Annotated in this window: 97 protein-coding genes, 1 tRNA gene and 1 pseudogene (2 of these 99 only partly in view); 49 read left to right on the forward strand and 50 right to left on the reverse strand. The window is 70.7% G+C overall.

Annotated features, from left to right (window positions below; genetic code table 11):
- Nucleotides 1–25: the 3' portion of an aldo/keto reductase gene (locus ACFU8W_RS14020; protein WP_384035961.1), read on the forward strand. It extends 959 nt beyond the left edge of the window; only the last 25 of its 984 coding nucleotides appear in the window; the start codon falls outside the window, past its left edge; its stop codon occupies nt 23–25.
- A complete protein-coding gene (locus ACFU8W_RS14025) occupies nt 22–2250 on the forward strand; it encodes an ATP-dependent RecD-like DNA helicase (protein WP_384035964.1) in 2229 nt (742 codons plus the stop codon). The genes ACFU8W_RS14020 and ACFU8W_RS14025 overlap by 4 nt, the downstream gene beginning before the upstream one ends.
- A 310-nt stretch (nt 2251–2560) precedes the next feature.
- Here the strand turns inward: ACFU8W_RS14025 and ACFU8W_RS14030 are convergent, their stop codons facing one another.
- Entirely contained in the window at nt 2561–3220 is a 660-nt protein-coding gene (locus ACFU8W_RS14030; RefSeq protein WP_384035967.1) for a hypothetical protein, read from the reverse strand.
- A 47-nt stretch (nt 3221–3267) separates the two neighbouring features.
- On the opposite strand from ACFU8W_RS14030, the gene ACFU8W_RS14035 reads away from it, so the two are divergent.
- Entirely contained in the window at nt 3268–3456 is a 189-nt protein-coding gene (locus ACFU8W_RS14035) for a DUF5703 family protein (RefSeq protein ID WP_030918345.1), read from the forward strand.
- 70 nt (nt 3457–3526) lie between these two features.
- On the opposite strand, the gene ACFU8W_RS14040 is transcribed toward ACFU8W_RS14035, so the two are convergent.
- The 3 genes from ACFU8W_RS14040 to ACFU8W_RS14050 all read right to left on the reverse strand — a co-directional run bounded on the left by ACFU8W_RS14040 (nt 3527) and on the right by ACFU8W_RS14050 (nt 6200).
- Complete coding sequence (locus tag ACFU8W_RS14040) at nt 3527–4354, reverse strand: chaplin (RefSeq protein WP_384035970.1); 828 nt, start codon at nt 4352–4354, stop codon at nt 3527–3529.
- 137 nt (nt 4355–4491) lie between these two features.
- The gene (locus ACFU8W_RS14045; protein ID WP_384035973.1) at nt 4492–4725 is read right to left on the reverse strand and encodes a chaplin; all 234 of its coding nucleotides are present in this window, start codon (nt 4723–4725) and stop codon (nt 4492–4494) included.
- Nucleotides 4726–4874: 149 nt separating this feature from the next.
- Entirely contained in the window at nt 4875–6200 is a 1326-nt protein-coding gene (locus tag ACFU8W_RS14050) for a M20/M25/M40 family metallo-hydrolase (RefSeq protein WP_384035976.1), read from the reverse strand.
- A 183-nt stretch (nt 6201–6383) separates the two neighbouring features.
- Here ACFU8W_RS14050 and ACFU8W_RS14055 point away from each other — a divergent pair.
- Nucleotides 6384–6471, forward strand: a tRNA-Leu gene (locus ACFU8W_RS14055).
- A gap of 88 nt (nt 6472–6559) precedes the next feature.
- Here ACFU8W_RS14055 and ACFU8W_RS14060 read toward each other — a convergent pair.
- Nucleotides 6560–8353, reverse strand: a complete 1794-nt coding sequence (locus ACFU8W_RS14060) for a cation:proton antiporter (RefSeq protein ID WP_384035979.1) — start codon at nt 8351–8353, stop codon at nt 6560–6562.
- Between the two features lie 126 nt (nt 8354–8479).
- Nucleotides 8480–9400, reverse strand: coding sequence for an aldose 1-epimerase family protein (locus ACFU8W_RS14065; protein WP_384035982.1), 921 nt, complete (start codon nt 9398–9400; stop codon nt 8480–8482).
- A 351-nt stretch (nt 9401–9751) separates the two neighbouring features.
- Between ACFU8W_RS14065 and ACFU8W_RS14070 the strand changes: the two genes are divergently transcribed.
- The 3 genes from ACFU8W_RS14070 (at nt 9752) to ACFU8W_RS14080 (ending at nt 14229) form a co-directional block, all read left to right on the forward strand.
- Nucleotides 9752–11575 (forward strand): glycoside hydrolase family 15 protein, encoded by a 1824-nt coding sequence (locus tag ACFU8W_RS14070; RefSeq protein ID WP_384035985.1) that lies wholly within the window; start codon nt 9752–9754, stop codon nt 11573–11575.
- 86 nt (nt 11576–11661) lie between these two features.
- Complete coding sequence (locus tag ACFU8W_RS14075) at nt 11662–12606, forward strand: cyclase family protein (protein WP_384035988.1); 945 nt, start codon at nt 11662–11664, stop codon at nt 12604–12606.
- Nucleotides 12607–12648: 42 nt separating this feature from the next.
- Nucleotides 12649–14229 carry a GMC oxidoreductase gene (locus tag ACFU8W_RS14080; RefSeq protein ID WP_384035991.1) on the forward strand — a complete coding sequence of 527 codons (1581 nt, stop codon included), beginning with the start codon at nt 12649–12651 and terminating at the stop codon, nt 14227–14229.
- 15 nt (nt 14230–14244) lie between these two features.
- On the opposite strand, the gene ACFU8W_RS14085 is transcribed toward ACFU8W_RS14080, so the two are convergent.
- From ACFU8W_RS14085 to ACFU8W_RS14095, 3 genes are all read right to left on the reverse strand, one after another.
- Nucleotides 14245–14613, reverse strand: a complete 369-nt coding sequence (locus tag ACFU8W_RS14085) for a cytochrome d ubiquinol oxidase subunit II (protein ID WP_384035994.1) — start codon at nt 14611–14613, stop codon at nt 14245–14247.
- Nucleotides 14614–14967: 354 nt separating this feature from the next.
- Nucleotides 14968–15774, reverse strand: coding sequence for an SDR family oxidoreductase (locus tag ACFU8W_RS14090; RefSeq protein ID WP_384036216.1), 807 nt, complete (start codon nt 15772–15774; stop codon nt 14968–14970).
- A 366-nt stretch (nt 15775–16140) separates the two neighbouring features.
- Entirely contained in the window at nt 16141–16785 is a 645-nt protein-coding gene (locus ACFU8W_RS14095) for a GAP family protein (RefSeq protein WP_345513512.1), read from the reverse strand.
- Nucleotides 16786–17192: 407 nt separating this feature from the next.
- On the opposite strand from ACFU8W_RS14095, the gene ACFU8W_RS14100 reads away from it, so the two are divergent.
- Together ACFU8W_RS14100 and ACFU8W_RS14105 are read left to right on the forward strand one after the other, a co-directional pair.
- On the forward strand, nt 17193–20078 hold the full coding sequence (locus ACFU8W_RS14100) for a glycoside hydrolase family 2 TIM barrel-domain containing protein (RefSeq protein ID WP_384035999.1): 2886 nt from the start codon (nt 17193–17195) through the stop codon (nt 20076–20078).
- Nucleotides 20079–20383: 305 nt separating this feature from the next.
- Nucleotides 20384–21319, forward strand: coding sequence for a pseudouridine synthase (locus ACFU8W_RS14105; protein ID WP_384036002.1), 936 nt, complete (start codon nt 20384–20386; stop codon nt 21317–21319).
- 10 nt (nt 21320–21329) lie between these two features.
- Here the strand turns inward: ACFU8W_RS14105 and ACFU8W_RS14110 are convergent, their stop codons facing one another.
- The 3 genes from ACFU8W_RS14110 to ACFU8W_RS14120 form a co-directional block, all read right to left on the reverse strand.
- Nucleotides 21330–21959: an MBL fold metallo-hydrolase gene (locus ACFU8W_RS14110; protein ID WP_266987539.1), complete on the reverse strand. Its 630-nt coding sequence runs from the start codon at nt 21957–21959 to the stop codon at nt 21330–21332.
- Nucleotides 21959–23044, reverse strand: a complete 1086-nt coding sequence (locus ACFU8W_RS14115; RefSeq protein ID WP_345513516.1) for an S-(hydroxymethyl)mycothiol dehydrogenase — start codon at nt 23042–23044, stop codon at nt 21959–21961. The genes ACFU8W_RS14110 and ACFU8W_RS14115 overlap by 1 nt, the downstream gene beginning before the upstream one ends.
- 334 nt (nt 23045–23378) lie before the next feature.
- Entirely contained in the window at nt 23379–24884 is a 1506-nt protein-coding gene (locus ACFU8W_RS14120; protein ID WP_345513517.1) for an APC family permease, read from the reverse strand.
- Nucleotides 24885–24983: 99 nt separating this feature from the next.
- Between ACFU8W_RS14120 and ACFU8W_RS14125 the strand changes: the two genes are divergently transcribed.
- Nucleotides 24984–25703, forward strand: a complete 720-nt coding sequence (locus tag ACFU8W_RS14125) for a TetR/AcrR family transcriptional regulator (RefSeq protein WP_384036007.1) — start codon at nt 24984–24986, stop codon at nt 25701–25703.
- 93 nt (nt 25704–25796) lie between these two features.
- Here ACFU8W_RS14125 and ACFU8W_RS14130 read toward each other — a convergent pair whose 3' ends face one another.
- Nucleotides 25797–26498: an FCD domain-containing protein gene (locus ACFU8W_RS14130; RefSeq protein ID WP_345513521.1), complete on the reverse strand. Its 702-nt coding sequence runs from the start codon at nt 26496–26498 to the stop codon at nt 25797–25799.
- 144 nt (nt 26499–26642) lie between these two features.
- Here ACFU8W_RS14130 and ACFU8W_RS14135 point away from each other — a divergent pair, with 144 nt between their 5' ends.
- Both ACFU8W_RS14135 and ACFU8W_RS14140 read left to right on the forward strand, forming a co-directional pair.
- The gene (locus tag ACFU8W_RS14135) at nt 26643–27152 is read left to right on the forward strand and encodes a gluconokinase (RefSeq protein WP_384036011.1); all 510 of its coding nucleotides are present in this window, start codon (nt 26643–26645) and stop codon (nt 27150–27152) included.
- 11 nt (nt 27153–27163) lie between these two features.
- Nucleotides 27164–28561: a gluconate:H+ symporter gene (locus ACFU8W_RS14140; RefSeq protein WP_345513523.1), complete on the forward strand. Its 1398-nt coding sequence runs from the start codon at nt 27164–27166 to the stop codon at nt 28559–28561.
- On the opposite strand, the gene ACFU8W_RS14145 is transcribed toward ACFU8W_RS14140, so the two are convergent.
- The 4 genes from ACFU8W_RS14145 to ACFU8W_RS14160 form a co-directional block, all read right to left on the reverse strand.
- Complete coding sequence (locus ACFU8W_RS14145) at nt 28558–29232, reverse strand: cytochrome b/b6 domain-containing protein (RefSeq protein ID WP_384036014.1); 675 nt, start codon at nt 29230–29232, stop codon at nt 28558–28560. The two genes, ACFU8W_RS14140 and ACFU8W_RS14145, sit on opposite strands and share 4 nt — an antisense overlap.
- The gene (locus tag ACFU8W_RS14150; protein WP_384036220.1) at nt 29216–29881 is read right to left on the reverse strand and encodes a molybdopterin-dependent oxidoreductase; all 666 of its coding nucleotides are present in this window, start codon (nt 29879–29881) and stop codon (nt 29216–29218) included. Before ACFU8W_RS14150 ends, ACFU8W_RS14145 begins: the two co-directional genes overlap by 17 nt.
- Nucleotides 29882–30018: 137 nt before the next feature.
- Nucleotides 30019–31572: an APC family permease gene (locus ACFU8W_RS14155; RefSeq protein ID WP_384036223.1), complete on the reverse strand. Its 1554-nt coding sequence runs from the start codon at nt 31570–31572 to the stop codon at nt 30019–30021.
- A gap of 76 nt (nt 31573–31648) precedes the next feature.
- Complete coding sequence (locus ACFU8W_RS14160) at nt 31649–31843, reverse strand: hypothetical protein (RefSeq protein ID WP_384036245.1); 195 nt, start codon at nt 31841–31843, stop codon at nt 31649–31651.
- Nucleotides 31844–32067: 224 nt separating this feature from the next.
- On the opposite strand from ACFU8W_RS14160, the gene ACFU8W_RS14165 reads away from it, so the two are divergent.
- Nucleotides 32068–32508, forward strand: a complete 441-nt coding sequence (locus ACFU8W_RS14165; RefSeq protein ID WP_384036017.1) for an ASCH domain-containing protein — start codon at nt 32068–32070, stop codon at nt 32506–32508.
- Between the two features lie 408 nt (nt 32509–32916).
- Here the strand turns inward: ACFU8W_RS14165 and ACFU8W_RS14170 are convergent, their stop codons facing one another.
- On the reverse strand, nt 32917–34575 hold the full coding sequence (locus tag ACFU8W_RS14170) for an FAD-binding dehydrogenase (protein ID WP_384036020.1): 1659 nt from the start codon (nt 34573–34575) through the stop codon (nt 32917–32919).
- A gap of 181 nt (nt 34576–34756) precedes the next feature.
- Here ACFU8W_RS14170 and ACFU8W_RS14175 point away from each other — a divergent pair, with 181 nt between their 5' ends.
- The 6 genes from ACFU8W_RS14175 to ACFU8W_RS14200 all read left to right on the forward strand — a co-directional run bounded on the left by ACFU8W_RS14175 (nt 34757) and on the right by ACFU8W_RS14200 (nt 38482).
- On the forward strand, nt 34757–35650 hold the full coding sequence (locus ACFU8W_RS14175; protein WP_345513527.1) for a DMT family transporter: 894 nt from the start codon (nt 34757–34759) through the stop codon (nt 35648–35650).
- Between the two features lie 92 nt (nt 35651–35742).
- Entirely contained in the window at nt 35743–36393 is a 651-nt protein-coding gene (locus ACFU8W_RS14180; RefSeq protein ID WP_384036023.1) for a TetR/AcrR family transcriptional regulator, read from the forward strand.
- Between the two features lie 11 nt (nt 36394–36404).
- Nucleotides 36405–37178 carry an SDR family oxidoreductase gene (locus ACFU8W_RS14185; RefSeq protein ID WP_384036026.1) on the forward strand — a complete coding sequence of 258 codons (774 nt, stop codon included), beginning with the start codon at nt 36405–36407 and terminating at the stop codon, nt 37176–37178.
- 45 nt (nt 37179–37223) lie between these two features.
- The gene (locus ACFU8W_RS14190; protein ID WP_384036029.1) at nt 37224–37769 is read left to right on the forward strand and encodes an NUDIX domain-containing protein; all 546 of its coding nucleotides are present in this window, start codon (nt 37224–37226) and stop codon (nt 37767–37769) included.
- 9 nt (nt 37770–37778) lie between these two features.
- The gene (locus ACFU8W_RS14195; RefSeq protein WP_327247249.1) at nt 37779–38174 is read left to right on the forward strand and encodes a DUF202 domain-containing protein; all 396 of its coding nucleotides are present in this window, start codon (nt 37779–37781) and stop codon (nt 38172–38174) included.
- A complete protein-coding gene (locus tag ACFU8W_RS14200) occupies nt 38171–38482 on the forward strand; it encodes a DUF202 domain-containing protein (RefSeq protein ID WP_384036032.1) in 312 nt (103 codons plus the stop codon). Before ACFU8W_RS14195 ends, ACFU8W_RS14200 begins: the two co-directional genes overlap by 4 nt.
- A 15-nt stretch (nt 38483–38497) precedes the next feature.
- Here the strand turns inward: ACFU8W_RS14200 and ACFU8W_RS14205 are convergent, their stop codons facing one another.
- Nucleotides 38498–39433 (reverse strand): NADP-dependent oxidoreductase, encoded by a 936-nt coding sequence (locus ACFU8W_RS14205; RefSeq protein ID WP_384036226.1) that lies wholly within the window; start codon nt 39431–39433, stop codon nt 38498–38500.
- Nucleotides 39434–39774: 341 nt separating this feature from the next.
- Between ACFU8W_RS14205 and ACFU8W_RS14210 the strand changes: the two genes are divergently transcribed.
- Together ACFU8W_RS14210 and ACFU8W_RS14215 are read left to right on the forward strand one after the other, a co-directional pair.
- Entirely contained in the window at nt 39775–40797 is a 1023-nt protein-coding gene (locus tag ACFU8W_RS14210; RefSeq protein WP_384036035.1) for a phosphotransferase family protein, read from the forward strand.
- Between the two features lie 8 nt (nt 40798–40805).
- Complete coding sequence (locus tag ACFU8W_RS14215; RefSeq protein WP_384036038.1) at nt 40806–42020, forward strand: acyl-CoA dehydrogenase family protein; 1215 nt, start codon at nt 40806–40808, stop codon at nt 42018–42020.
- A gap of 83 nt (nt 42021–42103) precedes the next feature.
- Here the strand turns inward: ACFU8W_RS14215 and ACFU8W_RS14220 are convergent, their stop codons facing one another.
- From ACFU8W_RS14220 to ACFU8W_RS14235, 4 genes are all read right to left on the reverse strand, one after another.
- Entirely contained in the window at nt 42104–42496 is a 393-nt protein-coding gene (locus ACFU8W_RS14220; protein WP_384036041.1) for a hypothetical protein, read from the reverse strand.
- A 122-nt stretch (nt 42497–42618) separates the two neighbouring features.
- The gene (locus ACFU8W_RS14225) at nt 42619–43212 is read right to left on the reverse strand and encodes a TetR/AcrR family transcriptional regulator (RefSeq protein ID WP_345513539.1); all 594 of its coding nucleotides are present in this window, start codon (nt 43210–43212) and stop codon (nt 42619–42621) included.
- A 39-nt stretch (nt 43213–43251) separates the two neighbouring features.
- On the reverse strand, nt 43252–44934 hold the full coding sequence (locus ACFU8W_RS14230) for a class I adenylate-forming enzyme family protein (RefSeq protein WP_384036044.1): 1683 nt from the start codon (nt 44932–44934) through the stop codon (nt 43252–43254).
- On the reverse strand, nt 44931–45695 hold the full coding sequence (locus ACFU8W_RS14235) for an SDR family oxidoreductase (protein WP_384036047.1): 765 nt from the start codon (nt 45693–45695) through the stop codon (nt 44931–44933). The genes ACFU8W_RS14230 and ACFU8W_RS14235 overlap by 4 nt, the downstream gene beginning before the upstream one ends.
- Nucleotides 45696–45881: 186 nt before the next feature.
- On the opposite strand from ACFU8W_RS14235, the gene ACFU8W_RS14240 reads away from it, so the two are divergent.
- Entirely contained in the window at nt 45882–47159 is a 1278-nt protein-coding gene (locus ACFU8W_RS14240) for an exo-beta-N-acetylmuramidase NamZ domain-containing protein (protein ID WP_384036050.1), read from the forward strand.
- A gap of 84 nt (nt 47160–47243) precedes the next feature.
- Here the strand turns inward: ACFU8W_RS14240 and ACFU8W_RS14245 are convergent, their stop codons facing one another.
- Entirely contained in the window at nt 47244–50066 is a 2823-nt protein-coding gene (locus tag ACFU8W_RS14245; RefSeq protein WP_384036053.1) for a penicillin acylase family protein, read from the reverse strand.
- Nucleotides 50067–50306: 240 nt separating this feature from the next.
- Between ACFU8W_RS14245 and ACFU8W_RS14250 the strand changes: the two genes are divergently transcribed.
- The gene (locus tag ACFU8W_RS14250; RefSeq protein WP_384036056.1) at nt 50307–50918 is read left to right on the forward strand and encodes a hypothetical protein; all 612 of its coding nucleotides are present in this window, start codon (nt 50307–50309) and stop codon (nt 50916–50918) included.
- Nucleotides 50919–50970: 52 nt separating this feature from the next.
- Here the strand turns inward: ACFU8W_RS14250 and soxR are convergent, their stop codons facing one another.
- A complete protein-coding gene (gene soxR / locus ACFU8W_RS14255; protein ID WP_266987491.1) occupies nt 50971–51444 on the reverse strand; it encodes a redox-sensitive transcriptional activator SoxR in 474 nt (157 codons plus the stop codon).
- A gap of 140 nt (nt 51445–51584) precedes the next feature.
- Here soxR and ACFU8W_RS14260 point away from each other — a divergent pair, with 140 nt between their 5' ends.
- On the forward strand, nt 51585–52046 hold the full coding sequence (locus ACFU8W_RS14260) for a MaoC family dehydratase (RefSeq protein WP_266987489.1): 462 nt from the start codon (nt 51585–51587) through the stop codon (nt 52044–52046).
- A 164-nt stretch (nt 52047–52210) separates the two neighbouring features.
- Here the strand turns inward: ACFU8W_RS14260 and ACFU8W_RS14265 are convergent, their stop codons facing one another.
- From ACFU8W_RS14265 to ACFU8W_RS14275, 3 genes are all read right to left on the reverse strand, one after another.
- Nucleotides 52211–52834: a TetR/AcrR family transcriptional regulator gene (locus tag ACFU8W_RS14265; RefSeq protein WP_384036060.1), complete on the reverse strand. Its 624-nt coding sequence runs from the start codon at nt 52832–52834 to the stop codon at nt 52211–52213.
- Nucleotides 52835–52916: 82 nt separating this feature from the next.
- Nucleotides 52917–53207 (reverse strand): YiaA/YiaB family inner membrane protein, encoded by a 291-nt coding sequence (locus tag ACFU8W_RS14270; protein WP_345513546.1) that lies wholly within the window; start codon nt 53205–53207, stop codon nt 52917–52919.
- Nucleotides 53208–53292: 85 nt separating this feature from the next.
- The gene (locus ACFU8W_RS14275) at nt 53293–54444 is read right to left on the reverse strand and encodes an acyl-CoA dehydrogenase family protein (RefSeq protein ID WP_384036063.1); all 1152 of its coding nucleotides are present in this window, start codon (nt 54442–54444) and stop codon (nt 53293–53295) included.
- A gap of 66 nt (nt 54445–54510) precedes the next feature.
- Here ACFU8W_RS14275 and ACFU8W_RS14280 point away from each other — a divergent pair, with 66 nt between their 5' ends.
- The 4 genes from ACFU8W_RS14280 (at nt 54511) to ppk2 (ending at nt 57945) form a co-directional block, all read left to right on the forward strand.
- Nucleotides 54511–55185 (forward strand): TetR/AcrR family transcriptional regulator, encoded by a 675-nt coding sequence (locus tag ACFU8W_RS14280; protein ID WP_384036066.1) that lies wholly within the window; start codon nt 54511–54513, stop codon nt 55183–55185.
- Between the two features lie 14 nt (nt 55186–55199).
- Entirely contained in the window at nt 55200–55910 is a 711-nt protein-coding gene (locus ACFU8W_RS14285) for an ArsR/SmtB family transcription factor (protein WP_384036069.1), read from the forward strand.
- Between the two features lie 33 nt (nt 55911–55943).
- Entirely contained in the window at nt 55944–56969 is a 1026-nt protein-coding gene (locus ACFU8W_RS14290; protein ID WP_384036072.1) for a DMT family transporter, read from the forward strand.
- Between the two features lie 64 nt (nt 56970–57033).
- Nucleotides 57034–57945, forward strand: a complete 912-nt coding sequence (ppk2, locus tag ACFU8W_RS14295) for a polyphosphate kinase 2 (protein ID WP_384036229.1) — start codon at nt 57034–57036, stop codon at nt 57943–57945.
- A 10-nt stretch (nt 57946–57955) separates the two neighbouring features.
- Here ppk2 and ACFU8W_RS14300 read toward each other — a convergent pair whose 3' ends face one another.
- Both ACFU8W_RS14300 and ACFU8W_RS14305 read right to left on the reverse strand, forming a co-directional pair.
- Nucleotides 57956–59035 carry a Zn-dependent alcohol dehydrogenase gene (locus ACFU8W_RS14300; RefSeq protein WP_384036075.1) on the reverse strand — a complete coding sequence of 360 codons (1080 nt, stop codon included), beginning with the start codon at nt 59033–59035 and terminating at the stop codon, nt 57956–57958.
- Nucleotides 59036–59076: 41 nt separating this feature from the next.
- Nucleotides 59077–60471, reverse strand: coding sequence for an aldehyde dehydrogenase family protein (locus tag ACFU8W_RS14305; protein ID WP_384036078.1), 1395 nt, complete (start codon nt 60469–60471; stop codon nt 59077–59079).
- Nucleotides 60472–60786: 315 nt separating this feature from the next.
- On the opposite strand from ACFU8W_RS14305, the gene ACFU8W_RS14310 reads away from it, so the two are divergent.
- The 3 genes from ACFU8W_RS14310 (at nt 60787) to ACFU8W_RS14320 (ending at nt 69677) form a co-directional block, all read left to right on the forward strand.
- The gene (locus tag ACFU8W_RS14310; protein WP_384036081.1) at nt 60787–63342 is read left to right on the forward strand and encodes a S8 family serine peptidase; all 2556 of its coding nucleotides are present in this window, start codon (nt 60787–60789) and stop codon (nt 63340–63342) included.
- On the forward strand, nt 63339–66221 hold the full coding sequence (locus ACFU8W_RS14315; RefSeq protein ID WP_384036085.1) for a hypothetical protein: 2883 nt from the start codon (nt 63339–63341) through the stop codon (nt 66219–66221). Before ACFU8W_RS14310 ends, ACFU8W_RS14315 begins: the two co-directional genes overlap by 4 nt.
- A gap of 99 nt (nt 66222–66320) precedes the next feature.
- Nucleotides 66321–69677, forward strand: coding sequence for an ATP-binding protein (locus tag ACFU8W_RS14320; RefSeq protein WP_384036089.1), 3357 nt, complete (start codon nt 66321–66323; stop codon nt 69675–69677).
- 11 nt (nt 69678–69688) lie between these two features.
- Here the strand turns inward: ACFU8W_RS14320 and ACFU8W_RS14325 are convergent, their stop codons facing one another.
- Nucleotides 69689–71575, reverse strand: a complete 1887-nt coding sequence (locus ACFU8W_RS14325) for an ABC transporter ATP-binding protein (RefSeq protein WP_384036092.1) — start codon at nt 71573–71575, stop codon at nt 69689–69691.
- Between the two features lie 54 nt (nt 71576–71629).
- Between ACFU8W_RS14325 and ACFU8W_RS14330 the strand changes: the two genes are divergently transcribed.
- The gene (locus tag ACFU8W_RS14330) at nt 71630–71782 is read left to right on the forward strand and encodes a hypothetical protein (RefSeq protein WP_384036095.1); all 153 of its coding nucleotides are present in this window, start codon (nt 71630–71632) and stop codon (nt 71780–71782) included.
- A 10-nt stretch (nt 71783–71792) separates the two neighbouring features.
- Here the strand turns inward: ACFU8W_RS14330 and ACFU8W_RS14335 are convergent, their stop codons facing one another.
- The 7 genes from ACFU8W_RS14335 to ACFU8W_RS14365 all read right to left on the reverse strand — a co-directional run bounded on the left by ACFU8W_RS14335 (nt 71793) and on the right by ACFU8W_RS14365 (nt 82076).
- The gene (locus tag ACFU8W_RS14335; protein ID WP_384036098.1) at nt 71793–73052 is read right to left on the reverse strand and encodes an MFS transporter; all 1260 of its coding nucleotides are present in this window, start codon (nt 73050–73052) and stop codon (nt 71793–71795) included.
- 3 nt (nt 73053–73055) lie between these two features.
- Entirely contained in the window at nt 73056–74486 is a 1431-nt protein-coding gene (locus ACFU8W_RS14340) for a citrate:proton symporter (RefSeq protein ID WP_345513563.1), read from the reverse strand.
- A gap of 121 nt (nt 74487–74607) precedes the next feature.
- A complete protein-coding gene (locus tag ACFU8W_RS14345; protein ID WP_384036101.1) occupies nt 74608–76857 on the reverse strand; it encodes a molybdopterin-dependent oxidoreductase in 2250 nt (749 codons plus the stop codon).
- 210 nt (nt 76858–77067) lie between these two features.
- A complete protein-coding gene (locus ACFU8W_RS14350) occupies nt 77068–77688 on the reverse strand; it encodes a TetR/AcrR family transcriptional regulator (protein WP_345513565.1) in 621 nt (206 codons plus the stop codon).
- A 46-nt stretch (nt 77689–77734) separates the two neighbouring features.
- Nucleotides 77735–79018 (reverse strand): hypothetical protein, encoded by a 1284-nt coding sequence (locus ACFU8W_RS14355; RefSeq protein WP_384036105.1) that lies wholly within the window; start codon nt 79016–79018, stop codon nt 77735–77737.
- Complete coding sequence (locus ACFU8W_RS14360) at nt 79015–79872, reverse strand: hypothetical protein (RefSeq protein WP_384036108.1); 858 nt, start codon at nt 79870–79872, stop codon at nt 79015–79017. The genes ACFU8W_RS14355 and ACFU8W_RS14360 overlap by 4 nt, the downstream gene beginning before the upstream one ends.
- Nucleotides 79869–82076 (reverse strand): right-handed parallel beta-helix repeat-containing protein, encoded by a 2208-nt coding sequence (locus ACFU8W_RS14365; RefSeq protein WP_384036111.1) that lies wholly within the window; start codon nt 82074–82076, stop codon nt 79869–79871. Before ACFU8W_RS14365 ends, ACFU8W_RS14360 begins: the two co-directional genes overlap by 4 nt.
- Before the next feature lie 186 nt (nt 82077–82262).
- Between ACFU8W_RS14365 and hmgA the strand changes: the two genes are divergently transcribed.
- The 3 genes from hmgA (at nt 82263) to ACFU8W_RS14380 (ending at nt 85722) form a co-directional block, all read left to right on the forward strand.
- Nucleotides 82263–83591, forward strand: coding sequence for a homogentisate 1,2-dioxygenase (gene hmgA / locus ACFU8W_RS14370; RefSeq protein WP_384036232.1), 1329 nt, complete (start codon nt 82263–82265; stop codon nt 83589–83591).
- A 64-nt stretch (nt 83592–83655) separates the two neighbouring features.
- Nucleotides 83656–84441 carry a GntR family transcriptional regulator gene (locus ACFU8W_RS14375; RefSeq protein WP_384036114.1) on the forward strand — a complete coding sequence of 262 codons (786 nt, stop codon included), beginning with the start codon at nt 83656–83658 and terminating at the stop codon, nt 84439–84441.
- Nucleotides 84442–84504: 63 nt separating this feature from the next.
- On the forward strand, nt 84505–85722 hold the full coding sequence (locus ACFU8W_RS14380) for a type ISP restriction/modification enzyme (protein WP_384036117.1): 1218 nt from the start codon (nt 84505–84507) through the stop codon (nt 85720–85722).
- A gap of 12 nt (nt 85723–85734) precedes the next feature.
- Here ACFU8W_RS14380 and ACFU8W_RS14385 read toward each other — a convergent pair whose 3' ends face one another.
- Nucleotides 85735–86454, reverse strand: coding sequence for a TetR/AcrR family transcriptional regulator (locus tag ACFU8W_RS14385; protein ID WP_384036120.1), 720 nt, complete (start codon nt 86452–86454; stop codon nt 85735–85737).
- A gap of 64 nt (nt 86455–86518) precedes the next feature.
- On the opposite strand from ACFU8W_RS14385, the gene ACFU8W_RS14390 reads away from it, so the two are divergent.
- Together ACFU8W_RS14390 and ACFU8W_RS14395 are read left to right on the forward strand one after the other, a co-directional pair.
- Nucleotides 86519–87496 (forward strand): ATP-binding cassette domain-containing protein, encoded by a 978-nt coding sequence (locus tag ACFU8W_RS14390; RefSeq protein ID WP_384036123.1) that lies wholly within the window; start codon nt 86519–86521, stop codon nt 87494–87496.
- A complete protein-coding gene (locus ACFU8W_RS14395; RefSeq protein WP_384036126.1) occupies nt 87493–88314 on the forward strand; it encodes an ABC transporter permease in 822 nt (273 codons plus the stop codon). The genes ACFU8W_RS14390 and ACFU8W_RS14395 overlap by 4 nt, the downstream gene beginning before the upstream one ends.
- Before the next feature lie 101 nt (nt 88315–88415).
- Here ACFU8W_RS14395 and ACFU8W_RS14400 read toward each other — a convergent pair whose 3' ends face one another.
- Nucleotides 88416–89024, reverse strand: a complete 609-nt coding sequence (locus ACFU8W_RS14400) for a TetR/AcrR family transcriptional regulator (RefSeq protein ID WP_384036129.1) — start codon at nt 89022–89024, stop codon at nt 88416–88418.
- Between the two features lie 214 nt (nt 89025–89238).
- The gene (locus ACFU8W_RS14405) at nt 89239–90984 is read right to left on the reverse strand and encodes an amidohydrolase (protein WP_384036132.1); all 1746 of its coding nucleotides are present in this window, start codon (nt 90982–90984) and stop codon (nt 89239–89241) included.
- Between the two features lie 122 nt (nt 90985–91106).
- Between ACFU8W_RS14405 and ACFU8W_RS14410 the strand changes: the two genes are divergently transcribed.
- Nucleotides 91107–92303 (forward strand): CaiB/BaiF CoA transferase family protein, encoded by a 1197-nt coding sequence (locus ACFU8W_RS14410; protein WP_384036134.1) that lies wholly within the window; start codon nt 91107–91109, stop codon nt 92301–92303.
- Between the two features lie 80 nt (nt 92304–92383).
- Here ACFU8W_RS14410 and ACFU8W_RS14415 read toward each other — a convergent pair whose 3' ends face one another.
- Nucleotides 92384–92647, reverse strand: coding sequence for a hypothetical protein (locus tag ACFU8W_RS14415; protein ID WP_327247209.1), 264 nt, complete (start codon nt 92645–92647; stop codon nt 92384–92386).
- A 277-nt stretch (nt 92648–92924) separates the two neighbouring features.
- On the opposite strand from ACFU8W_RS14415, the gene ACFU8W_RS14420 reads away from it, so the two are divergent.
- Nucleotides 92925–94553 carry a serine/threonine-protein kinase gene (locus tag ACFU8W_RS14420; protein WP_384036137.1) on the forward strand — a complete coding sequence of 543 codons (1629 nt, stop codon included), beginning with the start codon at nt 92925–92927 and terminating at the stop codon, nt 94551–94553.
- 32 nt (nt 94554–94585) lie between these two features.
- On the opposite strand, the gene ACFU8W_RS14425 is transcribed toward ACFU8W_RS14420, so the two are convergent.
- Nucleotides 94586–95386, reverse strand: coding sequence for an SGNH/GDSL hydrolase family protein (locus ACFU8W_RS14425; RefSeq protein ID WP_384036140.1), 801 nt, complete (start codon nt 95384–95386; stop codon nt 94586–94588).
- 541 nt (nt 95387–95927) lie between these two features.
- Here ACFU8W_RS14425 and ACFU8W_RS14430 point away from each other — a divergent pair.
- Nucleotides 95928–97031, forward strand: coding sequence for a DUF5925 domain-containing protein (locus tag ACFU8W_RS14430; protein ID WP_384036235.1), 1104 nt, complete (start codon nt 95928–95930; stop codon nt 97029–97031).
- An 88-nt stretch (nt 97032–97119) separates the two neighbouring features.
- Here the strand turns inward: ACFU8W_RS14430 and ACFU8W_RS14435 are convergent, their stop codons facing one another.
- Nucleotides 97120–97494 carry a GntR family transcriptional regulator gene (locus ACFU8W_RS14435; protein ID WP_345513581.1) on the reverse strand — a complete coding sequence of 125 codons (375 nt, stop codon included), beginning with the start codon at nt 97492–97494 and terminating at the stop codon, nt 97120–97122.
- 69 nt (nt 97495–97563) lie between these two features.
- Between ACFU8W_RS14435 and ACFU8W_RS14440 the strand changes: the two genes are divergently transcribed.
- Entirely contained in the window at nt 97564–98484 is a 921-nt protein-coding gene (locus ACFU8W_RS14440) for a GNAT family N-acetyltransferase (protein ID WP_384036144.1), read from the forward strand.
- The gene (locus tag ACFU8W_RS14445) at nt 98465–98974 is read left to right on the forward strand and encodes a DUF402 domain-containing protein (protein ID WP_384036147.1); all 510 of its coding nucleotides are present in this window, start codon (nt 98465–98467) and stop codon (nt 98972–98974) included. Before ACFU8W_RS14440 ends, ACFU8W_RS14445 begins: the two co-directional genes overlap by 20 nt.
- Here ACFU8W_RS14445 and ACFU8W_RS14450 read toward each other — a convergent pair.
- The 3 genes and pseudogenes from ACFU8W_RS14450 to ACFU8W_RS14460 all read right to left on the reverse strand — a co-directional run.
- The gene (locus ACFU8W_RS14450) at nt 98971–100449 is read right to left on the reverse strand and encodes a trifunctional class I SAM-dependent methyltransferase/NUDIX hydrolase/VOC family protein (RefSeq protein WP_384036150.1); all 1479 of its coding nucleotides are present in this window, start codon (nt 100447–100449) and stop codon (nt 98971–98973) included. The two genes, ACFU8W_RS14445 and ACFU8W_RS14450, sit on opposite strands and share 4 nt — an antisense overlap.
- Before the next feature lie 51 nt (nt 100450–100500).
- Nucleotides 100501–100965 (reverse strand): GNAT family N-acetyltransferase, encoded by a 465-nt coding sequence (locus ACFU8W_RS14455; RefSeq protein WP_345513586.1) that lies wholly within the window; start codon nt 100963–100965, stop codon nt 100501–100503.
- A 345-nt stretch (nt 100966–101310) separates the two neighbouring features.
- Nucleotides 101311–102073: pseudogene (locus ACFU8W_RS14460) on the reverse strand (transposase family protein); the annotation flags it as partial.
- 68 nt (nt 102074–102141) lie between these two features.
- Between ACFU8W_RS14460 and ACFU8W_RS14465 the strand changes: the two are divergent.
- The 7 genes from ACFU8W_RS14465 (at nt 102142) to ACFU8W_RS14495 (ending at nt 108763) form a co-directional block, all read left to right on the forward strand.
- Nucleotides 102142–102297: a hypothetical protein gene (locus ACFU8W_RS14465; RefSeq protein WP_384036154.1), complete on the forward strand. Its 156-nt coding sequence runs from the start codon at nt 102142–102144 to the stop codon at nt 102295–102297.
- Entirely contained in the window at nt 102294–102620 is a 327-nt protein-coding gene (locus ACFU8W_RS14470) for a hypothetical protein (RefSeq protein ID WP_384036157.1), read from the forward strand. The genes ACFU8W_RS14465 and ACFU8W_RS14470 overlap by 4 nt, the downstream gene beginning before the upstream one ends.
- A 496-nt stretch (nt 102621–103116) precedes the next feature.
- Nucleotides 103117–103650: a hypothetical protein gene (locus tag ACFU8W_RS14475; RefSeq protein WP_384036160.1), complete on the forward strand. Its 534-nt coding sequence runs from the start codon at nt 103117–103119 to the stop codon at nt 103648–103650.
- A gap of 12 nt (nt 103651–103662) precedes the next feature.
- On the forward strand, nt 103663–104676 hold the full coding sequence (locus ACFU8W_RS14480; protein ID WP_384036163.1) for a hypothetical protein: 1014 nt from the start codon (nt 103663–103665) through the stop codon (nt 104674–104676).
- Nucleotides 104677–104695: 19 nt separating this feature from the next.
- Nucleotides 104696–106030, forward strand: a complete 1335-nt coding sequence (locus ACFU8W_RS14485; RefSeq protein WP_384036166.1) for a Dyp-type peroxidase — start codon at nt 104696–104698, stop codon at nt 106028–106030.
- A 62-nt stretch (nt 106031–106092) separates the two neighbouring features.
- On the forward strand, nt 106093–106956 hold the full coding sequence (locus ACFU8W_RS14490) for a bile acid:sodium symporter family protein (protein WP_384036169.1): 864 nt from the start codon (nt 106093–106095) through the stop codon (nt 106954–106956).
- 772 nt (nt 106957–107728) lie between these two features.
- Nucleotides 107729–108763 carry a lytic polysaccharide monooxygenase gene (locus tag ACFU8W_RS14495; protein ID WP_384036172.1) on the forward strand — a complete coding sequence of 345 codons (1035 nt, stop codon included), beginning with the start codon at nt 107729–107731 and terminating at the stop codon, nt 108761–108763.
- A 78-nt stretch (nt 108764–108841) separates the two neighbouring features.
- Here ACFU8W_RS14495 and ACFU8W_RS14500 read toward each other — a convergent pair whose 3' ends face one another.
- The 3 genes from ACFU8W_RS14500 to ACFU8W_RS14510 all read right to left on the reverse strand — a co-directional run.
- The gene (locus ACFU8W_RS14500) at nt 108842–109735 is read right to left on the reverse strand and encodes an esterase/lipase family protein (protein ID WP_384036175.1); all 894 of its coding nucleotides are present in this window, start codon (nt 109733–109735) and stop codon (nt 108842–108844) included.
- Between the two features lie 382 nt (nt 109736–110117).
- On the reverse strand, nt 110118–111119 hold the full coding sequence (locus tag ACFU8W_RS14505; protein WP_384036178.1) for an ImpB/MucB/SamB family protein: 1002 nt from the start codon (nt 111117–111119) through the stop codon (nt 110118–110120).
- A protein-coding gene (locus ACFU8W_RS14510; RefSeq protein WP_384036181.1) for a DNA polymerase III subunit alpha crosses the window boundary here: on the reverse strand, nt 111116–113765 show its 3' portion. Its footprint extends 806 nt past the window's final position; only the last 2650 of its 3456 coding nucleotides appear in the window; the start codon falls outside the window, past its right edge; its stop codon occupies nt 111116–111118. Before ACFU8W_RS14510 ends, ACFU8W_RS14505 begins: the two co-directional genes overlap by 4 nt.

The following is a 113765-nucleotide window of genomic DNA, read 5'->3' on the forward strand; positions in this document are numbered from 1 at the left end:
CGACCAGGACTGGAGCACGCTGTGACTGCGCTTCCCCGGGGGGAATCCCCCGGCCCCTCGGCCGCCGCCGACGACACCGACGTCGTCGGCTCCGCTGCAGCCATACCCGACCCGTCCGCCGAGGACGTGGGGGCCGACGAGAGCGAGGCGGAGGAGACGGAAGGGACAGCGGCTGCCCCGGAGGGAGCCGACGAGACGGATGCGGCCGCGACGGACGCCGACACGGCGCCCGCTGCCGCCGTGCTCTCGGAGGCCGAGGCCGAGCTGGCCGCCCAGCGGGAGCTGCGGGAGCGGATCGAGAAGCGCAAGGCCGAGAAGGAGGGCCCGATCGTCGCGGGCGCCAAGCTGAGCGGGCAGGCGGCCGATCTGCTGGCGGCGGTGCGTGCCGTGGAGAGCGGCGAGAAGCCCGGCGCCGCGTTCTTCGACTCGCCCGCGCCGCGCCGTACCGCTCCCGCACCCGCGCCGGTACGCCCCCGGGAACCCGAGCCGGTGTTCGCACCGCAGGGTGCCTCTCCGGAGGCCGTGGCCGCGGTGACGGCCGTCCTGGCGGAGGGCGGGGCACCCGAGACCCTGGCGGGACCGGCGGCGGAGACGCTCGGCGCGCAGGCGGCCGACGTGCTGCGCGCGGACCCGTGGCAGCTGCTGGCCGTACCCACCGTCCGGCCCGAGCAGGCGGACGGCTTCGCGAGGGCCCTGCTGGGCGCCGGGTGCGGTCCGGACGACGAGCGGCGGACGGCGGCGCTGGTCGGCTGGCTGCTGGAGCGCGCCGCACTGCAGGGCCACACCGCGCTGGACGCGTCGGCGGTGCGTGCGGCGCTCGCCGAGCGTGCGGTGACCGACCCGGAGACGGCCGTGCAGCACGCCGTCGCCGAGGGCGTCGTGCTGGTCTTCCAGGACGGTCCGGACGACCAGGAACAGGAAGCGGACAGGGACGCAGAGCCGGGGGACGAGGCGGCTGACAGGGCCGGACAGGAGCCGCCCCAGGTGCTGCTCGGTCTCGACCGGTACGCGCTGGCCGAGGAGAGCCTCGCCGACGGTCTGGCCCGGCTGGTCAACGCCTGCGAGAAGGACGCCGACTGGTCGGAGGCGGCCCCGGCCGCCGGTTCCCCGTCGGCGGGCGAGCTGATCCGTGCGGTCGCCGCCGGTGGCCTGGTCGCGCACACGGGCGGCGACGCGGCGCGGGCGGAACCCGCCGCGCTGATCGTCGCCGCCCGCGCCCTCGGGTTGCGGGCCCTCGGTGCCACCCACAGCGTGGACGGCAGACGGCGGCTGGCCGAGGCGCTCGACGAGCCGTCGGCGGCCGTCACCCTCGCCGGGCTGCTCTCCGGCGCGGAGGGCCCCGGCCGGGACGCGGACGGGGCGATCGCCGTCGATCTGCTGGTCGTGCTGGACGCCCCGCAGCTGGACGTGGAGACCGCCGCGATTCTGGTGGAGTCCCTCCCCGACGGCGCGCGGCTGGTGCTCAGCGGCGACCCGGGGGTGCTGGGCTCGGCAGGTGCGGGGCGGGTGTTCGCGGACGTCCTGGCCGCCCGCGCGTGCCCGCAGGTCGTATCCCGTACGCCGGATCCCGGTCCGATCGGCGAGCTGGTCTCCGGGATCGGAATCGGCGAGCTGAACCAGGTGGCGGCCCCCGGCAAGGAGGTGGTGATCGTCCCCGTGCAGGACGCCGGCGAGGCGGTGCACCGCACCGTGCAACTGGTCGCCGACTCGGTGCCGCGTGCGATCGGCGTCCCGTCGGCCGACACCCAGGTGATCACTGTCGGGCACGGCGGCTCGGCGGGCACCCGCGCGCTGAACGCGGCGCTCAAGCAGCGGCTCAACCCCGGTCCCGGTCGGTTCGGCGGCTTCGACCCGGGCGACCGGGTCGTACACATCCCGACGCCCGGCAGGACCGTGCCCGGGACGGTCGTCTCGGCCGACGCCGAGGGACTGCATCTGGACTGTGCGGGCACGCCGGTCGTCGTACCGCAGGAGCGAGTGGCGTCGTCCGTGCGCCACGGCTGGGCCCTCAGCGCCCACCAGGCGGCCGGGATGCGCTGGCCCGCGGTCGTCGTCGTGCTGCCCGGTGACGCGGCTCAGGGGCTGAGCCGGGCCTGGGTGTACACCGCGTTCAGCCGTGGCGAGCGGCATCTCTCCGTCGTGCACGGGGTGGATCAGGCGCTTTCGCGCGCGGTGGCCCTGCCCCCGTCCCAGGACCGCACGACCCGGCTGCGCGCCCTGCTGGAGGCGCAGCAGACGGTGACGTCCTAGGGCGTGTGTCGGAAGTCCCGCCGTCCGCCCGAAGGGTGGGCCCGGCGGCGTCCGGTGCGTGCGATCGCAAGGCGGAGGGTCGTCCTCGTACTGGACGTACTCGGGCGACCCCGACAACGCAGCGAGCGAGCGTGCGTGCCGGGCGTCGCGGGGCAGGCGGGACTTCCGACACACGCCCTAGGACCGCCGCCCTTAGGCTCGGCCGTCGGACTGCCGTCGTCGCTCGAAGGGCGGCCGCGCGGCGTCCGGTGCGTCGCCGGTGCCCCGGGCGGGGCACCGGCGACGACTGTTTGTCACCGACAGCACACGGTCAGGAGCTTTCGATCGCCAGGTCGTCCAGCTCCTCGTCGAGTTCGTCCTCGTCGAAGACGGAACTGACGTCGAAGCGGCACACCACCAGTTGAGGGTCGGCCTCGTCGAACGGGGCACTGAGCCACTCCCCCGGCTCGGGAAGCTCTTCCGCTGCGGAGACCCACAGCGTGGAGTCGCCTTCCTCCAGGCCGAACTCCTGGTGCCGGGAGGCGATCTCGTCCGGTTCGTACTCGCCGAAGAGCACGCCGAGCGCCGCATGGACACTGGCGCCGACCACGGCGCCGGTCCCGTTGGCGCGGCGGTCCGGGTCCGGATTGGCGATCCGCTGCGCCTGGGCGAGCAGCCGGGGCGGCTCCACCACTGCGTAGTCGCGGCGGATCAGCACGCTGAGCGCCTTGGGGTCCTCAGGACCGCCGTACGGCGGCAGGGAGTCGTCGACACCGGGGATCTCGAAGGGAGTGACCTCGTCGTATCGGTCGTAGAGGAGTTCGTCGTAGACCTCGGCCGCAGCGGCCAGTGCATTGAACGCCTCATAGACGGCGGGGTCGTCGTCCCCGGACCGGTGCTCGACCGCCGCGAGGTGATGGTCGAGCGCGGCTTTGACCGCATCGGCGGCGGCGCGTACCTCGGCAGCGGTGGGCTGCGCAGCATCAGACATAGTGCAGACGCTATCCGTACACAGCCTCTGCCCGCACAATAGATGCGATGCCGGAATACGAATTTGTCGATGTGTACGTGCCACGCGGGGTCTCCCGGAAGGAGACCGCCCGCCTGCTGACTGACCATGCCGAGTACGGGCACTGGGAGTTGGATCGATTGACGCTGCGCCGTGACGGCAGCCGCAGGGTGCGGCTGCGGCGGCGGATCATTCGCCAGCTACGCGCCACCTGGTGAGACGAGCGGGCCCCGCATCCGCGGGGCCCGCTCGTTTTCATGCCTTCCGGCCCGGTGCCGCAGCGCGCTGTTATGCGGCCGCACGGGAGCGGCGGTACAGCACCGTACCCGCGCCCGCCAGCAGCAGACCCGCGCCTGCCGGGACCAGCAGGTCGAGCCCGCCCGCTCCGGTGTGGGCGAGCTGGGGCTCGGGCGCGTTCGGCACTCCTCGCGGTCCTGGCACTTCGGGATTCTCGGGGGTGACCGGGGTGACCGGGGTGACCGGGGTGACCGGGGTGACCGGGGTGACCGGGGTGACCGGGGTGACCGGAACGTCCACCGGGGGCGTGCTCACGTCGGCATCGTTCGCGCACGTGTTGCCGGTTGCAGGGTTGAGCAGTCCACCGATGGTGGCGCTGTTACCGCAGGCGTTCACGGGGACGTCGACGGGGACCTGGATGTGATTGCCCGAAAGGACGCCGGGCGACCCGTTCGCGTACCCCTCGGCCGTGGCGCCGCTGAAGCTTCCGTTGTCTCCGGCCCGGTGCTTGCCCGTTCCGGCCCGGTGCTCGCGGGTCAGGTCGCCCATGCCGCGGCCGGTCGCCGCGTGGCGGCCCGATGCCTGCGCACCCGATGCCTGGGCGCCCGAGCCGTGCCGCCCCGAGGCACTGTTTTCCGATCCGTTTCCGCAAGCATTTCCGGCCGCCGGATTGAGCAGTCCGACAACACTCACGGAGTTACCGCATACGTTGACCGGGACGTCGACCGGGATTTTCACCGAATTCCCTGACAGCACCCCCGGGGAATTCGACGTGTCGCCGACCGCTCCCGCATCGGCGTGTGCGTATCCGCCACTCAGCGCGAGCACTCCGCCTGCCGCCGCCATGGTCATCAGGCCCTTACGCGCGACCTGTCGCATAGGTATTTCCCTGCCTTCTACCTTCCGGAATACCCCCGGACTTGACCGCACGGGGGTGGAGTGCCCGTCGGCCCCGGAGCGCATGGCGTGCGCTCCGGGGCCGACGGGCTCAAACCCTTACGGGTTGACGCACAACGTCAGGAGTTGGCGCAGTAGTTGCCGAAGGCGGGGTTCAGCAGCCCGATCACGGAGACCGTGTTGCCGCACAGGTTCACCGGCACGTGCACGGGAACCTGGATGGTGTTGCCCGAGATCAGACCGGGGCTGCCGGCCGCGGCACCCTGGGCGCCCGAGTCGGCGACGGCCATACCCGCACCCGCAAGCACCAGACCACCGGTGGCTGCCGCAGCGGCGACGATCTTCTTGATCATTATTCCTCCTAGTTGGCAATGCGGTCCCAGCCGCGGACCGCATCACCTGTAACGAGGAATAAGTGGTCGGGCTACGAGGCAATGACCCCTTTCACTCGTTCCGGTCACGTACGCACACGCTGACGATTACCGGAACAGGGCGCGGTAATTCAGCAGTTGTCGATGAAACGGTCGAGTACCCGCGCACCGAACTGGAGGCCGTCGACCGGCACCCGCTCGTCGACACCGTGGAACATGCCCGCGAAATCGAGCTCCGGCGGCAGCTTCAGCGGCGCGAATCCGAAGCAGCGGATGCCGAGGTCGTCGAAGGATTTGGCGTCGGTGCCGCCGGAGAGCATGTACGGGACGGCGCGGGCGATCGGGTCCTCCGCCTTCAGCGCGATCTGCATCGCGTCGACCAGGGAGCCGTCGAAGCTGGTCTCCAGCGCCTTGTCGCCGTGCACGTCCTCGCGCCTCACCCGCGGGCCGAGGATCCGGTCCAGGTCGGCCAGGAACTCGTCCTCGAAGCCGGGCAGGAAGCGACCGTCGACATGGGCGACGGCCTGGCCGGGGATCACGTTCACCTTGTAACCGGCGCCAAGCATGGTGGGGGCGGCGGAGTTGCGGAGGGTGGCGCCGATCATCTTGGCGATGCCGCCCAGCTTGTCGAGCGTGGCGTCCATGTCCTCCGGGTCGAGGGGGGTGCCGAGTGCGTCGGACAGTTCGTCGAGGAAGGACCGGACGGTCTTGGTGACCCTGACCGGCCACTTGTGCCGGCCGAGCCGCCCGACCGCCTCGCAGAGCTCGGTGATCGCGTTGTCGCTGTTGGTCATCGAGCCGTGCCCGGCGGTGCCGTCCACGGTGAGCCGCATCCAGTGCATGCCCTTCTCGGCCGTCTCCACGAGATAGAGCCGCAGCTTCTCGTTGACGGTGAAGGAGAAGCCGCCGACCTCGCCGATCGCCTCGGTCACACCGTCGAAGAGATCCGGGTGCTTGTCGACGAGATACCGCGCACCGTACGTACCACCCGCCTCCTCGTCGGCGAGGAAGGCCAGCACGATGTCGCGCGGGGGCTTGCGACCGCTGCGCATCCGGTCACGGACGACCGCGAGGGTCATCGCGTCCATGTCCTTCATGTCGACGGCGCCGCGCCCCCACACACAACCGTCCGCGACCTCGCCCGAGAACGGGTGGTGCGTCCAGTCCTGGGCGTTGGCCGGGACGACGTCGGTGTGCCCGTGGATGAGCAGCGCGGGCCTGGACGGGTCCTCGCCCTCGATCCGGGCCACGGTCGATGCACGGCCCTTGTGGGATTCGAAGATCTTCGGTTCGAGCCCGACCTCGGCGAGCTTCTCCGCGACGTACTCGGCGGCCGCCCGCTCACCCGGGCCCGAGTGGTCTCCGTAGTTGCTGGTGTCGATCCGGATCAGCTCACGGCAGAGGTCCACGACCTCGTCCTCGCCGGACAGGCCGTCGGCCTTGTTCGTCTCGCTCACGCTGCTTCCTTCCACTGTCACCCTGGTGCTCCCCCACATCCTCCCGCGCCCGGCCCGCACACCCAAGGGCGCCCGTCCCCCGTCACGCGCCGTTCACACGGCCAGTGGCGTGATCGAGCACCCCCGATTGTTTGCTATTGTTTTCCACGTCGGAACGGGCACGGCCCGCGAGACAGACACCTTGTCCGGGTGGCGGAATGGCAGACGCGCTAGCTTGAGGTGCTAGTGCCCTTTATCGGGCGTGGGGGTTCAAGTCCCCCCTCGGACACCAGAAGGTCTCCCTTCGCAGGAGACGGAGCGGATGCGGGTCGAGGATCACCTCGACCCGTATCCGCTTTTTCGTGCGGGGCCCTGCGGCGTCACACTCCGGCCGGAGCGGGAGGCGCGGCCGGACGTCCGCCGGAGGCGGGAGCCAGGAGGACGGCGAAGTCGCCCGGCCCGGGCAGCGGGCGGTTCTCCTCGGTGACCGGATCGAGCCGGCCGTCGCCCCTGACGAGGAACAGCGTGTCCCAGTCGGCCGGCGCGGCCTGGTCCGCGGGCCTGGTCACGATGGACGCCCCGTCCTCGTACCTCCGGGTCAGCACCGCCCCGGTCAGTTCTGTGCCGAACAGGACCTCGCCACCGATGAACGGGGCGACCACGCCGAGGCTCTCGCGCGGAGCACCGACGCGATGGACGGATCCTTCGACGCTGCCGCGCAGGATGGTGGCCGCCAGCGCATTGAAGTCGTCCTCGGCGGTCAGGAGGAACACCGCCGTGATGCCCTCCAGCTCGGCCCCCTCACCGGTGGCGGCGGCCAGCAGTTCCCCCGGGGCCAGGTCGAGTCCGGCCTGTCCGATGCGCTCACGCTGCTGCTCCAGCCCGGCCCACATCAGTACCGGAAGCCCCGCCGATCTCAGTGCCACCCCGAGATCCACCACCCACTGCTCACCGCCGACCAGGAGCGGGCGTGAGCGGGCCGGCCGCACGACGCCCAGCCGCCGGGCGACGGCCGACGCCGTCAGCCCGTACAGCGTCACCGTGGCCACGATGACGACGAACGTGGCCGGGAGAATCTTCGAGGCGCCGCCGATTCCCCTCCCCACCAGGGCGGCGGAGAAGGTCGAGGCGGTCGCCGCCGCGACGATTCCGCGGGGAGCCATCCAGCCGATGAAACCCCGCTCGCCCCGTGACAGGTCCGTGCCGAGCGTCGACAGGACCGCCACCAGGGGTCTGACCACGATCACCAGCACAACGGCCAGGCCCAGCGCGGGCAGGACCACGTGGCGCAGCGACTGCGGGGTGACGGTGGCCGAGATCGAAATGAAGAGCAGCCCGAGGATCAGGCTGACCAGGGTCTCGAAGAAGGGCCGGCGTGCCGGGACGTCGAAGCGTGGAAGGTTGGCGACGGCCAGTCCCATCACCACGGCAGCGATGAGTCCGGTGTCCTCACGGACCACATCGCAGAAGGCCGCCACCGCGATCACCGCGGCGAGCTGGGCCGTCGTCCCGAGGACCTCGCCGAGCCGGAGCACCCGGAGCAGCACCCACAGCAGCGCGGCTCCGACGACGCCTCCCGCCAGTCCCACGCCGACGCTGCCGAGGAACTTCACCGCGCCGAACCCGGCATGACGGCCGCCGCTCGCTTCGACGAGGTGGAAGACGAGCGCTCCCAGGATGCCGCCGACCGGGTCGATGAGCGAGCCCTCCCAGACCAGGATGTGCTGCAGCCGTTGCTTCGGCCGGACGAGGCTGAGCAGCGGACCGACCACGGTCGGCCCGGAGACCACGAGGATCGCACCCAGCATGACGTCCGCCCGCCGGTCCATGTCCAGCAGCAAAATGGCGACCAGTGTGCCGAGCACCCAGCTGACCAGGACGCCGATCCAGATCAGCCGGACGACGACGACACGGGTATGGCCCTTCAGCTTCCCGAGATCGAGCCCGAGGCCCGCGTCGTAGAGGATCACCGCGACGGCGAGCGACACCAGTGGCGAGAACGCCGGGCCCAGCAGGCGCTGCGGATCCAGGTCGTCCACCAGCGCCCCGGCGGTGAACCCGACCGGCAGCAGCACGATGAGCGCCGGGATGCGCAGCCGGCCGGCCAGGATCTGCGAACCGACGGCGAGCACCAGGGTGAGTCCCACACCGATGAAGACCTGATTCGTCGTCATGGAGAACTCCCTCGCGAGCGGACCGGCCGACGACAGGACGGCAGCGGGACGAACGCGGTCGGCCGCACCGGTTCGCGCGTGGCCGTCGGACCGGTGGTGGTCCGGCCGAGCATCACGGCGCAGCCGTCATTCCTGCCACGGGGTGATCCCCCACCGGAGTGTGTGCTCCTCACCGGGCCCCAGAGCGACAAGTCCCGTCCCGCTGCGGAACGCGTCCGGAGGGCACGACATCGGCTCGATGGCGACAGCGCGGCGCCGCTCGCTCTCGGGCAGGGTGTCCCCGGTGTAGAGCTGCACGTGTTCGACGCCCTCGCCGAGCCATACGTCCGTGCCCCATGCGCCGGAGGAATGGGTCAGGCGCACCGCGGCCCGCCCGTGCAAATCCCGGTCGAGCCCACCGAACGGTGTGTCCAGCCGCTGGGTGCCCAGGGCTCGTGGTGCACGGAAGTCGTAGGGCGTGCCCGCAACCGGTTCGGCAGCGACCGGAAGTCCCCGGTCGTCGGTGCGCAGCCGTGTCCGCGCCGGCACGGTCAGCAGCGCGTCGTCCACGACTGCGGTGCCGACCACGAAATAGGGGTGCTGGCCGACTCCGTAGGGTGCGGCGCCCGTGCCGACGTTGCGTGCGGTCACGGTCACATCGAGGCCGCCGTCGCCGAGGGTGTACTCGGCACGGACCCGGAGGTGGAAGGGATAGCCGGGCTGGGGCCACAGGGGGGTGTCGAGCACCGCGCGGTCGTCCTGCGCCTCGACGACCCGCCACGATGTCCAGCGGAGCAGGCCGTGGATGGCGTTGCCGTTCTCCGGCTCGGTCAACGGCAGTTGGTGGTCCCGGCCGTCCCAGCGGTAGCGCCCGTCCGCGATCCGGTTGGGCCACGGCACGAGAATCTGACCGCGTCCGCCGGTGATCCGGTCGTCCGGCGCGAATCCGTCGAGTACCGGCCGCCGGCCGACGGCGTAGTGGCGGAGGGCCGCACCGAGTTCGACGACGACGGCCTCGTGGTCGCGATGGCGGAGAGTCACCTGCCGTCCCGTCCGGCTCTCGTGCACGCGTGGCCTCCTCGGCCTGCCCGTGGGGCGGACGGCCCGCAAGTCCGGGCCGGGGGCGGCCCGGTCCGTCGGCCGCCTCCCGGGAGCGTGCGGACAGCGATCTGCCGAGTCAAGCAGGACACGTGTGTCCTGCTTGAATGCGGCGGCAGGTTCGCCCGGCGGGGGGCATGCCCGCGGGCAGAAAGGCTCGTCCGTCCCCGTCTGCGCAGGGGACGTGGCGCGGTCGAGCGATCATGCCGTGACACCGGCAGGCGGAGGGGCCCGTCCGCCTCCCTCATTCAGCCCAGGCGCGGAGATCCGTTCTGCCGGATAGTGGGTGGGGTGGGGGGCTTCCCACACCCCGGAGCCACCATGGACGACCGCTATCCGCCGATCGCAGACCACGGGCTCGTCGGTGATCTGCAGACCGCCGCGCTCGTTTCGTCGCGCGGCGTGATCGACTGGTTCGCCGCTCCCCGCTTCGACTCACCCAGCATCTTCGGTGCCCTGCTCGACTGCGAGCACGGCGGACACTTCCAGCTGGCGCCGGATCATCCCGAAGGAAGCAGCAAGCAGCTGTACTACCCGGACACAGCTGTTCTGGTGACCCGGTTCATGTCGCCGGACGGGGTGGGCGAGGTGATCGACTACATGCCTCCCGACCTGACGGGTGTCGCCACCGACCGGCACACCCTGGTCCGCATGGTGCGGGTCGTGCGGGGAACCGTCAGCTTCGAACTCGCGTGCCGGCCACGTTTCGGCTACGGCCGTACCGAGCACGAGCTCGACCTCGGCCCCGAAGGTGCCCTGTTCCGGGCCCCCGGCATCAGCGCCCACCTGCAGAGCACTTTCCCGTTGGAGCGCGACGGCCGGGATGTGCGGGGCACGGTGACCCTGAACGCCGGCGAGGCCGGCAGCGTCCTGTTCACCGTCTGCGCCCCTGGCGGGGAGGCTCCTCCGCCCCCGACGGTCGACAGCATCACCGCACAGCACTGGGACGTCGTCCGCTTCTGGAAGACGTGGCTGCGCAGCTCGCGATACCGGGGCCGGTGGCCCGAACTCGTCCACCGTTCGGCCATCACCCTGAAGCTGCTCATCTACGCCCCCACCGGGGCGATGATCGCGGCAGCGACGATGGGGCTGCCGGAACAGGTCGGCGGGGAGCGCAACTGGGACTACCGGTACACCTGGGTGCGTGACGGTTCCCTGTCCGTCCGTGCCCTGCTGGACCTCGGCTTCGTCGAGGAAGCCACCGCGTTCGTCCACTGGCTCGTCGCACGCCTGCATGACCGCGAGGGCACCGACGGAGAGCCGTTGCAGACCATGTACCGGGTGGACGGCGACCCGAATCTGCCCGAGGAGATCCTGGCACATCTCGAGGGGTACCAGGGCTCGTACCCCGTCCGTGCGGGCAACGCCGCCGCCGTCCAGCTGCAGCTGGACATCTATGGCGAAGCCGTCTACGCGCTGTCCCAGGGGCGTGGGATCGGCCGACAGGCCACGTACGCGGGGTGGAAGGCCTTCACCAGGACGCTCGACTGGCTCGCCGACACCTGGGACCGGCCGGACGAGGGCGTCTGGGAGACCCGTGGCGGACGCAAGGACTTCACGTACAGCCGGGTGATGTCCTGGGTCGCCTTCGACCACGCCCTCCGCCTGGCGGACTTCTTCCGCAAGCCCGCCGACACGGCCAGATGGACGAGAACGAGGGACGCCATCTTCGAACAGGTCATGGAACGCGGCTGGAGCGATGCGGAGAAGGCCTTCGTCCAGCACTACGGCGGCGATGTGCTGGATGCCTCGCTGCTGCTGATGCCAAGGGTCGAGTTCGTGTCCCCCAGAGACCCGTCCTGGCTGTCCACGCTCGACGCCATGGACCGCGTACTCGTCTCCGACAGCCTCGTCTACCGCTACGACCCGGCGGCCTCGCCCGACGGGCTGCGCGGCTGCGAAGGCACCTTCAGTCTCTGCACGTTCCTGTACGTCGACGCGCTGACCCGCGCGGGGCGGCTCTCCCAGGCCCGGTACGCCTTCGAGAAGATGCAGACCTACGCCAACCATGTCGGCCTCTTCGCCGAGGAGATCGGCCCGAGCGGGGAGCAACTGGGCAACTTCCCACAGGCGTTCACCCACCTGTCCCTGATCATGGCCGCCATCACGCTCGATGAGGCGCTCGACGACGAGGAGGGCCGCTGACCCTGTCGACGCTCCCCCGGCAGCAGCCGGGACACCGCGCCCGCCCGGGCAGCCGCCGGGGTGGCTCTCCGAGAGGATCACGGCCCATGGCCGCACAGCCGCGCCCCACAGCACCGTCCCCGGTGAGCGCCGCCGAGTTCGCCGGTCTCTATGCGCGCGTGCGAAGACCGGACGGCCGGGGCGCCGGCCGCGGCGCCCTGGACGACATCACGCCACGGCAGGTGCGGGCGGCGGCGGCCGAGGTCGGATCGGGCCTGACGGTGACGATGGCGGCGCCCGTGGAAACCCGGCAGGGGCCTGACAATCCCGACCCCTGCAAGCATGTGATGACCGGCGCAGTGGCGGGCCATATCCACGCGGAAGGGCTGCAGTTCGCACGGGACCGCATTGCCACGAACGTGCATGGGGACGCCGACAGCCATCTCGACGCCCTCTGCCACGTGGTCTTCGACGGAACGCTGTACGGCGGCGTGCCGGCGAGCACTCTGACGCCGGAGGGAGCGACCGAGCTGTCGGTGGAACTGGCGCATGACGGAATCGTCGGCCGGGGCGTTCTCCTCGACATTCCGCGGTTGCGCGGTGTCCCGTGGCTGGAGCCGGGCGACTCCGTCACCGGTGACGAACTCGCCGCTGCCGAGTCCGCCCACCACCTCCGGGTCACCCAGGGAGACCTGCTCTTCGTCCGGGTGGGTCACCGGCGCCGGCGCGACGAACTCGGGCCGTGGGACACGGAAGGGGCCAGGGCCGGACTCCACCCGACGGCCATGGAGTTCCTGGCGGACCGGAAAGTCGCACTGCTCGGCAGCGACGGCAACAACGACAGCGCCCCCAGCACGACGGAGGGCGTCGACTTCCCCGTCCACGTGCTGGGAGTCCACGCCATGGGTCTGCACCTGCTGGACTACCTGCAGTTCGAGGATCTGGTGCCGGTCTGCGAGGCGGAGGACCGGTGGTCCTTCCTCTGTGTCATCGCGCCTCTCCGGCTTCCCGCGGCCACCGGCTCCCCCATCAATCCGATCGCGATCCTGTGAGGCCGTGACAGCACGTGCGTCACTTCGAGAACGGGAGCTCTCATGGCGGACGACGAGACGTACGACGTCATCATCATCGGTACCGGCGCGGGCGGCGGCACACTCGCCCACCGGCTCGCCCCCTCGGGCAGACGTGTCCTGATCCTGGAGCGGGGCGGCTATCTGCCCCGGGAGATCGACAACTGGGACTCGACCGCGGTGTTCGTGAAGGCCAGGTATCTTGCGTCCGAGACCTGGTACGACAGGCACGGCCGTGAGTTCACCCCTGAGGTGAACTACTACGTCGGGGGCAACACCAAGTTCTACGGCGCGGCGCTGTTCCGCCTGCGGCCCGAGGACTTCGGTGAGCTTCGGCACCACGACGGCATCTCCCCCGCCTGGCCCATCCGTTACGAGGACATGGAGCCGTACTACACCGAGGCCGAGCACCTCTACCTGGTGCACGGCATGCACGGCGAGGACCCGACCGAGGGGCCGGCCAGTGCCCAGTACCGTCACCCGCCGGTCCGGCACGAGCCGCGGATCCAGCAGCTCAGCGACGACCTGGAGAAGCAGGGACTGCACCCCTTCCACCTGCCGATCGGGGTCGACCTCACCCAGGACGGCGACGGCAACGCCACCCACGACAGCGTCTGCATCCGCTGCAACCGGGTCGACGGCTTCCCCTGCCTGGTGAACGGCAAGTCCGACTCCCAGGTGATCTGTGTCGACCCCGCGCTCCGGCACGACAACGTACGCATGATCACCGGAGCCGATGTACGCCGGCTGGAGACGGACCCGACCGGGCGCACGGTCACCAAGGTGGTCGCGGAGCTCGACGACGGTTCGACGGCAACCTTCGCGGCCGACATCGTGGTTGTCGCCTGCGGAGCGGTGAACTCCGCCGCGCTGCTGTTCCGGTCCGCGAGCGACCGGCATCCGAACGGCCTCGGCAACAGCTCGGACGTGGTGGGACGCCACTACATGCGGCACAACAACCTGGCACTGATGGCGGTCTCGAAGGAACCGAACCCGACCCGCTTCCAGAAGACTCTGGCGCTCAACGACTGGTACTTCGGATCGAAGGAGGTCGACTATCCGCTGGGCGGCATCCAGATGCTCGGGAAGTCCGACGCCGAACAGATCCGCGGCGAGGCGCCGCGCTGGGCCGGGAAGGCCTCGCCCGACATGCCGTTCGAGGTGCTCGCGCATCACGCGGTCGACTTCTGGCTGTGCGGGGAGGACCTGCCGCTGCCGGACAACCGCGTCACACTGGACGGCGACGGAAGGGTGCACCTGTCGATCGACGAGAAGAACAACATGACGGGGCTCATGAAGCTCCGGCACGAACTGCAGACCATGCTCGGGCATCTGGGGATGCATCCGCACCACCTGCTGGACCACAGCCTCTACCTCCACAAGGGGATGCCGATCGGGGCCACCGCACACCAGGCGGGAACGATCCGTTTCGGCACGGACCCGCAGAGCGCGGCCCTCGACATCAACTGCAGGGCCCATGACCTGGACAACCTGTACGTCGTCGACACCAGCTTCTTCCCGAGCATCGGCGCGGTGAATCCGTCCCTGACCGCCATCGCCAACGCCCTGCGGGTCGGCGACCATATCGTCGAACGGCTCCGCTGACGTACGGCGGCTGAGCTACCGGATGTCGCCGGGTGCCCGGCCGGCCTGCGTATCGGCGTCGGTCAGGGATTCCAGCTCGCCGTGCGTGTCCATCCAGTAGAGGAGCACCAGAGCGGGCCCGATCAGCACGATCGCGACGACCGTGACGATCACCAGCCACCACAGCGTATGAGTGGCGCCCGCCCCGTCGGCCACGGTCAGGGAAGTGGGCAGCAGATAGGGGCGTTGCGCGAAGCCCCACGCGAAGACGGTCAGAGCCACACTCGCCACGGCGGTCCAGCGGGACCGCCGGTAGGTGCGGCGCAGGAGGAGAGCAGCGGTGGCGAAGGCGCTCACCGCGGCCGCCAGGCCCAGCAGCAGGCCGATCCCCGCTGTTGTGTGCATGTGCACCTCGATGGTTCGCGCCCGGGGGTGTCGGACGGGAGGGGTACGGATGCGGGCCGCCCGCGCTGCGGCGGCACGGGCGCAGCCAGGGCCGGGGCGTGGCGGAGCGGTCGCGATCCGCCCGGGTTCCGGCGGTGGCGGCCCGTGGCTGCGCCAGGAGGCGGCATGGGGACCGACCGGGGTCGGCACTCCGCGGACGTACGCACGGCAACGTCTGCTGTCTCTCCTGCCACGCGGTCGCCGAGGGCCGGGCCGCGCCCGGATGTACGGCGCCCCGCGCCCTCCGTATACGCCGGGCAGCAGCACGGACCGGCGGGGCCCCGCCAGGGCGCTGCCCGGCGTGCCACCGCGGGATCAGCCCCCGGTGGCGAAGCCGGGGAAGAGCGTCATCCCCCCGTCGACGTAGAGCGTGGCGCCCACGACGTAGTCGAGGAGGTCGGACGCCACCGCGACGACAGCGTTGGCGATGTCGTCCGGATCTCCGACCCGCCGGTACGGGATCAGCCGCAGGAGGTCGGCCTCCGCCTCCGGGGTGTTCCAGGCGTCCTTGTTGATGGGGGTGCGGATGGCGCCGGGTGCGATGGCGTTCACCCGGATCCGCTGCGGTGCCAGCTCCTGGGCGAGGGTCTGCATCAGCATGCCCACGCCGCCCTTGGAGGAGGCGTAGTTGGCATGGCCCGCCCAGGGGACGATCTGGTGGACCGAGCTCATGCAAATGATCTTCCCGGCCGCCCGGGAGACCTCCGGGACGACACCGCGCCGCACGAACTCCTTGGTGGCCTCACGCGCGCAGAGGAACTGGCCGGTGAGATTGACGTCGATGACCTTCTGCCACTGGGCGAGCGTCATGTCCACCGTCGGCGCATCCCGTTGGAGGCCTGCGTTGGCCACCATGATGTCGATGGTGCCGAGCTCCTCGACCATGCGGGCGACCATGCCGACGACCTGGTCCTCCTGCGAAACGTCGGCCTGGTGGGCGTAGGCGCGGACCCCGAAGCCCTTGATCTCGTCCACGACCTTCTCGGCCTCGTCCGCGCCGGCCACGTAGTTGACGACGACATCCGCGCCGGCCCGTCCGAGCGCGATCGCGGTCGCCTTGCCGATGCCCGAATTCGCCCCGGTCACCAGCGCTTTCTGCCCCGCCACGAGTCGCGCGGACATGGCGCCCCGCGCCTCACCGCTACTTCCTGCCACCACGGCTTCTCCTTCGGCACTCCGTGCGGCCCGTCGGTCGGCAGACAACGCCGCCGGGCGGGCCGTCGGGGGCCCGGCAGTCGCTGGAGGAAGGGCGACGCGGTGCCGCCGCGCCGGTCTCTCGGGAACAGAGGGGCCGGAATCGGAAAGTGAGCCGCTTCGCGCCACACCTCCAAAGGAGGGGATCACCGAACGCGGCGGGCGGGCCGGACCGGCGCGCGGAACGCTCGCGGTGGGAAGGGAATCTCACACGACCGGGCCAGTGACGCCGCGACCTGTCCCGGCGCTCATGCCCGCACGGTGGGGGCGGCGGTCGGCCCGGGCCCGCCGCCCTCACCTGACGAGCTGGTAGATGCTGTTGGTGACCAGCCACAGCCCCAGCAGAAGTGACAGCGACACGATCGCCTGGTCCTGATGGCTGTCGAGCCAGCTGAGCAACCCTCGTAGCTTTGCCCCTGCCGAAACGGGCGAAAAGGTGGCGTACAGCTCCATCGCCAGCAGGCTGGACGTGGCCAGCACGCAGAACCCCGTGAGGGCCAGCGTGGACGCCACCGAGGAGAGATCCGCTCTCACCGCCGTGGCGGCTCCGGCACCGACCATGGCCCAGGGCTGCAGCAGGACAGCCAGTCCGGCCGCCGCCCATCCGGACGCGCGGTCCAGTCCCGCCATCCACTTGGGTGAGCGACGGGGGCGAGGCGGACTGCGCCGCTTGTGTTCGCCGTACACGACGAGCCCCACGCCCAGGGCCAGCTTGGCCACGAGCGCCGCCGTCGACGGAACACTCTGGCGCGCCGGGGGCGTGCCGCCCGTCAGAAGGATCACGGCAGCGATCACCAGCACGAGGCTGCCGAGCCACGACAGAATGAACGCCAGCCCCTTGCGTACGCCTCTGTCGGCGGAGAGCAGCAGGATGAAGGCGCTGTTGTGAATGGGCCCGAGCGTGATGGCCGTGCCGATGAGTACGAGGTCAACGACCATCGCTGCCGACCGCATAGCCGGTCCCGCCCTGGGGCCCGTGTCCGTACGGCTTTCCGAGGCCAGGGGTCTCGGGCCCGCCGGGCGGCACAGACCGCGTCTCGCTCCGGATCTCGGCCATCGCTGCCTTCCCGTAGTGTCTGCCGACGGCCGGAGGTCGGACCGCGCGGGCACGGGTCGTGGTGGGGACGTCGATCGCACCGCATCTCGACTGTGTTGGCCGGTCATCACCGCGTCAAGCCGGCCACGGCGCCGATGGGCCGAATGTGTTTCGGCGGGTTCCGCACGGCCGCCGGCGCAGGTCCACCGGGACCGAGGGCCGGCGCCGGTCCCTCCACCCCCCTTGTTGAAACGGTTCATCCCTGGCTAACGTCCTGCAGCGAACCGGGCGTTGCCGAGCAGGGAGAATCATGAGCCGTACGCATACGCACCTCCTCCCCTGGTACATGGACGTGTCCCCCGGATCGGGCGGGCTGCCGCCCCGGTCCTGGTACGCGGGGTCGGACGCCGGGCGGATGTCGTTGAACGGGGATTGGCGGTTCCGGCTCTCGCCGACCGCTTCCGCCGAGGACGCCTCGTTCGCGCAGTCCGGGTTCGACGCGTCCGGTTGGGGAACCGTCGCGGTGCCCGGACACTGGGTGCTGCAGGGAGCCGGCGGAGCTCCCGCGTACACGAATGTCGTCTACCCCTTCCCGGTCGATCCGCCGCTGGTGCCGACCGAGAATCCGACCGGGGACCACCTGCTGACCTTCGATCTGCCGGCCGGGTGGCCGGAGGGCGGCGAGTGCGTGCTGCGGTTCGACGGAGTGGAGTCCGCCGCCCGGGTCTGGCTCAACGGCGAGGAGCTGGGGGATTTCAAGGGGTCCCGACTGCCGCACGAGTTCGCGGTCGGCGGGGTCGTGCGGGCCGAGGGCAACGTACTGGCCGTACGGGTGCACCAGTGGTCGTCCGGAAGCTATCTGGAGGACCAGGACCAGTGGTGGCTGCCGGGGATCTTCCGGGACGTCACGCTGCTGCACCGGCCGGACGGCGCGCCCCGGGACTTCTTCGTGCACGCCGGCTACGACCACCGCGCCGGGACCGGGACGCTGCGGGTGGAGTGCGACGGCGCCGACGGGCGGGTCCTGGTGCCCGGGCTGGGGGTCGATGTCGCAACGGATGAGGCGGTGACCGTGCCGGTCGAGCCGTGGACCGCCGAGACACCCCGGCTCTACGACGGCGAGCTGGTGACGGCCGGTGAGCGGATACCGCTGCGGATCGGATTCCGTACCGTCGCCGTCGAGGACGGGGTCGTCAAGGTCAACGGCCGGCGGGTGCTCTTCCGCGGGGTGAACCGGCACGAGTTCCACCCGGAGACCGGGCGGACCGTGGACGCACACACGATGCGGCGCGATCTGGTTCTGATGAAGCGGCACAACATCAATGCCGTACGGACGAGCCACTACCCGCCACACCCGGCGTTCCTGGATCTCTGCGACGAGCTCGGGCTCTGGGTGATCGACGAGTGCGATCTGGAGACACATGGCTTTGTCGACCTGGAGTGGCGCAACAACCCGGTCGACGACGAACGATGGACCCCGGCACTGCTCGACCGGGCCGCGCGCCTGGTGGAGCGCGACAAGAACCACGCCTCGGTGATCATCTGGTCTCTCGGCAACGAGTGCGGGTCGGGGCGTGGGCTCACGGCGATGGCCGAGTGGGTCAAGGGCCGGGATCCGGACCGGCTGGTGCACTACGAGGGCGATCTCTCCTGCAAGGACGTCGACCTGTACTCGCGGATGTATCCGACCCATGCCGAGGTCGAGCTGATCGGGAAGCGGGCCGAGGACCCGTGGAGCGACCCGGCGCTGGACGCCCGGCGGCGCGCGATGCCGTTCATCATGTGCGAGTACGGGCACGCGATGGGCAACGGTCCCGGCGGACTGAGCGAGTACCAGCGGCTCTTCGAGCAGTACGAGCGCTGCCAGGGCGGGTTCGTCTGGGAGTGGATCGACCATGGAATCGCCCACCCCGAGCACGGCTTCGCCTACGGCGGGGACTTCGGCGAGGAGCTGCACGACGGCAACTTCGTCTGCGACGGACTGCTCTTCCCCGACCGCACGCCCTCCCCCGGGCTGATCGAGTACAAGAAGGTCGTCGAGCCGGTACGGATCGAGGCCGGGACATCGGCGGGAACCGTCCGGATCGTCAATGGGTACGACTTCGCGGACCTCGGCCACCTGGAATTCGTCTGGTCGCACGAGGGGGACGGGGAGCTCCGTGCATCGGGCCCGCTCACCGTGCCCGGCCTGGCGCCCGGAGCCCAGGCGGAGGTGGCACTCCCCGAGGGTGGTGAGGGCGTGTGGACCGTGCGGGCGGTGCTCGCCGAGGACGCCGCGTGGGCCGGGCGCGGGCATGTGGTGGCTTGGGGGCAGCCGGCCGTCGGGGCGGTGGTTCCGGCTGCGGCCGCGGTGGGATCGCGACCGGAGGCGGCTGACGGGGAAATCGTCCTCGGGGGCGGCGTCTTCGATGCGGCGACCGGGGCGTTGGTCCGGCTCGGGGACGTACCGGTTCAGGCGCTGCGGCTCGACGTGTGGCGGGCACCCACCGACAACGACAACGGTGCGGCCTGGCAGCCGGACGAACGGTACGGGCTGCGGTGGCGGGAGTTGGGGCTGCATCGGATGCGCCACCGGATCGACGCCGTGGAGATGGGCAAGGACTCGCTGACCGTACGGACATGGGTGGCGCCCGCCGGGGTGGATACGGGGCTGCGCACGGAGTACCGGTGGACCGCCGACGGGGAACGGCTCGGGCTCACCGTGTCCGTGGCGCCCGAGGGCGAGTGGCGGGTGCCGCTGCCCCGGCTGGGGATCCGGTTCGGGCTCCCTGCCGCGTACGGCGGGGCGCGATGGTTCGGCGGCGGGCCCGGTGAGGCGTACCCGGACACCCGGGCCGCCTCGATGCTCGGGCGGTGGGAGATGTCCGTCGACGCGATGCAGACCCCGTACGTCCGGCCGCAGGAGAACGGCGCCCGGGCCGATGTCCGCTGGGCGGAGCTGACGGACGGCGACGGTGCCGGGGTGCGGGCCGAGGGCGGCGCGCCGTTCTGGTTCTCCGCACGACGGTGGACGAGCGAGCAGCTGGACACTGCGGGGCACAGGCCGGATCTGGTGGCCGGGGAGACCGTCTGGGTCCACCTGGATCACGCGCTTCAGGGCATCGGTTCGCAGTCGTGCGGGCCGGGCGTGCTGCCGGAGTACCGCCTCGACGCGGCCGAGACGGAGTTCTCGTTCGTGTTCTCGCCCGTGGGGTGAGGTACGGCCGGTTGCCGGTCCGGTGGCCGCCGGACGATGTGCCGGACCGGTCAGGTGGTCTTCGTCGTCGAACTCACGCTGCGTACCGATCCGAAGGGCCCGGATCTCACCCGTGCGCTGCCGCCCGGCCATGTCGCCGCGGAGGCCGAACGCATCGGGTGCGGCCCGAGAAGGTGACGCTGCCATCGGTCTGACACCGCCGGTGAGCTGCGCCGACGCTGTGACAGGATGACCGGCACCATGACCACCAGCACCGTCAGCAGCTGCCGCGCCCCGGGCGCCGACGCACCCGCCGGGACCTCGCGATGAGGGGCCGGGCGAAGCCTCCGTCGGCGCCCCTGCCGCAGCGGGACGGGATCGATCCGGTGCGGGTGCGACTCCCCGAGGATCCGCGCGGGGAGTGGGCGACGGTCCGTGACCATCTGCTGGCGCGGTTCGGAGGTGCGATCGGAGCGGACCGGGTGGACGCCATGCTCGCCGAGGGCAGGTTCGTCTCGGTGCAGGGGCCCGTGGCGCCCGACGAGCCGTACACGGCGGGCCGGTATCTCTGGTTCCATCGGGACTTCGCGCCGGAGGAGCCGGTGCCGTTCCCCGTCGGTGTCGTGTACCGCGACGCGCATCTCGTCGTCGCCGACAAGCCGCACTTCCTCGCCACGACACCGCGCGGCCGGCACATCACCGAAACAGCGGTGGCCCGGCTCCGCCGTGAGCTTGCTCTGCCGACGTTGCAGCCCGCGCACCGGCTGGACCGGCTGACGGCGGGCCTGGTGCTCTTCGTCGTACGGCCCGAGGAGCGGGGCGCGTACCAGACGCTGTTCCGCGACAAGCGGGTGCGCAAGGAGTACGAGGCGGTGGCACCCTACGACCCGGGACTGGACTTCCCGCGCACCGTACGCAGCCGGATCGTCAAGGAGCGCGGGGTGATCGCGGCCCGGGAGGAACCGGGCGAGGCGAACAGCGAGAGCCGGATCGAGCTGCTGGAGCACCGGGCCGGGCTTGGCCGCTACCGGTTGCTGCCGGCCACCGGGCGCACCCACCAGCTCCGGGTCCATATGAACAGTCTGGGTCTGCCGCTCGTCCATGATCCGGTCTATCCGGTGGTCGAACCGGAGGGGGCGGCGGACGACTGGACGCGTCCGCTGCAACTCCTTGCCCGGGTACTGGAGTTCACCGATCCGGTCACGGGCGGGCCGCGCCGCTTCGAGAGCGGGCTGCGGCTCTCCGCGTGGCCGGACCGGTGATCCCCTGACGTCAGTGCCCGCGGGCGATCCACTCGTCGAGGTGCGGCGCCTCGGCGCCGATCGTGGTGGAGTCGCCGTGTCCGGTACGGACGGTGGTGTCCGCCGGCAGTGCGAGCAGCCGGTCCCTGATCGACGCGACGATCGTCGGGAAGTGCGAGAACGACCGTCCGGTGGCGCCGGGCCCGCCCTGGAAGAGCGTGTCCCCGGTGAACACGGTGGACAGCTCGGGGGCGTACAGACACACCGCACCCGGGGCATGACCGGGTGTGTGCAGGACCTGGAGCGTGGTCCCGGCGATCTGCAGCTCCTGGCCCTCCGCCAGTTCGGCGTCGGGCGTGCGGTCCGGGTGGGTCTGCTTCCACAGCGGCAGGTCGTCGGGGTGCAGCAGGATCGGCGCACCCGTGGCGTCGGCGAGGGCCGGGGCCGCGTCGATGTGGTCGTTGTGGGCGTGCGTGCAGACGATGGCGCGCAGCGTGCGGCCGCCGAGCGCGTCCTCGATGGCGACCGGATCATGGGCGGCGTCGATAACGATCGCCTCGGTGTCGTCGCCGATGATCCAGACGTTGTTGTCGACGTCCCACTCGCCGCCGTCGAGGGCGAAGGTGCCGGAGGTGACGAGGTGGTCGATGCGGGCCGTCATCAGAACACCACCACCGAGCGCAGCACGTCGCCTTCGTGCATCCGGGTGAATGCCTGCTCGACGTCGCCGAGCCCGATGGTCTCCGTGACGAACGCACCGAGGTCGATCCGGCCCTGCTGGTGAAGGTCGATGAGCATCGGGAAGTCGCGCGAGGGCAGGCAATCGCCGTACCAGGACGACTTGAGCGAGCCGCCGCGGCCGAACACGTCGATCAGCGGCAGTTCGAGCTGCATCTCCGGGGTGGGCACGCCGACCAGGACGACCGTGCCGGCGAGGTCGCGGGCGTAGAACGCCTGCTTGTACGTCTCCGGGCGGCCGACCGCCTCGATGACGACATCGGCGCCGTTGCCGCCGGTCAGGGCACGGATCGCCTCGACCGGGTCGGTGGTGCGGGAGTTGACGGTGTGCGTGGCACCCATCTTCTTCGCCGTCTCCAGCTTGCGGTCGTCGATGTCCACCGCGATGATCCTCGCGGCGCCGGCCAGCCGGGCGCCCATGACGGCCGCGTCGCCGACGCCGCCGCAGCCGATGACGGCGACCGAGTCGCCACGGCCGACCTCGCCGGTGTTGATCGCGGCCCCGATGCCCGCCATGACGCCGCAGCCGAGCAGCCCGGCGGCGGCCGGGGAGACCTCGGGGTCGACCTTGGTGCACTGGCCCGCGGCGACCAGGGTCTTCTCCGCGAACGCTCCGATACCGAGCGCGGGCGACAGTTCGGTGCCGTCCAGCAGCGTCATCTTCTGCTTGGCGTTGTGCGTGTCGAAGCAGTACCAGGGGCGGCCGCGCCGACACGCCCGGCACTGCCCGCAGACCGCACGCCAGTTGAGGACGACGAAGTCGCCGGGCTCGACGTCCGTGACCCCCTCGCCGACGGACTCCACGATTCCCGCGGCCTCGTGGCCGAGCAGGAACGGGAAGTCGTCATTGATGCCGCCCTGCTTGTAGTGCAGGTCGGTGTGGCAGACGCCGCACGTCTGGATCTTCACCACGGCCTCACCGGGACCGGGGTCCGGGATCACGATCGTCTCGACCCGTACCGGCTCGTTCTTTCCCGGTGCGATGACCCCTTGCACCTGCTGCGCCATACCGTGGTCTCCCTTTTCGTGACGGTCCCGGCTTCTGTGACGTTCGACCGACATCCGAAGATCGAACACGAACAACCGTACGCGGTGCATGGGTGTCCGGCAGCGGCGGCACGGTGGCGCGCGGGAGGGCGGCCCCACCGAGGGTTCCGCGGGGGCCGCCTGCCGGCGGTTCAGGCCTCCGTGTCGTGGACCCGGCGCCCGCCGACGTACGTCCAAAGGACGCGGGTGGCACCGATCTCCTCGGGCGGGCCCGCGTACGGGTCGCGGTCCAGGACCACCGGGTCGGCGAGGGCCCCTGCCGTGCGGGGCGCGAGGATGGCAGGCGTACGGAGGGTCAGGCCGCTTCGGTGACCGCCGGGCCGGTGGCGGCGAGGGAGCGGCCGGTGGTGAAGTACGGGGACTTCCTTACCCACTTGGCCCAGGCAGCCGCACCCACACCGGTCAGCAGCATGACCGCCGGGCAGAACAGCATGAACCAGCCGTTGTCCGGGCTGATCTCGAAGTGGTCGGCGGAGGTGTAGAAGGACCAGCAGAGGTAGCCGCCGAGGCCGAGCAGCGCGGTGGCGCTGAGCACTGGGAGCACCACGGCGCGCAGGGCCTCGGACCGGCTCTCGCGCAGTGCCCCGCGGAAGCGGGCGGCAGCGGCCAGCGCGGTGAGCGCGTAGTACAGCGAGACGACGACGCCGATCGCGTTGACGGAGGCCAGGATGAGGTCACCGACCTTCGGAATGACCAGGGACAGGACGGCGATGGCGGCGGCGACGCAGCCGATCGCGATGGTTCCGGCCGCCGGTGTGCCGTACCGCGGGCTGACCTTCGTCCAGAGCGGTCCGAGGGTGCGGTCCCGGCTCATCGCGAACATGCCGCGCACGGTCGGGATCACGCCGGACTGGAGCGAGGCGACGGCGGAGAAGGTGAGGGCGGTCAACGGAAGTGCGGCGAGCGGCTGGTCGGCGAGCCGGTCCCCGAAGTAGGTGAGTCCCTGGGCGCCGTGTCCGGTCAACTCGTCCAGCGAGAGGACGCGCTGGAAGGCGAAGGAGCCGAGGAGGAAGAGGCCGAGCATGGTGACCAGAGTGATGAGTCCGGCCCTGGAGGCGTCCTGCGGGTCGCGGACCTCCTCGTTGACGCTGAACGACGACTCGAACCCCCAGTAGCAGAAGACCGAGAGAAGAAGCCCCTGGGCGAGCTGCTGTCCGGAGGGGATGGTGAACGGGTTGATCCAGTCCAGGCTGAACGGGTGTGGGCCGACGGCCAGTCCGTATCCGCAGAACCCGAGCAGCACGGCGTACTCGAAGGCGAGGAGGTACTTCTGCAGGTTGGCGGCGGACCGGGCGCCGATGATCGCGGTGAAGGTGACGGCGATGAGGACGACGATGCCGAGGACGGTCGACTGGGCGGTGGAGTCCGGGTCGAGGCGGAGCCCGGCGAGGCGGTGCAGCCCGCCCTCGCCCGCGAGTTGGAGCAGTGCGGAGCCGGTGACGGTCGTGGTGTACGAGAGGAAGACGACCGTGGAGACGATGCCGATCCAGCCGACGAGAAAGCCGAGCCAGGGGCTCAGTGAACGGCCGACCCAGACATAGCCGCTGCCCATGTTGGGCTCGACCCGGTTGAGCCGGGAGTAGGCGCTCGCGATACCGAGGACGGGCAGGAAGCCCAGCAGCATGATGATCGGCAGATGCAGGCCGACGGCGCCCGCGGTGACGCCGAGGCCTATACCGATGCTGGTGGTCGCGGCGGTGGAGGAGGCGGCGATGGCGATTCCGTCGACGACGCCGAGGCTCTTCCTGAGGGTCGTGGCCGCTGGTGGGTCGCTGCCGTAGGGGGTGGGTGAGGCCGTCACGCAGGCTCCTTCGCCGAGGGGCACTTTTCGGCCCCGATGGCGGCACATCGAACTCCTCGGGGGTTCCGCACGTCAATGCTGTTGTCATAAGGTGCCCCCATGGGCACGAGCGAGCGGGTGGTGCCGGCGGATACGCGGCGCCGCAGGCGTCCCACCAAACAGGGCACGGTACTGTCCGAGCAGCTGATCATCGAGACGGTGCTGCGGCTGATCGGTGAGCACGGGGCGGCGGCGCTCACCGTGCGCAGGCTGGGCGCGGCGCTGGGCTGCGACCCGAGCGCGGTCTACCGGTACTTCCGGGACACGGACGAGCTGCTGCTGGCGGTGGCCGACGAGCTGATCGGCCGCACCCTGCGCGACTGGCGGGCCACCGGGGACTGGCGGGCCGACCTGCGCAACCTGGGGCTTCGCATGCACGCCAACTATCTGGCCCATCCGCAGGCGGCGATGCTGACGTGTACGCGGGTCACCGGTCGTACCCACGAGATCCGGGCCGTGGAGACCATCCTCGGGATTCTGCGCGAGGCGGGATTCCCGGACGGGGAGGCAGCGCGGATCTATCACGTGTTCGTGGACCAGACGCTGTCGTTCGCCGCGTTGGACGCGTCGGCGCTGGTGCTGCCGGAGCGGGCCCGCGCTCTGGAGGCCGAGGCATGGCAGGAGACGTACGCACGACTGCCGGCCGCCGAGCATCCGAACATCGCGGCGACCGCACCGGTCCTGGTGGCGGAGATGAGCCGGAGCGGGTATCCGGCGGCGCTGGAGATGATGCTCGCGGCAGCCGCCGGCCGGCTGCAGCATGTGAAGTCCGGGCGCTGACCGACGCGCGCGGGCCCTGCCCTGCGGATCCGGGTCCCGGCCCACGGGTCCCGGCCCCGGGGTGGGTCCCCGTGCGGCTCGCGCCCCGGGGTCTCAGGGGGCGAGCACGTCCAGTTCGTGCAGGGCGCCCACCGCGATCTCCTTCGTCAGCCGCTCCGCATCCGCCACGTCGCCCTCCCGCACCGCTTCCGCGAGACGTACATGGAGCGTGACCGCCGCCGGGTCCGGGTCCTCGAACATCACCTGGTGGTGGGTGCGTCCCGCCAGTACCTCGGCGACGACGTCCCCGAGCCGCGCGAACATCTCGTTGCCGGAGGCGTTGAGCACGATCCGGTGGAACGCGATGTCGTGCTCCAGGTATCCCTCCAGCTGCTGGCCGCGTGAGGTCGCGACCATGCCGAGGGCGCATTCGGTGAGGGCGGCGCACTGTTCCGGCGTGGCGTGCCGGGCGGCGAGTCCGGCCGCGACCGGTTCGATCGCCGAGCGCAGGACGGTCAGGGAGCGCAGCTGGCGCGGCCGGTCGGCGCCGGCCAGTCGCCACCGGATGACCTGCGGATCGTAGACGTTCCATGCCTCGGTCGGCTGTACGGTCACGCCGACCCGGCGCCGGGACTCGACCAGGTGCATGGATTCGAGGACGCGGACCACTTCGCGCACGACCGTGCGCGAGACGTCGAAGCGCTGGGCCAGCTCGTCGGTGCGCAGCACCCGGCCCGGCGGGCAGTCCCCCGCGGCGATCTCCAGACCCAGGGTGTCCAGCACGTGTGTATGCAGCCCAGAGCCCTGTGTGGTCATGGGCAAAGCCTACGGGGCGCGTACCGCGAACAAAAAGTATGACTTTTAAATCACAACATCTTGAATAAGTCCTACGTATGGGTTTCAGTAGCGCGACGGACCGGTGTCGAGGACGACATCGACGGAGACAGCGAGGCACCACCAATGAGCACCCCCCACGTAGTCGTGGTGATGGGCGTAGCAGGGACCGGCAAGACGACGATCGGTCCCCTGCTCGCCGCCGAACTCGGCGTTCCGTACGCCGAGGGCGACGACTTCCATCCCGCGGCGAACATCGCCAAGATGTCGGCCGGCACCCCGCTGGACGACTCCGACCGGTGGCCCTGGCTCGATGCGATCGGGCAGTGGGCGCACAGCCGGGACGGACTCGGCGGGGTCGTCAGCAGCTCGGCGCTCAAGCGGGTCTACCGCGACCGGCTGCGCGCGGAGGCCCCCGGTGCAGTCTTCCTCCACCTGACCGGCGACCGGGCCCTCATCGAGGAGCGCATGGCGGACCGCAAGGGCCACTTCATGCCGACCACGCTGCTCGACTCGCAGTTCGCCACCCTGCAGCCGCTGCAGGAGGACGAGGCCGGCGTCTCCGTCGATGTGTCCGGCACCCCCGAAGAAATCACCCAGCGAGCCGTCGCCGCGCTGCGCCGGCTCGAAGACTAAGGATCCCCACCGTGACCAGTCTCAACGTCGAGATGTTGGCAGCGGACGCCGTCGAACCGATCACCTCGGCAGGCAACGCGCAGTTGGGCATTGCCGTCCTGGCCGGCATCGCCGTGATCGTTCTGCTGATCACCAAGTTCAAGTTGCACGCGTTCCTCGCACTGACCATCGGCTCGCTGGCCCTCGGCTCCTTCGCCGGTGCCGCGCCCGCCAAGACGATCGCCAGCTTCACCACCGGTCTCGGCTCGACCGTCGCGGGCGTCGGTGTCCTGATCGCGCTCGGCGCCATCCTGGGCAAGCTGCTCGCCGACTCCGGCGGCGCGGACCAGATCGTCGACACGATTCTCGCGAAGGCGAGCGGGCGCGCCATGCCGTGGGCGATGGTCCTCATCGCCTCGATCATCGGTCTGCCGCTGTTCTTCGAAGTCGGCATCGTGCTGCTGATCCCGGTCGTGCTGCTCGTCGCCAAGCGCGGCAACTACTCCCTGATGCGGATCGGTATCCCGGCGCTGGCCGGTCTCTCCGTGATGCACGGGCTGATCCCGCCGCACCCCGGCCCGCTGGTGGCGATCGACGCCCTCGGCGCCAACCTCGGTGTCACGCTGGCGCTCGGTGTCCTGGTCGCCATACCGACCGTGATCATCGCGGGCCCCGTCTTCTCCCGTTACGCCGCCCGCTGGGTGGACATCAAGGCGCCCGAGAAGATGATCCCGCAGCGTCCGTCGGAGGACCTGGAGCGTCGCCCCAGCTTCGGCGCCACGCTGGCGACCATCCTGCTGCCCGTCGTGCTGATGCTGGCCAAGGCCCTCGTCGACATCGTCGTGGACAACCCGGAGAACCACGTCCAGCGGGTCACCGATGTGATCGGCTCGCCGCTGATCGCGCTCCTCGCGGCCGTCATCGTCGGGATGTTCACGCTGGGCCGGGCAGCCGGTTTCAGCAAGGGCCGGCTCTCCACCACCGTCGAGAAGTCCCTCGCCCCGATCGCGGGCGTGCTGCTGATCGTCGGTGCGGGCGGTGGCTTCAAGCAGACCCTCATCGATGCCGGTGTGGGCCAGATGATCCTGGACTTCTCCAAGGACTGGTCGATCCCGGCGCTGCTGCTGGGCTGGCTGATCGCCGTCGCGATCCGGCTCGCGACCGGCTCGGCGACCGTGGCCACGATCTCGGCGGCCGGTCTGGTCGCCCCGCTCGCCGCCGACATGTCGACGTCGCACGCTGCGCTGCTGGTCCTCGCCGTCGGTGCGGGCTCGCTCTTCTTCAGCCACGTCAACGACGCCGGTTTCTGGCTGGTGAAGGAGTACTTCGGGATGAGCGTCGGCCAGACGGTGAAGACCTGGTCGGTGATGGAGACCATCATCTCCGTGGTCTCGCTCGCCTTCATCCTGCTGCTGTCGCTGGTCCTCTAACGCAGGTCCGGCGAGTCGTCCCGCGACTCGCCGGACCGCCCTTCCGGCCTCTCGGCGCATTCCCCCCACAGTGGGTGTTCGGCCCGCGCCCAATGGCGCTCGACCGACCCGGTGCGCATGCCTCGGCGTGCCTCCGGGTCGGCGAGCGCCATTGCCATGTGCCCGGCCAGCACGATCCCGATGGCCAGCGCGAGCCAGTCGTGGACGAACGTGGCGCCGGTCCGCCACACCAGCGGGGCCAGGCCGGTGAACCACATCAGCAGTCCGGTGCCGGTCATGACGAGCACGGCGCCCGCGATCCAGGCGGCGTACAGCTTCTGCCCCGCGTTGAACTTACCGGCGGGCCGGGCCCCGGGCCTCCGGTCACGGCGGCGCACCGCCCGCAGCCACTGGCGGTCGTGCGGCGCGAACCGGTTGAGCCGGGACAGGTCGGCGCGCAGCGCCCGGGAGACGAGACCGGCCAGCAGCGGTACGGGGATCAGCAGCCCGGACCACTGGTGCACGGTGACCACGAGACGGCGGCGGCCGACGAGTTCGGCGAGCTGGGGCAGGTACAGGCAGGCGGCGGTAGCCACGCACAGCAGCATCAGCCAGGCCGTGGTGCGGTGCACCCAGCGCTCCGCCCTGCTGAAGCGGTGCACCCGCCCGGTGGGGTCAGCCGGTGGGGGCATCGTCGCGGCCGTTGGACCGCCCGACCCAGGCGTCGACGTCATAGCCGAGCTCCTCCCAGTAACCGGGTTTCACGGAGTCGGTGACGGTGATCCCGGAGAGCCATTTCGCCGACTTGTAGAAGTACATCGGGGCCACGTAGAGGCGGACCGGGCCGCCGTGGGAGTGGGCCACCGGCCTGTCCTGCATGCGCAGGGCGACCAGTACGTCGGGGCGCCGGGCCTGGTCGAGGGTGAGGCTCTCGCTGTACGTGCCGTCGAAGCAGGTGAAGCGGACCGCCTTCGCCCCGGGCCGAACCCCGGCCGCGTCCAGCAGCGTGGAGAGCCGTACGCCCTCGAACGGGGTCTCGGGGACGCGCCAGCCGGTGACGCACTGGACGTCGCGGACCAGCCGCGTCTGCGGCAGGGCACGGAGCCGGTCGAGGGTGTACGTGGCGGGCCGGTCGATCAGACCGTCGATCGTCAGCCGGTAGTCCGTGGCGCTCTTCCTCGGTACCGAGGAGGCGACGGAGTAGTAGCGGAATCCGCCGCCGTTGGGCAGCAGTCCGCTCAGGCCGGTGGGGTCCTTGTCGGCGACCGCGCCGAGCCCGGACTCCAGGACGCGCTGCAGGGCGGGCCCCGCCACGACTCCGGCGGCGCCGAGCCCCAGCATGGTCAGGACCAGGCGACGGCCCACGGGTGTGCCTGCGGCATCGGGAGGTCGACTGTTCACCAGCCCATTCGAGCACCCGCGGCCGCATGTCACCAGGGGCCGCGGGTGTCCGTCACACTTCGGTAAGGCGACGGGCCTCAGCGGTGGGCCGCACCGCTCTCCGCCGCCTTCTCCCACTGGAACGCCTCGTTGCCCAGGCCGATCCTGGCGTGCACCGCCGGCTTCGTCGAGCGCAGCACCGCCCCGTACACCAGGCCGATGACGAGCGAGGCGACGACGACTCCGGGCAACAGCCAGTTGAGCACCGAGCCGGGACCGGATCCGACGAGAACGTCGAAGTCCCGGACCGTGAAGACGGCGATGGCCACCAGCGCCACACCGGCCAGACCGGAGGCGATCAGCCGCCACAGCTGCGCCTGGCCTGCGCCGCGCTTGACGAAGAAGGCGATCACGGCGAAGGAGGCGGCGGCCATCAGCACGATGACGCCGAGCGCGCCGACGTTGCCCATCCAGGTGAACAGGTGCAGCACCGGGGCGGTCGGGTCGCCGGCCGGCTTGTCGTCCGTGAACGCGAAGGCCAGCACGATGACCAGGGAGACGCCGGACTGGAGCAGCGAGCCGGTGGCCGGGGCACCGCTGGACTTGTTGGTCCGGCCGAACGCGGCGGGCAGCAGGTTCTCACGGCCCATCGCGAACGCGTACCGGGCGACAACGTTGTGGAAGCTGAGCAGCGCCGCGAACATGCCGGTGACGAAGAGGACGTGCAGCACGTCGGTGAAGGTGGTGCCGAGCCGGTCCTCGGTGAGACCGAACAGCATCCCGGGACCCTCCTTCAGCGAGGTGTCGGCGATGAAGCCGGGGCCCGCGGCGACGGTCAGTGCCCAGGAGCTGATCGCGAGGAACAGGGCGGCGTAGCCGACGGCGAGGAACATCACCCGGGAGACGACGATCTGCGGGCGGCTGGTCTCCTCTGCATACACCGGCGCCTGCTCGAACCCGACGAACGCGGCGATGCAGAAGCAGAGCGCGGTGCCGAGTCCGGCACCGGCGAGGGTGTCGGGGTTGAAGGCGTGCAGCGACAGGCCTTCCGGTCCCGGCTTGGAGACGGCGGCGATGTCGAAGATCACGACGAGGGCGCACTCGACGACCAGCAGCACGCCGAGCACCTTGGCGTTGAGGTCGATCTTCAGCCAGCCGAGCACACCGACGATCACGACGGCGACGACTGCCGGGATCCACCAGGCGAGGTCGGTCTCCAGGTAGGTGGAGAACAGGCCGGAGACCTCGAAGCCGAGGATGCCGTAGATGCCGACCTGCATGGCGCTGTACGCGACCAGCGCGACGAGTGACGCACCGGCGCCCGCGGTCGGGCCGAGTCCTCGGGCGATGTACGCGTAGAAGGCACCGGCGTTGTGGACGTGCCGGCTCATCTCCGCGTAACCGACGCTGAACAGCATCAGGACGATGCCGAGAATGACGTACAGCAGCGGCTGGCCGACGATGCCCATCACGCCGAACACGGTGGGCATCACCCCGGCGACGACCATCAGGGGTGCGCTGGCGGCGAGGACCGAGAGAAGCAGTCCCGGGGTGCCGAGCCGGTCCGCGCGCAGGGCCCGTTCCTCACCCTTGTAGGTGCTGATGCCGCCGGTGGTGCCGGTCTCGCTCGTTCTTGAACTGCCCGTCGACATGGCGGGGGTGGTCCCTTCGTTGAGGAGAAATGCGGGGAGGTGCACAACGGGGGGTGGCGCGGCGTCGGTGGGGTGGTCACGGGGTTCCGAGTACGCCGCGGTGGCCGCGGCGGTCCCGGTCATGGCCGGTGGCGACCAGCAGGGAGCGGGCCCTGGCCCACCGGCCCTGGGTGAACTGTTCTCGTACGTCGATGAGTTCGGTGTCGAAGGGGTGGCCGGAGCGCCCGCCCGGTCTTCGGGAGCGGCCCGGGGGAGGCGGGGGCGGCGACACCGCTGGCTTCCTTTACGGCGCGGGTGCGAGCACAGTGCGGGCCCTTGCGCAAACACGTACGAGACAGGTACAGACATTTCGAACGCGCCACAGCAAAGCGGTAGGCGGGGCTCCACGTCAAGAGCTGAATCGATCAACTTCGCTGATTTCCAGCCGGGTTGGCCGGAACTCAGACTTTCGCCTCCTCTCCTTCGGGAGGTGCCGGGACATGTGAGACTTGCGCCATGCCGAACCGTGAAGCTCTCAAACCGTTCCTTCTCGCCTTTCCCGGGCCGCTGCGCGATCAGCTGGTGGGGGCGGTGCTCGCCGGCGTGAAGGTGTCGACGACGGGACTGCTCGCGGAGTACGCGGCGGAGCAGGAGGAGCTGCCCGCGGTGGGCGAACGGTCGGCGCTGATCGATTCGGACGGCCGGGAGATCGCGGTCGTCGAGGTGACGGAGGTACGGGTCCTGCGGCTCGGTGACGTCGGTCTCCAGCATGTGCTCGACGAGGGCGAGGGCGACACATCGGTGGCGCAGTGGCGCGCGGGCCATGAGCGGTTCTGGCACGGGGAGGAGATGCGGGAGGCGCTCGGCGACCCGGAGTTCACGGTCGACGACGACACACTGATCGTCGCCGAACGGTTCCGGGTCGTCGAGCTGCTCGACCCCGTCGTCGGGGGGTGACGCGACTGAGAGGAGCTCACAAAATGGGAGTCCGATCAGCTCGCGGCGTCTGGCACGTGCGATCGCAAGGCACTGGAAGGCCCTCGGACGGGGTCTCCCCTGCTCGAATGAAGCTGAGAGCTTGGGGGAGGAGCTACTAGGGCATTTCGGCAACGCAGCGAGCGTGCGTGCCAGGCGTCGCGAGCCGGACGCCCATTTTGTGAGCTCCTCTGAGGCCGAGGCCTCTCGTTCGGATCGTGCCGGGCTCGCGGGGTCGGGCACGCATGTCTGCGGCGCTGTCGTCGGTCACCGACTCCCCTGCCGCCGTCAGGACATGGGGACCCCCCTTCGCTCGGGTCCCTTCCGCCGCCTTGCGATGCACCGCATCCGACGCCGCGCGCCGAACCACCAGGGATGACGGGACAGCCCTCAGACGCCGACCGCCTCGGCCACGGCGCGGCCCGCCACCCGCCCGGAGAAGATGCAGCCGCCGAGGAACGTCCCTTCGAGCGAGCGGTAGCCGTGCACTCCTCCGCCGCCGAATCCGGCCGCCTCCCCCGCCGCGTACACACCGGCGAGCGGCGTGCCGTCCTCGGTCAGCACCCGCGACGAGAGGTCCGTCTCCAGTCCGCCGAGCGACTTGCGGGTGAGGATGTTCAGCCGCACGGCGATCAGCGGGCCGGCCTTCGGGTCGAGAATGCGGTGCGGCGCCGCCGTACGGATCAGCCTGTCGCCCAGATAGGCGCGCGCCCCGCGGACCGCCGTGATCTGGAGATCCTTGGTGAACGGGTTGGCGATCTCGCGGTCCCGGGCGGCGATCTCGCGGCGCAGCGCGTCCGTGTCGATCAACTGCTCGCCGGTGAGGGCATTCATGCCACGGACCAGCGCGTCGAGGTCCTTCTCGACGACGAAGTCCACGCCGTTGTCCATGAACGCCTTGACCGGGCCCGGCACGTCGGCGCGCGCCCGGCCGATCACGTCACGGACCGATTTCCCGGTCAGGTCGGGGTTCTGCTCGGAGCCGGAGAGCGCGAACTCCTTCCCGATGATCTTCTGGTCGAGAACGAACCAGGTGTAGTCGTGGCCGGACTTCATGATGTGCTCGAGGGTGCCGAGCGTGTCGAAGCCCGGGAAGAGCGGGACCGGCAGCCGCCTGCCGCGGGCGTCCAGCCAGAGCGAGGAGGGACCCGGCAGGATCCGGATGCCGTGCTCGGCCCAGATCGGGTTCCAGTTCTCGATGCCCTCCGTGTAGTGCCACATCCGGTCACGGTTGATGTGGTGGGCACCCGCCTCCTCGGTGATCCCGAGCATCAGCCCGTCGACATGGGCGGGCACCCCGGAGAGCATCTTCGCGGGCGGGGTGCCGAGCCGCTCGGGCCACTGGGCGCGGACGAGGTCGTGGTTGCCGCCGATGCCACCGGATGTGACGATCACCGCCTGCGCCTTCAGCTCGAAGGTGCCGGTCGCCACGCGGCTGCTCGCGGTGCCGCGCTCGGCGCCGCTCGATTCGAGGACTTCGCCGGTCACGGTGTCGACGGCGCCCGCGGTGCGGCCGAGACCGGTGACCCGGTGGCGGAACCTCAGCCGGACGAGCCCCTTGGCGACGCCCTCGCGGACCCGGCGTTCGAACGGAGCGACGACGCCGGGGCCGGTGCCCCACGTGATGTGGAAACGGGGTACGGAGTTGCCGTGGCCGGTCGCGTCGTAACCGCCGCGTTCGGCCCAGCCGACGACGGGGAAGATCCGCAGCCCCTGGGCATGCAGCCAGGACCGCTTCTCCCCGGCAGCGAAATCGACGTACGCCTCGGCCCACTTCCGTGGCCAGTGGTCCTCCTTGCGGTCGAACCCCGCCGTGCCGAGCCAGTCCTGAAGGGCCAGCTCCTGGCTGTCCTTGATCCGCATGCGGCGCTGCTCGGGCGAGTCGACGAGGAAGAGACCCCCGAAGGACCAGTGCGCCTGACCACCGATCGACTGCTCGGGCTCCTGGTCGAGCAGGATCACCGTGCGGCCCGCGTCGACGAGCTCGGCAGTGGCCACGAGACCCGCGAGCCCTGCCCCGATCACGATCACATCAGCGTCGTACGCCATGGGTTCCATCCTTGTCGGGGCGGGCCGGAGCGAGCCGGAAGTTACTCGTGCGTCAGATCTTGGGCACCGGTCGGTGCGGCGTCAACCGCCCGGTCGGCGGCGCTCCGGCCGCACCCCTGCCGCCGAGGCGCTATCGTCGAAACAAATCACCCTCCCCTGGCCGGACTTGAGGAAGAGAACGGTGTCGGTGCTGGTCCTCGTACTCGCCGTGAGCGCCGCCTGCTGCCTGGGATTCGGCTTTGTCCTGCAGCAGGCCGCCGCCGAGCACGCCCCGAGGAGCGACTTCCTCTCCCCCCGGCTGTTGCTCGACCTGATGCGGGTGCCGAGCTGGCTGGCCGGGATCGGACTGATGGTCTGTGGGATGGCGCTGGGGGCGCTGGCCCTGGGCAAGGGCGAGGTGTCCGTCGTCGAGCCGCTGCTGGCGACCAATCTGCTCTTCGCGATGGCTCTGTCGCGCCATCGCACCGGGCAGCGGCTGGGCCGACAGGGCTGGGCGGGGCTCTGGCTGCTGGCCGGCGGGGTCACCGCCTTCCTGCTGGGAGGCCGGCCGCAGGGTGGACAGGTGGTCACGAACGAGCTGCGGCACTGGCTGGTGATCGGCGTGGTCGTGGGCATCGCCCTGGTGCTGACCACGTTCGCGAAGCGCTCGCAGCACGGAGCGGCCCCCGCTCTGCTCGCGGTGGCGGCCGGACTGCTGTACGGCCTCCAGGACGCGCTGACCCGAGTGAGCGGACAGCGGCTGTCGGACGGGGGGTGGACGGCTCTGGTGACAGGCTGGCAGCCGTACGCGGTGGTGGTGCTGGGCGTGACAGGTCTGATCCTGGTGCAGAGCGCCTTCGAGACGGGGCCGCTGCGGACGTCGCTGCCCGCGCTGACCGCTGCCCAGCCGCTGGCCGGGATCGCCTGCGGGGTCGGGTTCCTCGGCGACCAGCTGCGCACCGACGCGGCCGCGCTGGCCTGGCAGGCGGCGGGCCTGACGGCGATCGTCGTCGGGATCATGCTGCTGGGGCTGCATCCGGCGATGCCGGAGGGGCGCGGCCACCATCACCGCAGGCGCAGCCTCCAACCGCGCTGACGGGCGGTCGGGCGACCGGCTCCGCGTCTGTTCCCTCACAGTCGGGGCGGTGCGCCTGGTTATTAATAATGGCCAGCATTACAGTGTTCGGCATGGCGAGAACATCAGGGCCCGAGACCCGGGAACGACTGATTCGCGCGGCCGAGGAGATCTTCGCCGCCCAGGGCACCGACGGCGCCCAGCTGCGGGACATCGTCCGGCTTGCCGGGCAGAGCAACCCCTCCGCGGTGCAGTACCACTTCGGCTCCCGGGCGGGACTTCTGGACGCCGTGATGGCCGGACGGCAGGCCCGTACCGAACGCGTGATCGCACCGCTCCTCGACACGCTCGACAACACGGACGCCACAGGCGACGAAGGACCGGGCGTACGGAAGCTGCTCGCCGCTCTCGTGACAGCCGAGTCGAGCCTGCTGGCCGACGACCGCGGCCGTCGCTGCCTGCGGATCTCGGCCCAGCTCAGTCGTGAGACCGGGCTGCGCACCGGCACCCCGCACCCCGCGCTGGACGGCACCGCCTACGGACGGGTCATCGGCCGCATGGCGGACTGCCTGACCGAGCTGCCCGGGCCCCTGCGGCTGGAACGCCTCGATCTGGCGCTCACCCTGATCGGTGCGGCGTTCGCCGACCGCGCCCGCCAGTACCTCGACGGCGTCGAACCGCTGACCGGCGAGGAGCTGTTCCTCGCCGATCTTGTCGCGACGACGACCGCTTTTCTGCACGCACCCGTGCCCCGTACCGCATGAAGGACATCACCATGACCGACCTCCACCGGCTCAGCGACAAGACCGTCATCATCACCGGCGGCGCCCGCGGCCTCGGCGCCGAGACCGCCCGGCGGGCCGTCGTCGGCGGCGCCCGCGTCGTGATCACCGACGTACTCGACGAAGAAGGCGCGGCGACCGCCGCCGAGCTGGGCACCAACGCCCGCTTCCTGCACCACGACGTGACGTCCGAGAAGGACTGGCAGCGGGTCGCCGAGTTCGCCCTCGCCGAGTTCGGCCGGATCGACGGGCTGGTCAACAACGCCGGTGTGTCGACCGGTCAGCCGCTGGAGACCGAGACGGTCGAGCACTTCCGCAAGGTCATCGACATCAACCTGACCGCCGTCTTCATCGGCATGAAGACCGTCATCCCGGTGATGAAGGAGAACGGTGGCGGTTCGATCGTCAACATATCCTCGGCCGCCGGCCTGATGGGCCTCGCACTGACCTCCAGTTACGGCGCGTCCAAGTGGGGCGTCCGCGGCCTCACGAAGGTCGGCGCGGTGGAGCTGGGCACGGCGAAGGTGCGGGTGAACTCCGTCCACCCGGGCATGGTCCACACGCCGATGACCGCGTCGGTCGGCATCCAGCAGGGTGAGGGCAACTACCCGAACACCCCGATGGGCCGGGTCGGCGAGCCGTCGGAGATCGCCCAGGCAGTAACCTTCCTGCTCTCGGACGCCGCCTCCTACATCACCGGCGCCGAGCTCGCCGTGGACGGCGGCTGGACCACCGGTCCGACCGTGAAGTACGTCATGGGTCAGTGATCCCCGGCCGGGTCCCGGACTCCGGCCTGAGGTTGGATGGGCGGCATGACTGCTGCTGACGAGATCCTGGACATCGTCGACGAGAACGACGAGGTCGTGGGGCAGGCCCCGCGCGGTGAGGCGACCGCGCGGGGCCTGCGCCATCGCTGCGTCTTCATCGAGGCCCGGGACGCCGAGGGCCGGCTCTTCGTGCACCGCAGGACCGCAACCAAGCTGGTCTTCCCCTCGCGCTACGACATGTTCGTCGGCGGGGTGGTCGGTGCGGGCGAGTCCTACGACGAGGCGGCGCTGCGGGAGGCCGAGGAGGAGCTCGGGGTCTTCGGACTCCCCCGCCCCGAACCGCTCTTCAAGTTCCTCTACACGGGTGGAAAGCACACCTGGTGGTCGTACGTCTACCAGGTGCGGTGCGAGCTTCCGGTGAATCCGCAGGTGGAGGAGGTCGCCTGGCACACGTTCCTCACCGAGGGCGAACTGGCGGAGCGGCTCGGCGACTGGGAGTGGGTGCCGGACGGTCTGGAGACGTACCACCGGTTGCGGGAGTACCGGGCAGGCCGGGCCCCGACGGGCAGCCGGCCACCGAACGATCGATAAGGTTCGGGCGTGAACGAGTTCGTACAGAGCGTGAAGCTGTGGTTTGCGCCGCAGCGGATCCGTGAAGAGGGCGACACCCCCGACTACCGCTTCTCGCTCGCCAACGAGCGCACGTTCCTCGCCTGGATCCGGACGGCTCTTGCGCTCATCGGCGGCGGTTTCGCCGTCGACCAGTTCCTGCCGGAACTGGCCTGGGGGGTCAGGGCGGGGCTGGCGCTCGCGCTGCTCGCCGCCGGTGTGCTCTGTTCCCTGCGGGCGGTCAATCACTGGGTGCGGTGCGAGCGGGCGATGCGGCGCGGCGAGGACCTGCCGGTCTCCCGGTTCCCGACGCTGCTCAGTGTCGCTGTCGCCGTCGTCGCCGTCGCGATGGTGGTGGTGGTCCTCTTCGGCTGGGAGGGCAGGTGACCGACGGGGAGCGGGACCCCGGACTGCAACCCGAGCGGACCCGGCTGGCGTGGCGGCGCACCACCCTGTCCTGCACGGTGGTGGCGGTGCTGGCGGGGAAGGCGGCGCTGCACGGCGGCGCGACCCCGGCCGGGATCGTCGCCGTGTCGCTGAGCGTGCTGGCGTGGCTTGCGTTTCTGCGGGTGGCCCACCGGCGGGTGCTCGGGATGGGGACCGCGCGGCCGCAGCCACTGGCACCACGCGGCGCCCTGACGGCGGCGGCCTGCACGATCGCGCTCGCGGTGTTCGCCGCGGCGATGATCTTCTGAGGCGTTCCGCGCAGGTCAGTTGTCCCAGGGGACAGTGACGACGATCTTTCCCCGGGTGCGTCCCTCCTCGTTGAGCCGCTGGGCGTCGGCGGCCTGCTCCAGCGGGAAGACCCGGTCGACATGGACCGAGACGATGCCTTGCTCGGCCAGTCCCGCGAGCTGGGTCAGATCCGCCGCGTCGGGCCGTACGAAGGCGTAACGCCCGCCGTACGAGAAGACCTCGCCGTCCGCGATGGACGCCAGCCTGCCCTCAGGTTTCAGTACGTCCGCGGAGACGCGGAGAGCCTCGCCGCCCACGGTGTCGAAGGCGGCGTCGACCCCGTCGGGGGCCAGGGCCCGGATCCGGTCGGCGAGCCCTTCGCCGTACTCCACCGGTTCGCCGCCGAGCTGCCGGATGTGCTCGTGGTTGCGTTCGCTCGCGGTGCCGATGACACGGGCGCCCGCATGCCGGGCGAGCTGGACGGCCAGTGAGCCCACGCCGCCGGCGGCCGCGTGGACCAGCACGGTGTCGCCGTCCTGGATCCGCAGTGTGCGGTGCAGCACCTGATACGCGGTGAGGCCGGCCAGCGGCAGCCCCGCCGCGGCCTCGAAGCTCAGGCTCAGCGGCTTGCGGGCGAGCGTGCGCACGGGGGCGGCGACGTACTCGGCGAAGGTGCCGCGGGACAGGAAGTCCTCCCGCACATAGCCGATGACCTCGTCGCCGACGGCGAACTCGTCGACGGCGATTCCGGGCTGCACGACGACTCCGGAGACATCCCAGCCGGGGATCACCGGAAAGACGGCCTCCAGTCCGGACTGGAGGTGGCCCTCCCTCGCCTTCCAGTCGACCGGATTGACGGCAGCGGCCCGCACCTTCACCAGAACGCTGTCCGGGCCGACCTTGGGGTCGGGCCGCTCGCCGTACTCCAGGACGTCGGCCCCGCCGTACCTGCTGTAGCTGATCGCCTTCATCATCCGACCATCCGGGCTGCTCAGACCGCCCGCAACTCAGACGGTGGCCGCCGCGCGGAGCGGCAGGAGCGTGCGCGGGCGTGGCCGGACATCCGTCGCCCGGTCGGGAACGCGGTCGTGACAGGTGTACGCCGAGGCGCCGCCCCGGGTGGCGTACTCGACATGCTCGTCCGCGGCATGTGAATCACCGCACACTCCTCATTCGGAGATACGGCTGAACAGCAGGACCCCGACTCACTCGACACGGAGTCCACGCACCGGATTACGGGAGTTCACTGGACGACATACCGACTGGTCGGCATCATGAGCACCGACGTCTTTTCACCCCGGAGGTGCGCACGATGAGCTCAGTCCATCCGCCAGGTCTCGACCTGGACCGGCTCCGCGGACATGTCGACCGCGAGCGGCCGGGTCTGGTGAACGGACCGCTCGAAGCCCGGCTCATCGAGGGCGGCCGCTCCAACCTGACGTACATCGTCACGGACGGCACCGGTCACTGGGTCGTCCGCCGGCCTCCGCTCGGCCATGTCCTCGCCACCGCGCACGACATGAAGCGTGAGCACCGGGTCATCAGCGCGCTGCACCCGACGGCCGTGCCGGTGCCCGAGCCGCTGCTGCTCTGCGAGGACGACTCCGTCATCGGATCGTCCTTCTACGTCATGGAGTACGTCGAGGGGACCCCGTACCGCACCGCCGAGCAGCTCGCCCCGCTCGGTGCCGAGCGCACCCGCGAAGTCGTCCTGGGCCTGGTCGACACTCTGGTGGAACTGCACGCCGTGGACCCGGAGTCGGTGGGGCTCGGCGACTTCGGGCGCCCCGAGGGGTTCCTCGACCGGCAGCTGCGCCGCTGGGGCAAGCAGCTGGACGCCTCCCGCAACCGCGAACTGCCCGGTATCGACGAGCTGCACGCCGCGCTCGGGCGGGAACTGCCCGTCTCCCCCGCGCCCACTGTCATCCACGGCGACTACCGCCTGGACAACGTGCTGATCGGCCCCGACGACCGGATCAAGGCCGTCCTCGACTGGGAGATGTCGACGCTCGGCGACCCGCTGACCGACCTCGGCCTGCTGGTCATGTACAGCTCCGACCTGGGTCTGCCCAAGTCCCCGGTCTCGACCACCAGCGGAGCGACCGGCCACCCCACACCCGCCGAACTGATCGAGCGCTACGCGACCCGCTCCGGCCGGGACACCTCCGCCATCTCCTGGTACACGGCGTTCGCGTGGTTCAAGCTCGCCGTGATCCTGGAGGGCATCCACTACCGCTACACCCTCGGCCGGACCGTCGGCGCCGGCTTCGACCGCATCGGCGATCTCGTCCCCGTCTTCATCGCGCACGGCCTCACGACCCTCCAGGAAGGCTGATCACCCCCATGGACTTCGCATTCGACGCCCGTACGGAAGAACTGCGCACCAAGCTGCTCACCTTCATGGACGAGCACGTGTACCCGGCCGAGACGATCGCGCACGAGCAGCGGGCACAGCTCGCCTCCCCGTGGGACACCCCGCAGATCGTCGAGGACCTCAAGGCCGAGGCGCGCAGGCAGGGTCTGTGGAACCTCTTCCTGCCCGACGCGGAGTACGGTGCCGGGCTGACCAACCTCCAGTACGCACCGCTCGCCGAAATCACCGGCCGTTCCCCCCAGTTGGCGCCGACCGCGCTCAACTGTGCGGCGCCGGACACGGGCAACATGGAGGTGCTCCTCCAGTTCGCCACGGACGAGCAGAAGAAGCAGTGGCTGGAGCCGCTCCTCGCCGGGGAGATCCGGTCGGCGTTCGCCATGACGGAGCCCGAGGTGGCCTCGTCGGACGCGACCAACATCGAGACCCGGATCACGCGGGAGGGCGACGAGTACGTCGTCAACGGCCGCAAGTGGTACATCTCCGGGGCGATGAACCCGGACTGCGGGATCTTCATCGTGATGGGCAAGACCGACCCGGACGGCGCCGACATCCGCCGCCAGCAGTCGATGATCCTCGTCCCGCGCGACACGCCGGGCCTCGAAGTGCGGCGCGCCATGCAGGTGTACGGGTACGAGGACCACTACCACGGCGGTCACGCGGAGGTCGTGTTCACCGATGTGCGGGTGCCCGCGACGAACCTGATCGGCGAGGAGGGCGGCGGCTTCGGCATTGCGCAGGCGCGCCTGGGTCCCGGCCGGATCCACCACTGCATGCGGCTGATCGGGATGGCGGAGCGGGCCATCGAGCTGATGTGCAAGCGGGCGGTGTCCCGCACGGCCTTCGGCAAGCCGCTCGCGCAGCAGGGCGTCGTGCAGAACTGGATCGCGGACGCGCGGGTCACGGTGGAGCAGCTGCGGCTGCTCGTGCTGAAGACGGCATGGCTGATGGACACGGTGGGCAACCGGGGGGCGCACACGGAGATCCAGGCCATCAAGATCGCCACCCCGCGCGCGGTGGTCGACATCCTCGACAAGGCGGTGCAGCTGCACGGCGCGGGCGGCGTGAGCCAGGACTTCCCGCTGGCGGAACTGTGGGCGGGGGCGCGGACGCTGAGGCTGGCGGACGGGCCGGACGAGGTGCATCAGCGGTCGCTGGCGCGGCGCGAGATCAAGCGGTACGTGTAGCGGGGCGGCGGCTGCAGCCGCGCCATGTCCTCCGAAGCCGGACGGGCTGCGAATCTGCCCGTCCGGCCCGTGGATGGCGCCGTTCAGTTCTGGCGCAGCGCAGGCATCGGCACCGCGATGCCGTACGTGGTGGCGCCGACGCCCACGCCGCCCTCACAGGTGTTGGGCGGCTGGGTGCCGGTGCCGCGCGTGGAGGGCCGCTCGGCGGCCCAGAACATGTAGCCGAGCATGCCGGAGGTTGTCCCGGCCCCGTTCGGCGCGACAGTCTGCTCGAACGTTCCCGTCGATTTCTGCAACGAGTTCGCGAAGTCGGTGCACTCCGGCTGCGACTTGGTCTGGTCGCCGATGTAGACGGCGCCGGTGAACTTGGCGGGAGCGAGCGGTGGCACGGGCGGCGCGTAGGTGGGCTTGCCGTCCACATGCTCCTGCCAGTTGGCGATCGCCGTACTCGCCGAGGGCTGGCGCGCGGGCACCATCGCGTTGGCGTAGTCGAGATCCGAAGGACTGGCGTCCGCGGTCGGTGACCGTGGGGCCCCGGACCACACTCGCGAACCCGGAGCCGGCCCGACGGATGCCGCTCCCCCACTTCTGGCCGACGTCAGGGGCGCAGCGCCCGCAACAGCAGATCCGCCAAATGGTCCGCGACCTCCTGCTGGCTCAGCGGACCGTCCGGGCGGTACCACGTCGACAGGTGATGCACCGATCCGAAGTGGTAGTCCACCACCAGATCCGCCGGCGTCGCCGTGGAGAACACCCCGCTCCGCTGCCCCTCCTCCACCAGCGCCCGGAACCGCTCGTGGTAGCGGCGCCGCTCCATCCGTACCTGTTTGTTCTTCTCCGGGCTCAGATGGTGCATCGAGCGGAAGAAGATCGCCGCGTCGTCGAGGTTCTCGATCGTCGTGACGACCACGTCCGCCGCCGCGTCCCGCAGCCGCTGCTCGACCGGCGCCTGGGCGTCCGCGAACGCGTCGAGGCGTTCCTGCTGGAGCCGCAGCACCCGGGAGTAGACCTCCTGGAGGAGATCCTCCTTGGAGCCGAAGTAGTGGTAGAGCGCGCCCTTCGTGACGCCTGCCGCCTCGACGATCTCCTGGACCGACGTGCGGTCGTAGCCCTGCTCGGCGAAGAGCCGGGTGGCGGCGGCCAGCAGCCGCTGAGGGACGGGGGCGTCGTTCCCGTCCGTCGTTCTGGCCATGGCCGCCACCTGCCTTTCCGTAGTGAAGTCGCACACGTTCTACTGCTGGGAACGCAGTTCCCGCCTGAGGATCTTCCCACTCGCCGTCTTGGGAAGTTCGGTCAGGATCCGGACCTCGCGCGGGTACTTGTACGCGGCAAGCCGCTCCTTGCAGTACACACCCAGTTCGTCGGGTTCGACCGAGGAGCCGGGTCGCAGGCTGACGTATGCCCGGACGGTCTCGCCGCGGTAGGCGTCGGGGACGCCGACGACGGCCGCCTCCCGGACCGCCGGGTGGGTGTACAGGACATCTTCCACCTCGCGCGGCCACACCTTGAAACCGGAGGCGTTGATCATGTCCTTCTTGCGGTCGACGACGTAGAGCCAGCCGTCCGGGTCCATGAAGCCGATGTCGCCCGTGCGCAGTTCGCCGTCCGGGAAGGCGGCGGCGGTCGCGTCGGGCAGCCGCCAGTAGCCGGAGACGACCTGCGGGCCGCGGACGGCGATCTCGCCCTGCTCGCCGAACGGCACCTCCTCGCCGTTCTCGTCGAGGATCCGGACGACCGTGTCGGGTCCGGGGACGCCCACCGAGAGGGTCCCGGAGACCGGGTCGACGGGCGCTTCCCGCTCGGGCGGTACGGAGGCGCAGGGCGCGGTGCACTCGGTGAGGCCGTAGCCGTTGCGGATGTACGGGCCGAAGCCCGCCCGGAACTTCTCCACGAGCGCGGGCGGCAGCGGGGCGCCGCCCGAGGAGATCACCTGGAACGAGGCGAAGTGCTCGGGTGTCACACCCGGCGTGGCGGCGAGGGCCATGAAGGCGGTCGACGGGCCGACGGTGTACGCGGGGCGGTGCTCGGCGAACGCGTCGAGGACGACACCGGGGTGGAACCGGTACGCGAGCACGAGCGTGCCCGCGTTGGTGAGACAGGCGGCCAGCTGGCAGACCATGCCGGTGATGTGGAAGAGCGGGGCGAGCGCGAAGTACGCGGAGCCTTCGGGGATCGGATGTCCGGTCCGCTGGCGCTCGGCGTTGACCATGATGTTGCCGTGGGAGTTCATGGCGCCCTTGGGGGTGCCGCTTGTCCCGGAGGTGTAACTGATCAGCGCCACGTCGGCGGCGGTGAGCTCGCGGCCTTCGGGGGCGGCGAGCCCACGGCGGGCGACGGCCACCAGGTCGTCGGCGTCCCCGGGGGCCGGCAGCCGCTCGACGTTCAGGACCCGCTCGTCGTTCAGGCTCTGGAGGTCGAGCTCGCAGGCGGTGACGGCGATCCTTACGCTCGGTGCGGCGGCCGCGGTGTCCCGCAGATACGACTCCCACGCCCGGTCCGCACAGATCAGCGCGGTGACCTCGGCATCCTTCAGCACATGACCGACCTCGCCGGACTTGTACATCGGGTTGAGCGGGACGACGGTCGCCCCGGCCTTCCAGGCGCCGAGCAGCGCGAGTACGAACTGCGGGGAGTTCTGCAGCATGATCGCGACCCGGTCGCCGCGCTCCAGACCCTGCGCGGCCAGATGTCCGGCCACGGAGTCGGACAGCGCGTCGGTCTCCCGGTAGCTGAGACGCCCGTCGAAGTAGGCGAGCGCCGGGTGCTCGGGGGTGCGGGCGACGGAGGCACGGAAGCCGTGCACCAGGGTCTCGGCGGGGCTCACCGGGGCGCGTTGGGCGTCGCTGAGCAGGGAGATCCAGGGCTTCGCCGCGTAGATGGACCCGGTGAGGGCATCGGTGTCGGACTCGGTCATGCGCCGGTCTCCTCCCACTTCTGCTGAAGGTGGTTCATATTGCTGAGCCAGTGGTCGGTGTCCTTGGTGCGGGCCCGGTAGTAACCGGCGACCTCGGGATGCGGCAGGACGAGGAAGCGGTCCTCGGCCATGGCGTCGAAGAGGGCGTCGGCGACATCCTCCGGCTCGATGGCGCTGGGGGCGAGGACCAGCTCGCCGGCCGAACCGGCGGCGGTGAGCATGTCCGTACGTACGCCCTGCGGGCAGATCGCATGGACCTTGACGCCCCGGTGGCGGTAGGTCAGCGAGAGCCATTCGGCGAAGGCGACGGCGCCGTGCTTGGTGACGCTGTACGGCGCGGCGCCGATCATCGTCAGCAGTCCTGCGGCGGATGCGGTGGTGACGAACCGGCCGCTGCCGCGCTCCAGCCAGTCCGGGAGCAGCGCCCTGGCCGCACGGACATGGGCCATCACGTTGACGTCCCAGGCGGCGGCCCAGACCTCCTCGTCGGCGAAGACGTCACCCGGCGAGGCGAGCCCGGCGTTGGCGCAGTAGATGTCGACGGTGCCGCCCAGAGCATCCCGCGCGGCTTCCACGATCTGCGAGGCGTCTCCGGCGACGGCGGCGCCGCCGATCTCCTCGGCGAGCACCTTGATGCGGCTCTCGGCGAGGTCGTTGACGACGACCCGGGCGCCCTCCGCGGCGAATCTGCGGGCCAGAGCGGCACCGATGCCGCCCCCGGCCCCCGTGACCACTACGCCCGCGCCCTGCACCGTACTCATCGGGTTCCGCCTCTCTCAGCCGATTTCCCCAGCAGACTAACCAGTCGGTATGTCATCGGGGAAGGGTTTGGCCGGGGGCTTGTCGCCACTCCTGTCACACCGCTCTCGTCCGTCTCGTTCCATGCGGCCCTTGTGCGCGCTAGCGTGCGTGACCATGACAGTCGGAGCGATCATGGAGGTAGCCGAATGAGCCTGTCCAGACGTGGTTTGCTGGCCGCCGGCGGTGCGGTGGGAGCCCTCGCGGCGACGGTTGCCGGAACCGGGAGCGCGGCCGCGGGCCCCCTCCCCGGCACGGGGCAGGGCTCCGGGCGCAATCGGGTCCGTACCGGCTTCGACCGGCTGGCGGCGGACGGCTATGCGCTGCTGAAGGGGCAGAAGGTCGGAATCGTCACCAACCCGACCGGGATCACGTCCGACGTGCGCCACATCGTCGATGTGATGCACCCGGACGAACGCGTGAACCTGGTCGCGGTCTTCGGCCCCGAGCACGGCTTCCGCGGCACCGCGCAGGCGGGCGGCTCGGAGGGGCGGTACGACGACCCGGCGACCGGACTCCCCGTCTACGACACGTATCTGAAGAGCGGACAGCCGCTCGCCGATGTCTTCACCGCGTCCGGCGTGGACACCGTCGTCTTCGACATCCAGGACGCGGGAGCCCGCTTCTACACGTACATCTGGACGCTCTACGACTGCATGGAGGCGGCGGCGCTCGCGGGCAAGCGGTTCGTCGTCCTGGACCGGCCCAACCCGGTGACCGGGCGGGCTGCGCTGGGGCCGGTCCTCGACCCGGCGTTCTCGACCTTCGTGGGGCGCCGGGAGATCGCGCAGGCCCACGGCATGACGGTCACGGAGCTGGCGCTGCTCTTCAACGCGGAGTTCCTGGCCGCGCGGCCGGTCGAGCTGGACATCGTGACGATGTCGGGATGGCGGCGCGCGGACTTCTTCGACGGAACCGGTCTGCCGTGGGTGCCGCCGAGCCCCAACATGCCGACGCCCGACACGGCGCTGGTGTACTCGGGCACCTGTCTGTTCGAGGGTACGAACCTCTCCGAGGGGCGGGGGACGACCCGGCCGTTCGAACTCCTCGGAGCGGAGGGGATCGACCACCGGTGGGCGGCGGCCGCGAACGCCCTCGACCTGCCCGGAGTCGCTTTCCGCGAGGCGTACTTCGCCCCGACGTTCTCCAAGTTCCAGGGGAAGACGGTCGGCGGGGTGCAGCTGCATGTCCAGGACCGGGAGGTGTTCGATCCGGTGCGCACGGGGATCGCGCTGCTGGTGACGGCGAAACGGACATGGAGCGGGTTCGCCTGGCGCCCGGACAACTGGATCGACAAGCTCACCGGTAATACGCGGGTCCGCACGATGATCGATGCGGGGGCGGACACGGATGAGGTGGTCGGGGCGTGGGAGGCGGATCTCGCCGCGTTCCGGGCGGTAAGGAAGAAGTACCTGCAGTACCGGTGAGGTGAGCCGGGCGGGCCCGGGGTTCGGGCCCGCCCGGCTAAACCGGTTCCGTCCTCGACCGCCGGACGGACCGGAATGTGCGTCCTACCGGTGGGCCGGGAACTCCACCACCTGCTGGTACGTCGGGCGGTTCTGCCAGTGGATCGCCTTCTGACTGATCCCGCCCAGCGCACGGTGGACGATCGAGTCCGTGCACCACTGCTCGCCCGCGCTGCAGCTGTCGTCACCGGGGTAGACCTCGGTCGCCGGTTCGGCCGCCGCCTGCTTCAGGGTGGCGAGCAGCGCGTCCCGGCAGCTGCTCAGGTCGCCGTCGCCGCAGTACGTCTTCGCCAGCGGGCCCTCGACCGGACGGCCGAGGACCTGGCGCAGATCCTTGTCGACGAAGCCCCACCAGCCGTACTGGAACGCCGAACCGCTGTGCGCACCGCTCGGCCCGTGGCCGGCCGCCGGGGACTCGTCGGTGGCGAGGTTGGCGGTCAGTGCCGCGTACAGACCGTCGCCGAGGCCCGGTCCGAACTCGGCCTCGACCAGCTTCGGCCACCATGCGTCCATGAGCCGTACCGCGTCGGCGTGGGTGTAGGCGTGCGAGCCGGGGCGGGTCTCCTTGCGCTGGGATCCCGAGGCGCGCCAGGACTCCAACTGCTGTACGGCTGCGTTCAGTTCCGGGTCGGTGACCGGCTGGGAGCGGAGCACCTTCAGCAGTTCGGGCAGCAGCTGCTCGCCGCGCAGATCGGTGAGTGCCGCATCCGCCATGGCCCGGGTGAGCGAGGCGCGGGTGACGCCGCCCTCCTCCACCAGCTTCGCCACCCGGTCGTCGAGCAGGTCGGCCCGGTGCACCGCACCGAGTCCGAAGCCCGCGGAGGCGTACCCCGCGGCCTGCTTGTTGTTCCAGGAGACGTAGTAGTCCTGGCCGCTGGAGTGCGGGTGCGCGGTGAACGAGGTGTAGTCGGCGGTGTTGGCCGCCGGATCGTACCCCTGCCACTCGTACGCCTTCTCGGCCCTCACCGGCAGCGCCGGGTCGACGCCCGCCGCGCGCACCGGGTTCATTCCGCTGTTGTAGTAGGCGGCGGTGCGGGAGTCGGCGTAGAACCAGTTGAAGGCGTAGTCGATATTGCTCGCCGCCTGCTGGAAGGAGGCGGCGTCCGTGACGTACGCCGGGTCGTTGAGCATCTGGAAGCCGATGATCGAGTCGGCCTCGTGACGGTAGGTGGAACGCAGCGAGGTGTACGCGACGGGCTTGCCGCCCACGGTGGCCCGGTGGGTGACGATGCCGTACGCGGTCCGCCACACCTGCATCCGGTAGGAGCCCTTCGCCGTGGAGTCGGCGACGGTCGGCTTCCAGGAGTTGGTGCGCTCCAGCTTCTCCATGGCGGTGCAGGTGCCGTGGTGGAGGTAGTGCGTGGAGTCCTTGGCGGGCGTCCCGCCTCCGGGCTCGCACAGCTCGATGGCGTACGTGTCGGTGATGTCCTGGCCGGCCGACGTGGCGCTCCACGCGTAGTCCTGGCCGCGGCCCATCTGGACGTACATGCCGACACCGGCGAACGAGACACCGCGAGCGCTGATGCCGGGCCCCTGGAGCTCCTGAAGCATCATCAGCTGTGGGGCGAAGTAGCCGGTCTGCGGGCCGAAGACGGCGATCGGGTTTCCGCTCGCGGTGTGCTTGCCGGAGACCAGCAGGGCGTTGGACATGCCGCGCTTCTGGGCTCCGGAGCCGGGCAGCGCCCCCTCGGGGATGACACCGTCGTCGTAGATCCCCTGGGCCTTCCTGAGCGCGGCCGGGGCCTTGACCGGGGCCTTCGCGTCGGTGCCCGCGGAGCCGGTGCGGTCGTGGATCAGCGGCTCGGCGGTGACGGAGCCCGCGTCGGGAAGGGCGGTGCCGCGCGCCCTGGCAGGCTTGCCGGCGTACGGGAACGAGGTGCCGTCGTGAATCGTCAGCACGGCCTCGGGGTCGTTGCGCTGCCGGAAGGATTCCCAGACCTTGGTGCCCTCGGCGACCCCGTACTTCTGCTGGGCGGACAGCAGCGAGAGCGCTGCCTGCACCTCGCCGCCACCGCCGCCGCCGAACTGCCCGCCGACGACCGAGGCAATGGAGATCAGGTCGGTCAGCTTGAACGGCTGTATCTCGCCGATGTTGGTGATGGCGTCGATCTTTCCGGTGAGGACGTACTCGCCGGGGAAGTAGCGGCCCTTCTTGGACTTCTCGCGGTACGCGTTGATGCCGTCGACATACGCCTGCGCATCGGCCATCGCCTGCTCGCCGCGGGCGCCCTCATGGCTCCTGATGTACGCGACCTGCGCTTCGAGATCGTCCTCGGTGTACGGGGCCTGCGGCCAGAACTGCTGCTCCAGGCCCTGGTTGGCGAGTGCGCCGCCGGCGAACGAGGTCAGTTCACCGCGCCCGATGTGCCGGAAGAGGTCCATCAGCCAGAGCCGGTCCTGCCCGGCCGCGAACCCGGCGCCGAACTCGGTGCCGTAGCGGGTGGTGCCCTTGATGTGCGGGACCCCGGACGCCCGGTCGCGGGTGATGGTGACGTCGTCGCGCGGCGAGGTGACGGACTCGACCTGGTCCTTGGGGACGCCGAACGAGGCGTCGTTGAAGAAGTCGGTCAGCTTCTGGTCGGTGAGACCCGTGTGCCCGGCCACCAGGCCGTTGTAGCGGTCGAGTTGGTCGTCGCTGTGGGAAGGGTGCGTACCGAACGCCTTGTTGCCGAGGATCTCGACGAGCGTGGCGTTGCCGTTCTCGCCGGGCGGCAGGATGTCGTCGCACTGTCCGTGGCAGTAGTCGGGGACGGGTACGGGTTCCGCCGCCGCGGCGCCGGACTGCGGCGAGGCCGCGAGCAGGGTGGTACCGAGTGCGAGAACCGCCGCCACGGTGGCGGCTCTGAACATGACGGTGCGTGGGGGCATACGTGCTCCTCCGAGAGGCCGATGCGCCGGAGGTTACTGGCGGTATGACCCGTCGGTAAGATGAACAACGGTCACTTTTTCGGAATCACCACATGACACCGCGTCAATGCCGCGCCCGAACACCGTCCGACGTGGGGCGTCTCACCCCATGGACACGAATTGCCTTTCGATGGAGCCGAAACGGGCAGCCGTACGTCCATACCTTGACGCCGAAGTACGAGCGACGGAGGTGGCAGTGCGATGGCCGGTTTCCGGAGTCTTGCGAGACAGGTCCGCGATCCGCAGGATGACCTGGCGCTGCGGCGGTACTCGCTGCGCAAATGCCTGGAGAGGTTCGCCCCCTACGGTCACCGGGCGACCTGGGACCACCTGTGCACCCGGCACACGATAGAGCCCGAGGACCGGTCCCCCGACCCCGTGCGGCTGGTGCACGCACTGGAGGAGCTGGAGGCGGCGCGGGCCGTCTGGCTCCGGTACGAGGCCGGGTTCGCCGAGCGCCGTAAGCGGGAGAAGCGCGAGGGGCTGCGCCGGCCGGGCGCCTTCGACGACTGGCACCGGCGCATCTGGGGCGGGAACGGGGTGGCGCGCTGCGAGGATCCGGCGGTCCACCCGTCCGCCCCGCTCGCCGAGGTGCTGGGCCGGCTGATCTCGGCCCTGGAGTCGCAGCCCGGCGCGGCGTGCCCGGTGTGCGCGGAGACCGGGATCGTCTGGCGTCAGGACCTCGACTGCGCGCCGTGGGCCGGCCCGGTCTGCACGGGCTGCGGAATCGTGGTGCCGCGGCCCGTACTGACACCGGGGGCGCTGGCGAGAGCGCGGCGGATCCGGCCGAGGGACCTGGCGTCGGCGGCATGAGGGGCCCGGGGGCGACGGAACGGCGGCGCGCCCCCGGCCCTGCGGACGTTTTCTACGGGCAGCCCGCCGAGCGGCGCTCCGGCATCAGGCGCGAACCGCTGATCGTGTCACCGGAGATGTCGTTCGGGTTGGAGAGCACACACGTCTCCAGCGACAGGCAGCCGCAGCCGATGCAGTCGGTCAGATGGTCGCGCAGCCGGCCCAGCTGCTTGATCCGTTCGTCCAGTTCGGACCGCCACGTCTCGGACAGCCGCGCCCAGTCGTCGCGGTTCGGGGTGCGCTCCTCGGGAAGTTCGGCCAGCGCGTCCCGGATCGTGGCCAGCGGTATGCCGACCCGCTGCGCCGCACGGACGAAGGCGACCCTGCGCAGTGCGTCCCTGCTGTAGCGCCGCTGGTTGCCGCTGGTGCGGCGGCTGCTGATCAGGCCCTTCGCCTCATAGAAGTGCAGGGCCGAAACGGCGGCGCCGCTGCGCGCGGAGAGCTGGCCGACCGTGAGTTCATGGAGTGTCTGTGGGATCTGGGGCACCCCTCCAACCCTACGTGCCCGCCTCCGCACGGGTCCGTCGTTGACAGGAACGCACCCGCCCAACCATGCTGAGCAAGCGCTTAGACAGTAGGCGATGGATGACGACGGACGGTCGAGAGCGGGAAGGCAGGACCAGGGACATGGCAGAGCCGAGGATCTTCACGTCCGCGCAGGAGCTGCGCGACGGGGTGGGCGAGCAGCTGGGTCACAGCGAGTGGCTGGAGATCGACCAGAAGAGGGTCGATCTGTTCGCCGAGGCGACCGGGGACCACCAGTGGATCCATGTGGACCCGGAGCGGGCCGCGGCCGGCCCGTTCGGCACGACCATCGCACACGGCTATCTGACGCTCTCACTGCTCCCGGCGCTGGTCCCACAGGTCATGCGGGTCGAGGGCATGAAGATGGGCATCAACTACGGGACCAACAAGGTCCGTTTCCCGTCCACCGTGCCGGTGGGCTCCCGGCTGCGCGCGACCGCCGTCCTCAAGGACGTCGAGGAGGCGGGCGGCGGCGTCCAGGTCACCGCCCTCGTCACGGTCGAGCGCGAGGGCGGCGACAAGCCGGTCTGTGTCGCCGAGTCGGTGTCGCGCTACTACTTCTGAGATGCCCCGGGGCGTCACCCCGGCGGGCGCACGAGGACAGCCGCGGCACCCCGCTGCGCTGCCGGAACGCCCGAATGCACCGGGCACGGGGATGTCCCTCGGCCTTGCAACGCACCGCATCCGGCGCGTCGCGCGCCGATCCGCCGGGGATGACGGGGCAGCCCTCAGCGCTGGGCCGCGACCATGCGCAGGACGAGGTCGGCGTAGAGATCGCCGACCTCGTCCGGCGTACGGCTCCCCTGCGCGCTGAACCAGCGCGCCACGTCGATGCAGAGCGAGAGCACGGCGAGCGTGGTCCCCGGGATGTCGGGGACATCGAACTCCCCCGCCTGCACGCCCTCACTGATGATCCGCCGGATCACCGCATCGCTCTTCCTGCGCAGGGCGACGATCTCGGTGCGGTGTTCCTCACCCAGGGCGTCGAGTTCGTACTGGACCACACGGGCGGTGGTGTGCCGCTCGGCATGCCAGCGGACGAAGGACCGTACGGCGTCCGCGAGCCGCTCGGACGCCGTGCCGTCACTGTCGGCGGCCGTCTCCAGGAGCAGCAGGGCGCGGTCGTGACCGATCCTGCTGATCCGGTGGAGCAGCTCTTCCTTCGTCTTGTAGTGGATGTAGAGCGCGGCGGGACTCATCCCGGCGCGGCCCGCGATGTCACGGGTGGTGGTCGCGTGGTACCCGCGCTCGGCGAAGGCGTCGACAGCCGCGACGAGGAGCCGCCTGGCCGCCTCGGGCGTCACCTCGCCCCACGGCGAGCTCTCGCCGCCGGTCTCCTCCGCCGCGCTCATCGTCACCGACCCCTTCCCTTCAGCAGGACGAACACCATACCCCGAACCTGAGCAAGCGCTTAGGGTCCGGTGGATGAGATCGTCAGAGCTTCTGGAAGGGGTCGTGCTCAGCGAGGATCTTCTCCAGCCGGGCCTGGTCGACCCGGCTGATGATCTGCCCCGCCTCCTGGCGGTCGCGGATGACCTTGGCGAGGGTGAAGCAGGACGTGACGAGGTACAGGACGCCGACGGCGAGGAAGCCTCGCACCCAGGCGTTCGCGTCGAGGAAGTAGATGCCGAGGGTCACCGCGCCCATCGCCACCCCGAAAGATGCGACGGCCTGACCGTAGAAGGCTGCGGTGCTCTGCTGCTTGACCGATGTCGTCTCACTCATGGGGGAAGCATCGGCCGCTGTGGCGCCCGCCACATCCGCCCCCGTACTCAGTGCCGTACTCAGTCGCCCGTTCGAAGGGGACGGCTCAGAAGGCGGAGACCCCCGTCAGCGCGCGGCCGATGATCAGCTTCTGGATCTGGCTGGTGCCCTCGTAGAGCGTCATCACGCGGGCGTCGCGGAGCAGCTTGCCGACGGGGTACTCGTCGATGTACCCGTAGCCGCCGAAGACCTGAAGGGCGTTGTTCGCGGCGCGGACGGCCGCCTCGGAGGCGAAGAGCTTCGCCTTGGACGCGGCGGTGGCGAACTCCTCGCCGCGGTCGATGAGGTCGGCGACGCGCCAGGTCAGCAGCCGGGCGGCGTCGACATCCACCGCGATGTCGCTGATGAGTTCCTGGACGAGCTGGTAGCTCGCGATGGACTTGCCGAACTGCTCGCGCTCGCCGGCGTAGCCCACGGCGGCGTCGAGGGCGGCCTGTGCGATGCCGACGCATCCGGCCGCGACCGACATCCTCCCCTTGGCCAGGGCGGACATGGCGATCGAGAAGCCCTTGCCCTCGGGCCCCAGGAGCGCGGTGGCGGGGACGCGGACGTCCTCCAGGACCACCTCGGCGGTGGCCTGGCCGCGCAGACCGAGCTTGCCGTGGATGGTGCGGCGGCTGAGGCCGGGGGTGTCGGTGGGCACCAGGAAGGCGGATATGCCCTTGTGGCCGGGTGTGTCGTCGGTCCGGGCGAAGAGCAGCACGACATCGGCCCAGGTGCCGTTGGTGATGAACATCTTGGTGCCGTTGATGACGTACGAGTCGCCGTCACGGACGGCCTTCGTCGTCAGACTGCCGGCGTCGGAGCCCGTACCCGGCTCGGTGAGACCGAAGCAGCCGATCGCCTCGCCCGCGGTGAGACGGGGCAGCCACTGCTGCTTCTGCTCCTCGCTCCCCCAGGCGGCGACGGTCTTGGTGACCAGCCCCAGGGAGACCGAGACGATGCCGCGAACCGACGAGTCGCCGCGCCCGAGCTCCTCGGTGACCAGGCAGTACGCCAGGTGGTCGCCGCCCGAGCCGCCGTACTCCTCAGGGACGGTCAGCCCGAGGAAGCCGAGTGCACCCAGCTTCTTCACGATCGACTTATCGACATCCTCGGCGCGATCCCACTCGACGACATGTGGAGCGATCTCGCGGGCGACGAAGTCCTTGGCGAGCTGCCGGACCGCTTCCTGCTCCTCGCTGAGCTCCAGGTTCATCCTTCGGTACTCCCACTTTTAATTACCACTGCTAGTTTTTCGTTCGCAGGCCCTACTATGTGCCGCATGGCCCGACCGCGCAAGCCCCTCCTCAGCAGAGACCGCATCGTCGAGGCGGCGAGCGCCCTGGTGGACTCCGAGGGGCTCGAAGCCGTCTCCACCCGTCGGCTCGCGGCCGAACTCGGGGTCAGCGGGCCCTCGCTCTACAACCACTTCCGCAACAAGGACGAGATCCTGGACGCGGTCGCGGACTCCGTCTCCGCACAGGTCGACCTGTCGATGTTCGACGAGGACGACGGCCGCGACTGGCGCGCCGCCCTGCACGACTGGGCGGTCTCCTATCGTGCGGCGCTCGCCGCGCACCCGCACATCGTCCCGGTGCTGGCCCAGGGCCCCGGCCGCCGTCCTGCCGGGCTGCGGGTCGCCGACGCGGCCTTCGGCGGCATGGTCCGAGCGGGCTGGCCGCCCACCCAGGCCACGTACATCGGCGCACTGATGCGGTACTTCGTCACGGGCTCGGCACTGGGCTCGTTCGCACGCGGCTTCGTGGACGACGAGACGGCGTACGACCCCGCCGACTACCCGCACCTCGGCCAGGCCCACCTGCTGGCCGACCGCCGCCAGAAGGTCGACGAGGGCGCGTTCGAGACCGGACTCCGGGCGATCCTCGACGGTCTCGCCCTGCAGTACGAGCAGCGGACGCCCGCGGCCACGGTTCGGCCCTCGCCGAAGCGTTCCTGACGCATGCTGGGTACATGGCACCCCACGACCCGGCCGCACCGCGCCTCGCCGCCCTGGCCGCGCTCCTCGCCGACGAGACCCGCGCCTCGTTCTGTCTGGCCCTGCTCGACGGGCGTGCCTGGACCGCGGGTGAACTGGCGCGGTACGCGTCGGTCGCGCCGTCGACCGCCAGCGAACACCTGGGGAAGCTCGTCGCGGGCGGCCTGCTGACCGAGGAGCGGCAGGGCCGCCACCGCTATCTGCGGCTCGCCGACGAACGGACCGCCCACCTCGTCGAGGACCTCGCCGCCCAGGCCGCGCCCGGCGACGGGGCACGGCCGCGAACCCTGCGGGCGGCGAGCACCAGCAGCGCGCTGGCCCGCGGACGCACCTGCTACGACCATCTCGCGGGCCGGATCGGCATCGCCATCGCGGACGCCATGACCGTACGGGGACTGCTGCGGCAGGACACCGGATTCGCGCTCACCGACGACGGCCTGGGCTGGTTCGGGGAGCTGGGCATCCGGCTGGACACCCGGACCAGGCGCCCCCTCGTACGCGGCTGCCTGGACTGGACGGAGCGCCGGCCGCACCTGGCGGGGACGGCGGGCGCCGCGCTGTGCAGGCACGCCCTGGACACCGGATGGTGCGTGCGGATCGGCTCCGGGCGGGCCGTGAAGGCGACCGCGGACGGGGAGCGGGCGCTGCACGAGCTCCTCGGGATCGAGCCGAAAACAATTCGGTGAGGACCGAACCGTTCCCCGCTTACAGTCGGACCCATGACGACACCCATACCGGCCTCCTCGGTGACGGCCACCATGCCCGCAAGCCGTGACTGGCGGGCGATTGCCGCGGCGTGCACGAGCGTGGTCCTGTGGGCCTCCGCCTTTGTCTCCATCCGCAGCGCGGGCGACGCGTACTCCCCAGGGGCGCTCGCCCTCGGCCGGCTGCTCGCGGGCTCGCTGACGCTCGGCGCGATCCTTCTCGTCCGCCGCGAGGGGCTGCCGTCCAGGGGTGCCTGGCCGGGCATCCTCGCGTCCGGACTGCTCTGGTTCGGGCTCTACATGGTGGTGCTCAACTGGGGCGAGCAGCAGGTCGACGCGGGCACAGCCGCCATGGTCGTGAACATCGGCCCGATCCTGATCGCGCTGCTCGGCGCCCGGCTGCTGGGGGAGGGGCTGCCGCGCATGCTGGTGATGGGCATGGCCGTGTCGTTCGCGGGCGCCGTCGTGGTCGGTCTCTCCATGTCGGGGCACGGGGGTTCGTCGGTGCTCGGAGTGGCGCTCTGCCTGCTCGCGGCGGTGGCGTACGCGGCCGGGGTGGTCACCCAGAAGCCCGCGCTGCGGCACGGCTCGGCCCTGCAGATCACCACGTACAGCTGTCTGATCGGTACGGTCGCCTGCCTGCCGTTCTCCGGTGTGCTGATCTCCGAGGCGGCCGACGCACCGCTCTCCGCGACCCTGAACATGGTCTACCTGGGCATCTTCCCGACCGCCCTCGCCTTCACCACCTGGGCCTACGCCCTCGCGCGCACCACCGCCGGAAGGATGGGCGCCACCACCTATGCGGTGCCCGCACTGGTGGTGCTGATGTCATGGCTGCTGCTGGACGAGGTGCCCGCGCTGCTGACCGTCGGCGGCGGCCTGCTCTGTCTTGCCGGGGTGGCGGTCTCCCGCATGCGTCCGCAGACTGGACGGACGCGGAACAGTCCGGCACAGCCGGTGGAGGGACGCCGAGATGACGCGGAACGCCAGGAAACCGACCGGCCCCGGGACGAAGCGGAAGAAGCAGTCGGGCAGGGCTGACGAGGAACAGGCCGCCCTCGCCCGGGCGGCCCGCCACGGCGGCGCCGAACTCGACGACTTCGACGTGATCGACAGCGGGGACGACGACCCGGTCCTGGTGACCCCGGAGGGCCGGGCCCGCGACGCCTGGCGCGAGGACTACCCGTACGGCCGCAAGGCGTACGAGAAGACCAAGCGCGCCCTGCAGATCGAACTGCTCAAACTGCAGCACTGGGTCAAGGACCGCGACGAGCGGATCGTCATCCTCTTCGAGGGACGGGACGCGGCGGGCAAGGGCGGCACGATCAAGCGCTTCACCGAGCATCTCAACCCCCGTGGTGCGCGTGTCGTCGCCCTGGAGAAGCCCACGGAGCGCGAGCGCACCCAGTGGTACTTCCAGCGCTACACGGCGCATCTGCCGAGCGCCGGGGAGATCGTGCTCTTCGACCGGTCCTGGTACAACCGGGCGGGTGTGGAGCGGGTCATGGGGTTCTGCACCACCCGCGAGTACCTCGAATTCATGCACCAGGCACCGGGCTTCGAGCGGATGCTCGCCCGGGACGGCATCCACCTGGTGAAGTTCTGGTTCTCCGTCTCCCGCAACGAGCAGCGCAACCGGTTCATGATCCGCCAGATCGATCCGGTGCGGCAATGGAAGCTGAGCCCGGTCGACCTCGCCTCACTCGACAAGTGGGACGCGTACACGGAGGCCAAGGAACTGATGCTCTTCCACACGGACACGGCGGACGCGCCCTGGACCGTGGTGAAGAGCAACGACAAGAAGCGGGCCCGTCTGGAGGCGATCCGGCACGTGCTGCACCGCTTCGACTATCCGGACAAGAACGCGGACCTGGTCGGTGAGGCGGACCCGCTGATCGTGGGCCCGGCCTCGCGGCTCTTCGAGGAGGGCGAGATGGAAGCCCGCCTCCTCACCACGAGCCGGTCGCAGGCCGAGCCCACACCGGAGCAGGCCCGAGGGCTGTCCCGTCATTCCTGACGGACGGCCCTCAGAACACCACGAGCGCGCGGCCGCCCTTGCCGGCGATCATGTTGTCGAAGGCTGCCGGGATGCCGTCCAGCGCGATCCGTTCGGTGACCATCGTGGAGAGGTCGAACCTGCCCGCCCGGATGTGCTCGGCGATGACCGGCAGGTCGCGGGCCGGGTCGCTGTTCCCGTACACGCAGCCCGTCAGGGAACGCCCCCAGTGGAAGATCTCCAGCGCGTTGAAGGTCACCTGCTGGTCCTTGCCGCCGATGCCGACGACCGTGGTGCGGCCGCCGCGGCGGGTGGAGTCCCAGGCGCCGCGGATGGTGACGGGCCGGCCGACGCACTCGACGGCGACGTCCGTGCCCTGTCCGCCGGTGAGCTTACGGATCTCGCGCGGTGTGGTGTCGGAGGCGATGACGTAGTCGGTGGCGCCCGCCGCGCGGGCGAGTTCCTCCTTCTCCGGGGAGACATCCACGGCGATGATCTTCGAGGCTCCCGCGATCCGGGCGGACTGGAGCACGGCGAGACCGACGCCGCCGATACCGAACACGACGACCGTCTCGCCGGCCCGGACCCGGGCACTGTGGTGGACGGCGCCGTATCCGGTGAGGACCGCGCAGCCGAGCAGGGCGGCGTCGGTCAGCGGGATGCCGTCCGGGGCGGGAAGCACACAGTTCGCGGCGACGACCGTCTCCTGCGCGAACGCCGCGACGTTCAGGCCGGGGTGGAGTCCGGTGCCGTCGGCGGTACGGGCGTGGATGTTGCCCGCACCCGTCAGGGCGTTGGCGCAGAGCCAGACCTCACCGATTGCGCAGTGGTGGCAGTTGCCGCAGGACGGCGCCCAGTTGAGCACGACCCCGTCGCCGGGCGCGACATGCGTGACGCCCTCGCCGACGGAGAGGACGGTGCCCGCTCCCTCGTGGCCGAGGACGGCGGGAACGGGCACCCGCATGGTGCCGTTGGAGAGGGACAGATCGGAGTGGCAGACCCCGGCCGCGGCGAGACGGATCCTCACCTGACCGGGGCCGGGCTCCGGAAGTTCGATGTCGGTGACCTCCAGGGGGGCTCCGACGGCGGGCAGTACGGCGGCGCGGACCACGGACCGGCTCCTTGCTGATCGGGGGTGCATCGGAGGGTTGTTCAGAACTGGAGGGACTTGGTCTGGAGGTACTCGCCGAGGCCGTGCGAACCGAGCTCACGGCCGACGCCTGACTGCTTGTAGCCGCCGAACGGCGCAAGCGGGTTGAACCGGCCGCCGTTGATGTCGACCTGCCCGGTGTCCATCCGGCGGGCGAAGGCGACGGCCTCCGCGTCGTCGGCGGCCCAGACGGCGCCGGCGAGCCCGTACACCGTGCCGTTGGCGATCCGGAGGGCGTCGTCCACGTCCTCGTACTTCAGGATCGAGATGACCGGGCCGAAGATCTCCTCCTGGGCGATGGTCATCTCCGGGGTGACATCGGCGAACACGGTGGGACTGACGTAGTACCCCGTCGCGAGCGGCGCCTTCGGGCCGCCCGCGACGACGCGGGCACCCTCCTCGATGCCCTTCTCGATGTAACCGCGCACCCGGGCCTGCTGCTTCGCGTTGACGACGGGACCGACTCGCTCTCCCGGCACGTACTTGGCGACGGCCGCGGCGGCGAGGGCGACGGCCTCCTCGTACCGCTCGCCGTCGACGAGCATCCGGGTCCAGGCGCTGCACGTCTGGCCGGAGTTGGACATCACGTTGGCGACGCCGACGTTGACGGCCTTGGCAAGATCGGCGGAGGGCAGGATGACATTGGCCGACTTGCCACCGAGCTCCAGTGCGACCCGCTTGACCGCGCCGCCCGCGGTGGCACCGATCTGCTTCCCGACGGCGGTGGAGCCGGTGAAGGAGACCAGGTCGACGTCCTCGTGCGCGGCGAGGGCCTGTCCGGCGACCGGGCCGAGACCTGTGACCAGGTTGAAGACACCGGCGGGCAGGCCGGCCTCTTCGGTGGCCTCGGCGAAGAGCTGCGCGGTCAGCGGGGTGTCCTCGGCGGGCTTGAGGACGATCGTGCAGCCTGCGGCGAGTGCGGGAGCCACCTTGGCGACGATCTGGTGCAGCGGGTAGTTCCACGGGGTGATCGCCCCGACGACGCCGACGGGCTCCAGCAGCACGGTGGAGTTTCCGTGCTGCTCCTCGAAGGCGTACGAGGCGGCCAGTTCGGCGTAGGACCCGGCGACCAGGATCGGCACGCCCGCGTGCACCGTCTGCGACAGCTGGAGCGGCGCACCCAGTTCCGCGGTGACCGTGGCCGCGATCTCGTCCTGACGGGCCACCAGGACGTCGCGCAGGGCGGCGATCCGGGTGGCACGCTCGGCCGGCGGGGTGGCGGCCCAGCCGGGGAACGCGGCGCGGGCGGCCCGTACCGCGGCGTCGACGTCCTCGGCCGTGCCCGCCGGGACATGGGCGATGACCTGCTCGTCCGCCGGGTTCACGACCGCGATCGTGTCCGCGCCCGCTGCGGGGCGCCACTCCCCGCCGATGTACATACCGTCGTGGGCCTTCATGGCATTTCCTCCCGGGCAGGCGTACGGGCGATGTCGTCCGCACCCCAAACTAGCGGCGTTAGTTTTTTGGCGCCAGAGACGCCCGTCACGTGCGGCCCGGCAATTCACCCGGGGTTGAGGGGTGTCCGGTGGATCAGGACCGGGGCCGCGACCCGTCCGACCCTGATCCACCGGACACCCCCTCGTCACACGGTTCAGTAATTCGTCAGTAACGGCCTCCTCCTAGCGTCCCGGATCAGCCCGCCCCTCCCGTGCTTCCCCCTGACAGCAGGGGCGCGGCGGGCTCCCCCGTACCAGCCATGGAGGAGCACTCCGATGCATCTGCCCCGATCCCCGCGGCGCAGAACCGCCGCGTGGGCTGCGGCCGCGCTGACGGCCGCAGCCGTACTGACCGGCCCCGCTCCCGCGTTCGCGCAACCCGCCGCCGACGCGGGTCCGGTCACCGCGAAGGTCGACTCCGCCGTCCTCGACACCGTCGAGCACGGCAAGGAGTCGACCTTCTTCGTCGTACTGAAGCCCCGGGCCGACCTGTCGGCCGCCGAGGGCAGGCGCACCCACGCGGACAAGGCCAAGTCCGCCTTCACCGCGCTGCGCGAGAAGGCCGAGTCCAGCCAGGCGCCCCTGCAGGCGTTCCTCGACAGGAAGCGGGTCGGGTACCAGTCGTACTGGATCGCCAACGCGCTCAAGGTGACCGGCGACGAGAAGCTCGTCACGGCACTGGCCGAGCGCTCCGATGTGAAGAGCATCCGCAAGGAGCGCACCTACCGCCTCGACACGATCGAGCAGAACTCGGTGACGGACGCCGCGGCCGACGCGGACCCCGCCGCCGCCGAATGGGGCGTCAAGGACATCAAGGCGGACCAGGTCTGGTCCCACTACGACGACCGGGGCGAGGGCATCGTCATCGCCAACGTCGACTCGGGTGTGCAGTACGACCATCCGGCGCTGGTCGGCAACTACCGGGGCAACCTGGGCGACGGCACGTTCAGCCACGACTACAACTGGTACGACCCGACCGGCCAGTGCACCGGCGGCGTCCCCTGCGACAACAACGGTCACGGCACCCACACCATGGGCACGATGGTCGGTGCCGGTGGTGTCGGCGTCGCACCCGGCGCCAAGTGGATCGCCGCCAAGGGGTGCGAATCCAGAAGCTGCTCGGACTCCTCGCTGCTCGCCGCCGGTCAGTGGATCCTGGCGCCGACCGACCACAACGGGCAGAACCCGAAGCCCGAAATGGCACCGGACATCGTCAACAATTCCTGGGGCGGCGGTGACACGACCTTCTACCAGGACATCGTCGAGGCGTGGAACGCGGCCGGGATCTTCGAGGCGTTCGCCGCGGGCAACGACGGTGACGGCACGACCTGTTCGACCGCCCATGCTCCGGGGTCGCAGGCCCCGTCGTACGGCGTCGGCGCGTACGACGTGAACGGGAGGATCGCGGACTTCTCCGGCTTCGGCCCGTCGCTGGTCGACGGCTCCGCCAAGCCGAACATCTCGGCGCCCGGCGTGAACGTCCGGTCCACCTGGCCGGGGAACACGTACAAGGCCCTCAACGGTACGTCGATGGCGACACCCCATGTCGCGGGCGCCGCGGCCCTGCTGTGGTCCGCCGCGCCCTCGCTGATCGGGAAGATCGACGAGACCCGGGCGATCCTGAACGACGGCGCGGTCGATGTCGACGACACGCACTGCGGTGGCACGGCCGACATGAACAACGTCTGGGGCGAGGGCAAGCTCGACATCCTCGCCTCCGTGGACGCGGCCCCGCGCAGCGCGGCCACCGTGACCGGAACGGTCACCGACCGGGCGACCGGCAGGCCGGTCTCCGGTGCGACGGTCAAGGCGCAGGCGGGCACCGCCAAGCGCTCCGTGACGACCGCGGCCGACGGCACGTACAAGCTGAACCTCACCGCGGGCACGTACACCCTGGCCGTGAGCGGATACGGATACGCGTCCGCCACCGAGGACGGCTTCATCGTCACCACCGGCGAGAAGGTCACCAAGAACCTCGCGCTGGACGCCGTACCGGCGCATGCCGTCTCCGGCACGGTGCTGGATGTCACCGGCAAGCCGCTGAAGGGGGCCACGGTGCGCTTCACGGACGCGCCGCTCGCAGCCGTCACCAGTGACTCCGACGGCGCCTTCCGCTTCCCGTCGGTCGCCGAGGGCTCGTTCTCCCTGACCGCGACGCCCGCCGCTCCGGTGCTCTGCAACGGCGTCCTGACGACGACGGTCGCCGTGGACGGCGACGAGACGGTGAGCGCCGCACTGCCCAACCGTACGGACGCGGCGGGCAACAGCTGCGCCCCTGCGACGTACAACTGGGTCAGCGGCAGGACCAAGGTCGCGCTGTCCGGTGACGAGAACGTCAGGACGGTGCCACTGCCCTTCCCCGTCACCTTCTACGGCGTGAAGTACACCGACGCCAGTGTCACCACCAACGGCCTGGTCAACTTCCTGGAACCGCGCCTCGGCGACTACGCCAACACGGCGTTGCCCGGCGCCACCAAGCCCAACGGCATCGTCGCCGCCTTCTGGGACGACCTGACGGTCGACGCCAAGGCGAGCGTGAAGACGGCGACGAACGGTACGGCCGGAGCGCGGACATTCGCCATCGTCTGGGAGAACGTCGCGTTCGCCTCCGACACCTCGCAGCGCGTCACCTTCGAGGCCGTCTTCGACGAGGCGACCGGTGCGATCACCCTGCAGTACCAGTCCATCGGCACCGCCTCCCCCGAGACGGGGGCGAAGGCGACGATCGGCATCGAGAACCAGGCCGGTACGGACGCCCTGCAGTACTCCTTCAACGAGTCGGTCCTCACCGGCAAGTCCGCCGTCCGAATCTCCTCGAAGGCGACGTCATGACCTCCACTTCACGGCGCGCCGTCCGGCTCGCCTCCGCCCTGATCGCGGCCGGGCTGGCGCTGGCCGCCACGCCCGCCGCACACGCCGACAGCGACGGCGGCGCCGGACCGCGCGTCCTCACCGACGCACAGGCCGACCGGCTGGAGAAGCGGCTCCAGGGCGAATCGTTCGCCGGCGAGCAGCAGATCACGCCGCAGTCCACGCCCAACTCCTCTCCGTCGTCGCAGAGTCCGCAGAGCACGGACGACACGTCGGCCGACGGGACCCTGTCCCTCGAAGCGAGCTCCGACCTGGAGACCTACCGGGGACAGGCCGACACCACACAGCTGGCGGGCGGCCACGGCGACTACCTCGCCGTGCACAGCGCCGGCACCGTCACCCGCCTGACGGACGACGGCACGACGGTGTGGAAGCGGGACAACGTCTCGCTGTACGCCGACTGGCAGGTCCGGCCCGCACGCCCCTGGCAGGTGGAGCCCTACCCGGCCCGGATCACCATGGGCTACAACGCCGTCGCCCCGGGCGCCGACTTCTCCGACCGCGGCTACACGACGGGCGACCTCACCGGCGACGGCGTGGCGGACGTCGTCTTCACCGCGGACGTGGGCAATTCGCCGTACCGGCCGTTCACCGTGCCCGGATCGACGCTCTCCACGGGCACGTTCGTGACCGTCCTGGACGGAAAGACCGGCAAGACGATCTGGACCAGGATCTTCGCGGACGCACAGCAGGTCACCCTGGTCGGCGACACGCTCGTCGTCGGCGACCAGCCGTCCACCAACCTCAACGCGCCCAAGGATGCCAGGGCGACCCTGCAGGGCTTCCGCTTCTCGTACGCCGACGGAAAGCTGACGCCGACCGACACATGGACCTACGAGACCGGGCAGCGCGACGGGCGCTGGGGCTCGACCAGAGCGCTCGGCGGCGGGCTGCTCGCCGTCTCCTGGAACAGGCGCAAGACCGCGACGGCGGCCGCCGAGGGCCACACCCTGGTCCTGGACACCGCCGACGGCACGGTGAAGTGGCAGAGCGACGGAGCGCTCTACTCACGACAACTGGCGTACGACTCCGCGCGGAAGCGGCTCGTCGCCGTCGAGCAGGCGGACTACCGCGACGGTGTGCAGTACCAGCTCGCCGCGTACGACCCTGCGACGGGGGCTCGCACCACCCTCGACACCCGGGTCAACGCCCTCGCGCTCGGCCTGCAGGTGGGCAACCTGAAGGGCGACGCCAAGCCGGAGTACGCGGTCAGCGAGGACACGCTCGACGAGTACCTCTGGGTCAACGCCTCGACCGTGCGCGCGCTGGACGGCGGGGACGCGTCCGAGCTGTGGTCGCGGACCGTCAAGCGGGACGAGTCCAATTCCAAGGACGGCGACTCCGCACTCGGTCTGAAGATCGTCGACGGGCAGGTGCTCGCCTCGTACATCACCATGCAGGACAAGGATGCGGCCGCCAACCCGGGTGGTACGCGTTACGGCCGACTCGCGGCCATCGACGGGCGTGACGGCAAGGTCGGCTGGGAGAAGCAGGGCGGCCCCGTCGCCTCTCCGATCTACGCCCAGCCGTACCGCGTGGACAACGAGTGGCGGGTGCGGACGGTCGACAACGAGCAGAACATCCGCAGCTACCGGCTGAGCGGCGGCCGCCAGGCGTCGCTCACCCCGCTCCAGGGTGATCTGATCTCCGCGGCCGCCGTGGACGTGAACGGCGACGGGAGGAAGGACGTCGTGACGGGCGGCCAGTCGCACGGCCTGTGGGCGTACGACGGTCCGTCGATGGCGGCGGGCAAGCCCGAGGTGCTGTGGAAGACCACCCTGCCCGGGGCGGTGCACGGCGAGATCGTGCCGGCCGACACGGACGGCGACGGCGAGCGGGACGAGCTGGTCGTCGCGGCGGACTCCGCGACCGTGATCGTCGACTCGCACACGGGCCGGGTCCTGCGGACCATTGACGGCAAGGGACAGTTCGTCCGCTCGGTGGCCGTCGCCGATGTGAACCACGACGGCGCCGACGAGGTGCTCGTGCCGACGGACGCGGTCCGCGCGTACCAGGGCAACGGGAAGCAGCTCTGGTCGTACGCCCCCGAAGGCGCGGGAGTGGTCTTCTCCGACCTGGCGGTGGCCGAGGGCCGGGTCTTCGCCTCGTACAGCACGGTCGGGGCCCTCGACGCCGCCACGTCGGTCGTCGACGGCATGGCGCTGGACGGGAAGTCCGGCAAGGTGCTCTGGACCGCCGATCCGAAGTGGACCGGCGACCCCGACACCAGGATCTACGCCGCGGAACTGCACAACGGCGTCTTCGCCGACCCGGGGATCCCCTACGCGGACGGGCACGCGGTCGTGCACTCCTGGATCGTCAGGGAGGGCAACTTCTGGACCACGCTGATCGAGTTCCGTGATGCGCGGACCGGGAAGGTCGTGCACACCGCGACCGGCGGCGGGGCCTGGACCACCGGCAACTGGTTCACGGGCGAGGAGGGAGCGGTCCTGGCGAGCACGGCCGCGCTGCGCACCTACGCGGGTGGCGACAGGGAGTACAGCATGTTCACCCTGCCGACGCTGCACCAGGCCGGGTTCGGAACGGGCCCCGGCGGCAGGCGGCTCATCGTGGGCGGCACGGAGGCCGCGATCTACCTCTGGGACCCGGCGGTCCTCACCGCGGGCCACAACTACCCGGACCACCTGGCCAAGATCAACAAGTACGCGGTCCAGAACACCGTGGTGGCGGACCTCGACGGTGACGGCGTCGACGAGATCATCGGCCTCGGCGCGGACCAGACCGGGTACGACCGTACGATCGAACTCGCGGGCGGGCGCTATCTCCAGCAGAACGAGCAGTTGCACGGGCTGACGGTGGACTCGATCAGCCGGTCCTGACCCGGGGGGACCCCGGAGACTCCGGCCTCGGAGACCCTCGCGCACGGTGGCGCGGGGGTCTTCGGGCTGCCCGGGAACGGCGGTTACAGTGACTGCCTGATGAACGCAGCGCGCACCGCCGACCACGGCGAGCACTCCCCGCACATACCCCCGTTGCTGCGTGTACACCTTTTCGGCGGGTTCCGGATAGAACGCGACGGAGGCGCGCCACTGGCCGAGCGCTGGCCCCGGCCGAGCGCACGCGCCCTCGTGAAACTCCTCGCCGTTTCCCCGGGACACCGCCTCCACCGCGAGCAGGCGATGGAGATCTGCTGGCCGGACGCCGATCCTCAGTCCGCGCTCGGCAGCCTGCGGGTCGCACTGCACGCGGCGCGCCGCGCCATCGAGCCCGAACTCGTGCCGCGCGCCGCGTCCTCGTATCTGACCGGCGAGGGCGCTCTCCTGTCGCTGGACCCCCGGACGGTGTGGATCGACGCGGACCACGCCGAGACCCTGGCCGAGCGCGCGCTCGTCAGTGGCAGCACGGCCGAACTGGCCGCCGCGGTCGCGGCATTCACCGGTGAGCTGCTGCCGGAGGACCGCTACGCACCCTGGGCCGAGACCCGGCGCGTGCGTCTCTCGGAACTGTGCGAGCGGGTGCAGCTGGCCCTTGCGGAGGCATATCTCGCGGACGGCGAGACGGAACCGGCCACGGATGCCGCGCAGCGGGTCCTGGCGTCGGCGCCCGCCCAGGAGCGGGCTCATCGGGTACTCATCGACACATATCTGCGGCAGGGGCTGCGTCGGCAGGCGGTGCGCCAGTATCACGTGTGCCGTGAGGCGCTCGACGCCGAGCTGGGAGTGCGCCCGAGCCCGGCAACGGAGCAACTCCACCTCCTGGCCCTCGACTCGGCAGCCATGGTGGTGGGCGCGGCGGCGGCCCCGGTCCTGCCCGCAGCTCTCCGCACACCGCCCGCGGCCCCGTTGCGTGGCCGGGAGGCCGACCTGGAGCTGCTGCTCGCCACGGACGGCCCGCCGGTACACCTGGTCGGCGGCGAGGCGGGCGTCGGCAAGACCCATCTCACGGCGGAGGCCGCCCGGCGGGCGGCCGAGGCCGGGACCACCGTGCTGTGGGGCGCGGGCCACGACGCGGAGGGCCACACGCCCTACGGCGCCTTCGTCGAGGCGCTGGATGCCTGGCTCGCCGACCGGCCACCCGCCGACCGGGCCGGAATCGGCGGCGAGTACCCCGAACTCGCTTCGCTGCTGCCCTCGTTGGGCCAGATCGGGATGGGCACGGAACGCAGCCCGGAGGAGGAGCGCGACCGGTTGTTCCGGGCGGCGGCCGGACTGCTGGGCGATCTGGCGGCGACCGCGCCCGTGCTGCTCGTGCTGGACGACCTGCACGCCGCCGACACGGGAACGTACCAGTTGCTCAGCCATCTGGCCCGGCGCGCAGTGGCCACGCGCACCGACTGGCGGTTCGCCGTGACCTACCGGGCGGAGGAGCTGACCGCGGCAGATCCCCGGCGCACCGTGCTGGACACCCTGGTACGCCAAGGTCTGGCCCGGTCCATGGAGTTGGGGCGACTGGGCCGAGACGCGTGCCTGGCGGTCGCCCGGGACGCGGGGGCCAGGGCCGACGTGGACCGGGTCTGGGAGCTGTCACTCGGCAATCCGCTCTTCGCCCTGGAACTGGCCCGCACCACCCACGAGGCCGCGGACCCCGCCGCGCTCAGCGCCCCGGAGGGCGTGCGTCAGCTCGTGGCGGCGCGGCTGGCACGGCTGGGACCCGCGGTGCGGCGGGTCGTGGAGGCAGTATCCGTGGCGGGCGGCGGCGCCGCACTGTCCGAGGTTCTCGACGTCGCCGAGCACGGGCTGCATCCGCCGCTGTCGTCCGCCGAGGCGACGGATGCCGTGGACGCGGCGGTCGCGGCGTCGGTGATGACGGAACGGACCGTGGTGGTCGGCGGGCGGCCGCTGCCCGGTCTCGCCTTCCGGCACCCACTGGTCCGGCTGACCTGCTACGACGGGCTGTCCGCGGCCCGCCGCCGACAGCTGCACTCGGCCTACGCGGAGGCGGTGCTGCGGCGCAGGCCGGACGCCGTCGACACCCTCGCCTCGCATCTCACCCGCGCCGACGACCCCCGGGCCACCCACTATCTGCGGCAGGCGGCCGAGCGGGCGGCAGCTCTGTGCGCCAACGACACCGCGGACCGCTACTACGCCGAACTGACCGCCCGGCTCGACGCGCTGGCCGCCGATGCGGCGCAGGCGAGGATCGACCGCGGCGCCGTGCTGCGCCGGATGGCCCGCTACCAGGAGGCGGCGGCGGTTCTGCGCGAGGCACTCGACGACATGGTGCGGCGCGGCGACGAGGACGGACAGGTGCTGGCCGCCGCCCGGCTGACCGAGGTGCTGGTGAAGTACCGCGGGACCGACGAGGGCGAGGATCTGCTGCGTGCCTATCCACCCGGTCCGCACACCCCGCCGCTGGCCGCCGCGACCCACCATCTGGCGGCGGCGGTGCTGCGGTTCGTGACCGGCCGGTACGAGTCGGCACACGCCGCGGCCTGCACCGCGCAGGAAGCCGCGGACGCCATACCGGGCAGCGAACGCCGGGGACTGCTGGCCCGCGCCCTCGGGATGCAGGCGACCTCGCTCGGCCTCGCGGGCCGGTTCGCACAGGCCCGTCCGGCGGCCGATCTGGCACTGCCGCACGCCGAGGCGTACGGCGACCAGGAGTTGCTGGCCACCGTCCTCTCCGTACTGCGCGAGCATGCCCGACGGTCGGGCCGGCTCGCCGAGGCGGTCGCCTCCGGGCGGCGGGCGCTGCGGCTCGCCGAGCACACCGGGGATCCGACGGCAGTCGCCTTCGAGCAGGCGAACCTCGCCGAACTGCATCTGTTGCTGCGGGAGTTCGACGAGGCGCGGGAACACGCGGAGGCGGCGGTGCGGGAGACCGGCGAGCAAGCCGCGTGGTGCACCCCGTACGCCCTGGCCGCGCTGGCCCGGGTCCGGATGAGCGCCGACGAGTCGGGCGCGGCGGAGCTGCTGACCCGTGCCGGGGAGGTGGCCGAGGCGCAGGGCGACCGGCAGGCGGTGCACGAGGTACGGGCGGCGCAGGCGGAGCTCCTGGTCCGCGAGGGCCGCCCGCAGGAAGCCCTCGCTCTGCTGACCGGCGGAAGCGGCCCCGGCTCGGCCGCGCTGCTGTCCTGGGCGGAGCTGCTGGCGGGACAGCCGGAGCGGGCGGTGCGGCTGGCGGCCGCGGAGACCATACGCGCCGAGGAGGTCGGCGAGCGGCTGTCGTTGACCGAGGCGCGTACGGTACATGCGGCGGCGCTCGCGGCACTGGGCCGCGACCGGGAGGCGCGCGAGGAGTTCGACCGGGCAGCGGCGCTGGCGGCCGAACTCCCCTATCCGGCAGGGGCGTTCGCGGTGGAGCAGGCCCGTGGGACGGACTGGACGACCGGCTGACTCAGCGGTGGTCAGCCCAGACCGGCGGGCTCGGCGCCGGGGCGCTCGAACTGGGTGCGGTACAGCTCCTCGTACCGGCCGCCGGCCGCCAGCAGCTCCTGGTGGGTGCCGCGTTCCACGATCCGGCCGTTCTCCACGACGAGGATGAGGTCCGCCGCCCGTACGGTGGAGAGCCGGTGGGCGATCACCACCGCGGTGCGTCCTTCGAGCGCCTCCACGAGGGCTTCCTGGACGGCCGCTTCGGAGGTGTTGTCCAGGTGGGCGGTGGCCTCGTCGAGGATGACGACGCGCTGGCGGGCCAGCAGCAGCCGGGCGATGGTCAGCCGTTGGCGCTCGCCGCCGGAGAGCCGGTAGCCGCGTTCACCGACGACGGTGTCCAGTCCGTCGGGCAGCGAGGCGACCAGTCCGTCCAGTCGCGAGCGGCGCAGGGCGTCCCAGAGGTCCTCCTCGGTGGCTTCGGGGCGGGCGAGGAGAAGGTTGGCGCGGACCGACTCGTGGAAGAGGTGGCCGTCCTGGGTGACCATGCCGAGTGTGTCACGCAGGGTGTCGGCCGACAGGTCGCGTACGTCGATGCCACCGATGCGCACGGCGCCCTCGTCCGTGTCGTACAGCCGGGGCAGCAACTGCGCGATGGTCGACTTGCCCGCGCCGGACGATCCGACGAGGGCCACCGTCCGGCCCGGTTCGGCGCGGAACGAGACCCCGCGCAGCACCTCGTCGCCGCCGCGGGTGTCCAGGGTGGCGACGTCTTCCAGCGAGGCGAGGGAGACCTTGTCGGCGGACGGGTAGCCGAAGCGCACGGCGTCGAACTCCACGGACACCGGACCGTCCGGGACCGTCCGCGCATCGGGCTTCTCCTCGATCAGGGGCTTGAGGTCGAGGACCTCGAAGACCCGCTCGAAACTGACGAGCGCGCTCATCACCTCGACGCGCGCCCCGGCGAGTGCGGTGAGCGGCGCGTACAGCCGGGTCAGCAGCAGGGCCAGGGCGACGACGGCGCCCGCGTCCAGCTGCCCGCGCAGCGCGTAGAACCCGCCGAGCCCGTAGACCAGGGCGAGTGCCAGCGCCGATACGAGGGTGAGCGCCGTGATGAACGCGGACTGGGCCATGGCCGTACGGACACCGATGTCGCGCACCCTGCCCGCCCTGGCGGCGAATTCGGCGGACTCGTCGGCGGGCCGCCCGAAGAGCTTGATGAGCGTGGCGCCGGGCGCGGAGAAGCGCTCGGTCATCCGGGTGCCCATCGCCGCATTGTGGGCGGCGGCTTCGCGCTGGAGTCTCGCCATCCGTGTACCCATCCGGCGTGCGGGCAGCACGAACACGGGCAGCAGCACCAGCGCGAGTGCGGTGATCTGCCAGGAAATGCTGAGCATGACGCCGAGGGTGAGCAGCAGCGTGACGACATTGCTGACGACGCCGGACAGGGTGTTGCTGAAGGCGCGCTGGGCGCCGATGACGTCGTTGTTGAGACGGCTGACGAGCGCGCCGGTGCGGGTGCGGGTGAAGAACGCGATCGGCATGCGCTGGACATGGTCGAAGACCGCGGTGCGCAGGTCGAGGATCAGCCCTTCGCCGAGGGTGGCCGACAGCCAGCGGCCGACCAGCCCGAGTCCCGCCTCCGCGACGGCGATCACGGCGATGAGCACGGCCAGCCGCGTGACGGTCCCCTCCTCCTTGCCGGTCACGATCGCGTTCACGACGCGGCCGGCGAGGACGGGGGTGGCGACCGCGAGCAGTGCCGTGGCGACACTCAGCAGCAGGAACAGGGCGACCCGCCGCCGGTGCGGTCGGGCGAACGCGGCGATGCGCCGCAGAGTGGCTCGGTCGAAGGGGCGTCGGTCCTGCTGCGCGTTCATGACGTTGTGGAGCTGCGTCCACGCGGTGGCTTCCATGCTCATGGAAGGAACGTACGACCTCGACCCGGCTTGAGGTCAACGTACCGCTCCAGGGCCTTGCCCGAAGGCGAGGCCCTGGAGCGGTACGGCTCGGACGTCGAGCCCGGGGATCTCCTTCGGCAGGGGGCAGATCCGGCGGCCGTCGTGGTCGAAGACGTACGGGTGCGCGAGGTCGATCAGGAGCGGGACCTGCCCGCCGAGGGCCTGTGAGCCGGAAGTGTCAGGAGAGGTTCCGGTTCGCCGAGGGCTGTTCGGGCCGGGGCACCGGCCGGGCAGGGGCCGTGTCGTCGGCGGGCCCGGGGGCGCGCCCGCCCCGTACCCCCAGTCCCGCCGCCACCAGCAGGAGCACGCCCAGCATCACGAACGGCGCGGCGGTGCCCGCCACCCCGGCGATCAGACCGGCGGACGCGGGGGCGGCGACCTGGCCGAGGCGGTTGCCGGTCAGCCTGAGGGCGAGGGCGGTGGAGCGGGCCTCCGGCGGGGCGGCCCGGACGACGGTGGTCATCGACAGCGGCTGGCCGACTCCGAGGCAGAAGCCGAGCACGGCGAGCATCGTGGCCAGCGCCCAGACGGGGACCGGCAGGGCAATGGCCGCGCAGAGCAGTCCGGCCAGCAGGCAGGTCGTGGTGAGCAGTGCCGTGCGGCCGAGGACGCGAAGCATCGGCGTCATGACCAGGCGGCAGGCGATGGTGGCGGCGGCGCGCAGGCTGAGCAGCAGACCGATGGTGGCCGGGGCGATGGCGCGGTGCTCGCCGATGACCGGCAGATACGCGGTGAGGATGTCCGTGGCGGAGAGCACGGCGAGGCTGATGAAGATACCCGCCGGGACGCCCCGGGTGCGCAGGATGCGGCCGACCGGCACCTTCGCGGCGGGCGCCGCGGCTCGGACGCCCGGGGCGGTGCGGTGTTCGATGCGCCAGAGCGAGACGAACGACGCGGTGGCGACGGCCGCAGAGACGACCAGCGCGAGTGCGCTCGTACGGCCCAGGAGGCCGTCACGCTCGGAGATCACGTACCCGGCGGCGATCGGCCCGATGAGCTGGCCGAGGGAGGCGCCGATGGTGAAGTGGCCGAAATTGCGGTCCTGTTCGGCGGGCGCGGACTGACGCGCGACGATCGACTGGGCGCCGATCACGAAGCAGAGATGGCCGAGTCCCATGACGCCGCTCCAGGCCGCCATCGCCGGGAGGGAGCCCGCCGTACCGCTGAGGGCGCAGCCGCCGGCGATCAGGACGACGCCGAGGGGCAACAGGGGTGCGCACCGGCCGTGGTCCGTCCGTCGCCCCAGCGGGACGGCGGCGAAGAGCGGGAGGAGCGCGTACACCCCGGTGATCACGCCGATGGCGCGTTCGTCCGCACCGAGCGAAAGAGCCCGGTAGGAGACGGCGGGCCGCGCCATCGACACCGCCCCCTGCGCGAAGCCGAAGGCGATGACGAGGCGCAGCAGCCAGCTCCTGCCGGGCCCTTCCGTGTGGTCCATGGGTCAGATGATCCCGAAGAGGAGTCCGGCGCAGAGCACCACCAGTGAGGTGAGCGCGGCCCACTTGACGGTGAACCTGGTGTGGTCGCCGAACTCGACCTTCGCCATGCCGACGAGGACGTAGACGGCGGGGACCAGCGGGGACGACATGTGGAGCGGCTGGCCGATCAGGGAGGCGCGGGCGATCTCCAGCGGGGAGACACCGTGGGCGGCGCCGGCTTCGGCGAGCACGGGGAGGACGCCGAAGTAGAAGCCGTCGTTGGACATGAAGTACGTGAGCGGGATGCTCAGGATGCCGGTGACGATCGCCATGTGCGGACCCATGCCGTCCGGGATCGCGCCGACGAGCCAGTCCGCCATGTGCTTGACCATGCCGGTGCCGGAGAGCACACCGGTGAAGACGGCGGCGGCGAAGACCATGCCGGAAACGTTGAGGACGTTGTCGGCGTGGGCCGCGATGCGGGCCCGCTGGTCGGGCATGTGGGGGAAGTTGACGGTGAGGGCGAGGGCCGCGCCGAGCAGGAAGAGCACCGGGATCGGCATCAGTTCCATGATCATCGCGGTGAGGAGGGCGACGGTGAGACCGGCGTTGAACCAGTAGAGCTTGGGCCGCAGGGTGGCGCGGTTCGGGTCGAGGCCCTTGAAGCCCTCGTCGTCCGCGTCGCCGTCGTGCGCCACTGCCGCCGTGTGCTCCGCGTCCGTGCCCGTACCGGCTCCGCCGGAGTTCTTGCGGGTACGGTCGCTGCCGCCGCCTGCACCGGCTCCGGCGCCGACGAGGACCGTCTCGGGCTCCTGGACGATGGCCTCGTCGAGGGTGAGGATGCCCAGCCGCTTGCGCTCGCGCCGGCCGAGGACGACGGCCAGGAGGATGACCGCGAGCAGTCCGACGCCGAGGGCCGGAATCATCGGGACGAAGATGTCGCCCGCGTCCAGCTTCAGGGCGGTGGCGGCGCGGGCGGTGGGGCCACCCCAGGGCAGGGTGTTCATGACGCCGTTGGCCGTGGCGGCGACACCGGTCATCACCACCAGGCTCATCTTGAGGCGCTTGTAGAGCGGATACAGCGCCGAGACGGTGATCATGAAGGTGGTGGAGCCGTCGCCGTCCAGCGAGACGATCGCGGCGAGCAGCGCCGTACCGACGACGATCCGCATCGGGTCGGCCTTGCAGAAGCGCAGAATGCCGCGGACGATCGGGTCGAAGAGGCCGACGTCGATCATCACACCGAAGTAGACGATGGCGAACATCAGCATCGCGGCGGTCGGCGCGAGGTTGCCCACGCCGTCGATCACATAGTCACCGAGCTTGGCGCCCTGCCCGACGGCGACACAGAAAAGTGCGGGGATCAGGACGAGCGCCGCGATCGGCGACATCTTCTTCATCATGATCAGGACCAGGAAGGTCGCAATCATGGCAAAGCCGAGGATTGTCAGCATGTGGGATACCTATCGTTCACCCTTGAACTCCCACCGGAGTCGGCGGTGCGGATGACGTTAGGGCGCGACTCGCAGCCTTAACAAGACGTTGACATGCGAGCAATACGAGCAAAACCCCAGGTCAATGGCTTGGTGCCACCGCGACGAGGATGCCGTTGAGCACGGCGGTGCCGGACAGCCGGTCGAGCAGGGTGCCGTCGAGGAGCTGATTGACGTTGACGCCGGGGGCGGCTGCCGCGACGGACATCCGGGTGCCGGGGCGGTCGTGCCCCCAGCCGTGCGGGAGGCTCACCACTCCGGTCCGCACGCTCTCCGTGATCTCCACGGGCGCGATCAGCGCACCACCGTCCGCCGTGACCGTGGCGGAGGCGCCGTCCGCCAGTCCGAGCCGGGCCGCGTCCTCGGGGTGCATCTGCAGGGTGCAGACGTTCGAGCCGCCGCGCAGCGCGGCGACGTTGTGCATCCAGCTGTTGTTGGAGCGCAGATGGCGGCGGCCGACGAGGACGAGCGAGTCGGCCCCGCGTTTGGTCGCCAGGGCGCTGCGGAGCCTGGGCAGATCGGCGGCGATCGGCGCGGGGAGGAGTTCGATGCGTCCGCTGCGGGTGGCCAGGACCTCCGGGACGCGGGGCCGGAGCGGGCCGAGGTCGATGCCGTGCGGGTGGGTGAGCAGCCGGTCCAGGGTGAGGCCCTCGGGGGCGGCGCCGAAGCCTTCGCCGTAGGGGCCGAGGCGGAGCATCAGATCGAGGCGCCGCTCCGGTCCGGTGCCTCCGGTGAGCGCGGCGGCGAGCTCGGCGGGGGTGCGCCCGTGGACGGGCGAGTGCGGGTCGGCGACGGTCTTGGCCAGCACCCGGTCGATGATCATGGCATCCACGGCGGACGGGTCGGCTCCATGCATCCCGGAGACGGCGAGGACGAGCCGGGCCAGGATCTCGCTCTCGCCGAGCAGACCGTCGGCGAGTGGGACGGCGGGGCGGGTGTAGCGGACCTGGTTGCGTACGGCGAGGGTGTTGAACGCGAAGTCGAAGTGGGCGCTCTGCGAGGGCGGGGGCGGGGGCAGCACCACATGTGCGTGGCGCGAGGTCTCGTTGAGGTACGGGTCGACGCTGATCATGAAGTCGAGCCCGCTCAGGGCGCGGTCCAGACGGTCGCCGTCGGGGGCGGAGAGCACGGGGTTGGCGGCGAGGACGATCAGGGCGCGGATCCGGCCCTCCCCCGGGGTCTCGATCTCCTCGGCGAGGGCGGCGATGGGCAGTTCGCCCTTGGCCTCGGGGTGTCCGGAGACCCGGCTCGCCCAGCGTCCGAGCGTGAAGCCCTTGCCGGGGGCGGCGGGGCGCGGGGCACGGGCGGTGGCCGAGAGCGGGAAGAGGGCCCCGCCGGGGCGGTCGAGGTTGCCGGTGAGGATGTTGAGGACGTCGACGAGCCAGCTGGCGAGGGTGCCGTGCTCGACGGTGCAGCTGCCGATGCGCCCGTAGACGGCGGCGGTGGGGGCGGCGGCCAGTTCCCGGGCGATCGTACGGATGGTCGCCGCGTCCACGTCGCACGCCTCGGCGACCGCCTCCGGCGTGAACTCCCTGACGGCTTCGGCTACTTCGTCGAGCCCTTCGAGATGGCCGGCGAGCGTGCCGGGGTCGGTGAGCTTCTCCTCGAAGAGGACATGGGCGAGCGCGGCCAGGAGGAGTGCGTCGGCCCCGGGGCGGATGGCGACATGCCGGTCGGCGAGGCGGGCGGTGCGGGTGCGGCGCGGGTCGACGACGGTGAGGGTGGCGCCGCGTCTGCGGAGCGCCTTGAGCTTGCCCGGGAAGTCGGGGGCGGTGCAGAGGCTGCCGTTGGATTCGAGCGGGTTGGCACCGAGGAGCAGCAGATGGTCGGTGCGGTCGAGGTCGGGCACCGGGATGGCGTTCGGGTCCCCGAAAAGCAGTCCGCTGGATACGTGCTTGGGCATCTGGTCGAGGGTGCTCGCGGTGAAGAGGGCCCGGGTGCGGAGCGCCGAGAGCAGGGCGGGCGGGTAGAGCGCGCCGGCCATGGTGTGCACATTGGGGTTGCCGAGGACGACGCCGACGGCCTGTTGCCCGTGCTGCTCGGTGAGCGGGGGCAGTGCGGCGGCGATCGCGTCGAACGCCTCACCCCAACTCGCCTCCCGCAGCACGCCGTCCTTGCGGACGAGGGGCGTGCGCAACCGGTCGGGGTCGGCGTCGAGGCCACCGAAGGACGCCCCCTTGGGGCAGATGAAGCCCCGGCTGAACACGTCGTCCCGGTCGCCGCGGGCTCCGGTGACCCGTGTCCCCTCGATGGTGAGGGTCAGTCCACAGGTGGCTTCGCAGAGGGGGCAGATGCGCAGGGCGGTACGGGTGGTACGGGACTCGTGCGACATGGGCCCTCCCCGGGGCGGCGACTGCGGTGGCGCGCGAACGTGGGCAAGCATCGCCGAGCATACCGACCGGTACGCATGGTGGGGAGGTGTTGTCGGGTCGATATTGGCGGGCGGGAGGTCCCGTTTCGCGGGATGCGGTGGGATGCGGTCCGGTCCCCTGCGGCGCGGACCGGCGCCGTCCGGCGCGGCGAGGTGCGGTGCGGTGCGGGTTCAGTCCAGGACCTGGGCCAGATACGCCTGGATCAGGACGCGGGTCTCCGCGACGATCGCCGGATCGCCCGACGGATCGGTGCGGAAGGCGAGTTGGAGGAGTGCGTCGGCGGCTTCGACGCAGACCAGGATCGTCCGGAGCAGATCCTCGTCGGCAGTGCGCCCCAGATGGCCGGAGAGCAGCTCGGCGAGGCGCTCCGCGACGCGGTGATTGGCGTCGGAGGCCGGGTCGTGCACGGGGGCCGGGGCGCCGAAGTCGACGAGGGCGAAACCGGGGACGGAGCGCTTCATCGCCAGGTATTCGTCGAGCACGGCGTCGATGGCGCCGCGCCAGTCGGCGGACGGGATGGCGGTGAGGCGACCGGTGATGCGGTCCGCGTAACTGTCCAGATTGCGCCGGGCCAGGGCGTCGGCGAGGGCGCGCTTGTTGGAGAAGAACCGGTAGACGGAGCCGATCGGGACTTCCGCGCGGGCGGCGACGGCCCGCGTGGACAGCTGCTCGTAACCGGTCTCGTCGAGGAGTTCGGCGCAGGCGTCGAGTATCCGGGCGAGGCGCTCGGCGCTGCGCTGCTGCACGGGGGCGCGGCGGAGGTTCGTATTCGCATGGGGCACGGGCTCCATGATGCCGTGACTCTCCTCTGCGGGAGGGGTGGGTGCTGACCTGCGGTCAGGCGAGAAGCAGGGTCAGCCCCCCGACGGTGTACGCGATCATCAGTGCCAGCAGGGGAAGTTGCCCCGCGACGGCACGGGCGGGCGGGAAGAGGCGCACGGACCGGTCGTGGGCGGCGACGACTCCGAGGACGTGCCCGACGACGATCGCGGCGACCTGGAGCGTGGCGATGTCACCGGGGGCCAGGGGCGGCTCGGGCGGGACGGGAGTGTCAGCACCGAGTGCCACCATGACCGTGTGTGGCCCTTCGGTCACGAAGAGCGTGAAGTAGTGGGCGACGAGATAGCCGAGGGCGATCGGGACGAGCGAGTGCGCGAAGACGGTGAGGGGGTGGCGGAGTCGACCGGAGATCAGCCGGGTGGCACCGGCGCAGAGGGCATAGAGGGTGGCGACGAGGGCGACGGCGGCGAGCAGCCCGAGCGTGGCCGCGGTGGTGCGGCCCAGGGGTGAGGTCTGGACGGCGGTGATCCAGGAGGGGGCGTCGGAGAAGCCGTCGTAGGCGGTGGAGCCGAGCATGACGCAGACGGTGGCGACAAGACCGGGGGTCTGCGGGGTGGCATCGAGTCCGTTGAACGGGGAGCGCAGGACGAGGCGGCGGTCGGCGGGCCGGCGGCCGAGGGGGGAGAGCCGGGCGAGCAGGCCGGAGTAGACCTCGAAGGCGTCGGCGTGGTCGAACCAGCGGGCGCCGTGGCGGGCGGCGCCCGCGAGGTGGACAGCGCCGTACGGCACGAGGAAGAGAAGGAGCGCGGTGGACGACGCGGGGTCGGGGGCGACGAGTTCGAGCCAGGTGAAGGCGAGGAGTCCGGCCGCGGCGGGCCACAGACCGAGGCGTACGGGAAGGGGGCGGCCCGCGGCCGGGTCGCGGGCCAGTGCGCGGCAGACGAGGAGGTGGAGCGTGCGCAGGGGATTGAGGAGTCGCCAGACGGGACCGAGGAGGAGCGAGGCGGGGACGAGCCCGACCCAGAGGAGCACATAGACGGCGCCCGCGGCCGGGTTGCGCTCCGGACCGTCCGGGCCGAGGAGGAGATGGAGGAGGACGAACAGGGCGGCGGCCAGGCCGACGGCGCGCCCGGCGACACGGGTGGGGCGGGCGTCGGCGAGGCGTTGGAGAGGGACCGGAAGCGGGCGGCCCGCCCGGTCGCCCCGGAATCGGGAGGCGGGCCAGAGCAGGCCGAGCCCGAGGAAGGAGACGAAGAGCGCGGCGAAGGCACCGGCGAACGCGTAGAAGGGGGACAGCGGCAGGTCGTGCCGGGAGCCGATGCCGTGCGCGAGGACGCTCACCGTACGACGAGCTGGGTCAGGAGCAGATCGGACTCATGGGTCTCGACCTCGAAGAGCCCGGTGCGGTCGGCGGTGAGGGTGAGGGTGGTGGTCCGTCCGGCGGGCAGGCGCGCCTCCTTGTCGTAGCCGTGGACATGGAGGGTGTCGGCGCGGTCGGTGCGGACACGCAGCTCGATGCGCTGCCCCTTCCTGAGCTCGGTGCGGCCGGGGGCGGGGCGGACCTTGCCGTGAGAGATGACGATCTCCAGAGTCCGGTCGGGGCGGGGCGCGGCGGGGGTGCCGGCGGAAGGAGTGGTGGTGAGAGGCGTGGTGGCCTGGATCGGTGTGGAGTGCACGGCCCAGGCGGTGTGATCGTCGGCGTACAGCCGGGCCGCGAGGGTGCGGCCGCCGCCCGCCTCGCGGACGAGGGCGTCGGGAAGGTGGTACCAGGGGCCGTAGAGCCGGGCCAGGGGGTGGCCGTCGAGGAAGAGCCGGGCGTGGCCGCGCCCGAGGAGCGCCGCGCCGCCGACACTGTCCGGGCTGAATCTGAAGTTCCGTACGGAGAGATGGACGGTCCACCCGTCCTCGGAGTCCGGCCGTACGGCGACGGTCACCGCGGGGGCGCCCGTGGCCTCGACCTGACGGAGCCGGTGCCCGGATCCGTCGTCCGCGGTGAGGAGCCGGCCGACGCTGCCGCCGGCCTGTTCATGACTGGTGCCGGGCCTGTGATGGGTGGTGGGCCGCCCACCGCAGGCACTCGCACCGCACACGAGGGCGCCTGCGGTGAGAAGGGCGACGGCGAGCCGGGGGAACGCCGTGCGCGATGTGAGCGACGTGAGCCTGTTGAGTCGCAGCGGGCGGGAAGATCGCCTCATGACCGGTCCCCGTCCCGTCCGGAGCCCCGGTGGGACCCGGAATCCGTGTCCGGCCCGGAATCCGCCCCGCCTCCGGAACCCGCGCCGTGGCCCGCATTCCTTCCCGCGCCCGCGCCGGCACCGGCCCCCGCACGGTCGTCGCCCAGCGTGTCCGCCGCATCGGGGTTCGTGTCCGCGTCCGGCCCCGGGTCCGCCGTCTTCCGTACCGCCCGTTCCCCGTGCCGCGCCGAGGCCGCCACCGCCCACACCACCCAGATGACGCCGAGGAGACCGCGTATCCAGGCCGGGCCGACCGGGATCCACGGGATCATCAGGACGGCCTTGTCGAAGGCGTCGAGCAGGGTCAGGACGCCCAGCACCACCGTGGTCCAGCCCAGTCCGGGCCGCTCGCCGCGCAGGACGAGCCCGATGCCGGTCCACCACGCCCCGGTCAGCAGCAGCGCCACCGCAGGCAGATAGGAGGACGCGAGGCCCGTCGTCGCACCGGCCACATCCAGCCCGAGGCCGATCACGCCGATCAGGGTGGCCGCTGTGGCGAGCCGGCTGTGCCGCAGGCGGCGCCACCAGAGCACCCCACCGACCAACGTCAGCACCAGGGCGACACCCAGTGCGATCTGCACCTCGATGCGCTCGATGCCGCGTGCGCCGTACCAGTCGCAGCCGGCCGGCAGCCGCCGCGCCTGCACGTTGTAGTCGGCACAGACCAGCAATTGGGCGAGTTTGGCCGGTTCGCCCATCAGCCGGTCGGTGCGGACGGAGACCGCGCCGCGCGCCGCCCCGCACGCGGGCAGCGAGCGCGGTGTGGACGGTCCGGTGTCCGACTGCCAGCAGTTGCTGTCGCCCTGGCCGTCCCACCACACATCGGTGCGGTTGGGCCGGGAGCGGCCCGCCTTGTCCGTGCCGAGGTGATTGTTCGCGTACCGGTTGTGGTGCGAGGTGTCGGCCTGCTTCGCGAGGGCGCTCTCGCCGCGGATGAAGGCGGGGACGGCGCTCAGGAAGAAGGCGGCGCGCCGCTGTCCGTAGATCCAGTTGTTCTCGTAGATGTTCCAGTTGCCGCCCGCGGTGATGATGCCGGTGCCCGGCGGCATGGAGATCTGCGGGCAGACGACGCCGTCCTCGTAGCCGCGCTCGACGGGCGGTTTGGCGCAGGTTCCGTCGGCGACGTACGGGTAGTAGTCGGCGTTGTTGTCGTGGATCAGGTTGCGTTCGAAACGTGCGTGGTTCTGCGGGAGTCCGGGGTGGCCGGGGAAGGCGCTGTCCATCGAGGCGCCGCCCATGTTGTGGTCGAACTCGTTGTCGTGGACGTAGACGGAGTCGCCCGCGGTGCCGGAGTAGCCGACCATGTTGTGGTGGCTGCGGCAGCCGGTGATCTCGATCGAGTAGCGCGGCACGTCGTAGCCGTATCCGTCATTGATGTCCGACGCGCTGCCGGGGTAGATGCCTGAGTCGCCGTTGCCGTACGACTCGCAGTTCTTGTACAGCCCGTGGTCACTGGCGAAGGTGAGGAAGCCGTACTCGTCGTTCCACCGGGTGAGGACGTCGTCGATGACGAAGCCGTCCTGGGCCAGCACGTACAGCGAGTTGAACGTCGTGCGCTGGGCGGTGAAGTTCTTGAAGTAGATGCCGTCGGAGCCGTCCGAGCGGATCGCGTTGAGTTTCCGGTACTTGGCGTCGATGACGACGTCGGTGCGCTCCGCCCCGGTCCCCTCGATCTGGAGCTGCTTCTTGCCGAGGATCGCCACCAGGTTCTGGTTGTGCGGACACTGCTTCTGCTGCGCGTACGACAGGATCTGGTAGCCGAGCTGCGAGTCGGGCGCCTTGAGCCTCGCGCACTCCCCCGTCGGCCGGGGCAGCGAGGGCTCCTCCTCGTACAGGCCGGGCAGGATCGCGATGTTCATGCCGGGTCTGCCGACCTTGTCGACGGCCTGTTGCAGATGGCGGTAGCCGGACTTCAGGCACCGGTCGAAGAGTTCGAGGTTGCGTGCCCGGAGCTTCGCCGGGAATCCGGATATCCGGCGTTCGAAGTCGGCGCGGTCGCTCTTGCAGACCAGCAGATCGGGTTCGCCGGCGCGGTGGACCGGGACACTGCCGGACCCGTCGGGCAGCGTGACCGGCCGTTCCTCGTGCGCCTGGGCGGCCGGGGCCGCGAGGAGTGCGGCGGCCAGTGCCGCCAGGACCACCAGAAGTCTTCGTGTCCACGACATGTGCCGGAGAGTAGAGCATTGTTCAACTTTTGAGACCCCCTTCTGCGCGACGGATCAAAAGAATTCCGTCACGACCCCGCACCGGATCCGCGACGCGCCACCGCCCTGCCCCGTTGACGTGCCCCGATCTGATTCCTACGGTGTCCCATAGGAATTCTTCGGCACCGGGAGCGCGGCATGGGCGGCATCAGCGGCATCGAGCAGGCGAGGAAGACGGCGGAAGCGCTTGCGCACTCCGCCGGTTTCGGCAATGAGCACAGCTCCGAGGCGGTCGCGGGGGCGCTGCCGCAGGGCCGCAACTCGCCGCAGCGAGCACCCCTCGGCCTGTACGCCGAGCAACTGAGCGGCTCGGCCTTCACCGAACCGCGCGCCCACAACCGCCGTTCCTGGCTCTACCGGATCCGTCCCTCGGCCGCCCACCCGCCGTTCGTCCGGATCGACAACGGCGCGGTGCGCACCGCCCCCTTCACCGAGTCCGTCCCCGATCCGAACCGGCTGCGCTGGGACCCGCTCCCCGACCCCGCGCCCGGCACGGACTTCCTGGCAGGGCTGTGGACCCTCGGCGGCAACGGCGACGCCACCCAGCGCACCGGCATGGCCGTGCACCTCTACCACGCCAACACGGCCATGACCGACCGGGTGTTCAGCGACTCCGACGGCGAACTGCTGATCGTCCCCGAGCGGGGAGGCCTGCTGCTCCGTACCGAACTGGGCCTGCTGCGCGCCGAACCCGGCCACATCGCACTGATCCCCCGCGGTGTCCGCTTCCGGGTGGACCTCCTCGACGACTCCGCCCGCGGCTATGTCTGCGAGAACTACGGGCAGCCGTTCACCCTCCCCGACCTCGGCCCGATCGGCGCCAACGGTCTTGCCAACGCCCGGGACTTCCTCGCTCCCGTCGCCGCGTACGAGGACGCGGAGCGCCCGGTCCAGGTGATCAACAAGTTCTGCGGCAACCTGTGGTCCGCGACGTACGACCACTCGCCGCTCGATGTCGTCGCCTGGCACGGCAACCACACCCCGTACGTCTACGACCTGCACCGCTTCAATGTCATCGGCTCCATCAGCTACGACCACCCCGACCCGTCGATCTTCACGGTGCTGACATCGCCGTCCGACACCCCCGGTCTCGCCGGTGTGGACTTCGTCGTCTTCGCGCCGCGCTGGCTGGTCGGCGAGGACACGTTCCGCCCGCCGTACTTCCACCGCAATGTGATGAGCGAGTACATGGGGCTGATCGAGGGGGCGTACGACGCGAAGACGGCCGGCAGGGGTGGCTTCGTGCCGGGCGGCGGCTCGCTCCACAACATGATGTCGGCGCACGGCCCGGACCGGGAGACCTTCGACCGGGCGAGCGCGGCGGAGCTGAAGCCGCAGAAGATCGACGACGGTCTTGCCTTCATGTTCGAGACCCGCTGGCCGGTCACGGCGACCGGGCAGGCGGCGACCGCCGACCACCTGCAGCGCGGGTACGACGACGTGTGGCAGGGTCTCGAACGTAACTTCCGGCCATAGGCGAAGCCGCCGCTTCCCGGCCCCCGCTCGTCGCGTCCGCAGTGTCGCAGTACGGAGAGTCCAGGTGACCCAGGTGCCTCAACTGCCCCAGACGCCCCAGGTGACGGCCTTCGCCCCCGACTCGCTGGTCCTGAACCGCAAACTGCCGCTGTGGTACCAGGTCTCGCAGTCCCTGCGCGCGTCCATACTCGGCCGCGCCCAGGACGCCTCGCTGCGGCTGCCGACCGAGGAGCAGCTCGCCGCACACTACGGCGTCAGCGTCCTCACGATGCGGCAGGCGCTCAAGGAGCTGGAGACGGAGGGGCTGATCAGCAGGCACCGGCGGCGCGGCACCTTCATCGAGCCGGGGGCCCGTCGGGCCTCGCCGGTCCGGCTGCTCGGGTCGATCGATGCGATCGTCGCCCAGCAGTCGGGCGAGCGCACCACGGTCCTCGGCCATGGTCCGCTCGCCCTGCCCGGCGATCTCGCCGAGTACTTCCCGGGCTGTACGGACGTGGTCGGCTACCGGCGGCTGCGCTGCGACGGCGCCACCGGCGAGCCCACCAACTGGGCGGAGAACACGGTGCATCCCGAGGTCGCGGCCCGGCTCGATGCCGCCGATCTCGAACGCTGGCCGATGACCAAGGTGTTGCGCGATCGCGTCGGCGTCCGGATCGCGCGGATCACGGACACGGTCGAGGCGCGGCTCGCCGACCCGGCCACCGCCGAGCTCCTCCAGGTCCCGCTGCTCAGCCCGATCCTCTTCTACACAGGGGTGACGTACGACGAGAGCGGCCGGGTGGTGGATGTGGCACAGATCCGGTACCGGGGGGACAGGTTCTCGTTCTCGGTGACGGTCGAAGCGCACTGACCGCACACGACGCGCCGTTACGATGCCTGGGGCGGCGGACGTGGCGACGGGGAGGACGACACGGTGGCAGCACGGGCGGGCGCCGGAGCCGGCGGGGACGACGACATCCCGCTGCTCGATGACCTCATGCCATGGTCCGTACGGCCCCTGCGCACCGGGCGCCCCTGGGTGACGGCCCCTGACGCCGGTTCCCTCAAGGCCCGTTGGGGACGTCTGGTCAGCGCCGAGGGAGCCGAGCGCGAACAGCTTTTCCGGCCCACCCGTTCCCGTGACCCGCACACTCCGGTCGCGGCGCTGCCCGGCCAGACCACCTCCACCGCCCGGTTCGCACGGGAGTCCGGTCCGTGCCCCGAGCCGGTGCGGATCCTGCACGGACCGTTCGACGAGCAGTGGCTGATCCCCGACCACCGACTGATCGACGCCGCCCGCCCGGAGCTGTGGAGGGTCGCCGACGGGCACCAGCTCTTCGTCGTCGAGCACGGGTACGTACCGCAGGACACCGGTCCCGCCCTGTCCGTGACGGCGCTGCTGCCCGACGGCCACTGGCCGGCGGGCCGCCCCGGCCGGATCCGGCCGCTCTACCGAAGGCCCGGCGGAGGGGAACCCAATCTGGCGCCCGGGCTGCTCGGGCTGCTGCGCGCCCGGCACGGGGACACGGTCACCGCGGAGGCCGTGCTGGCGTGGATCGTCACGGCGGCCCGTCACTCCCCCGCCGGGACCGTCGTACCGCTGCCCGCCGACACCGCACGCTGGTGGGCCGGGGTGGAGCTGGGCCGGGAGCTGTTGCGGCTGCAGCTGCGCGGCGCGCGCGGCGGGGAGCGCCCGCGGCTGCCCGGCGGGCGGCGCCCCTACGTGCGGGCCGCGGTACCGGCCGCGCCCGGCACGCTGGAGTACGACCCCGCCGACGAGACGCTCCTGCTGGGTACGGGACGCATCTCGCCCGTGCCGGCGGGAGCCTGGGAGTTCCGGGTGGGCGGGGTCCGGATGCTGGAGCTGTGGTTCGAGCGAAGGGCCGGGGCGGACGGGGCGGACGGTCTGGAGGCGATACGGCCCCGGGGCTGGCCCCAGGAGTGGACCTCGGAACTGCTGGAACTGATCACCGTGCTGGCGCTGCTCGCCGAACTCCGGCCCCGGCAGGAGGAGCCGGCCGACGGCCCGCGGCTCACCACCGGTGATCTGCGCGCGGCCGGTGTCCTGCCGGTCGCGGCGACGGCCAGGCGGCCGGCTTCCGTTCTCGACCACCACGAGGAGGGCCCGGAAGGGCAGTTCGCCCTGGTGTGACACATCGGGCAGTCAGGAAGCGGACCGTTCGAACGAGTCCAGGACCCGGCCGAGCGCCCGGTCGAACACCCCGTCCAGATCGATCGGCCCGGAGTCCTCGGCGAACGCGGCCGCCATCCGCGGGTACTTCCCGGTCATGATCTGGCTGATCAGATAGCCGGTACGGACGGCCTGCTCCTGCTCCTCGGACCAGGGCAGTGACCGGCTCCGCTCCGCCGTGGCGATCTCGTTGGACACATACGTGGTGACCATGCCGTTGACCATGGCGACGAGCTCCATCTTCTCGCCGAACCGCGCGTCCAGGCCGTCCAGGCAGCTCAGCGCGTACTCCAGGAACCGCAGCGCGTTCGGCGAGAAGCCGTAGACGGGTGACATCAGCCGGGGCACCCACGTGTGGCGGTGCATCAACGCACGGGTCTGGTGGGCGAGTGCGACGAGGTCGGCACGCCAGTCCCCCGAAGGGTGTTCCGGCAGCTCGTAAGCGGCGCTGACCCGGTCGACCATCAGCTCGTACAGGTCCTCCTTGCGCGGCACGTAGTTGTACAGCGACATCGTGCCGCAGCCGAGCTCGGCCGCCACCTTGCGCATGGACACCGCGTCGATGCCCTCCGCATCGGCGATGCGGACGGCGGCGTCCGCGATGTCGGCGCGGCTGAATGCGGGCTTCGGGCCACGGCCCGCACGCTCGGGGCGTGCCCAGATCACTTCGGGTACAGCGGGTCGCCCCACCATCGATCATCACCTCGCTCACCATCCTAGTTACGTACACCGTACGTAGTGCGCTATGGTGGGCAGCATGACAACTACGTACGCTGTACTTAGTGAAAGTCTGACGAAACGCTACGGGGACGTCCACGCACTGCGCGGGCTCGATCTCGCCGTCGCCGAGGGATCCGTCTGCGGAGTCCTCGGACCGAACGGCGCGGGCAAGACCACCGCCGTGCGGATCCTCACCACACTGACCGCCCCGGACGGCGGCAGCGCCCGGGTCGCCGGGCACGACGTGGTGCGCGAGGCGGGCGCGGTACGCGCGGCGATCGGGGTGACCGGGCAGAGCGCCTCGGTCGACGACGAGCTCTCCGGCCGGCAGAATCTGCGACTCTTCGGCCGGCTGCTCGGCTTCCGTGGCGAGGCCGTGCGCCGCCACGCCGACGCACTCCTCGAACGCTTCGAGCTGACCGAGGCAGCCGACCGCCCGGCCCGCACCTACTCGGGCGGGATGCGGCGCCGCCTGGACCTGGCCGCCGGCCTGCTGACCCGTCCGCAGGTGCTCTTCCTCGACGAGCCGACCACCGGACTCGACCCGCACAGCCGTAACCAGATCTGGGCGGCGGTACGCGAACTGGCGGACCTGGGCACCACCGTCCTGCTCACCACGCAGTATCTGGAGGAGGCCGATCAGCTGGCCGACGACATCGTGCTGATCGACCGGGGCCGGGCCGCCCACCGCGGCTCCCCCGCCGAACTGAAGGCCCGGATCGGCTCCTACGCGGAAGTGGTCGTCGGCCATGAATCGGCCCTCGTGCCCGCGGCCGGCGTCCTGGACCGGCTCACCGGTGCCGAACCCGTGCTCGACCACGCGCGCCGCACGGTCGGCACCGTCGCCACCGACACCACACTCACTCTCCCCCGCATCGTCCGCGAACTGGACGCGGCGGGAGTGCCGCTGATCGACGCGAGCCTGCGCCCGCCGACGCTCGACGAGGTCTTCCTCCGCCTGACCGACCGCGGCGACGGCCGCACCTCCCCGCCCGTGAAGGAGACGACAGCATGACGCAGACACGGGAAGCGACCGCGGTCCACACGGTCACCAGCACACCGCTGGCCGACGGCTGCGCCGTGCTGGGCCGCCATCTGCAGCGGATCAAGGCCGCCCCCGGGGTACTGATCCTGACCCAGACCATGCCGATCACGATGCTGCTGTTCTTCGGGTACGTGTTCGGCAGCGCACTCGCCATGCCGGGGCAGGAGTACCGCGCGTTCCTGGTGCCCGGGCTGCTCGCGGCGACGGCGGCGAACGGCATCATGACCGGGATGTTCCAGTCCGCACAGGACTGCCACCGGGGGGTGATGGACAGGTTCCGTACGCTGCCGATGAGCCGCACGGCCGTACCGCTCGGGCAGACCGCGGCCGATCTGCTGACCACGGCGATCGGCATGGTGCCGCTGATCCTGGTCGGGCTGGCGGTGGGCTGGCGCATCGAGGGCGGCCCGTCGGCGGCACTCGGCGGGTTCGGACTGCTGCTGCTCTTCCGGTTCGCCACGTCCTGGCTGGGCTGCTGGCTGGGGCTGCTCATCCGGAACGAGGAGGCGGCGGGCCAGCTGGGCAGCGCCACGTTCATCCTGCCGCTGCTGTCCAGCGCCTACATCCCGACCGACAATCTGCCCGGCCTGCTCCGGACGGTCGCGGAGTGGAACCCGATCAGCGCCATGGCCGCCGCCACCCGCGACCTGTTCGGCAATGCGGCGCCGTCCGCGGACGCCGCCTGGCCGACAGCCCACCCGGTGGCGGGCACGCTCGCCTGGTCGGCGGCGCTCCTCATGGTGTTCGTACCGCTGGCCGTCCGGCGCCATGCGCGCGGCGGCGAGTGACATGGACTCGCCGAGGGGCCACCGCACCGACGCGGCGGATGCCCCGGACACTCGAGGGGTCATCGCGTCGGCGTGGCACGCCCACCGGGCTCACCGCGGAATCAATGCGTCAGCGCGGCCGGCCGGTCCAGCGTGCTGAGCAGGCTGATGAAGCTCGACTCCAGGAAGGCGGCGAGTTCCGCCAGCGCGTCCGGCTCGTCGAGCGGCCAACTGGTGACGGCCTCCTCGGCGAACGCCATCCAGGCCCGGCTGGCGATGGAGAGCCACGGCGAGTCCGGCATCCCGAGCCGCCGCTGCCCCTCCTCCACCCGCCGGGCGAGCGTGTCCCGGGTCCCCTCGACGATGTCCTCCACCGTGGGATGACTCCCCGCGGCGCCGCGGACCAGGGCCAGATAGACCTTGCGGTGCTCGAGTACGTACGCCACGAAGCCGATGATGAACGACCGCAGCCAGGGAACGGGCTCCAGCGAGGGGTCCGGTTCCGTGGCTGCGGCGAAGCAGTCGCACTCCTGCTGCACCACGACACGGTAGAAGTCGCGCTTGGAGTCGAAGTAGTGGAACAGCAGCCCCCGGGAGATCCCGGCACGGCGCGCCACCTCGTCGGTGGAGAGCTCGTCCAGTGACCGGTCGGCCAGCATGTCCAGGCCGATGGCCACCAGCTGAGCCCTTCGTTCGTCGGGACTGAGGCGCGCTGCTCGCTTTTCGGACATGCGCACAGTCTAGAAGTACTTCGGTGCCAAATTATTTCGGTCCCGGTCGGACCGTCGCCCGCGGCCCGGGTCACCGCTGCGGGCGCCGGCCCCGGCGGGCATGAGCACCGTTCCCGCCGCCCGGCACCCGGCACCCGGCACCCGGCACCCGGTGCGGTGGTGCCGGGTCATGCCACGGACATGCCCCGGCACCACGTCCTTTACCTCTGCCCCTTTACTTCTGCGGTGTCAGTTCCGGCCCCAGCGAGGAGAACTTCTCCTGCGACACGACCCGCTTCGGCGGCCAGGTGATGTTCTTCGGTGGCCACTTCTGCCCGGTCCTCTTCAGGAACCAGGCCGGCGGCTCGTACATCGGCGGCTCATAGCCACCGGGCAGCGCCGTCTTCCACGCCAGTCCCTTGGTGCGTTCGGCGAACTCGGCCTTGATCGCCTTCAGCCGCTCCGGCTGGGTGAGCAGATCGACCGCGGTCGCGGCCAGATACTTCGCTGCGGCGATCACCGCCGCCTGGCCGGGCGCGGCGGCCGCACACGCGGCTGTGGACCAGGTGTGCATCTTGGTGCCGATCGGGGCTAGCGCCGCGCCCATCGACACGGTCGGCACATTCCAGCTGATGTCCGCGACATCGGTCGAACCGCCGCCCATGAAGACCGGGTTGGGCGGGGTGAGCGCGCCGACCTTGTCGTGCATGCCGGTGGCCGGGAGTCCCAGCGACGCCTGGAGTTCCTTCGCCAGCCGGTGCGCCTCGTCGGTGAATGCGGGCGGACCGATCTGCGTCATGTTCTCGTGCAGCAGCTCGGCGAAGGACTTCGACGGCAGCTGGTTCCAGCAGGCCGAGGTGATCCGGTGTCCGACCGTGGTCTGGCTGGCCTTCGCCGCCGCCTCGGAGACCGCGATCACCTTGTCGAGCAGCACCTGCACCCGGGCCGGACTGCCTTCGCGGACGTAGTACGAGATCTCGGCGATCTCCGGGGTGACGTTCGGGATGTCACCGCCGTTGTTGATCACCCAGTGGAGCCGCCCCGACGGGGCGAGGTTCTCCTCGCGCAGGAACTCCGACATCGTCGCCATCATCACGGCGGCGTCCAGCGCGCTCTTGTTGCCGAGCGGGGTTCCGCCGTGGCCGGCGACCCCGAGGAAGGTGAAGGTCACCGCGGTCATCGCGGTGGTGGTGCCCCAGCCGGTGGCGTTGGCGGTGGAGGGATGCCAGTCCAGGAAGGCGTCCAGACCGTCGTACACGCCCTGGCTGACGGCGTACGTCTTGCCGATCAGCGCCTCCTCCGCCGTCGAGCCGAAGAACTTCACGGTGACGGGCAGCCGGTGCTTCGCCGCGGCCTGGGCGACGGCTGCCGCGGCCGCGGCGGCGGCCGTTCCCAGCGCGCTGTGCCCGCAACCGTGTCCGGGGCCGTAACCGGGCGCGAACGGGTCGTGGACGTACTCGCGCGGATCGTGGTGGCCGACGCCCTTGTTCTGTGAGAGGCCGGGCAGCGCGTCGTACTCCCCGCTGAAGCCGAGGACCGGGCCGCCGCTGCCGTAGCGGTACGTGGCGGTGAACGCGGTCGGGAAGCCCGCGGTGCCGAACTCGACGTCGAATCCCGCCTTCTCCAGGAACCCGGCCTCGGCGAGCGAGGAGTTCCACTCGCGCAGGCTGAGTTCGGCATGGTCCCAGATCTCCGCGTTGAGCCCGGTGATCCGGCCGCTGTTGGTGTCGATCCAGCCGATGGCCGCCTGCTTGGCCGGGCTGTCCTGTGCCAGTCCCTTGGGAGCCTCGTAACCGCCGTCCGTCGCGGCTTCGGCCACCTCGGAGGCCGCGGCCATCGCGGGATCGGCCTCGGCCGTCATCACGGCGGTGGTCACCCCTGCCGCGCCGAGCAACTGCATGATCCGTCTGCGGCTGAGGACCGGACCGGCTGCCATGGCTGCTTCGTGCGCGTGCTCGTGCTGGTCGTGCAGGTCACACATGTACGCCTCCGGGAGTGAGGTGCTGTGTACGTGCCAAACGATCAGCACCCTGGCCCCGGAAGTTTTCGACGTCAACATCTCGGGATGACAAAGTTGTTACGTACACGATAGGTAGGGTTCCCATGAGCACTCGCCCCCTCCCTCTGGACGGCATCACCGTCGTCGCCGTCGAACAGGCCGTCGCCGCCCCGTTCGCCACCAGGCAGCTCGCCGACCTCGGTGCCCGGGTCATCAAGATCGAGCGCCCGGACGGCGGTGACTTCGCCCGCGGTTACGACACCGCTGCCCGCGGTCTGGCCTCGCACTTCGTCTGGTGCAACCGCGGCAAGGAGTCCCTCGCGATCGACCTCAAGGACCCGCGCGGCCTCGCCGTGGTGCGCCGGCTGGTCGCCGACGCGGATGTGTTCGTACAGAACCTCGCCCAGGGCGCGGCCGCCCGACTGGGTCTGGACGCCACGACGCTGTGCGCCGCGCACCCGCGGCTGGTCGCCGTCGACATCTCGGGGTACGGCGCGGACGGGCCGTATGCACACAAGCGGGCCTACGACATGCTGGTGCAGTGCGAGGCGGGACTGGTCTCCGTCACCGGCACGCCCGGGCAGCCGGTGAAGGCGGGTGTGCCCGCCGCCGACATCGCGGCGGCGATGTACGCCTTCTCGGGGGTGCTCGCGGCGCTGCTGCGGCGCGCGACCACGGGGCTCGGCGGGCCGGTGGAGATCTCGATGCTGGAGGCGCTGACCGAGTGGATGGGGCATCCGCTCCACCATCGGATGCATGGAGGCGAAACCCCGACGCGCACGGGGCTCGCGCATCCCGTCATCGCTCCCTACGACGCATTCGAGACGGCGGACGGGGAACACCTGCTGCTCTCCGTGCAGAACGACCGGGAGTGGCGCCGGCTCGCGGAACAGGTTCTGGGACGGCCGGAGTTGGCGGACGATCCGGACTTCGCGACGAACACCGCACGGACCGCTCACCGGGAGCGGACCGATGCGGTGGTCGCCGAGGTGCTCGCCACGCTGACCACGCAGAAGGCGCTGGCCGGGCTGGACGCCGCGGGCATCGCCTGCGCCCGGCTGAACACCGTGGCGGATGTGGCGGCGCACCCGCAGCTGGCGGCGCGGGACCGGTGGCGGGAAGTGGAATCACCGGTCGGCGCGCTGCGGGCCATGCTGCCGCCGATCACGCTGCCGGGCGGGGCGGAGCCGCGGATGGGGGCCGTACCGGCGCTCGGTGAGCACACCGAAGCACTGCTGCGGGCCGCGGGGATGACGGACGAGCAGACAGCGGAGCTGCGCCGGGACGGTGTGATCGCCTGAGCGCGGCCCGAGCGGTGGGCCGGTTCAGGCAGGGACGGACGATCGGTCGGGGGCCGGATCGATGGTGACAGGCCGTCGGGTCAGCGGCGGCTGCCGAAGAGCGAGCGCCGCAGTCGCCGCAGCGGGGCGAAGAGCGAGACACGCGCGCTCCTGCTCCGGCGGCTGTGCGCGGCGTCGCGCGAGGTGAGCTCCAGCATCAGCAACGTCGCCTCCGCGGTCTCGCGCTGCGGGACGGCGGGGCCGCCGAGCACTGCGAGATGGCGGTCGAGGCGCGAACTGGTCGCACTGCTCCCACATGTGATGGCAGGCACACGCGGCCTGCTGCGCATCGCTATCTGTTCCATGTCACTCCCCACCCGTACGAGGGCACCCGGCCCGGGCAGGTTAACCCTATCCCCCCGCGATGACACGCGTGTATCCCGGGCGTCGGATTGAGTACACACATACGGAGGTTGACGACCGTGCTCATAATTCGCTCGATTTCAGGGCGAGTTGGACAGAACGGGAGCGGTTCGCCCGCAGCGGCGGATTGGTGCGCAAGGGGGTCGGAACGGGCCGGTCTGAGCTAGCGTGGAGAGGTTTCCGCCGTGCTGCCGCCACTCCTGCGGATGGGGGATCACCGTGAGCGAAGTGCCGGGCGAGGACCGACTGATCGCGGGCCGCTACCGCCTGCTGGGCCCCCTGGGCCAGGGTGGGATGGGGATCGTGTGGCGGGCACGGGACGAGGTGCTGGGGCGCGAGGTCGCCGTGAAGGAGGTCCGCGCCCCGTCGGGGCTGCCCGCCTCCGACGTGCAGCGGCTGTACGCGCGCCTGGAGCGGGAGGCCTGGGCGGCGGCGAGGGTCTCCCACCGCAACGTGGTCACCGTCTACGACGTGGCGACCGAGGACTCCCGTCCGTGGATCGTGATGGAGCTGATCCGCGGGCTCGCGCTCTCCGACGTACTGGACGCCGATGGCCCCATGCCCCCGCAGCGGGCGGCGCACATCGGCGCGGAGGTGCTGGCCGCGCTGCGCAGCGCCCATGGGTCCGGGGTGCTGCACCGCGATGTGAAGCCCGGCAACGTGCTGATCGCCAATGACGGGCGGGTGGTGCTGACGGACTTCGGCATCGCCATGGTCGAGGGGACGTCCGCACTCACCATGACGGGTGAACTGATCGGCTCGCCGGAGTTCCTGGCACCGGAGCGCGCACTGGGGCGCACGCCGGGGCCCGAATCGGACCTGTGGTCACTCGGTGTGCTTCTGTACGCCGCGACCGAGGGCAATTCGCCGTTCCGTCAGAACACCCCGCTGAACACGCTCCGGGCGGTGGTCGACGAGGAACTTCCACCGCCCCGGCGAGCCGGCCCGCTCGCCCCGGTCGTCGAGGCGCTGCTGCGCAAGGACCCGGCCGAGCGGCTCTCGGCCGCGGAGGCCGAGCATCGGCTGCGGATCGTCGCCGCCGGGGGTACGCCGCGGACCGCGGGGGCCGGCGCGGCGGATCCCCACGGCGCCACGGTGACGGCCGGCACGACGGCGCCCGCGACACCGTTTCCCGCGACCTCCTTCCCCTCCCCCGCTTCGTCTGCGACGTCCGCGTACGCCCCCGAGGAGCGGTCGCGTCGGGCGGTCGCCGTTCTGGCCGTAGGGCTGGCGGTCCTGCTGCTGGCCGTCGGCGGGATCGTCTGGACACTGGCCCACAAGGGCGACGACAAGAACGCGGGAGGGGCCACCGGTGCCCCCGGCCCGGGCCCGACCAGCAGCGCCCCGCGCTCGGCGCCCGCCACCCGGGGGACGCCCGACGCCGACGGATCACCGGGCGCGGGCGGCGCCGGGAACACCGGCAACAGCAGCACGAGCAAGCCGCCGCCCCGGACCGTGACGGTGTATCTCACCCCCGTACGCGACAGCTACGAGGGCACTTGCCCGCCGCCGCACACCGAGGCACCGGCGTTCGAGGCGACGATCACCGTGGGACGTACGCCGGTGCAGGTCGAGTACCGGTGGGCGCTGAAGGACGGTACGAGCTCGGATCCCGGCTGGCAGTCGCTGTCCTTCGGCGCCGGCGACGGGCGGTCGAAGCAGGTGTCGCACACGGAGCTGACGTACCGGCAGGACACCACGTACCACGGAACGATCACCCTGGAGGTGCGGAGTCCGGTCGCGGTCACCTCGAACGGAGTGGCGTTCTCGGTGACCTGCCGGACGGAGACCCCGACGGACGGGGCCTCCGCCACGGCGGAAGGTGCTTCCGCTCCGGCGGGCGACTGACCGGGGCGGCCCGTGCCCCTTCCGCCGCCCTGTCAGACCACCGAGTTGAGGGCGGGCAGATAGCCGCCCGACTGTCCGGCGGCGGTGGGGTGGTAGGACTCCCCGATGTTGAGCCAGTTGACGCTGTGCAGCCAGGCGCTGCCGGAGCAGATCTCGTGCCCGGTGAACCTGGATGCGACATCGCTGAAGGTGAAGCCGTGGTCGGCCGCACGCTTGGCGGTTGCCGTGTTGAGGTAGTCGGAGGCGCTGTTGATGGCGGAGCGTTCGGTCTCGCTCAGGCCGGCGAGGCAGCTGCCGCCGATCTTGTAGAAGCGGGGGTAGCCGAGAACGACGACGTGGGCGGACGGCGCCTTGGACCTGATCGCCGTGTACACCGAGTCGAGCTTGCCGGGCAGGGTGGAGTCGACATAGCTGCGGGCGGTGGCGATCCGGCTGAGGCAGGTGGATTCCGACTGGAGGACACAGGTGGTCATGACATCGGCGAAGCCCGCGTCGTTGCCGCCGATGGAGATCGAGACGAGGTCGGTCGAGGCGGAGAGCGGGCCGAGCTGCCCGGCCGTCACATCGCCGGTACGGGCGCCCGAGCAGGCCGTGAAGGCGAACGACGCGGGCGAGTTGGCGGCGGCCCAGAGCGCGGGATAGGCCTTGGTGCTGCGCTTGCAGTCACCGCTGGCGCTGTCGTAGCTGCCGGATCCGACCCCCGAGGAGTACGAGTCGCCGAGTGCGACGTAATCGACGGACGTTGCGGCGTTCGCGGTGGCCGCCCCGGTCAGGGCGAGTACGGCACCGAGCAGAAGTGAGGACGACAACGCCACAAGTCTGGATATCTTCATGGATTCTCCCTTGGACCGGCCGGCAGGATCTCTGCCCTACTCCGTGGTAGCAGCACGGGCGCCGCGCCGGAAGTGTTCATGCCAAGTCCGTCCGACGGGGTCTCCCTGAAGGCCCGCTGAGCGTGCGTCATCCGGAAGTCCGGCATCCGATGCACCGGGCGACAAAGTCGCGCATGCAGAACATCGACATCGAGACGGGGAGGGTACGGACACACGTTCCCCTGTTCCGGCCGTCTCCCCCGCAGTGCTCGGCCGGGCCTGACGCACCGGCACCCCTGTTGCCGCGCCCGGTGCCGATCACCGTCGACGACGGGTACGTGGGGGTGCACGGAGTTCGAACGGCCGGTCTCCGCCGGGCCGTCGTCGATCGCCCGGAACGTCGCCGCCGGCCGGATCCTCACCGAGGGGTACGCGGTCGTGCGGCGGACCCGTCAGGTCCGACGCAGATTCACCGACTCGATAAGAGGAGCGATGCGGGCCGGTCGAACGGGTGGCAGAAGGTGGCAAAACCTGGGTGCGCCGGGTGCCCCTGTGCCGGATCATGGGCGCCATGTCTGCCAACCCTGAGTCCGCTCTTCCGATCCGGCTCACCGTCGACGACAGCGATTCCCCGGCCGATGTCGTCGACGCGCTGTTCCTCGGCCGCTTCGCGACGGGCGAGCAGCCGTACTCCCACAGTTCCTCCCTCGACCGGGTGAAGTCCGGGGCGACGCTGCTGCCGCCTGCCGCCAAGGTGCTGCGCGCCGCCCGTGACGAAGACCGCAGCGCGACCCTCGCCGAGGGGGAGGGCTGGACGCTGCTCATCTCGCGGTGGAACCGCGGCGCCGACGTCACCGTCACCGCGACCACCGCCGAGCTGGCGCAGAAGATTCTCGGCCAGGCGACGGACGGCGCCCAGGACGAACCGGAACCACAGCCCGATAACGTGACGATGGGCTTCTGGTACGTCTCGCCACGCCGCGGCCCGCACCGCACCACCCGGCAGATCGCCGCCGGTACATGGGACGAGGTACGCAGCAACTACACGGCGCCGGTGGCCGAGGCCATGGACCGGCTGATGAAGGTGACACCGGACGACATCGCGGGCCGGCTGCTCCTGCTGCACGGCCCGCCCGGCACCGGCAAGACGTCCGCGCTGCGCACGCTGGCCCGGTCCTGGCGGGACTGGTGCCAGGTCGACTGCGTACTCGACCCGGAGCGGCTCTTCAACGATGTCGGCTATCTGATGGACATCGCGATCGGCGAGGACGACGGCACGGCGAAGGGCAGGTGGCGGCTGCTGCTCCTGGAGGACTGCGACGAACTGATCCGGGGCGAGGCCAAGCACACCGCGGGCCAGGCGCTGTCCCGGCTGCTGAACCTCACCGACGGGCTGCTGGGCCAGGGCCGCAATGTGCTGGTCGGCGTGACGACCAATGAGGACCTGGAGCGGCTCCACCCGGCGGTCGTCAGGCCCGGCCGCTGCCTGGCCCGCATCGAGGTGGGCCCACTGACGCGCCAGGAGGCGGTGGCGTGGCTGGGCTCGGAGGAAGGGCTCCGCCGGGAAGGCTCGACGCTGGCCGAGCTGTACGCGCTGCGTCGCGGCACCGGTCCTGCCTCGGTGCCGAAGCAGGACGCGGGAGCGGACGCGGGCCTGTATCTCTGAGGGTTCCGCCCGTAAACCCGTCCTCGATCGCCGGACGGGCTCTCGCGTCCTTGCGGACACGTACGGCCATCGGACCGGACGGCCGCGGTCACTCCTCGTACGCCGCCCGCACCGCATCCTGCGCCAACGACGCCGCCGTCGTACGCGACAACCCGAGCCGCTTCACCTGGTCCGCGTACTCCCGCGCCGCCTCCGCGGCCTTCCGCTCCGCCGCATCCCCCGCGGCAGCGACGAACGTACCGTTCCGTCCGCGGGTCTCGATCACCCCGTCCGCCTCCAGGGTCCGGTACGCCTTGGCCACCGTGTTCGCGGCGAGGCCGAGCTCCTCGGCGAAGCCGCGCACGGTCGGGAGTCTGTAGCCGACGGGCAGCGCGCCGGATCGCGCCAGTTCGGAGATCTGCGTGCGCAGTTGCTCGTACGGGGCGGTGCCGGAGTCGGGATCGAGAGCGATCTTCAAAGTCACGGCCCAATTCTCCCCCACCGCCGGAAATTCGGAGGCGACCGGGCCGGTTCTCCCCGTAACGTCCGCCGCATGACTGTGATCGTTCGCGACTTCGTGCCCACCGACGCCGAGGCGTGGGTACGGGTGCGGCGCGCCGCACTTCCGTACATGGTGACGACTCCTGAGCAGGTTGCCTTCGAGCAGGCCAACGCCCATCCCGACAGGCGGTACAGGCTGCTGGTCGCCGAGGAGGACGGGGAGATCATCGGCACCGCTCAGGTCGGCATCGTCCATGACAGCCCGGAGCCCGGCCAGGGTTTCTGCAATCCGTACACGCATCCCCACCGGGTGGGCCGCGGGGCAGGCTCGCTGCTGGTGAGCACCGCCGAGGAGTATCTGGCCGGGGAGGGGGCTGTCGCCATCTACACCTGGGTGCTCGACGAGCCGGCGAACCGGGTCTTCGCCGAGAAGCGCGGGTATTCGCCGAGCCGTCCGGCGCACTTCCTCCATCTCGACCTCACACAGGGCATGCTGCCGCCCCGTCAGGATCCTCCGTCCGGTGTGGAGTTGCGGACCGCCGCGGACTTCGCGGACGACCCGCGGCCCCTGTTCGAGGCGGATGCGGAGACCACGGCGGACGAGCCGAGCGACACCCCGGCCGAACTCTCGGACTACGAGGACTGGCTGCGGAACACCTGGAACAACCCCGGTCTGGACCGGGAGCTCACCTCGGTCGCTGTGGTGGACGGCGAGGTGGCGGCCTTCAGCGCGGCGAACACCGACGGCCTGACCCGCTACTGGTCGGGGATGACCGGCACCCGCAGGGCGTACCGCAACCGGGGTCTGGCGAAGCTCGCCAAGACCGACTCGCTGCACCGCGCACGCGCGGCCGGCTACACGGACGCGTACACCGGCAATGACGCGGACAACGGCCCGATGCTGGCCATCAACACATGGTTCGGCTACCGGATCTGCGCCACGGAGGTGCGCCATGTCCACAACATCGGTTGAGGTCGTCCTGGTCAAGGCGGGGCGGACGAAGATCCGTTACCCGGCGGAGCTCGTGGGCGACGACGGCGCCCGGGTGACGGTGACCGCACCGTGGGCCGCACCGGGTGTGCGCGACTTCGGCTTCGTACGGTTCGAGCCGGGCGATGTCTTCACCGAGCACTACTGGCGTGACCGGTGGTTCGCGGTGAAGGAGGTCCGCACCGGCGAGGGGACGCTGAAGGGCTGGTACTGCGACATCACCCGGCCCGCGGTGCTGGGCGACGGGGAGCTGCTGGTCGAGGACCTGGATCTCGATCTGTGGGTGTCCGCGGACGGCTCCTCCGTACTGCGGCTGGACGAGGACGAGTTCGAGGAGAGCGGACTGGCCGCACACGATCCCGACGCGGCGGATGCCGCCCGCCGGGCGCTGGACGAGCTGGAACGCCTCGCCCTCGCGGGCGGGCTCGCGGGGCTGCTGGCACCGTCGCGCCCGTCCGGCGACGGACGCTAACGCACCACGAGCTCCACCTCGTACCCCGCCGTGTCCTCCAGATAGGCGGCGCAGTGCCCGTCGCCGCCCGCGTACGGATGGCGGTCCGCGAACAGCAGCCGCCAGCCGTGCTCCGGGGCCCGCGCCACCAGCGCGTCCAGCGTGGCCCGGTCCCGGACGTGGAACGCCAGGTGGTTGAGGCCGGGGCGGAGCCGGTCGTGCGGTTCCGGGGCCAGGTCCGGTGACTGCTCGATCACCAGATAGGTGTCACCGCGCCGCCAGCTGCGGCCGTGCTCCCACCTCTGGTACGGGACATGGCCCAGCTCACCGAGGAGCCAGCCCCACCCCGCCTCGGCCACCGCCAGATCGGGGACCCACAGCTCGATGTGGTGCACCCCGCCGGTACCGGACCCGCCGGACCGCAGCGGGACCGCGCGGCGGATGCCGTGCGGCTGGTACGCCACGCTGTCACCGTCCTCGTGCCAGTGGATCAGGAAGTGCTCCCCCGCCCGGTAACCGTCCAGCCCCGCACGGCAGTACGCGACCATGTCGTCGGGCAGGGCGTCCAGCGGGAACCAGGCGAGCTCCGAGCACTTCTCCGGTTCGCGGTTGTACGGCGGGCGGGCCGGGTCGTACTCCGCCTCGAAGAACCAGCCGGTCCGGGGACTGCCGCCGGGACCCCGGTGCTGCATGACCAGGGCGACCCGCAGCTCGTCCGGGTCCAGTGCGAGACCGATCTCCTCGGCGGCCTCGCGGACCATCGCCTCGCGGACGTCCTCGCCGTCCTCCACATGTCCGGACGGACCGTTGAACAGCCCGTCCGCGTATCCCGTGCCGGCGCGGCGGGCGAGCAGGACGTCGGGGCCGCGGCGCAGGATCAGATGCACATCGACGATCTCGGCGTGCCGGTGCGGCGGCTCGGCGCGCGCCACCAGCGCGTACCGGTCGTCGTCGACCTGCTTGCCCCACAGGTTCGGGTCGCCGGAGAGCCGCTCGTGGTGGATGCGCTCGGTGAACGGGGTGAGCAGCGCCGTCAGTCGCTCGGCGGAGAGGCCCACCCCGCCCCACACCCCCTCGATCAGCAACAGCCGCCCGCCGGGCCGCAGCAGACCGAACCAGTGGCGCAGAGCGGCCTCGGGATCGGGCAGCAGCCACACCACATGGCGGGCCATGATCACGTCGAACTGCTGCTTCCCGACCGGTGGTCGGGCCGCGTCCCCGACGAGCACCTCGGTGCCCGTCCCGGCAAGCTTGGCCCGCGCCTGCTCGACCATGCGCGGCGACCGGTCGACCGCGGTGACCCGGTGGCCCTGCCCGGCGACGACCAGCGCCAGACTTCCGGTGCCGCACCCCAGGTCGAGCACCTCGGAGCGGCCCCCGGGCAGCCAGCTCTCCAGGCGCTGCGCCCATGCGTGCCGGACCACCGGATCGAGCAGCCCGTGGTCGGGCTCCTCGTCGAAGGAGTCGGCGGCGGAGTCCCAGTCGATCGTCGTCATGCGTCGATCGTCTCAGCCACCACTGACACAGTCGATCAGTCGGTCGGCCGGTCAGCGGGTCAGCCGCTTGCGGTAGTGGAACCTGTCGTAGACGCCGTCCACGCGCCGCTCCACCAGTTCGTACCCGTAGCGCGGGTAGATCTTCTGGTTCTCCCACATCAGCGCGTTGGTGTAGAGGCGGATCTCGGGAAGGCCGAGGCTGCGGGCGTGCGCGTCCACGAAGGCGAGCAGCCGTCGGCCGACTCCCCGGCCGGCCGCGTCCGGGTGAACGGCGACGGACTCCAGGAAGAGGTGGTCCTCATGCGGGACGAGGACCAGGACGCCGATGACGTCCGGGGCCCCCGTCACGTACACCCGGCCCGCCGCCACATCCGCCGCATGGTCCGCACGCATGGGTGCGGGGACGACGCCGATGCGCGCGATGTAGTGCCGGTAGGCGGCATCGGTGACGGCCCGTACGGCGGGGACGTCGGCCGGGGCGGCGAGGCGGATCTCGTCGGACGTGTCGGCGTTCATGGAAGCACGGTACGAGGACCCCGGCCATGACCTACGGGTGGGGCCCTCGTGCACGTACGGGGAGGACCGCATCGCCGCCCCGGACCGTGGCCGCACAGACCTCCACACATCGACGTGTGGCCTCTCCCCTTGCTCCGTTTCGATGTGCAAATGGGCCCAGGTCAGGGGCCGGGCCTCTTCAGGACGGACACCCACAAGAAGCGACAGAACCACGTAGGCATGGATCCAGCTACCTTCATTGGCCCGTAGGACTGCTTCCCCTTGCTCCAGCGACAGCGACTTACTCGGGCGCCCAGCGAGGCCTTTGGGCACCTGAACCAGTTCGGGGAGCTCTTTCCATCCTTGGTCTGAGCTGGCCAGATGCAGGCAAAGGACGGCCTGAACGGGACTCGTGATGCGGGTGGTCGAGCACCGGAGCTTACGGAGGAGTCGCCAGGACTTGAGGGTGGCGACGGCCTGCTCGGCGAGGGCCCGGATCTTCGCGTGGGACCTATTGACAGCCTGCTGGCCGGTGGAAAGCGTCTCCCACCTGCCAGCGGTAGGGAACGCGAACCGTGCCTCCGGCGCCCTGGTAGCCCTTGTCGGCCCAGCAGGGGAGGCCGGCCTGGGCCAGCGCGTCGACGATGCCGTGCTCGCGGGCCGCGCGGACATCGTGGACGGCCCCGGGCAGGGCCGGAGATGCCCACAGCAGGCGGCCGAAGGGGTCAGCGATGACCTGCACGTTCATTCCGTGTTTCTTGTGCTTGCCGGAGTGGAAGGGCCGGTCGGCGGCGATCCGGTCGATGGGTAGCAGCGTGCCGTCGAGCAGGGCGAACGCCTTCGTCGAGGCCATCCGGACCGCCTCGGCGAGTGTCGGGGCGAGGTCGGCCAGCAGGCCGACGGCCTCGGTGATGTAGCGGTAGGCGGTGGCGATCCCGATGCCGAACCCGGCAGCGAGCTGGGCATAGGTGTCGCCGCAGCGCAGATGGGCCAGAACCAGGAGGAGCTGGCGGCCCGGCGCCAGGCGCCGCCAGCGCGAGCCGATCTCCCGGCGGTAGGCGGTCAGTTGACGGGTGAGGTAGCGCAGGTGCGTGTTGGACAGACCGATCGCCGACGGGTAGACAAGCACGCGAAGCTCCTGGTGAGCATGGGGAATCGTGGTCGAGAACCCGTCTATCAGGAGCTCTGCTGTTGAGCGTGACCAGAACCAATGAAGAGTCGGCAGGTTGGCAGAAGCTCGCTGTACCGGCCCCTTTTGAGGAAGGAGCTTCGATGAAGGTCTCGCGCACTGCGATGCTCACCTTCGCCGTGCTCACCGTCGTCGGTCTCGCCGTCGACATGGTCGGCTCTTGAGCACTCGCCGGTGGATCATCGCCGTCTGGGCGGGGCTGTGCCTGGCCGGCATCGCCGCCACCTCAGCCCTCAACGCCGGGCCGTACACGGACAAGCCGGAATCTCCCACCGAGGAGCCGGTACCGACAGGCACGTACGTCGTCGACTGCAAGGCGATCGCCGACGACATCGAACAAGCCCGCGCCGAGGCGGAGCAGAAGCGGCAGGAAGCGCTCACCCCTTCCGCGACCCCTATCTACCAGGGCAGAGCCACTGTGAAGGCTGTATGGGTACCGGAGGAGTGCGCGGACGAACTTGAAGACCGTGGCCTGAAGACACGCTGAGGATGGCACTTCCCACGACCGTGCGTCCTGGCGCCCCCTGCGCAAGCCAGTTGCAGCACCCACCAGATCACGGACCTGGTCAAAGCCGCCCTCACGCTGCACCTCGCCAGGTTCAGCGTGAGGTTGGAAAGGGCTCACCGGGAGAAAACGACCTCTCAGGCAGCCACTTTTGCGCGAGCCTCGCAGATCATGGCCCCAACGTCGTGCTTTACCGGGCAGGTCCACAGACTGCCTGACGCGCCGGAAGCTTACGGGGCCATGATCACTCGCGCCAAAGCAGCTCCAGCCCAAAGCCGTTCCACCGACCTGGAAACTCAAAGGTGGCCCTATTCCAACCGCTCCATGGCGATTTTCATCGACCAGCCGTCGTATACCGGACGGCTTCTTTCAGCGGGTGGCACAGGACATGTCGGTCGCGTTGCGCTCCAGGAAAATCGAGAGGTCGCATGGGAGCATAGGGGTTGGCCGCGACCGCTAGTTGACGGGAGGAGCGAACATGGAGATCAAGCCACAGGCAGCCGTCATCCCCAAGGAAACCGAGCATCTCGAACAGGGGAAGTACGGCCCCATTTTTCCGAAGACCCCGGCGTGCTATGGGTTCACCGTGATCGCGAATGTCAAGCCGGGCCGAGCTGATGCAGTAAGGGAGTACGGATACACACTGGCCAAGGCGCTGGAGCAAGATCCGCATCTTCTCGCGCCGCTGAAGCTGCACTATCTGCGTTGGGTACTCTTCGACGACGACACGCGTTTCATGTACCAGGGGATCTTCGACACTGATTTCGACAAGTACACCGAGGACGCGATCGCGCTTTTCACCAAGGCGGGCGTGAGCACGGTTTTTGAGAACCTTGAAGGTTTCCCCGAGGACTGGCGAACCAACCCTGAGGCGTTCGTCAGGTTCGTACGCGAACATCAGTGTCCGAGCTTCATCGAGTACGGAGAGTATCCGTACGTATCGGCAGACGAAATCAAGAAGGCTTTGCGGGTCAAGAGAGCTCTGTCGGACATGCTCGACCAGCTTCAGTGAAGGCTTGCTGAGATGAGCGAGATCAAGACCGCACGGACGTACAACCAGAACCACATCCCGCGGGAGCGCACCCCCGGTGGGCGACGGGTGAGTATCTACGTCTCGTGGAGCTACCCGGCCGAGGCAGGCCGGAACACGGCCGAGCTGGACAATCGCTTCTCCACGATGACGGAGGTCAGGCGGGTGGCGTGGCCGGCCTACGAAGACCCGAAGTGGTCGGACCCCTATCAGTTCCAGCAGGGGATCGCGGGATCCCTGGAGCTGTTTTTCTGGGCCTGGGTGCCGTTCCAGGAGTTCGTCGAAGAAGTGACGGGACATCCCGTCCCGGTGTACCAACGCATCGACCAGGCAGGCTTTCACACCCCCCTCGATGAGCGAGTGCTGGCCGACACGGATGTCTTGTTCGTGTTCGGACTGGACCACATGATCACCGGCCAGGAGGCGCAGCCGGGGGAAATCGAGGCCTTGCAGGCCTTCCTCGCCCGAGAGGACGCCTGCCTCATCCTGGGGCCCCATCACGACGTCGGTACCTCGGACGACCTGTCGGTACGGGAGGTGGAGTACCGCCACCACGGTGATCCGCTGGTCCCCCGGCAGCAGCGGTTCGCCACGTTCGTCAGGGATTTGATGAAGGGCCTGGGGGTGCCGGTCGTGAACCGCTACGGCCTGCGCCCCGCCACGAGTGAGAGCAACCAGATCGCCCCCTTGTCCACGGTCAGGGACCTGGACCCGAAGGGCTGGCTGGACGGGGTGACCAACTTCAATTTCCACATGCATCTGCCGCACTACGACGTGACGACGAACGATCCGGACACCATCCACGTGCTGGCCAGGCAGCCGATCGACACCTCCCGGCCGCATCCCTTCACCGAAGCGGGCAACACCGAGTTCAACATGTTCTTGTGGATGCCTCCGAGCGGTGACCGAGCGGCCGATGTGCTGCTGGCGGACTCGACGATCTTCAGCTCCTTGTTTGGCGGTGATGACAGCCTGCGGAATTTCTGGCGCAACCTCGTCTCGAATTAGTGCAGCAAGGAGGCCAACCGTGATCGGGCCCAGGGACGTCGAACTAGAGCTGGACGACATTCAACGGGGGGTGCTCAGTCCTCGGCCGACCCCCTACGCCGCGACCTACCTCGCCTTTCGTATCGACGATCAGGCCCAGGGACGGGAGTTGATGCGCAGGGCGTCCGCGGCAGTGACGTCCGCCGCGGACTCGGCCAGCCCCTTGGGGGAGACCTGGGTCAGTGTCGCGGTCACCTGCACCGGCCTGGCTGCGCTCGGCGTGCCACGTTCATCGTTGGACACCTTCGCGTGGGAGTTCCGACAGGGGATGTCTGCCCGCGCCAAAACACTGGGCGACGTGGGCGAGAGCGCTCCGGAGAATTGGGAAGCACCGCTTGGCAGCCCCGACGTCCACGTGGTGATCGCAGCGGTCGCACCCGACCCGCTGCAGTTGGAGGCGGCGGTCGAGCGGGCCCGACCGGCCTACGACCGACTTCCAGGCGTGATGGCGATCTGGCAGCAGGACTGCTACGCCCTGCCCACCGAAACCGAGCATTTCGGCTATCGGGACGGTGTCAGCCATCCGGCCGTCGAAGGCAGCGGCATCGTCGGATCGAACCGACTGGAAGTCCCTCTGAAGGCAGGCGAGTTCGTACTCGGTTATCCGGACGAACTCGGGGGTGCCCAGACGCCGCAGCCCCCCGTACTGGGGCGTAACGGTAGCTACGCCGTCTTTCGTAAGCTGCACCAAAGGGTCGCCGAATTCCGACGGTACCTGAAGGACAGCGCCACCGGGCCCGCAGACGAGGAACTGATCGCCGCCAAGATCATGGGGCGCTGGCGCAGCGGAGCCCCCTTGGCGCTCGCTCCGCAGCGTGACGACCCCGCGCTCGGCGTCGACCCACACCGCCGTAACACGTTCCTGTACGAGCGGGACGACCCGGCAGGTTTCAGCACACCCGGCGGGTGTCACATCCGCCGGGCCAACCCCCGCGATGCCTCAGTGGCCGGAGAAGTGCGACTGCACCGCATGATCAGACGCGGTGCCGTCTATGGTCCGCCACTGCCCGACGGGGTCATGGAAGACGACGGAGCCGACCGCGGCCTGATGTTCGCGTTTATCGGCGCACACCTGGGGCGGCAGTTCGAGTTCGTCCAGTCGGAATGGATGAACGATGGCGTCTTCTTCGGCGCGGACAGCGCCAAAGACCCCGTCACCGGATCCCACGACGGCATCACTGGCTTCACCATTCCGCGGCGGCCGCTTCGACGGCGCCTTGCTGCTCTGCCGCGGTTCGTCGTCACCCGAGGTGGCGAGTACTGCTTCCTGCCAAGCCTGAGCGCCCTCCGCTGGCTCGGCGATCTTCAAGACTGACACGGCCGCAACGCGCGCCGTGGCACCATCCGGAGGTGCTCCGCCGCCCGAGGGGAAGCCTGATGGACACCCTGCACATGGTGCTCAACGCCGTCACAGTCATCTTCATCGCGGCCACGATGTTCGCCGCCGGCCTGGGGGCCACCGTTCCAGCACTGCGCGGCGTCTTCACCGATGTTCCGCTGCTCTTGCTGGCACTGATCACCAACATGGTGGTGATTCCGCTGCTCGGCTGGGGTCTCGGCGCGCTGTTCCATCTCCCCTCGGCCTCTTTCATCGCGCTCGTCCTGGTCGCTTCCTCGCCGGGCGGTCCCTTTGGGGCGAAACTGGCCATGGTCCAGAAGGGCGACGTCGTCGGGGGCGCGGCGATGCAGGTACTGCTCGCCTCCGTCGGCAGCCTCACCTTCGGACCGACCGTCAACGGCATCCTCACTGCGGCCGACGTCGGCACGAACGTCTCCCTCGACGTCGGGGCACTGGTCGGGACCGTGGCCTTCCTGCAGCTCGTGCCGTTCGCTATCGGACTGCTGATGCGCCACTACGCCACGGACGTGGCGCGGTCGTGGCACGCCCCGGCAACCGCAGTCTCCAACGTCACGTTCCTGGTCGTGCTGGCGGGCATGCTGCTCGGCAACTGGCGGGACGTCGTGGCCCTCCTCGGCTCACTCGCCCTCCTCGCCGGGTTCCTCCTGGCGGTCGCCGCCTTCGCCGCCGGCACACTGCTGGCTACCGGACCGCCGACGCGCCGCACCACCATGGGCGGCGTCGCCGCGGTCCGCAACGCAGGTCCTGCCCTGGCTGCAATTGGCATCGCCTTCGGTGACCAGCCCGCCATCCTGGGCGCCCTCGCCGGAGTCCTGCTCAGCGGCCTGGCAGCAGCCCTCCCGATCGCCACGGTTCTCAGCGGCAGGCGAAGCGCCCCATGAGACCGCCCGAACACAGCGACCAGGCCTGGGCGGTTACCCCAAAATGATCTGACTCAGCAACCGGTGCAGTACCGCAGCGAAGCACAGCAACCACCGCAACCGCAGCTAACCCTCAACGGCCCCAGAGGACTCCACGACCAGCGTCCTGGACCGCAACGACCTGCCGGCCGAGAGTTCGCAAACGCGGAACTCCCAGGACCAGAGACCGGTGGGTAGGAAACGTCTATCGAGTGAAGGTGGAGGTCGAGTACCGGCGCACCTTTGGAACATCGTTCCAGCTCCTATTTTCCTGGGCCGTCTGTGGGCCGTCGAAGGGCGGCCAGCGGTAACCAACGACGCCCAACGACCGCCGCTCGTGCGCAGGTCACATGACCTGTCGTGCACCTTCGCGGAGGTGAGTCGACCACCACGCAACTTCCTGCGCAACAAGAGGCAGCACACGAATCCTTCTCAGCAAGGCTGCCCGAAGCTCCACAGTGTGGTCGGGGTTTGGCCCGTGCAGGGGTCAGGGCCTCTGGGTGGCTCCCGGGAGCCAGATTGGGAGCCACCCAGCACGACATCAGGCGGTCTCCCCCGGACGACCACGGACAGCCCATGCAGCGTCAAGGCTGCCAGCGGCGGCTCGCCGGTGGACTTTCCTGAGCCCCTTCTTAGACGCTCCTTAAGCCGGCCATAACGATCGCCAAGTGCCCTTTTCCACGCCCTGTTTCGGTCAGGCGAACGGCTAGCTTCTCCTTGCCCCCACGTGGACCGCCGAAGGAGAGACGTCACCATGGCCGTGATCAGGACCGCCCGCCGCAAGGCCGCCGCAATCGCCGCGCTCGGCGCGGCGCCGCTCGCGCTGACGGGTCTCGCCGCGGCGCCGGCCGCCGCCCATGGTTCGCTGACGGATCCGGTCAGCCGGGTCTCCGCCTGCTTCGCCGAAGGGCCCGAGCACCTGAAGTCGGCTGCGTGCGTGGCCGCGGTCGCGGCGGGCGGTACGCAGGCGCTGTACGACTGGAACGGAGTCAACATAGCCAACGCGGCAGGAAAGCACCGGCAGTTGATCCCGGACGGCAAACTGTGCAGTGCGGGCAACGACAAGTTCAAGGGGCTCGATCTGCCGCGCGCCGACTGGCCGGCGACGAAGATGAAGGCGGGCACGCACACCTTCCGCTTCCGGGCCACGGCACCGCACAGGGGCACCTTCGAGCTGTATCTCACCAAGGCCGGCTACGACCCGGCGAAGCCCCTGAAATGGTCGGACCTGGAGGCAAAGCCCTTTGCCACGGCCACCGACCCAAAGCTGGAGAGCGGCTCGTACGTGTTCGACGGCGCCGTCCCGACGCGTGCGGGGCGGCAGCTGATCTACACCGTCTGGCAGCGTTCGGACTCCCCCGAAGCGTTCTACGCCTGCTCCGACGTGGTCTTCGGCAACGCGAGCGGCGGTGCGGGCGGCAGCGGTTCGGTCGGCGCGGTTCCGGCGCCCACGGCGTCCGCACCGTCCGAGCAGGAGATCGCCGGCGGCGCGGACAAGTCGTCCGTGGAGCACGGCGGTCATGGCGACGACGACGCCGGTACGGGGGCGAAGGTCACCGGGGCGGCTCCGGCCGCCGGGTCCGGGAGCGGTCCGTCCGAGGCGAACGCGCCCGAGCCGGACAGTGCCACCGGTCCCGCCCCGGCGGGCGAGAACCTCGCCGAGACGGGTGGTGACGGCAGTACCCCGTACCTGGCGATCGGCGGTGCGGCCGCGCTCGCCGTGGGCGCGGCCGCACTGTTCGCCTCGGTCCGCCGCCGGGCCGTCATCGCTGCCCGGCACGGACGCTGAGAGCGACCGGTCGTCCCAGGGCCCCTCGTTCGGATCACGACGGGCCGGCAGGATCCGGCAGGATCCGAACGAAAGACCTCAGCCGATGACCGAGGCGCAGGTGGTCGGGGTGGCGTGCGCCGGGTCCAGGGCGTTCGCCACCTCGTGGTACGCGATCCGGTCCACGGTCCCGATCGCCACATGCTCGGACAGGTCGACCGGGCACAGGTCCTGGAGCAGGACATTGCGTACGTTCGGCCCGTCCAGGAACTGCGTGCGGTACGGGGTCACGACCTCGTCGTACTTGGTCGCGACGACCGTGTAGCGCACGCCGGGCACGGTGTCGCCGCCCGCGTTGAGCTTGGTGATGAACGGGGATCCGGCGACCTGGTCCGCGAGACCGGGCGTGCCGGCGTTCAGCAGGTCCTCGGCGCCGGGGAAGTACGGCAGCAGTTTCGTCAGCCCGAGGAGGGTGGTGCCGTGGTTGTCGGGGGCGAGCCCGATCATGGCATTCACCTTCGCGGCGCCGCCGAGGAACTTCAGGTAGTAGTTGGGCATCATGCCGCCCTGGGAATGACCGACGATGTCGGCCTTGGGCGCTCCGGTGGCGGCGAGCACCTGATCCACGAAGATGGCGAGCTGACCGGCCGATTTGTCGATCGGACCGAGGCCGTTGAAGAACGGCACACCGGGAAGCCGGCCGTAGTCGAGCGAGTAGACGCAGTAGCCCCGGTCGACCAGGTACGGAGCGAGGACGAGCCAGTTGTCGATCGAGTTCCCGAAGGTTCCGTGGACCAGGACGACGGGGCGGGGGTGGGCTACGGAGGGTTTGCAGGAGTAGTCGTTCCAGCCCCGGGAGGGGGCCGTGGCGGCGGCGGGGGTGGCTGCGGTGGCGGTCGCCGTGGGGGCGGCGACCGCTGCGACGGCGAGGAGCAGTGCGGCGAGGGTTCTCCGCGCACGTGGGGTGCGCGGCGCACGTGTCCAGGGCAGCATCGTGTGGTCTCCTTGCGGCTCAAGGGAGTTGCGATGTCAATGCGCCCTGCGGCCCGGACCACAAGTTCTTACCGACGTTCCGTACCGATGTTCGGTACTGCGCTCTATGCGTTCATGCCAAATTACGCGCGAGTAAGGTAGCGAGGGAAGTTACGCGTCGGTAAAAACTGACGCAGCATCATCAGGTGTTCGTGCGAACCCGATATGACGGTACGTCAGGCAACGGGTCGATCATCCACGACGACCGCGTACAGCCGTGCACGCCTCGCCCGGGGGCGTATCACGTCGTCGAAAACGTGCGCTGCAGGGCAAAGACGGCACCGGTGCGCTCCCGCGGGGCGATCGTGACCACAGGTCGGTCGCGTCCGGCCCCCGGGGATCCTCATCGCCGAGGTCCGAGTCGCTCGCCGGCCAGAGCGGCGGGATGTACGGCCTCGGGTCCGAAGCGCCGCCTGGCCCGGTCCGCGGCGGCTTCGGCGGCACGGGCACGGTAATCGCCGGGGTCCAGGGAGAGTTGGCGGTGAGCCCTGTCGGCCGGCAGCAGGTCGTCGGCGCGGATCACGAAAGCACGGACTCGTGCTCGCTGCAGCCCGAGAGCGGTCAGCAGACCCAGAGCAGCCTTGACGAGGGCGGGCGAATGGTCGGTGGGTTCCGCCAGCGTGCACGTACGCGTGGTGGAGCTGCGGTCGGCGTACCGCACCGTGAGCGTGAGGCGGCCGGTGACCTGACTTTCACCGCGCAGGCGTTGACCGATCCTGTCGGCGAGTCCCAGGACCGCGCGGTGATGCCGCACCGGGTCGAGACAGTCCTGGTCGAGCACGAGATCGGCCATCAGATGTGCCGCCGGTTCCAGTGGGACGACCGGGCGGGGATCATGGCCGCGGGCCCGCTCGGTCAGCAGCCGGGCCTGGCCGACGCCGAGAATGCGTTGCAGGGTCGCCGGGGGTACGTCGGCAAGCTGACCGATGGTGTGCAGGCCGTACCGGCCGAGCGTGGCCGCGGTGGCGCGGCCGATTCCGGGCAGCGCGGTGACCGGTCGGGGGCGCAGCCAGGCGGCGGCCTCTTCGGCGGGAACCCAGGTGGTGTGTCCCGGCGCGGACGCGTCGGCCGCCATGGTGGCCAGCATGCGGTTGCCGGCGAGCCCTGCGCTGCTCTCGATGCCGTACAAGGCCAACAGTCTGAGTTTCGCAAGCTGAACCACGTCGTACGGGGTGAGGTCGAAGTACCTGAGCGCGGACGTCAGATCGAGCTGGACAGCATCGGGCGACACCGCCTGCACATGGGGGGTGATGCCGGTCAGCAGGTCGATCGCGTCCGCGTACCCTCCTTCGTACGGCAGGGCGTGCAGGTGCAGGTGGGCGATGTGCCGTCGGCGCGTGGTCATCCTGCGCTCCCCGGGCTGGTGTAGCCGAGCTTTCTCAGATCGGCTGAACCGCTGCCGGCGGGCTGCAGGTCGGCATAGGGATGCAGCCGGGCGCCTGTCGTGCCGTTGATCAGGGTGCGCCGCGGCTGCGCGGGGGTCGGTTGCGGATGGCTGACTCCGAGCAGGGAGAGAGCGGCTTCGGGGCCGTGATCGCGACGGGCGACGGCGATCCGGTCCAGGTCCCAGGCCATGGTGCCGACGACGGTGCGGCGGGTGCCGCGCACCTGGACCGTGCCGCGGACCAGCAGCAGCCCGCTGTGGAAGACGGTGTACGCGCAGGCGGGGTGGGAGTCCTCGAAGAAGGCCAGGTCGACCAGGCCGGAGCCGTCCTCCAGGGTGACGAAGATGATGCGCTTGCCGCTGGCGATCGGCGGGGTCTGCGTCGAGGCCCGTACCCCGGCGACGAGAACCTGCCCGCCCGGACGGGCTCCGGCCAGATGCGCCGCGTCGGTGGCGCCGATCTCCCGCAGCAGCCGGTGATGGTGCTCCATCAGATGCCTGGAGACGTCGATGCCGAGCGTGTTCAGCTCCGCGCTGAGGGCTTCGCGTCCGGTCATCTCCGGCAGGCCGCTCGGCTCCGCTCCGCCGACCGCCTCCACGTCGATGGGCAACTGGCCCTTGCTCGCGGACCGGGCGCGGGACTGCCGGTGGAGTTCGACGATCTGCAGCAGCAGATCCCGCCGCGTGAGGCGCCCGTCGTGCAGGGAGTTCAGTGCGCCGATCTCGGCGAGGCGTTCGGCGACCGGTCGGCTGGGCCGGGCCCGCTGCCAGAAGTCCGACAGCGATCCGTAGGGCTGGGCCTCCTCGATCCGCGCGCATTCCTCCTCGCTGATACCGCGCACCGCGGACAGCGCGAGCCGCACTCCCCACTGCTCCCCGTCGGCCCGCTCCACGGTGTGCTTCGTCCTGGAGTGGTTGACGTCGACGGGCAGGACCGGGACGCCGCGTCGGCGGGCGTCGCCGACGATGACGCGCTTGGGCCACATACCGGGGTCGTGTTCGAGGAGGCCGGCCAGCAGGAAGGCCGGGTAGTGCGCCTTGAGCCAGGCGCTCTGCAGAGCCGGTACGGCGAAGGCGACCGCGTGCGCCCGGCAGAAGCCGTAGGCGCCGAAGGCCTCGATGGTCTTCCACACCTGGTCCCGGACCGCAGGGCTGTAACCGCGGGCGGCCGCCCGGCGGTGGAACCAGTCCTTGATCCTGGGCAGTCGGTGCTTGTCGCCGAGTGCCCGCCGGGCGACCTCGGCCAGAGCGTGATCGCAGCCGGTCAGCACCGACAGCGTCTCGATGACCTGCTCGTGCCAGATGGTCACACCGTAGGTGTCGGCGAGCACGGGTTCGAGGTCCGGGTGGGCGTAGGCCGGTGTACCGCCATGACGTGCGGCGATGTACCGCTCGGGCATTCCCCCGGCAACCGGTCCGGGGCGGAAGAGACTGATGTCGGCGATGACGTCCTGCGGGTCGCGGGGCTGCAGGCGCGAGAGAAGATCCTGCTGGCCGGGCGATTCGAGCTGGAACAGTCCTATGGTCTGGCTCTCCTGAATGAGTTTGAACGCGAAGACGTCGTCGAGCGGCACCTGCCGTGGATCGTCCAGATCGATACGGTCGCCGGTCACCCGTTCGATATCGGCGACGGCGTGGGCCATCGCGGACTGCATCCGCACCCCCAGAACGTCCAGTTTGATGTTGCCCAGCGCCTCGATCTCCTCCTTGGCCGCCATCGCCATCGGGTAGTTGCCCTGAGGGGTGGGCTGCACGGGCAGCCGGTCCAGGAGCATCGCGTCGCTGATGATCACTCCGCACGGGTGCATGGCCATGCCGTGAACCAGGGAGTCGAGGCCTTCGGCGAGCTCCCACAACGGCCCGTACCGCTTCGCTTCGGCCGCCAGTTGACGCAGTTCGGGCAGTTCGGCGAGTGCGCTGGTGATGTCCGATGCCCGCAGGTGCGGGAAGCTCTTGGCGATCCGGTCGACGTCCGCCGGCGCGATCCCCAGTGCGAGGCCGGTGTCCCTCAGCGCCCGGCGGGCCCGGTAGGTCTCGGGCATCGCGGTGACCGCCACCCGCTCGGTGCCGAACCGGGCGAAGATCGCGTCGTAGCACTCCAGCCTTCTGGCGGACTCCACGTCGATGTCGATGTCGGGCAGCGACGCCCGTCGCACGCTCAGGAAGCGTTCGAACAGCAGGCGGTGATCGAGCGGGTTGGCCGTGGCGATGCCCAGCGCGTGGCAGACCATCGAACCGGCGCCCGAGCCGCGGGCCGCGACCCGAATGCCCAGCTCCCGGATGTCGGCCACGACCTGGCCGACGGCGAGGAAGTACGAGTCGTAGTTCAGCTCGGAGATCACGCCGAGCTCTTCGTCCAGCCGGTCGAGCGCCGCCCGGTCACGGTCCAGGCCGCGCCGGACCATGCCTGCCTCGCACTGGCGACGCAGAAACTGTGCCGCGCCGCCCGTTCCCGGCGCGACGCCGAGCACTTCCGGTTCCGGAAAGTGGGATGTGCCCAGCCCCAGGTCCGCCCAGGGATCGACGGAGCACTCGGCCGCCGTGGCGGCGGTGTCCGCCAGCAAACGGCCTGCCCGTCGGGCGTCCGCTCCGGCACACTCGGCGATC

Source organism: Streptomyces sp. NPDC057565, from assembly GCF_042801455.1.
Classification (GTDB): domain Bacteria; phylum Actinomycetota; class Actinomycetes; order Streptomycetales; family Streptomycetaceae; genus Streptomyces; species Streptomyces yanii.

Excerpts from the sequence above, each read along its gene's own strand:
- ACFU8W_RS14110 (WP_266987539.1), bottom strand. The coding sequence starts at position 21,959 with ATGACGGCCCGCATCGACCACCTCGTCACCTCCGGCACCTTCGCCCTC.
- ACFU8W_RS14220 (WP_384036041.1), bottom strand. The coding sequence starts at position 42,496 with ATGGTGCCCGCGCGCCAGCCCTCGGCGAGTACGGCGATCGCCAACTGG.
- ACFU8W_RS14340 (WP_345513563.1), bottom strand. The coding sequence starts at position 74,486 with ATGCTGACAATCCTCGGCTTTGCCATGATTGCGACCTTCCTGGTCCTG.
- ACFU8W_RS14360 (WP_384036108.1), bottom strand. The coding sequence starts at position 79,872 with ATGAGGCGATCTTCCCGCCCGCTGCGACTCAACAGGCTCACGTCGCTC.
- ACFU8W_RS14075 (WP_384035988.1), top strand. The coding sequence starts at position 11,662 with ATGGCCGCACAGCCGCGCCCCACAGCACCGTCCCCGGTGAGCGCCGCC.
- ACFU8W_RS14475 (WP_384036160.1), top strand. The coding sequence starts at position 103,117 with ATGGAGATCAAGCCACAGGCAGCCGTCATCCCCAAGGAAACCGAGCAT.
- ACFU8W_RS14430 (WP_384036235.1), top strand. The coding sequence starts at position 95,928 with ATGGGCGCCATGTCTGCCAACCCTGAGTCCGCTCTTCCGATCCGGCTC.
- ACFU8W_RS14155 (WP_384036223.1), bottom strand. The coding sequence starts at position 31,572 with ATGTCGACGGGCAGTTCAAGAACGAGCGAGACCGGCACCACCGGCGGC.
- ACFU8W_RS14170 (WP_384036020.1), bottom strand. The coding sequence starts at position 34,575 with ATGGCGTACGACGCTGATGTGATCGTGATCGGGGCAGGGCTCGCGGGT.
- ACFU8W_RS14270 (WP_345513546.1), bottom strand. The coding sequence starts at position 53,207 with ATGAGTGAGACGACATCGGTCAAGCAGCAGAGCACCGCAGCCTTCTAC.
- ACFU8W_RS14035 (WP_030918345.1), top strand. The coding sequence starts at position 3,268 with ATGCCGGAATACGAATTTGTCGATGTGTACGTGCCACGCGGGGTCTCC.
- ACFU8W_RS14040 (WP_384035970.1), bottom strand. The coding sequence starts at position 4,354 with ATGCGACAGGTCGCGCGTAAGGGCCTGATGACCATGGCGGCGGCAGGC.
- ACFU8W_RS14250 (WP_384036056.1), top strand. The coding sequence starts at position 50,307 with ATGGCCGGTTTCCGGAGTCTTGCGAGACAGGTCCGCGATCCGCAGGAT.
- ACFU8W_RS14260 (WP_266987489.1), top strand. The coding sequence starts at position 51,585 with ATGGCAGAGCCGAGGATCTTCACGTCCGCGCAGGAGCTGCGCGACGGG.
- ACFU8W_RS14080 (WP_384035991.1), top strand. The coding sequence starts at position 12,649 with ATGGCGGACGACGAGACGTACGACGTCATCATCATCGGTACCGGCGCG.
- ACFU8W_RS14495 (WP_384036172.1), top strand. The coding sequence starts at position 107,729 with ATGGCCGTGATCAGGACCGCCCGCCGCAAGGCCGCCGCAATCGCCGCG.
- ACFU8W_RS14405 (WP_384036132.1), bottom strand. The coding sequence starts at position 90,984 with ATGTGTGACCTGCACGACCAGCACGAGCACGCGCACGAAGCAGCCATG.
- ACFU8W_RS14190 (WP_384036029.1), top strand. The coding sequence starts at position 37,224 with ATGACTGCTGCTGACGAGATCCTGGACATCGTCGACGAGAACGACGAG.
- ACFU8W_RS14230 (WP_384036044.1), bottom strand. The coding sequence starts at position 44,934 with ATGACCGAGTCCGACACCGATGCCCTCACCGGGTCCATCTACGCGGCG.
- ACFU8W_RS14125 (WP_384036007.1), top strand. The coding sequence starts at position 24,984 with ATGGGCACGAGCGAGCGGGTGGTGCCGGCGGATACGCGGCGCCGCAGG.
- ACFU8W_RS14345 (WP_384036101.1), bottom strand. The coding sequence starts at position 76,857 with ATGTCGCACGAGTCCCGTACCACCCGTACCGCCCTGCGCATCTGCCCC.
- ACFU8W_RS14450 (WP_384036150.1), bottom strand. The coding sequence starts at position 100,449 with ATGACGACGATCGACTGGGACTCCGCCGCCGACTCCTTCGACGAGGAG.
- ACFU8W_RS14425 (WP_384036140.1), bottom strand. The coding sequence starts at position 95,386 with ATGAAGATATCCAGACTTGTGGCGTTGTCGTCCTCACTTCTGCTCGGT.
- ACFU8W_RS14100 (WP_384035999.1), top strand. The coding sequence starts at position 17,193 with ATGAGCCGTACGCATACGCACCTCCTCCCCTGGTACATGGACGTGTCC.
- ACFU8W_RS14135 (WP_384036011.1), top strand. The coding sequence starts at position 26,643 with ATGAGCACCCCCCACGTAGTCGTGGTGATGGGCGTAGCAGGGACCGGC.
- ACFU8W_RS14180 (WP_384036023.1), top strand. The coding sequence starts at position 35,743 with ATGGCGAGAACATCAGGGCCCGAGACCCGGGAACGACTGATTCGCGCG.
- ACFU8W_RS14240 (WP_384036050.1), top strand. The coding sequence starts at position 45,882 with ATGAGCCTGTCCAGACGTGGTTTGCTGGCCGCCGGCGGTGCGGTGGGA.
- ACFU8W_RS14185 (WP_384036026.1), top strand. The coding sequence starts at position 36,405 with ATGACCGACCTCCACCGGCTCAGCGACAAGACCGTCATCATCACCGGC.
- ACFU8W_RS14210 (WP_384036035.1), top strand. The coding sequence starts at position 39,775 with ATGAGCTCAGTCCATCCGCCAGGTCTCGACCTGGACCGGCTCCGCGGA.
- ACFU8W_RS14310 (WP_384036081.1), top strand. The coding sequence starts at position 60,787 with ATGCATCTGCCCCGATCCCCGCGGCGCAGAACCGCCGCGTGGGCTGCG.
- ACFU8W_RS14290 (WP_384036072.1), top strand. The coding sequence starts at position 55,944 with ATGACGACACCCATACCGGCCTCCTCGGTGACGGCCACCATGCCCGCA.
- ACFU8W_RS14365 (WP_384036111.1), bottom strand. The coding sequence starts at position 82,076 with ATGTCGTGGACACGAAGACTTCTGGTGGTCCTGGCGGCACTGGCCGCC.
- ACFU8W_RS14115 (WP_345513516.1), bottom strand. The coding sequence starts at position 23,044 with ATGGCGCAGCAGGTGCAAGGGGTCATCGCACCGGGAAAGAACGAGCCG.
- ACFU8W_RS14280 (WP_384036066.1), top strand. The coding sequence starts at position 54,511 with ATGGCCCGACCGCGCAAGCCCCTCCTCAGCAGAGACCGCATCGTCGAG.
- ACFU8W_RS14415 (WP_327247209.1), bottom strand. The coding sequence starts at position 92,647 with ATGGAACAGATAGCGATGCGCAGCAGGCCGCGTGTGCCTGCCATCACA.
- ACFU8W_RS14440 (WP_384036144.1), top strand. The coding sequence starts at position 97,564 with ATGACTGTGATCGTTCGCGACTTCGTGCCCACCGACGCCGAGGCGTGG.
- ACFU8W_RS14385 (WP_384036120.1), bottom strand. The coding sequence starts at position 86,454 with ATGGTGGGGCGACCCGCTGTACCCGAAGTGATCTGGGCACGCCCCGAG.
- ACFU8W_RS14315 (WP_384036085.1), top strand. The coding sequence starts at position 63,339 with ATGACCTCCACTTCACGGCGCGCCGTCCGGCTCGCCTCCGCCCTGATC.
- ACFU8W_RS14215 (WP_384036038.1), top strand. The coding sequence starts at position 40,806 with ATGGACTTCGCATTCGACGCCCGTACGGAAGAACTGCGCACCAAGCTG.
- ACFU8W_RS14445 (WP_384036147.1), top strand. The coding sequence starts at position 98,465 with ATGTCCACAACATCGGTTGAGGTCGTCCTGGTCAAGGCGGGGCGGACG.
- ACFU8W_RS14235 (WP_384036047.1), bottom strand. The coding sequence starts at position 45,695 with ATGAGTACGGTGCAGGGCGCGGGCGTAGTGGTCACGGGGGCCGGGGGC.
- ACFU8W_RS14090 (WP_384036216.1), bottom strand. The coding sequence starts at position 15,774 with ATGTCCGCGCGACTCGTGGCGGGGCAGAAAGCGCTGGTGACCGGGGCG.
- ACFU8W_RS14045 (WP_384035973.1), bottom strand. The coding sequence starts at position 4,725 with ATGATCAAGAAGATCGTCGCCGCTGCGGCAGCCACCGGTGGTCTGGTG.
- ACFU8W_RS14480 (WP_384036163.1), top strand. The coding sequence starts at position 103,663 with ATGAGCGAGATCAAGACCGCACGGACGTACAACCAGAACCACATCCCG.
- ACFU8W_RS14085 (WP_384035994.1), bottom strand. The coding sequence starts at position 14,613 with ATGCACACAACAGCGGGGATCGGCCTGCTGCTGGGCCTGGCGGCCGCG.
- ACFU8W_RS14265 (WP_384036060.1), bottom strand. The coding sequence starts at position 52,834 with ATGAGCGCGGCGGAGGAGACCGGCGGCGAGAGCTCGCCGTGGGGCGAG.
- ACFU8W_RS14410 (WP_384036134.1), top strand. The coding sequence starts at position 91,107 with ATGAGCACTCGCCCCCTCCCTCTGGACGGCATCACCGTCGTCGCCGTC.
- ACFU8W_RS14305 (WP_384036078.1), bottom strand. The coding sequence starts at position 60,471 with ATGAAGGCCCACGACGGTATGTACATCGGCGGGGAGTGGCGCCCCGCA.
- ACFU8W_RS14505 (WP_384036178.1), bottom strand. The coding sequence starts at position 111,119 with ATGACCACGCGCCGACGGCACATCGCCCACCTGCACCTGCACGCCCTG.
- ACFU8W_RS14105 (WP_384036002.1), top strand. The coding sequence starts at position 20,384 with ATGAGGGGCCGGGCGAAGCCTCCGTCGGCGCCCCTGCCGCAGCGGGAC.
- ACFU8W_RS14390 (WP_384036123.1), top strand. The coding sequence starts at position 86,519 with ATGACAACTACGTACGCTGTACTTAGTGAAAGTCTGACGAAACGCTAC.
- ACFU8W_RS14245 (WP_384036053.1), bottom strand. The coding sequence starts at position 50,066 with ATGCCCCCACGCACCGTCATGTTCAGAGCCGCCACCGTGGCGGCGGTT.
- ACFU8W_RS14130 (WP_345513521.1), bottom strand. The coding sequence starts at position 26,498 with ATGACCACACAGGGCTCTGGGCTGCATACACACGTGCTGGACACCCTG.
- ACFU8W_RS14030 (WP_384035967.1), bottom strand. The coding sequence starts at position 3,220 with ATGTCTGATGCTGCGCAGCCCACCGCTGCCGAGGTACGCGCCGCCGCC.
- ACFU8W_RS14325 (WP_384036092.1), bottom strand. The coding sequence starts at position 71,575 with ATGAGCATGGAAGCCACCGCGTGGACGCAGCTCCACAACGTCATGAAC.
- ACFU8W_RS14490 (WP_384036169.1), top strand. The coding sequence starts at position 106,093 with ATGGACACCCTGCACATGGTGCTCAACGCCGTCACAGTCATCTTCATC.
- ACFU8W_RS14145 (WP_384036014.1), bottom strand. The coding sequence starts at position 29,232 with ATGCCCCCACCGGCTGACCCCACCGGGCGGGTGCACCGCTTCAGCAGG.
- ACFU8W_RS14165 (WP_384036017.1), top strand. The coding sequence starts at position 32,068 with ATGCCGAACCGTGAAGCTCTCAAACCGTTCCTTCTCGCCTTTCCCGGG.
- ACFU8W_RS14500 (WP_384036175.1), bottom strand. The coding sequence starts at position 109,735 with ATGCTGCCCTGGACACGTGCGCCGCGCACCCCACGTGCGCGGAGAACC.
- ACFU8W_RS14350 (WP_345513565.1), bottom strand. The coding sequence starts at position 77,688 with ATGGAGCCCGTGCCCCATGCGAATACGAACCTCCGCCGCGCCCCCGTG.
- ACFU8W_RS14285 (WP_384036069.1), top strand. The coding sequence starts at position 55,200 with ATGGCACCCCACGACCCGGCCGCACCGCGCCTCGCCGCCCTGGCCGCG.
- ACFU8W_RS14095 (WP_345513512.1), bottom strand. The coding sequence starts at position 16,785 with ATGGTCGTTGACCTCGTACTCATCGGCACGGCCATCACGCTCGGGCCC.
- ACFU8W_RS14225 (WP_345513539.1), bottom strand. The coding sequence starts at position 43,212 with ATGGCCAGAACGACGGACGGGAACGACGCCCCCGTCCCTCAGCGGCTG.
- ACFU8W_RS14275 (WP_384036063.1), bottom strand. The coding sequence starts at position 54,444 with ATGAACCTGGAGCTCAGCGAGGAGCAGGAAGCGGTCCGGCAGCTCGCC.
- ACFU8W_RS14320 (WP_384036089.1), top strand. The coding sequence starts at position 66,321 with ATGAACGCAGCGCGCACCGCCGACCACGGCGAGCACTCCCCGCACATA.
- ACFU8W_RS14400 (WP_384036129.1), bottom strand. The coding sequence starts at position 89,024 with ATGTCCGAAAAGCGAGCAGCGCGCCTCAGTCCCGACGAACGAAGGGCT.
- ACFU8W_RS14060 (WP_384035979.1), bottom strand. The coding sequence starts at position 8,353 with ATGACGACGAATCAGGTCTTCATCGGTGTGGGACTCACCCTGGTGCTC.
- ACFU8W_RS14455 (WP_345513586.1), bottom strand. The coding sequence starts at position 100,965 with ATGAACGCCGACACGTCCGACGAGATCCGCCTCGCCGCCCCGGCCGAC.
- ACFU8W_RS14335 (WP_384036098.1), bottom strand. The coding sequence starts at position 73,052 with ATGGACCACACGGAAGGGCCCGGCAGGAGCTGGCTGCTGCGCCTCGTC.
- ACFU8W_RS14150 (WP_384036220.1), bottom strand. The coding sequence starts at position 29,881 with ATGCTGGGGCTCGGCGCCGCCGGAGTCGTGGCGGGGCCCGCCCTGCAG.
- ACFU8W_RS14205 (WP_384036226.1), bottom strand. The coding sequence starts at position 39,433 with ATGAAGGCGATCAGCTACAGCAGGTACGGCGGGGCCGACGTCCTGGAG.
- ACFU8W_RS14395 (WP_384036126.1), top strand. The coding sequence starts at position 87,493 with ATGACGCAGACACGGGAAGCGACCGCGGTCCACACGGTCACCAGCACA.
- ACFU8W_RS14070 (WP_384035985.1), top strand. The coding sequence starts at position 9,752 with ATGGACGACCGCTATCCGCCGATCGCAGACCACGGGCTCGTCGGTGAT.